We start from the raw sequence: 114,535 nt of genomic DNA, 5'->3' as shown, positions 1-114,535 counted from the left end.
GCCTCGCCGAGGTGGTAGTACGAGTCGGGCTTGGCGTCGAGGACGGCGGTGCGGTAGTGCGAACCGGCCGCGTAGGCGTAATTGGTGCAGGCGGACTCCGGGCCGCAGACCTTGGTCAGCAGGTCACCGTTGTAGGTGTAGTTCCAGGTCAGCTTCGCGCCGTTGACCTGGTCGGTGCTGACCGTGGCGATGCGGTTGCCGTTCCACGTGAAGGTCAGCGAACGGCCGGCCGTGTTGGTCTGGCTGTTGGAGACCTGGGCGCGGGCGAGCTTGCCGGTCATCGGGTCGAGGGTCAGGTTGACCGAGTGCCCGGAGTTGTCGGTGATCTTCTGGAGTTTGTAGAGCAGGGAGAACTGGTAGGTGCTGCCGGTGCGGTCGACAAGTTTCCAACTGCTGCTGTCGACGCTGAGCTTCGCGACCCGGCCCGGCGGTGGTGCGTACGTGCCGTCCGGGTTCTTTCCGAACCGCACCTCCTGACCGTCCGGGTAGCGGACCACCACGTTGCCGGAGCCGTCGTTGTCGGGAACCAGCGTCATGTCGTACCGGCTGGACCAGCCGGCGCCGAAGACGCCGGTCGTGCGGGGGTCGAGGCTGTTGTAGGTGCGGACCAGGTTCAGCTCCGGCCCGACCGTCACCACTGTGGCGTCCACAGCGGAGGTGGCGAAGTTGCCGGTCTGGGCATCGAACTCGCGGCCCTGCTCGGCGTTGGGCGAGGTGGCGATCCGGGACAGCAGGTCCGGTTGTGGCACCGAGCTGAGCATGGTCGAGTACGGCGAGATGACCTCGTTGGCGCTGTCCTTGACGAAGGAGCGCCACAGGTAGCTCTTGCCCCAGACCATCCGGCCGGCGGGCACCACCCAGGACTGCTTGGCCTGGTAGCCGGAGTTGGTGCAGTTGGTCGCCGCACCGGCGTCGGTGCGGTCGCAGATCTCGAACTTGAACGACAAAGTGGCGCCGGGTGCGGCATCGGTGTCCACGGCCCGGGCCCAGAGCAACGGGGTGAGCGTGGGGGCCTGGTAGCCGTTTTCCGGGTAGAGCTCCTGCACCACCGGCGGAACGTCGAACACCTGGAGCACGATCCGACCGGGTGGCACCTGATGGTCGGTGAAGACCGCGCCGCCGGTACGCACCATGGTGAAGTCGAGGAAGTAGGAGCCGGGCTCCAACCGCTTGACTGTCGCGTCGAGGGTCACCTTCGCGCCACGAGCCAGGGTGGTGGGCAGACTGGCCGCCCGCTGCTGGGTCACCGCCGCGCCGGTCTGCGCGTTGTAGACCCGGTAGGCGAGGTAGTAGTTGGCGGGCGTCCACGCCTCGGCGCCGAGGTTGGTGACTGTCACCTTCACCTTGCCGTCCTGGTTACGCAGGACGGCCGGCTCCGGGGTGGGCTTCGGGATCGCGTACCCGGCGTTGTACGGGCTGTGCGTGACGTAGAGCGCCGGCGGGTTGGCCGTGCCGGTGCCGGCGAACTTCTTCCACGCCAAGGTGTCGGTGGTCGACGCGCGCAGCGAGAGACCGTTGTTGGCCTGCTGGCCGTTGACCCAGCGCTGCACCAGGTTACGGCCGCCGACACCGAGGTCGAACATCTCCCCGGCCGCCGGGCACGCGGATTTCGACTGGCCGAGAGCGATGTACCCGTGGGCGAACGAGCGGCTGACCAGCGCCCCACCCACTGACGGCCCCGGGTACGAGTAGCCGGCGCCGGCCGACCACGACCCGGTGACCGGGTGGACGGTGACCGCGCGCGCCTTGCAGGAGCCCGCGTCGAAGTTGACCGCGGAGAGCGCCGCACCGTGGATGGTGTGGTTCTGGAGTCGGCTGACCAGGTTGCCGAACTTGAGGTAGGCCGCCGCGTTGTCATTGGCGGAGTGACCGACGAGCAACTCGTCCTTACCCTCGATGGAGCGATCCCCGTGCACGTACATGCTGCTGTCGGCGTTGATCGCAGCGACCGGCGGGCCGACGGTCGGGTCGACCTCGACCGGGTAGCGCCGGGCGGGATCGGCCAACCACGCCCGGTCGGGAGTGACCTTCAGCGCGGTCTGCCCACCCGTGGTGACCAGCTCGTACGCGACCTTGGTGGAGGTGGCGGGACCGGCCGTGTCGGAGCCTGCGTCCACCATGTAACCCGCCGGGATGACCCCGCGCTGGCGCCCGTCCCGGTCACTGAGGACGACCTGACCGTCGACCAGCTTCGCGGTGAGGTTGCGCAGATTCAGCGGAAACACGTACGACGTGGGCGCCTTGGCCGAGTGCAGGACCAGGGTTTCCTTCACGCCACCGGCCCGGGGCTCCAGGCGCAGGTCGACGTCGGGGCGTACGCCCGGGTAGGTGACGGCGTTGCCGTCCACCCGGCCCGGCGCGTTGGACGCCTCGGCCAGGCCGAACCCGAACTCGGTGTCAGCGTCGAAGCTCAGCCGGGCCAACTGACTCGCTGCGCCGTTGCCCGCGAGGTGCAGACCGACCGAGTCGGCGGCGGTCCCCCACCCGTCGGCGGCCGCCACCAGAGTGTGGTCGATGGGTGCCCAGGTGCCATCCGGCTTGCGGTAGTTGACCGGGGCGGAGGAGAACTCGGTGGTCTGGGTGCCGTCGGCGTTGTCGAACACGCGCTGGTTGACGTCGCGCTCGGCCGGCCGTTCCCGGCTGGTCCGCTTGTCGAAGCCGCGGGTGTCGTCGACGGGTGCGGTCGCGACGGACGCCCTGTTGCGCCCCGGGGCGGGCTTGTCGGCGAGCTTGTGCAGCGGGTACTGCCCGCGCTGCGACTTCGGCAGGTCACGGTTGGGTCGTCCGGGCGTCACGTGTGCCTTGCCCGCCGCCGAGCCCCATGCCTGGTTCGGCTTCGCGCCGCCGCCACCCCGACCGGTGGAGGCGACACCGTCGCGGTCCCGGGCACCGCCCGCCGGCAGCGCGGTCACCCCGCTGCCACCCAGGTTGAGCATCAGCACACCGGCCAGGGCGGCCGCCAGGACCGACCGGGTGGCGCCGGAGCCGAACACCGAGCGTTGCCGGGGTAACCGACCACGCAGATCGGTCAGCCGACCGCGCGGGTCGGGCAGACGCCGAATGCTGAAGGACATGGTCACCCCTGAGGAGAGGACGGGCTGAGAGGCGGAGAGAGGCGAGCGAGGGCCGCGAGACCTGCGAAGGCCCACAAGCCGGGTGTGTGATCGCCGTTACCTCTGCACGGGCACGGCGTTACGGCGTCGACCCATCGGTCGACGGAAATTTCAGGAGATGCGAACAGGCGACTCGGGGGGACGGGATTCACGCCGGAGCGGATCGCCCAACAGAACCAATATTGCCTCGGCACGGCAGAATGCCGCCAAGTCAGCGGTCACAGCTTCACACCCCCGTGTGCTGCTACTCATCGATATGCCGCTGTAGGTTGCAGCACGCTCGATCGGCTGTCAAGCCACAGTGGCGGCGGGCTTCCTCATCTGCGATACGACCTGGGACGATTACTTTCCGTCAAGAGTTCGGGCATTTGAAGGCTTAAGCCCGTTTGCTGCTTGCTCGGAACCGCCCCCGGTCGTCCATCGTGGATGCTCCCGGAGCCCACGATCCGGACCGAGCTTCGGCGCTTGGCAGGCGACCCACTGTCGTGCATGATGGGCGCGACCGTGACGGATGAATCACGCACCGAGCACCGTAAGTTCATCGCGAATTTGCTGAGGGTTGCAGGGCGAATAATTCACTACGGTCGTTTTTATTATTCTCGGGGGAGGATGACACAAACGTGTCCCAGTTGACCAAAGAATCCACACCACGGACGTCTTCTCGGCGTCGATCACTGGCGTTGACCGCCGCAGCGCTCATCGGCGCCGCCGGCCTCGTGGCACCGCTGCCGGCGTCTCCCGCACAGGCGGCGACCGACGCCTTCAGCTGCACCGGAGCGGCCGCGTTCTTCAACTCGACAACGACCGGCACGCTCGTCCGCCGCCAGTACAGCACCCCGGGCCGGGACGGCGGCGTCTTCACCGCCGCCACCACCGTCGGGCCTGCCGGCTGGCAGACGTTCGGCCGCCTGCTGGGTGGGCCGGACGGTCGGGTCTACGGCATCAACTCGACCGGGCTCAACCGCTACCGATGGACGGGCAGCGGCTGGGAGCCCGTCGACGGCAAGCAGAGCTGGATCATCAGTACGAGCTTCACGAACTACGCGACAGCCGCCTACCGCAACAAGATCACTGTGGACCAGATCGGCGACTTCTACGCCGTCGACGCCCAGGGCAAACTGCGCTGGTACCGGTTCGACGAGTCGACGCGGAAATGGACCATCGACGCGCGCGTCATCGACACCGGATGGGACCGGTACAACCTGATCGTGGCCGGGGCCCCCGGCACCCTCTACGGCCGGACGTCCGACGGCAAGCTCTACCGACACCGGTTCGACCCGGCGAGCCAGCGGTGGATTCTCCGTGACAGCCTGGTTGGTCCGAGCGGCTGGCAGACATTCACCAAGGGGATCTTCTCCGCCGGCGGCGACACGCTCTTCGGCATCGACAGCGCCGGCAATCTGTTCCAGTACCGCTTCCGCGAGGACAACGGGTCCTGGTCGCTGGCCGGTGACAAGATCGGCACCGGCTGGGAGGGCTTCCCGAACGTCTTCACCACCACCAACACCTGCCGGCAGGGGGCGATCACCAGCCCCGCGCTGCCCGCCACTCCGGCGCGGCAGAACGCCCCGTTGGCGGTCGTGCAGGCCCCGGCCGCCGGCACCGCGCTCGGCAGTCTGGAGATCGCCTACACCGACACCATCGGTCAACTGCGGCACGGACGCGCGAACCCGGACTCGCTGTTTTCGGTCCAGTGGTCACCGGTGCCCGGCACCGAGGCGTACACCGGCAAGCCGTCGCTGGTCTCGGACGCCCAGAGCCGGGTCACCATCGTTGCCCACGAGACCACCAGCAACGTGGGTTCGTTGACCCAGAAGACACCGGCCATGCCGGACTGGAACCCGTGGCTCGCCCTCGGTGGGGCGATGCGCTCGGAGCCGGCCGCCGTCCGGCTCTCCGACGACACCCGCGCGGTCTTCGCCCTGGACGCCGATGGCGCACTGTGGCACCGCCGGCAGGACGGCACGGCTGGAGATCTGCTTCCGTGGACGCCGCTCGGTGGCACCGGCCTGACCGGTACGCCGGTCGCCGTGCCGGGCGCGGACGGCACGGCCGCACTCCTGGTGGCCAACGCGGCCGGCACCCTGCAGGCGGCCACGTACAAGGGTGGCGCGCTGACCTCCGCCTGGACGGGGCTGGGTGGCGCGGGCTTCGTGGACACGCCGAGCGTGGTGACACTGCCCGGCCGTCGCCTGATGGTGTTCGCCCGACACACCGACGGAGTGGTCAAGAGCCAGTTGCAGAACCTCGACGGCACCTGGCCCGGCACCTGGAACGCGGTGGGAGACAGCGGTATCACGCCGGCCGGCTCCCCTACCGCGGTCCTGAGCCCCAACACCGGCCGCATCTCGGTGTTCACCCGGACGGCCGACGACACCATCCAGCACAGCCGACAGACCGCCGCGGGCTCTACCGCCTGGGGCAACTGGGCGACCGCGACGGTACCGGACGAGACCTATCCAACCGACCCGACGGCATTCGTCTTCCAGAACTCCAGTGGCATCCGACTGGGGTTCGTGAGTCGGACCGCCAACGGTTCGGTTCGGCTCTACGACACGGACGAGTCGGCTGCCTCGCTCGCCACTCGGGCCGCCCCAGCCGAGGGCATTTCGTTCACCAGGCAGGAGATTCAGCAGCCACGCGACAACTGACCAGGATCGGGCCGGCGGCCGTCGGGGCGACACGCCCGGCGGCCGCCTCAGCTTGCCCGCTGTCCCTACTCTGAAGGGGCCGCGACGCCACTTCGGCAAGTCGGGGCCTTAGCGCCCGCACCGCCGGGCGGATAGAAGTAACCGGATGATCTGGACGAAGTTCAGAAGCGACCGCACCCCTCGCCGACTCCGCGCCGTGTCCGACCTGCGGTTTCCTGCCAGCGGACGTCACCATCTACGAAATCGGTATCCCCATCTGAGCGACGACGACATCGTTCTCGTCGAGACCGCGACCCGGCAGTGGTTCCGGATCATCGCCCGCCAGCCCAGCGCGAAGCTGTCCATGCCCTCGGTGGTCGTGGACGACCTGTGGCAGGAGCTGACCCTCCATGCGCGGGACTACGCCACCTTCTGCGACGCCGCGTTCGGACGCTCTACGCACCACCGACCGACGTCGGCGAGCGGCGACACGACCGACGCCAACCGCGGGCCTCTCCTGCTCGCCACGCTGGGCCACGGCCGGCGGGACGAGGGGTGCGGCCCAACCGGGCTTCCCCTGTTGTTCCGGGTGGACCAGGAACTGCACATTCACGATGGCCACCGCTACCTGGCCGACTGCGGAGGCCGTGGTGAATGCTTCCCGGTCTCCGGCCGGGTCTGCCTGCAACACCTCGCCGGGCCGGGCAAGCGGCCCAAACCACCCGGCATTCGAGGCGACCTGCCCTTCCTCGACGGCCGTCACGGCTACGCCGGCGGTGCGGGCGGCGGTGGCGGCGGCGATCTCAGCGGCGGGGTCGATGGCGGAGGCGGCGACGGCGGAGGCGGTGGGGGCAGCAACTGAGGTTGCGGAACACGCGTGACAACCTCAGCTGCGGCCGGTCAGCGGGGTCACCGAGCGGTCCGTGCCGTCGTAGCTGCGGGCGGCGTCGAAGTCGCCCGTCGGACGCTGTCCACCAGCGACGGCACGGGCCAGCCGCAGGTCCGCGTTGCGGAACCGCAGAGCCAGGCTCAGGTGCGGCACCCACGCGTCGGGCGCATGCCACGGGCGGTGTCCGTCTGCCTCGGCGAGAACGTCCCAGACGGCGGCGTGCAGCGCGGTCAGCGCCGGAGTGGGTCGGACAAGCCAGACCAGTGGGGCGCTGCCGTCGAGGACGACGACCCGGTCGAGCGTCACCGGCACCGGGAGCGCGGCGTCGAACAGGTCGGTCAGGCGGTGCTCGACCCCCGGCGGGAACTCGTCGACGGCGGCGAGAGTGAGGTGCGGCCGGTTGGTCGGGTGGATGTTGCGGGCCAGGCTGGGCAACCCGGCGGCGGCCAGCCGGCCCCAGACCGCCCGGACGGCGACCTCCAGGCCGGGCGAGCAGACCAGTTCCACCGTACGCACCCGCCCACGCTAGCCGGGCGGTCCACGCCACCCCCACAGATCGGAACCGAGCCGCACCCTTCAGGCTGGGTGGCGGCGGGGAGCGTCCCCGACGGAGGCCGGGTTGACCTCACCCGCGATCCGGGCGCGGTGGGTCAGGTCGAAGATGGCGACGACGGTGATGGTGGCCGCACCCAGCAGACCCACCGCCAGCGGCGGGAGTCGCGCCGCGACCGGGCTCAGGATCAGGCACGCCACCACGGCCGCGAGGCAGTGCCTCGTCAGGCGGCCGAACACCCAGATCTCGAAGATTATTCGCCCGATGAGAAAGGTCAGTGGCCCGACCAGGATCGCCACCACGTTGCCGGCGGACCGCTGCGCGTCGGGCTCCTTCAGCATCAGCTCGCCTCCGATGCCGGTGAGCAGGATGCCCGCCACCATCACCAGGTGGGTGTAGCTCGCCCGCAGGTTGAGCCGGTACGGGTCCACCGCAGTGTCGATCTTCACGGCGAGGCTGCTGGTGGTGCGATAGAAGTAGGTCCACCAGAGGAAGACCACCGTCCAGAAGGTGAGCAGAAACGCGGTGGTGTCCGCCAGATCCCGCGTTGAAAGCCGGTAGAAGTTGCCGGTGGCCAGGATCGTCTCGCCGAGGGCCAGGATGATGAACTGCCGGTACCGCTCGTTCAGGTGTTCGCCCGAGAGGTGCCACTCGTTGGCCCGCGCCCGGCCGAGCCACGGTACCGGCCACCCCAGGACCGGCCCCGAGTAGTCGATCGCCAGCGCGCATGCCCACAGCAGGACTCGGGCTTCGCCGCCGCTGGCCGCCGCCCCGGCGAACCAGACCGTCGCCGACATCAGATACCAGACGACTCCCCGTACCGGCCGACGCCAGGCCGGGGTGCCGCGCAGGTAGAGGGCCATGACCAGGGTCCGGCCGAGGTGGATCCCAAGGTACGCGCTCACGAAGACAAAGCCCTGGTCACCGAACGCGTCCGGAACGTTGATGGACATCAGCAGACTGCCGAGCATCACGCAGATGATCAGGATCTGCACTGTGGGTCGTTCGCAGTCGAGGCTGTCGGTGGCCAGATTGGTGTTGTACCAAATCCACCAGAAGGCCAGCAGGAAGATCACGGCCTGGGCGTCGGCGAGCAGGCTGGGCTCCTCGACCAGAGTCGCCGACAAGCGACCGAGGGTGAAGATGAAGACGAGGTCGAAGAACAGCTCGACGGCACTGGACCGCACCGGGTCGATCGGACCCGCCGCGACTTTCCTGGGCATTTGTCCATCTTCGCAGCCGGTTGGGAGGCGTGGCCTCGACTGCCCTTCTTGATCAGCGTCCGTCCACTCACGCTTCGGGTCGTCAGCGAGGCGCGCCGACGGTCAGAGCCAGCCGTTGTCCCGGGCGGTGCGCACCGCCTCGGCCCGATCGGCGGCACCGAGCTTCTGCACGGCGGCGGAGAGGTGGTTGCGTACGGTTCCGGTGGACAGGTGTACCCGACGGGCGATCACCGCGACCGGGGCGCCGACCTCCACCAGACGTAGCGTCTCCAGTTCCCGAGGGGTCAGCGGGCACGGGGGCAGGGTCAACGCGTCGGCGGCCAGCGACGGATCGACGTAGCGCCCTCCGGCGTGCACCCGGCGGATCACGTCGGCGAGCGCCCCACCCGGCGAGCCCTTGGGCAGGAACCCCCGGGCGCCGGCGGTCAACGCCTGACGCAGGTGGCCGGGGCGACCGTGCCCGGTCAGCACGACCACCGCGCAGTCGGGTCGGACCCGGGTCAGCTCGGCGGCTACCGCGATGCCGTCCAGGCCGGGCATCTCCAGGTCCACCACGGCCACGTCCGGGCGGTGTGCCAGCGCCGCGGTGACGGCTGCCTTCCCGTCGGCGGCGTGTGCCACCACCTCGATGTCCGGTTCCAGGGCGAGCAGCGCGGCGACGGCTACCCGGATCAGGTCCTCGTCGTCGGCGAGCAGGACGCGGATCACGACGGCGCCGGCACTGTGGCTTCGAGGGTGAAGATCGCGTCCTCCCGGCGTACCCGCAACTCGCCCCCGGCAGCGGCGAGCCGGTCGGCCAGCCCGCGCAGGCCGTGGCTGTGCGCGTCCGGGCCGCGGTCGTCGGCGCCGTCGTTGGCCACCGTCATCCTGGCCACGTCATCCTCCCGATCGATGCGGATCCGGCACCAGTCGGCCCGGCTGTGCCGCAGCACGTTGGTGCTCGCCTCGCGCAGCACCGCCGCCAGCTCGATGGCGGCGGACTGCGGCAGGTCCGCCGGCAGCGGCAGAACCGTGCACCGCACCCCGCAGGAGCGCAGCACCCCCACCACCGCGGTGAGCTGTTCGTCGAGGTCGACGGCCCGATAGCCGTGCACGGTCTCCCGTACCTCGCTCAGCGCGGAGGCGGCCAGGCGTTGCACCTCGGCGGCTTCCCTCCCGGCCCGTTCCGGGTCGACCGGGGCCAGCCGGGCGGCGAGTTCGGCCTTCAACGCGATCACCGTGAGGCGGTGCCCCAGGACATCGTGCACGTCGCGGGCGAAGCGCAGCCGCTCCTCGGCGGCGGCCAGCCGCGCCTGGGCGGCCTGGCCCTGCCGGGCTTCCACGAGCAGGTCCCAGAACCAGACCTGGAACCCGTTGACGGCGGCCACTGCCGCGCCGATCCCACCGGTCACGGCGAGGTGGCGCGGAACGGAACCGCCGGTCCACCAGGCCACCGCGACCGCCACGGCCAGGACGCCGACCGCGACCGCCAGCCCGGCCCGCCACCGCACCAGCAGCGGTGTCATGCCGATCAGCGCCGCACCGAGCCAGGCCCAGGTTGGCCATCTGCCGGCCGCCACCGGACCCACCAGCGGAACGGTCAGCACCGCCACCCCGACCAGACTCAGCTCGGCCCGACGCCGCCAGCGCGGCTCGAGCCACGGCGTCACGGCCGCGTACAGCACGACGGTCTGGGCGATCACGAAGGCGAGGATGCCGACCGCGCCGAGTGTCACCCGGCCCGGGTCGGGCTCGCGGGTCAGGCCGACCGCCGGTAGCAGGACGCTCGCCCAGACGCCGGTGGCCAGCGACACCAGCGTCGCCCGCCGGGCGCCACGCAGCCGGCGGTCCGCCCGGGGAGTCACCGCCTCGCTCGCCACGCACCGATCCTAGGACCGCCCGGCGCACGGTCCACCCATGCGAACTGTCACGGTCGGGCCGTGCGGTGCGCACCGTTTTCCCGTGACGAACGGGTCTGCCGCCCACACCGGGGTCACCGGCAGGGTCGAGGCATGGAAAACACCCGGATGTACGCGGACAGTCTCACCGCCGTACCGTCGCCCGCGCCCCTGCCCACCGACGAGCCGACCCCCTCGGCCCCGACACCGACCAGCGCGGCACCGACCGCTGCGGCACCGGCCAGCAGCAGACGGCGGCTGCTGTGGCATCTCGGCGAGATGGCGGTGGCGATGGTCGCCGGGATGCTGCTGCTCGGGCCGTTGTGGGAGCTGGCCGGCACCGCTCTGGGCGTCGGCGACGCGCTGGCCCGGCCGGAGGTCGCCGCACTGGTGATGGCCACGAACATGACCGTCGGGATGACGGTGGGGATGCGCTACCGGGCGCACCGCTGGCACGCGGTCGGCGAGATGGCCGCCGCGATGTACGTCCCGTTTCTGCTGTTGCTCGTGCCGTTCTGGGCCGGACTGATCGACGCCGACGCGCTGATGCTCGGCGGTCACCTGCTGATGATCCCCGCGATGGTGCTGGTGGCTCTCCGACACCGGCACGAGGCGTCGGCGCCGGTACGCCGAAACCGGGTCGTGGTGGCGCTCGCCCACCGCTGGCCGGCCGGGTTGGCGCTGCTGATGACCGTGGACATGTGGTTCGACCCGAGTGTGCTCAGCCCGTGGACGATGCTGGTGCTGCCCGGCGGCTACCTGGTGATCGGCGTGGCCCGCCGCACGCTGGGCGGGCGGGGCGTGCTCGCCACCCAACTTGCCGGTCTGGCCATCTGGGTCGCCCTGACGCTGGTCGCGGTGCTGGCCGGCGGGCGGACCGCCGCCTGGCTGGTGGCGTTCGGGTGGTTGGCGCACGCCGGCTGGGACCTGGCGCACCGCAACGGCCGGGTGGTGCCGCGCGGCTACGCCCAGTTCTGCGTGGTGCTCGATGTGGCCCTGGCCGCGGTGATGGTGCTGGCCATCCTGACCACCGACGCCTGATCGAGGTCGCCGTCGGGGTCGCGGGACAGCCGCAGCACGGGCCGGGGGACAGCTCTTGTGGCGGTCGGCGCAGCGGCTCGGACGGCGTAATGAAAGGCTTGGCACATGAGTTCCGCACCTGCACAGCACGACGCACCGATTGACGCACCGATTGACGCCACCCCCGACGGCACCGACGAGGTGAGCGCCTTCACCGAGCTCGGGCTCCGCGCCGAGCTGCTGGGCGCGCTCGCCGCCCTCGGGTACGAGGAGCCGACCCCCATCCAGCGCGAGGCTATCCCACCGCTGCTGGAGGGTCGGGACCTGCTGGGTCAGGCGGCCACCGGCACCGGCAAGACGGCTGCGTTCGCGCTGCCGCTGCTGAACCTCATGGCGGCACACCGCCAGGGCGGCGACCCGGTGGCGCTCGTGCTGGTGCCGACCCGGGAGCTGGCGGTACAGGTCTCCGAGGCGTTCCACCGCTACGGCAAGGACCTGGGCGCGCGGGTGCTGCCGATCTACGGTGGGCAGCCGATCGGGCGACAGTTGCGGGCACTGGACAGCGGTGTCGACGTGGTGGTGGCCACCCCGGGCCGGGCCCTCGATCACATCGCCCGGGGCACCCTGCGCCTCGGTGGGTTGGCCACGGTGGTGCTCGACGAGGCCGACGAGATGCTCGACATGGGCTTCGCCGAGGACATCGAGGCGATCCTGGAGCACGCTCCGGCGCAGCGTCAGACGGTGCTCTTCTCGGCCACCATGCCGTCGCGCATCGACGGGATGGCCCGCCAGCACCTGCGCGAACCGGTGCGGATCGAGATCGGCCGGGAGCAGCAGGTCGCGGGTGAGGCGCCCCGGGTGCGGCAGAGCGCGTACATCGTGACCCGGGCGCACAAGCCGGCCGCGCTGGGTCGGGTGTTGGACGTGGAGTCCCCGACCGCGGCGATCGTGTTCTGCCGCAGCCGGGAAGAGGTCGACCGGTTGACCGAGACGATGAACGGTCGGGGCTACCGCTCCGAGGCGCTGCACGGTGGCATGAGCCAGGAGCAGCGCGACCGGGTCATGGGCCGGCTGCGGGCGGGCACCGCCGACCTGCTGGTGGCCACCGACGTGGCGGCCCGTGGGCTGGACGTCGAGCAGCTGACCCACGTGGTCAACTACGATGTGCCGTCCGCCCCCGAGTCGTACGTGCACCGGATCGGTCGGGTGGGTCGGGCTGGCCGCGAGGGCGTGGCGATCACTCTCGCCGAGCCGCGTGAGCACCGGATGCTCAAGACCATCGAGCGGGTGACCGGCCAGCGGATCACCATCGACAAGATCCCCACCGTGGCCGACATGCGCACCCGGCGGCTGGAGCTGACCCAGGCGGCCCTGCGGGAGAGCCTGCTGGAGGACGACCTCGACCCGTTCCGGGTGATCGTGGAGACGCTGACCGACGAGTTCGACCTGATGGAGGTCGCCCTCGCCGCCGTGAAGCTGGCCCACGAGGTGACGTCGCCGGGCTCCGACGACGAGGAGGAGATCCCGCAGGTTCCGGTCCGTGGGCCGCGCGAGGGTCGACCGGAGGCCGGCGGCCGGGGCGGCGACCGGCGGGGCGGGGGCCGGCCACGCTCCGGCGGCGGCAACACCGTCCAGGTCTTCGTCGGCCTGGGCCGACGCGCCGGGGTGCGCCCGCAGGATCTGGTCGGCGCGATCACCGGTGAGACCGGCATCCGCGGCCGGGACATCGGCTCGATCGAGATCGCCGACCGGTTCTCGCTGGTGGAGGTGCCGCAGGGGGTGGCCGACGAGGTCATCTCCGGGTTGCGCTCCAGCACGATCAAGGGCCGCAAGGCCACAGTGCGCCGCGACCGCGGCGGCGACGAGCGCTGAGCACGCCGTCGGCGACCGCCGGAGTACGACGGTCGCCGACGCGCCACTGCCCGGCGAGGCCGCGGGAAACGCGAGCACCCGCCGCCCCGCGGTGCTAGCCGATGTTTCCGTTGACCACGTTGTTGGCCCCGACCAGCGACGCGCCGCCGGACCGGTGGTCGAACGCCCGCATCACGTTGTTGGTGACGATCCAGTTGTTGCTGGTGCCGATGGTCATGATCGGTCGGTCCTGGCGGCGGGGCGTCGCGTCGTCGTAGAACTGGTTGCCGATCACCTGGCACATGTCGGCGTCACGGCCGAGGATCCCGTTCGCGCCGTTGTCGTGGATGTCGAGCCCCATGATCCGGGTACGTCCGGCTGAGGAGACCTCGATGCCGTTGGTGGCGTTGCGCCACAGCCGGCCGCCGATGAACTGGGTCCCCCAGACCTGCCGCAGGTCGGCGCCGCTGCCGGTGCCACTCGTGCCGTTCGACTCCAGGTAGACGTTCTGGAAGATGTTTCGATGGGCGGGTTCGCGCAGCTCCACGCCGTTGCCCCGGCATCCCCAGACATGCAGATTGTCGAAGAAGCAGGCGCTGTCGAGCAGCCGTATCCCGGTCTGGCACTCACCGACCCAGACGTTGAGGAACTCGTTGTCGTACGCGACCTTGTTGACGAGGATGCCGACGCCGAGGCAGTCCTCGATGTTGATATCAGTGATCTTGTTGGCGTGGGCGCTGGTGTCCGCGTCGTTGCCGAGGAACTCGATGGCGTGGCTGCCCGAGTTGCCGAAGTGCAGGTGGTGGAAGGTCGACCGGGGGCCACGGATGGTCAACAGCACGTTGGAGGTCCGCATACCGTAGAAGTGCACGTTGGAGATCTGGTTGTACTTACCGCTCGAGACCAGACGACCGGTGTAGCCCGGGGCCGGCTGGATGATCGCCGCGCCGATGTTCTCGCCGGTCCAGGTCACACTCGTCGGGAAGCGGACCTCCGCTCCGAGACCGAGTGCGCCCACCGGGTGGAAGATCTCGCCGCCACCGGCCGGCAGCAGGTTCAGCGCGGCGGTGACCTTGTCCGACTCGTCACTGCCGTCGAGCCGGCAGCCGACCCGCGGGTCCCGGAGGCTGAGCGGGGCCTCCCGCACGGTCGTGACGGGCGGCGATCCCGCCTGTTCCGCACCGGCAAGGGTGGCCACCGTCGTCGCCACCGCGGCGCCCGCGCCACCGGCGAAGAGCACCCGCCGTCCCAACCGTCGGCCCGTTGGATCTGACCGTTGTGGCACCGCCGGTGGTACCGCACCAGGTGCGCTCACGATCGGTTCCATACCTCTCCCCCGTTGAGTGCCACCTCGAGCGGCGGGCAGACTCTACTGTGCATTGTCGCGTGCTGGCCGACGCGGATCAGAGGGCGTACGGGCCGAAACGGCCCCAGGCCACCACGGCGGCGAGGACGAGCAACACAGCGCAGGCGACAGCACCCTGGATCTCGGTGCGACGCCCGTCCCGGGTGGTCTGCTGCTCGCGGGCACGCAGGTGCACCAGGATGCCGCCGATCATGACGATGACCAGTCCGACGGCGGCGAGCGGGGTGAGCACTGTGGCGATGCCGGTGGCGGCGGGCAGCACGAGCCCGGCGGCGGCCAGCAACTCGACCGCGCCGAGCGACTTGACCTGCGACGGCGGCACCGGGTCCACCCACCGCATCACGTCGCGCAACTTCTCCTTCGGCTGGCTCAGCTTGGCCAGTCCGACGCCGGCGAAGACGGCGGCGAGCAGGATCTGAATGATCCAGAGCACCACGTTCACGGGGGTTCCTCCAGGGGGCCGCCTCGCGGCGGAGAGGTGGTTGACGGTGCAGACGAGACAGTAGACCTCCCCCGCGTACCGAAAGGGCCCCCGCCGTCGGAAGACGGCGGGGGCCCGATGGTCGGAGCGTCAGACCGCGAAGAGCGCCGGACCGTCCAGCGTCTTCACGTCGGCCGGGCGCAGCGCCAGGGCGAGCACGTCGGCCACGTCGGCCAGGGTGTGCACGGTCAGCGCCTCGCGCACCTCGGTCGGCAGGTCGTCCAGGTCGGGCTCGTTGCGCGCCGGGATGATCACCTCGGTGAGGCCGGCCCGGTGCGCGGCGAGCAGCTTCTGCTTCACCCCACCGATCGGCAGCACCCGACCGGAGAGCGTCACCTCACCGGTCATCCCGAACTCGGGGCGGACCGGGCGACCGGTGACCAGCGACGCCAGGGCCGTGACCATGGTGATGCCGGCGCTCGGACCGTCCTTGGGCACCGCGCCCGCCGGGAAGTGGACGTGGATCCGACGTCCGGCGAGAGCGTTCGGGTCGATGCCGAACCGCCGCCCGTTGGATCGCAGGTAGGAGAGCGCGATCTGCGCCGACTCCTTCATCACGTCACCGAGCTGGCCGGTCAGGGTCAGCCCCGGCTCGCCCTCCATGCTGGTCGCCTCGATGAAGAGCACGTCCCCACCGGCGCCCGTCACGGCCAGACCGGTGGCCACGCCCGGCACGGCGGTACGCTCGGCCGATTCCGGGGTGAACTTCGGCCGACCCAGGTAACCGGAGAGGTTGTCGGCGCCCACGCGTGCCGGCGTCGGGTCCGTCGCCAGCGTCACCGCCACCTTGCGCAGGATCTTGGCCAGGGCCCGCTCGAGCTGCCGGACGCCGGCCTCCCGGGTGTACTCCCCCGCGATCAGCGCGAGAGCCTCATCGGCGACGCTGACCTCGTCGACGGTCAGCCCGGCCCGCTCCCGCTGCCGGGGCAGCAGGTGGTCGCGGGCGATGGCGACCTTCTCGTCCTCGGTGTACCCGTCCAGGGTGACCAGCTCCATCCGGTCCAGCAGCGGGCCGGGGATGGACTCCACCACGTTGGCGGTGGCCAGGAAGAGCACGTCGGACAGGTCGAGGTCGACCTCCAGGTAGTGATCCCGGAAGGTGTGGTTCTGGGCCGGGTCGAGCACCTCCAGCAGGGCGGCGGCCGGGTCACCGGCGTAGCCGGCGGCCAGCTTGTCCACCTCGTCGAGGAGCACGACCGGGTTCATCGAACCGGCCTCGCGCAGCGCGCGGACGATCCGACCGGGCAACGCCCCCACGTAGGTGCGTCGGTGCCCGCGGATCTCCGCCTCGTCGCGGACACCGCCGAGCGAGACCCGGACGAAGTTGCGCCCGAGCGCCCGCGCCACGGACTCGCCGAGGCTGGTCTTACCCACCCCGGGAGGACCAGCGAGGGCGAGCACCGCGCCGGAGCCGCGACCGCCGACCACACCGAGGTTGCGCTCGGCACGCCGGTTGCGCACCGCCAGGTACTCCAGGATGCGGTCCTTCACGTCGGACAGGCCGGCGTGGTCGGCGTCGAGCACCGCCCGGGCCGCGGCCAGGTCGGTGTTGTCCTCGGTACGCGTGCCCCACGGCATCTCGAGCACGGTGTCCAGCCAGGTACGGATCCAGCCCGCCTCCGGGGAGGCGTCGCTGGCCCGTTCCAGCTTGCCGACCTCGCGCATGGCCGCCTCGCGTACCTTCTCCGGCAGCTCGGCGGACTCGACGCGGGACCGGTAGTCGGCAGAGCCGTCCGGCTCGTCCTCGCCCAGCTCCTTGCGGATCGCGGCGAGCTGCTGGCGCAGCAGGAACTCGCGCTGGGACTTCTCCAGCCCCTCGCGGACGTCACTGTTGATCTGCTCGGTGACCTCCTGCTCGGCCAGGTAGTCCTTCACCCAGCCGACCAGCAGCTCCAGCCGGGCGGTGACGTCCGGCGCGGCGAGCAGCTCGGTCTTCTGCTCCAGCGTCAGCCAGGGCGCGTAGCCGGCCGAGTCGGCCAGCTCGGAGAGGTCGGTCATCCGCTCCACCGCGTCGATGACCTGCCAGGCGCCCCGCTGCTGGAGCACGGAGGTCACCAGGGCGCGGTACTCGCGGGCGAGTTCCCGGGCCCGACCGGCGTAGGCGGGTTCGTCCAGCTCGGTCGCCTCGACCCAGAGGGCGGCACCGGGGCCGGGCACGCCGGAGCCGATCCGGGCCCGGGACAGGCCACGGATGACGGCGGCGGGCTCACCCTCGGGCAGCCGGCCGACCTTCTCGATGGTGGCGACCACGCCCACCGGGCCGTACTCGCCGTCGATGCGCGGCACGGCCAGCAGCTTGCGGTCGCCGGTCGCACGCGCCGCGTCGATCGCGGCCTGGGTGGTGGGGTCGAGGGTCACCGGGATGACCATGCCGGGCAGCAGCACGGCGTCGGTCAGGGGAAGTACCGGAAGAGTTGCCATCGAACACCTGCTATCGCGTTGAGTTGAGCGTGTCTCACTCAAGTAACAAAGCGTTCCCCTTGTTCCAGCCTGTGACCCAGACCACTCTTCCACCCGGTCCGTCGGGTCGCCCGGGACCGGCGGACGACCCGAAGAGATACCTCAGGTGAGCTTGCTCTTCACCGTGTTCTTCACCGAGCCGGCCACCCCCGGGTTGGTGCCGTAGAGACGGGGGTCACCCGGGGGCAGCACCGGTTCCGGCGCGTTCGCCCTCGGGTTGTCGTCGTACCGGAACTCGCCCTTGCCGTCCGGCGAGGGCCCGGACGCCCAGCGCCCCTGGGCGGCGTCGGTGCCCGAGGAGAAACCCAGGTAGGTGTAGCCGTACTCCGCAGTGAGCTCGCCCGAGTCCGGGAAGGCCTCCGGCACCGGCATCTCCTCCAGCCCGTCCTCCTTGAGCTGCTCGATCGCCGCCAGCCACATGTTCTGGTGCATCGTGTCGCGGGCCAGCAGGAAGCGCAGCATCTGCTTGACGCCCGGGTCGTCGGTCATGTGGAACAACCGGGCGACCTGGAGCCGACCCTGCGCCTCGGCGGTGACGTTGAGCTGGAAATCGGCCAACAGGTTGCCGCTGGCGGTGATGAACGCGCCGTTCCAGGGCACCCCGTTGGAGTCGGCGGGAAGGGCGCCGCCACCGCCGTGAATGAAGTGCGCCGGATTCTCACCGGCGTACGTCGCGGCGCCTCCCGGGTCCTCCGCGATCCCCTCGGTCAGCGACAGCGGCGCGTTGTCCAACAGCCGGGTGATCATCGTGACGATCATCTCGACATGGCCCATCTCCTCCGTGCCGACGTCGAGCAGCAGGTCCTTGTACTTGCCGGGCAGTCGGCAGTTCCAACCCTGGAAGAGATACTGGTTGGCGACCGTCATCTCGCCCCACTTGCCGCCCAACACCTCCTGCAACCGGCGGGCGAACGCCGCATCCGGGCCGTCCGGCTTGGCTTCGAACTGCAGATCCTTGACGTGGCTGAACATCCAACCTCCTCGGTACCGGAAATAGGTAGCGAGGCCGTTCCCGCCGCGCTGACCCGAGCGGGCCAACCGGTGTCCCGCCCGGGTCAGCGCACCGGGCGAACCATCGGCAGCAGCACCTCCAGCGCCACTCCACGGGGCCGTAGCCGGTGCGCCCGCAACGCTCCCCCGTCCGTCGCGACGAGCTGTCGCGCGATCCACAGGCCCAGACCGGACATCCCGACGGCCGGCGCCGGACGCCGCAGCGCGACCAGCAGCGCATCGTCGACCCGGCCCTCGTCGGTGACCAGGATGCTCAGGCTGGAGCCGCGCAGAGTGGCGTAGAGCCCGACCTGGCCGTCCGGCGGCCCGTGAAGCAACGCGTTCTGCACCAGGTTGACCAGTACCTGTCGGGTTCGTCCGGCCGGCACCGGACAGGAGGCCGCCCGCCGGGTGGCCCGCGCCCGCCGACGGCCCACCGGCACCAACGCGGCAGCCTCCCGCAGGATGCCCGCCAGCGCAACGGCCGGCTCCGGCTGCGGAGTCGGCGTCAGCACGCCGGTGCCGGCGGTCGCGTCGCGCAGCAGGCTCTGCAGGTGAGCGGCCTGGTCGCGGGCCAGCTCACTGAGTGCCCGCCGGTCGTCCCCGGTCAGCTCCCGACGCTCATCGGCCAGCGCGCGGGTCAGCGAGGTCAGTGTGCTGATCGGTGTCCGGAACTCGTGGCACAGCACCCGCAGCAGCAACTCCGAATCGGCCGCCGTCGGTCGTCTCTCGCCGGGTGTCGGCTCAATGGGGCGCAACCCTCGCAGCAGGTCCCGCAAACCATGCCGTACGCGCATCCACCCGACTCCTCTCGTTCGGTGCGAACCCGCATGATCGGTACCCGCTGGGGAACGGCGCAGACATGCCGGGAGCCTCCACCTTGCGACTCGTCGTCGTGGACGATCACCCCCTTTTCGTCCGCGGCCTGGAGTTACTGCTCCCGATCACCACCAACGGCCGCGCCGAGGTGGTCGCCTCGACCGGCGACGCCGCCGCGGCGGCGGCCCTGGTCAGCAACTACTGCCCCGACCTGGCCCTGGTCGACCTGCACATGCCGCCGCCCGGCGGCATCCGGGCGGTGGCCGCGATCCGGCGGACCACCCCACGTGTACGGGTGGTCGCGATGTCCGGTTCCGCCGAGCCCGGGCCAGCGGTGGAGGCGCTGCGGGCCGGCGCCGAAGGGTTCCTGCCCAAGACCAGCGAACCGGAGGAGCTGCTGCCCCCGCTGCTGGCCATCCTCGACGGCTGGGCAGTGCTGCCGGCCGAACTGCTGCGCGCCATGCTGCGGCCCACGCGCTCCGCGCCCGTCGACCTGGACGGCGAGGAACGGCGGCTGCTGCGGGCGATCGCCGCCGGCCGCAGCACCGTCGACATCGCCGAAGAACTGCACGTCTCCGAACGGACGGTGAAACGGATGACCGCCGCGTTGCTGCGCAAGTTGCGGGTCTCGAACCGGGCCGAGGCGGCTGCCGTCGCCGGCCACAGCGGCATCCTCGGGGAATGAAGCCTCGGCACCGAACCGATTCACGGTTTTGCTCTGCAACGGAATCGCGACGCGCCGAATGAATGGAAGGCATATTGTTGCGGATTACCGGGGTGATAGGTCAGACTTTGGACACATCCCGCCGCACACAGGGAGTAATCGGCAATGGCGAGAAAAGTAATCACGGTCCTGACCGACGACCTCGACGGTGGGAAGGCCGACCGGACGGTTGAGTTCAGTCTCGACGGCGTGGCCTACACGATCGATGTCTCCGACGAGAATGCCGGCGTCCTGCGCAAGGCGCTCGATCCGTACATCAATGCGGGTCGGCGGATCGGGCGCGGCCCGGTGGAGAGCACCCGTTCAGTCCGGCGACCGGGGCGACCGGCCGGCGCGGGAATGGATCGGGAGCAGAACCGGGCCATCCGGGAATGGGCCGTCAAGAACGGCTACAAGATTTCCGAGCGGGGCCGGATCCCGGTTGAGGTCGTTGAGGCGTACAAGAGCCGCTGACGCGACTCGACGGGGCCCCGCCGGAAACGGCGGGGCCCCGTCGTTTGTCCGGGCACCGGAAACGAAGCGGCGGCCGGCCACCCCGGGTTGTCGCCCCGGGTGGCCGGCCGCCGTTGGTACGTCAGCTCAGTTGACGTCGATGCGCACCGAGTCGAAGGCGGGGGTCTGGTTGGCCCGCTCCATCATCGGCAGGCGGTGCGAGCCGTCACCGGCCCAGACGGAGCACTGGGCGGTACCGGACTCCGGCAGGCCCGGAATCTGGATCGTCACCTCGTCGGGCTGGGCGCCACCGCGGCCGTCCTCGGTCGCGACGAAGAACGCGGGCACCTCCTGCGGCTCCGGCGGAGCGGTCAGGCTGTCCAGCATCCGGCAGGCGGTGTGGAAGTGACCGCGGACCAGGCCCTGGTCGTTGAGGAGCGAGCTCTCCACGTAGTAGCCACCCTGACCGGCGGCCAGGAAGCGGTCCCGCACCAGGTTGCGGGTGCTGACCCGCAGGGTGAAGGGCTGGTTCTGGCCGACCTGCTCGGGGAACTGGGTGATCAGCAGCGACGGGTTGTTGGCCGCCGCGCCGACCTCACCGAACTCGGTGCTCACGCAGCGGTTGCCGTTCTGGAAACCGTCGTGCGGCTGGAGGCGGCTCTCGTCGCAGTCGTTGGCGAGCACGCCGAGCCCGGCGCCGGGCGCGGTGCCACCGCCGTTGTTGCCGCCACCGTTGTTGCCACCGCCGTTGTTGCCGCCACCCGGGGTGGTGGTGGGGGTGGTGCCGCCGCCGTTGTTGCCGCCCGTGCCGCCGGTGGGCTGCACCTGGCACTCGGCGAGCTGCGCGAGGCCCTGCGGCCGGGGACCGACCCGGTCGATGGCGGTCGTGATCCGGTCCAGCACGGCGCGGCGCTTGCCGGCCAACGGCTGGAGGATCGCGCTGCGGATGAACGCCTCACCCTTGTTGCCCTCGGCGGCGAGCCGGCGGTCCGCCTCGGCGATCTGGGTCTGCAACTGGGCGAGGTTGCGGTCCACCTCGGCTCGCGCCCGGTTCGGCACCTGCGGCAGTTTGGCCGTCACATCCGGACAGGCGATGGCCGTACCGGTGCCCACCGTGCCGTCCTTGCCGTCCTCGCACTCGGGGACCGACTGCTGTCCGTCACCCCAGTGATTACGTACCCACCGACCGTTCTGCCAGGTCCGGCTGGTCGAGCCGCCGCCGGTCGGCGCGGTAGCGCCCGGGCTCGGCTCCACGCACTGCCCGGCAGCCGGACGTGGCTTATTTGTCCGCCGGTCCTGGGCCGACGAAATCTGAGTCACGGCGACAACTCCGCCGAAGACCGCGAGCGTGCCGACAACTGCCAGCAGACGCTTGCTCCGCGCGTTGCCGGAAGGCCGGCGCGCCCGAGTGGACCTGCGCATCGAATTGCTCTCCTTCTCGATCCGGTAGTGGATTTCTGCCCTCGGCGGACCGACGGATGTGAGGTGGCACGCCGCGGTGGCGACCCACCGTGACCTACCCGGTAATGCGTCGATGGCCGACGATGCCCTTTCCGCACCGTCTCCCGCGTCCGGTGGACGCGGATGGGGAGATCCTGTTCATTCGCGCAGGAGTACGGGGCGGCGGCCGGGAAGGTTCAACAGACGCACAGGAAATTGCCGCGGCCGGACACGGAGCCGGTGCGGAGCTGGGATCAGCAGGTGAAACGGGCGCTGGTCAGTCTGCGCAGAGGTGGTCGAAGCCGAACCCGCCGACCAGTTCATGGCGGCGCTGGCTCAGTGCGGCGATCTGCGCGGTCCACTCGGCGCGCGGGAGCAGGTCGGCGACGGTGTTCTCCCGCAGTCGTTCCCCCACGGCGACGGCGGCGAGATCCTCGGCCAGCCGGGCCGCGTCGATACCGCAGGAGAAACGGTGTTCGGTCACCGAGACCTGCTCGATGAGGCACGCGTCGGGGCGTACCTGCACCCAGCTCCACCCCTGTGCCGGCCCGTCCACCCAGCGGACGTGCAGCCCTCGCACGATCGGGTCGGCCACCTGCCCGGCCACGTACGCCTCGACCGCCGCAGCGCGGGTCAGCGCGCCGAGGTCGTTGACCGGCCCGGTACGCCCGTCCGGCAGCCGGCCCAGGATGTCCCGGAAGCCAACCGGCGCCGGTTCGGTCCCGGCGGCGGTGGCCCCGCCCGCGGCGTAGGCGCGCGCGTCGATCACGTACTCGACCAGGCGGCGGCCATGCTCGGTGGCGCTCAACGTGGGCGAACCGATCCGCAGAACGGGCAGGCCGGCGGCCGCGCTCACCGCGTCCGTGAGTCGCTCCACGCGTTGCTCCGCAGAGCCGGGAGACGGCACCGGGCCGATCTGCACGGCGACGACCGGACGGCCGGTGTCGGCGGCGTGGACAACGAAGTCGAAGCTGGCCCGGCTCGCCGAGGTCCACTGGCTGCCAGTGACACCGGGTGGGCGGCCCTGGACCAGGTCAGTGAGCCGGCGTGCCGCCAGGACCCGATGGCCGGCGCGGCTGAGCAGCGCGTCACGCCCCGCCTCGGCGGGCATCGCCCGCAGCCACCCGCGGTCGTCGCTCCCGATGCTCGTCATCTGCCTGATCCATCCGCCGGTCGGTCGAGCCGGGCCGAGTCTAGGTGGTCGATCATGGACCACCGACTTCTCATGTGACGCGGATCACAGCAGCGCCGACGTTCCAGGAATGGTCGTCGGGTGTATCCAGCGACCGCCGGTACCGGACCGGCCCGGAGGTGACCATGTCGCGACAGCAGTTCGGCTTCCTCGCCGGGTTCCTCGCCGTGGCGGTCTGGGCGCTCGCCGGCGTCGGCGTGGCCGCCCTCGCCGTGCTCGCCGGTCTGCTCGGCTGGCTGGTCGTCCGGGTGCTCGACGGCGACCTCGCGGTGACCGGTCTCGGCGACCGCCGTGCCGACGCTCGGCGGCGCCGATGACCACCCGCCCGTCCGCGGCGACGAACCCCGGCACCGGACTGGCCGCCGGGACGACCGGTCCGGAGCGCCGCCCGGGCGACACCTCGGACGTCGCGCGGATCGCGGTGCAGGCGGCCAGCCTCGTGCCGGGCGTGTCCGTCGTCCGCCCGGCGGCTGTCCGCCTGGATGACCGGTCCGTCGGACTCGACCTGCACCTGATCACCTGGTACGGGCACAGCGTGCCGACGATCGCCGAGACGGTCCGGGCGGTGGTCACCGACCGGGTGGCCGCCCAGACCGGGCTCAGCGTGGCGGTGGTGACCGTCACCGTCGACGACCTGCTCGTCCCCGGCGTCGACTCCTCCGGCGTCGGCACCGCCACACCGGAGGACGGCTGAGATGCGCACCGCCAACCGGGTCGCCTCGTTGTTGCTGGCCACCGCGCTGCTTCTCGGTGGCGCCGCGGTGGCCGTCCAGGCGTTGCTGCTCACAGTGCACCGACCGACACCGCTCGACACCAGCGGCTGGCTCGACGCGCTGAGCGGCACCCGGTGGCGCGACCCGACCGTCCGGGCCGTGGCCGGCGGGGCTCTCCTGCTGGGCCTGGCCATCCTCGTCGCCCAGCTGAGCCGCTGGACACCGGTCCGCCTGCGCGCCGACGAGGGAGACGGCTGGTACCTGCACCGGCGCTGTGTGGAACGGCGGCTCGCTGACGCCGCCAGCGCGGTGCCGGGCGTCCGCCGCGCCCGGGTCCGGGTCCGACGGCGCGGCGGCCAGTGGCGCCCCCGGGTCCGCGCGACCGGCGACCCGGCGGCGCGGGCGGAGATCGAGCTCGCCGTACACCAGGAGTTGCGCCACCTCGCCGCACCCCGCCCCGCCCGGATCGACGTGCGGCTGCTGCCCCGGCGACGGCCGGCGTGACAAACGCCGGGCACCGACTGCTGTGGACCATCATCGCGCTGCTGCTGGTAGCGGGCGGCGCGGCGGCGCTGACGGCCAGCCTCGGCACGTTGCCCGGCGCCGACCCGGCGGCGGTGCTGCTCAGCGCCGAACTGGTCGACCGCTGGCGGAGGGCCGCGCCGTGGAGCACCCTGGCCGCCGCCGTCGCCGGAGCGCTGTTCGCACTGGCTGGACAACGCCTGCTGACCCGGGAGCTGCGGGGCCCGGACGGCACGCTGCGCGGCACCCTGAGCCACCCCGGACGCCGACCCGGCCGGACCCGGCTGGCCACCGACGTTCTCGCCGACGCGCTGGCCCGCGACCTGACCGGCAACCCCGGGGTACGCCGGGCCCGGGTGGTGCTCACCGGCGCGCCACCGCACCCCGACGTGTGGATCCGGGTGGACCTCACCGCCGACGCGCCGACCGCCGGCGTACGCGAGCACGTTCGCGCCGCGGTCCGCCGATTCGCGGCGACGACCGACTGCCAGCCCGCGCACCTCGACGTGACCGCGCGCATCGAGCCCGGCCGCCCCTGACCCGACGCCGACCCGCAGGGCATGATCGGGGTCGGCGGCGAACGGAGGTACGCGGGTGCGGGTGGTGTCGCTGGTGCCGTCCCTGACCGAGGCGGTGGCGCTGACCCTGCCGGGAGCGCTGGTCGGGGCCACCGACTGGTGCAGCCACCCGGCCGGGCTCGACGTGGCCCGGGTCGGCGGCAGCAAGTACCCCGATCTGGACCGGGTGCGCGCGCTGCGTCCGGACGTGGTGCTGCTGAACGTTGAGGAGAACCGCCGGGCCGACGCGGAGGCGCTACGGGCGGTCGGCGTACCGGTGCGGGTCACCTATCCGCGGACCGTTCCCGGCGCGTTGACCGAGCTGGGCGACCTGCTGACCGAACTGGGCGCGCCGACGGAGCCGGACTGGCTGCGGGCCGCCCGGCGGGCGTGGGCCACACCGCCCCGGCTGACGACGACCCGCCGCGCGGTGGTGCCGGTCTGGCGTCGGCCGTGGGTGGTGCTCGGCGGTGACACGTTCGCCGGTGACGTGCTGCGCCGCCTCGGCGTGGTCAACGCCTACGACGAGCACCCCGAACGCTATCCGCGCCCGACTCTCACCGAACTGCGCGAACGAGAGCCCGACCTGGTGGTGCTGCCCGACGAGCCGTACCGGTTCACCGCCGACGACGGGCCGGAAGCCTTTCCTGGCGTACCGTGCGCCCTGCTCTCCGGGCGGCACCTCACCTGGTACGGCCCGTCCCTGGCCGAGGCGCCCGCGCTGCTCGCCGATCAGCTGTCCCAGCCGGTGCTGGCCGGCTGACCCTGGCCGCCGCCCGACGGTCGGGACGCGGCCCGGCGGCTCAACCGGCGGCCCGGCGGCTCAACCAGCGGCCCGGCGGCTCAACCAGCGGCCCGGCGGGCTCAGCCGTCGGTTCGGCGGCGGGCGGCCAGGGTGCTGGCGCCGATGGAGACGGTCAGGGTCAGCAGCACCACGGCCAGGGTCAACCAGACCGGCAGCTTGCCCACCGGCGTCTCGGCGAGAATCAGCTTCAGCCCGGCGAAGGCCAGTAGCAGCGCCAACCCGTACCGCAGATAGCCGAAGTGGCGCAGCAGGCCGGCGAGGCAGAAGTAGAGGCTGCGCAGCCCCAGGACGGCGAACGCGGTGGCCGTCCAGACCAGGAAGGTGTTGGTGGTGATGGCAAGGATCGCCGCCACCGAGTCGATGGCGAAGACCACATCGGTGGCCTCGATGGCAACGAGCGCGACCAGCAGCAACGTCGCCACCCGCCGGCCGGCCACCCGGGCGGTGAACCGGTCGCCGTGGTAGCGGGCGTCGGTGGGCACCAGCCGCCGGAACAGCCGGACCACGACGTTGCGTTCCGGGTCGACGTCCGGCTTCCCGCGTACGGCCAGCCGCCAGCCGGTCCAGATCAGGAACGCGCCCAGCACGAACCCGGCCCAGGCGAGCCGGTCCAGCAACTCGGCACCGGCGAAGATGAACAGCAGCCGGAAGACGAGTGCCCCCACGACACCCCAGAACAGCACCTTGTGCTGGTAGCCCGGCGGCACCTGGAAGTAGCCGAAGAGCAGCGCGAAGACGAACACGTTGTCCACCGAGAGCGCCTTCTCCAGCAGGTAGCCGGAAAAGTAGGCGATGGCCGGGTCACCGCCGACGCCCCACCAGACGACCAACCCGAACAGCAGACCCGCGCCGATCCAGACGGCGCTCCACAACAGCGCCTCGCGGAGCTCGATGACGTGATTGTCCCGGTGCAGGAGCACATCCACGGCGAGCAGCACCGAGATCACCGCGCCGACCGCCGCCCAGGCCCACAGCGGGACGGCGACCGTCGCCTCAGCCACCGACGCCCTCCGCATCGACCACCGCGCACCGCCCGTCAACCAGGCCGGCCGGCCCCTTTCCGAGCCTAGGTGAACGCCCGACCCGGCATCGGACGGTCCACCGAAGTCGGGTCGGGCAGCACCACGGCGACCTGGCGGTCTCCAGGGGCAACGGCTGAGGCTCTGGGCTGGCGCCGCCCCTGCTCACGCGACCGGCATCACCTGGCGGGGGTCGGAGATCGTGTCGTCGGCGTCGTAGGCGATCGCGTTGGTCACCCGCACGACACCACTGACCTGCCCCGCGAGTCGACCGGCGAGGTCGACGGCGGAGCGGCGGTCCAGCCGACCGGCCAGAGTCACGTCACCGTGGCGGACCTCGACCGTTACCAGTCCATCCCGCACGGCGAGCACCCGGCGAAGCACCTCCTGGACCACGTCCTCCCGAATCTCGGCGTCCGACCGCAGGTGCACCCGCAGCAGGTCGGCACGACTGACGATCCCGACCAGCCGGCCCAGGTCGTCCAGCACGGGCAGCCGTTTGACCTGCTCGCGGTCCATCAGCCGGGCAGCGGCGGACAGCATCGCCTCCGGATCGGTGGTGACCGCCGGCGCGGTCATCAGGTCGCCGGCCAGCAGGGCGGCACTCTTCCCACGGGCACCGCGCCGACGGCGGCTCTCGAAGACCCGTCGCAGCGCCGGATCACCGGCGCGCTCGACCCGGTGCAGCAGATCAGCCTCGGACACCACCCCCAGCACCCGGCGGAAGTCGTCGATCACGGGCACCGCGCTGACACCGCGGCGCAACAGCACATCGACGATCTCCCGGTACGGGGTCTCGGCCACCACGGTCTCGACCTCCCGGGTCATCACGTCACCCACCTGCCAGGTCCTCATCACGGCCTCCCTCTCCTGGTCCATCTCGGACGCTACGACCGAGCGCCGACGGTCGTCAGGGCCGCCGGACCGGACCGGAGGGGGTCGAACGTCCCGAGCAGGTGCGGTCTGTCGGCCCTGCCGTCGAGAACGCCGTGGGCGTCCAATGGAGATGCCACCGGGAAGCGCGGTGCGAAGCTGAGAAGGGACGTGGAGACCATGATCGCGACGATCGAGCGGGTCACCGCCGATAACACCGCTGCGAAGGCCGGCACCGCTCACGAGCGGGCCGTCCGGTACATCCTGGCCGGCACCCGGCTGGCGCTCGGCTGGATCTTCCTCTGGGCCTTCATCGACAAGATGTTCGGCTTCGGGATGGCCACCGAGTCGAAGAACGCCTGGATCAACGGGGGCAGCCCCACCAAGGGATTCCTGACCTTCGGCGTGACCGGCCCGTTCAAGGATCTCTACGCCGGGATCGCCGGTGCCGCCTGGGCGGACTGGCTCTTCATGATCGGCTTGGCCGGGATCGGTGTCGCGCTGCTGCTCGGCATCGGTATGCGGGTCGCCGCCGTGGCCGGTGGGCTGCTGCTGGTCATGATGTGGACCGCCGTCCTGCCTCCGGAGAACAACCCCTTCATGGACGACCACCTGATCTACGCGGCGGTGCTGGCGGTCCTGGCGCTGGTCAACGCCGGCGACACCTGGGGTCTCGGCCGCGTGTGGGCGAGGCTGCCGATCGTCCGGCGGATGCCCTGGCTGCGGTGACACGGCACACCTCCCTCGGCGGGCGTCACCAGCATCGGTGACGCCCGCCGCGTCGTCGTCCCACCGTCCGGGCCCGCAGCGCCACCGGGACAGTCTGTGCACGACCGGCGGACGGGCCGCGGAGCAGGTTGCGGGTCCGCCGCACATCGGTGAGGGGTGATCCGGCAGGATCGACGGTGACCGGACACATCACCCAACACGGCAGGAGATCCCCGTATGACCCAGGCAGCAGGCGCCCAGTCGGGCAAGCCCGAGGTTGGTCCGATCGAGGGTGCACCGCCGGCCGACCTCGTGATCGAGGACATCACCGTGGGCGACGGCCCGCAGGCCGAGCCGGGCCAGTTGGTCAGCGTGCACTACGTCGGCGTGTCGCACTCCACGGGCGGCGAGTTCGACTCGTCGTGGAACCGGGGCGAGGCGTTCGACTTTCCGCTCGGCGGCGGCCAGGTCATCGCGGGCTGGGACCAGGGCGTCGTCGGCATGCGCGTCGGCGGTCGCCGTCGCCTGATCATCCCGCCGCACCTGGGGTACGGCGACCGGGGCGCCGGCGGCGTCATCAAGCCGGGCGAGACGCTGGTCTTCGTCGTCGACCTGCTCGGCGTGAGCTGACCGATTGTGGGGGTCGCCGGCCCACGCCGGCGGCCCCGCGTCCGGGTGTGAGCGTGGGAGTCCGCCTCGTCGACGGGGGTCAGGCGGCCAGTTGCAGGTCGGTGGTCGCGACCACCGGGCGACGCGCGGCCTCGATCGGCGAGGTCAGCTCCAGAATCGGCATCACGCGATGCAGCCCGCTGACGCGCAGCACCCGCGCCACCACCGGGCTCGGGTCGACCAGGACCAACTCTCCACCGCAGGCCCGCACGCGCAGATGCGCCGCGAGCAGCGTGCGAACGCCAGCGGCGGAGAGCAGCCGCAGCCCGGACATCTCGAGTTGAAGCACCGGGCGGGCCGGCGCGGACCACAGCGCGGACCGGAACGCGGCCACCGTGGCGATGTCGACCTCGCCGGCCACCCGCACGAGGACCATCTGGTCACCCACGCTGACCTGCACGTCCAGCCGGTCGCTGTGCTCTTCCATGCCCAGAAATCTAGCCGCCACCACCGACACTTTCGCCCCTCCGCGGAGTGATTCCGGGTACGCCCAGGGGCATACCCCGAGGCGCTCCACCTCCCTCTCGGGGTGGAGTCAGGGGCCCGCGCGGCGCGCCGCGCGGCCTCGGAACCCGGGGGTCGGCCGGCATTCGGGTGGAGAATAGGTCGATGCTGATCCCCCGGCCCCGGCCGCCCCGGCTGATCCGCCCCGTCCGCGAGCCGGCGACAAGCCCTCCGGCGCTGGCCGGGGCATGGGCCCCCACCGACCGCCGGCTCGACGAGGCCGAGTTGCTACCCCTCCCCGCGGGCGCCGTCGGCCCCGAGGACGTGCTGGTCGACCGCTCCGGACGGGTGATCAGTGGCGACGAGGACGGTCGGCTCTGGTGGTGGCCGGTCGACGCGCTGGCCGGCACCCCACCCCGACTGCTGGCCGAGACGGGGGGCCGTCCGCTCGGCATCGAGCTGGACCCGTCCGGCGAGGCCCTGGTGGTCTGCGACGCGTACCGCGGGTTGCTGCGGGTCACCCCGGACGGCGCGGTACGCGAACTGACCGGAACGGCACCCCCGGTGCACCTGGCCAACAACGCGACGGTGGGCCGGGACGGCACCATCTACTTCACCGACAGCTCCGACCGGTTTCCGGTCTCGCACTGGAAGCGGGACCTGCTGGAGCACCGTCCCAACGGTCGGGTGCTGGCCCACCATCCGGGCAGCGGCCGCACCGAGGTGGTGACCGACGGGCTGTACTTCCCCAACGGGATCGCGCTGACCCCGGACGAGTCGGCGCTGATGCTGGTGGAGACCAGCACCCACCGGCTGCTGCGGGTCGAGCTCAGCGGCGGTGTGCGGGTCCTCGCCGACCTGCCCGCGTACCCGGACAATCTCGCCTCGGTGGGCGACGGGACGTACTGGATCGCGCTGCCCAGCCCTCGGGTGCCGATCGCCGAACGGCTGCTGCCCCATCCGCGGCTGCGCCAGATCGCCGCCCTGCTGCCCGACGCGATGCAGCCGCAGCCACGCCGCTACGGGCTGGTCGCGCTGGTCGACGAGGCGGGAACGGTCCGCCGGACGCTGCACGGTCCGAACGGGCACTACTCGATGATCACCGGGGTACGCCAGCACGGCGACCACCTCTGGCTGGGCAGCCTGACCGGATCCGGGGTGGCCCGCGTACCCCTGGGGTGATGGCCACGGGCGGTGACAGGGCCGGTCCCGCCCGCGTACCCCTGGGGTGACGGGCGGGGGCTGCGGACGGCGACAGGGCCGGTCCGCCGTGGTGGCGGGCCGACCCTGTCCTGCCGTCAGCGGTGTCTCAGCGGCCGCTGACCGACGGCGCCGGTGCGGGCGATCCGCCGGCCACCGCGCCCGGGTGCGCCGGGGCGACCGGCACGGGCTTGAGCCCGGGCGGCACCGGCAGCGCGCTGCCCCGGGCGAACTCGTCCCAGCTCACGTTCCACGCGGTCCAGCCGTTGCCCGGCTGTAGCTCCACCTCGGTGCCCTTGACGGTGACCAGGTCACCAACCTGCGTCACCCCCATCAACCAGTCGGCCGCGGTGGCGGAGACGTTCGCGCAACCGTGCGAGACGTTGGTGTTGCCCTGGTCCCCCTCCGACCAGGGGGCGGAGTGGATGAACTCGCCGCCCCAGGTGTAGCGCTGGGCGTCGTCGACATCGACCACGTAGCCGCCGTCCGGCTCACCCCGGGTGTCGAAGGTGACCCGCTCGTGCTTCTCCATGATCACCATCTTGCCGCTGGAACTCGGCGTGCTCGGCTTGCCCAGGCTGACCGGGATCCGGCGGACCTGCTTGCCGTCGCGCAACACGGTCATCTGCTTGGTGGCGTTGTCGATCTCCAGCGAGACCTGCCGCCCGATCTTGGAGGTCGCGGTCCGCTCGGCGTCGCCGACCAGTTTCTTTCCGATCGGCAGACCCTCCAGACCAGCCCGGACACTGATGGTGGTCCCCGGCTTCCAGAAATCGGGAGCCCGGTAATAGACCTGACTTCCATCCTCAAGCCACGACCAGGTGCCTGGTTGCGGCGGATTCGTCTTTACGAACAACCGCCGCTGGACATCCGCCCTGGCCTCTTTTGGAATTCCTGGGTCGAACGCCACCGTTACCGGCATCGCCGTGCCGTACGTCCGATTGCCGTTGAAATAGAGCGTGCTGGTGATCTGCGGCTTGGTCGATTTGGCCATCGTCGTGAACGTGGTGGTGCGGGTGGTGGTGGCACCGGAGTCACCGGTCGCGGTCACCTCGGCGGTGTAGGTCCGTCGTGGTTGCAGCGGGGCGCTCGGCACCCAGCCGGAGCCGTCCTCGCGCGGCTCGGCGTTGACCTGCTTGCCCTTGTCGTCGGTGAGGCGTACGCCGGTGACCCGCCCACCCTTGACCACGGTGCCCACCTCGGCGCTCACCGGGACGTCCCGGGCCTTGTCCCCCGGCGTCACAGCGAGTTCCGGTGGGGCGGCGTGCTTCTTGGCCGAGCCGGTCGCCGAACCCCGGTCGGCGGTGCACGCACCCAGGACGAGTGGTGCGGCTGCGATGGTTACCGCCAACAGCGTCAATCGCCGCCTAGACGTCATGTTCAGTCCCCCCGTTTTCGACTTCCCTCCGCCACATTCTTGCCCGATTGAGGGGACCATTCGCGGCATTCGGAAATAATCGGCAGCGCATTTACCGGAGCATTTTCCGACAATGTTACAATTGGCGGATCAGGGGTTGAACTGGCCTGTGTCATGCGCTTTGCTCCGCTTGAGCGACGCAACGTCGACTGTCCGGATGGTGGGGGTGGTGGCACCTGGGGGTGACCTCCGGCGCGCACCCGGCACAGGGCATCGGTTGCGTGGGGAGTTGGCGCCACGAGGCGCGACCGGCCCCCCGTTCGCCTGGATCGCCCGGCCTGTCACCACCTACCCGAATCAGGCCTGAGCCCGCGAACCTTTTGTCCGCTTCCTGATCGCTGCGCGGTCGATCCGCTTCATGATCGACTCGACTTCAAGGAAGTCGCGGTATCCCGGTCGTCCTGACACCGCGACTTTCATGAACCCGAGTGGATCACGCGCTGGGGCGGGGCGGGGCGGGCCGGGCGGGGCGGCGCGGGCGGGCCGGGCGGGCCGGGCGGGGCGGGCGGGCCGCGCGGCGTGGCGGCACGGGAAGTAGAAGGTCAGGCCGGGTGGCGCACCTCGTGGGCGGACTTTTGTCAGTTGAAGCGAAACTTCCGGCGAACGCGACAAAGCTTTGCCTTCGTCCGGGGGCAAGGGTAAGGTCTCGATCTAGATAGAGGGTTGCCCATTCGTCGATCAACTTGCCGCCACCTCTGCCGGGTCGCCGCGTTCCGCTCCCGATGGGTCCGGGCCGCACCCGCGCCGTCCCTCACCGTCCAGCCGGAGCCCGCCTCCGGCCGGTTCGGCGCGCCCGGCGGACGGCAGTCAGGTCGACCGCCGCCGACGGCGTACCAGCCGTCAGGAAGGGACCACCACCATGGATCAACAACTCAACCGACCGGAGCCGACGCCGGCGTCCGAGCCGGTCAGCCGGCGTGGAGTGCTGCGCGCCGCGACCGTCTCCGCGGCCGCTGTCGGCGCCGCCGGTCTGCTCGGCGGCACCGCCGTCGCCGCGCCCGCCGCATCCACCGGGCAGGCCCAGGGCCGCCGCCGGGTGCCGGTGGACCGGATCAGCATTCAGCTCTACACGCTGCGCGATCAGCTCGCCGCCGACCTGCCCGGCACCTTGGACGCGCTGCGTCGGATCGGCTACCGGCGAGTGGAGCACGCCGGTTTCGTCGGACGCACCGCCGCGCAGTTCCGGGCCGCGCTCGACGAGGCCGGGCTGCGTTCCACCTCCGGGCACGTCGGCATCCCGCAGCCGTTCGACGCCGCCACCTGGGAGCAGGCTCTCGCCGACGCCAACGTGGTGGGCTGCAAGAAGATCGTCCACCCGTACTTCGGTCGGGACGCGAGCGGCCAGCCGATCCGGGACCCCGCCGTCTACCGGGCCCTGGCTCGGGACCTGAACCGCGCCGGCAGGCTCGCCGAACGCGCGGGGCTCGACTTCGGCTACCACAACCACCAGCTCGAGTTCGTTCCGCTGACCGGCGGCTCGACCGGGTTCGACATCCTCAGCTCGCAGACCGATTCCCGGCTGGTCCACTTTGAGCTCGACCTCTACTGGACCTGGCGGGGCGCCCACGACCCGGTCGACGTGATCCGGGCCAACCGCGGTCGGATTCGCCAGGTGCACGTCAAGGACCTCGACGTCGAGGGTGGTTTCGCCGACCTCGGCGACGGCGTCATCGACTTCGGCCGCATCTTCGCCCACGAGCGGGAGGCCGGCATCGAGGAGTACATCGTGGAGCGTGACGACGCGGGCACCGCGCCGCGCTCCCCCGCCGACGCCCTGGACACCGCTCGCGTCGGCTTCGACTATCTCGCTTCACTTCGGTACTGAAACCACCCCGGGGGACTCACCTGATGAACAGGACCGCATTCGCCTCCGCCCTGCTGCTGGTGACGGCCGGTCTGGCCGTACCACCGTCGGCAGTGTCCGCAGCGCCGGCCGCGCCGCCGGACAGCAGCTTCCAGAAAGTGACACTGAACGACTTCCCGGGCGAGCCGATGAGCCTCGCCGTCCTGCCCGACCTGCGGGTGCTGCACACCTCCCGCACCGGTGAGGTCCGCATCCACGACCCGCGCACCGGGCTGAACACCCTCGCCGCCGACATCCCGGTGTACGAGCACGACGAGGAGGGGTTGCAGGGGGTCGCCATCGACCCGAACTTCGCCCAGAACAAGTGGGTGTACCTCTACTACTCGCCGCCGATGGACACTCCGGTGGACGACCCGGCGACCCCCGGTGTCAACGAGGGGGACGCGCCGGAGACCGGCACCGAGGCGGACTGGCAGCGATTCAAGGGCGCGCTGCGGCTGTCCCGGTTCAAGCTGGACGGGATGAAGCTCAACCTCGCCAGCGAGCAGCAGATCATCGACGTGCCCACCGACCGGGGCATCTGCTGCCACGTCGGCGGCCAGATCGACTTCGACAGCAAGGGCAACCTGTACCTGTCGACCGGTGACGACACCAACCCGTTCGCCTCCGACGGCTACATCCCGATCGACGAGCGGGCCGACCGCCACCCGGCGTACGACGCCCAGCGCACCTCGGCCAACACCAACGACCTGCGCGGCAAGCTGCTGCGCATCAAGGTGAAGGCCGGTGGTGGTTACACGGTGCCGGCCGGCAACCTGTTCAAGCAGGGCACGGCGCAGACCCGCCCGGAGATCTACGCGATGGGGCTGCGCAACGCGTTCCGGTTCGCCGTCGACAGGCGTACCGACAACGTGTACGTCGGCGACTACTCGCCGGACGCCTCCAGCCCGGACCCGGAGCGCGGCCCGGCCGGTCACGGCCGGTGGATGCTCGTCGACAAGCCGGCGAACTACGGCTGGCCGTACTGCGTGACGCCGACGATCGCCTACCGCGACTACGACTTCGCCACCGGCGAGTCCGGCGCCAAGTTCAACTGCAAGCGCCCGGTCAACGACTCACCGCACAACACCGGCAAGCGCGTGCTGCCGCCGGTCGAGCAGCCGGAGGTCTGGTACGCGGCCGCCCCCTCGGCCGAGTTCCCGCAGCTGGGCACCGGCGGCATCTCTCCGATGGGTGGCCCGGCGTACGACTACGACGGAACCAGCACGTCGCGCACCCGCTGGCCGGCCTACTACGACGGGGTGCCGCTGTTCTACGAGTGGTCCCGCGACTACATCAAGGAGTTCCGCCTCGACGAGGACGGCGACGTGACGGACATCCGTCCGGTGGCGCCGTCGCTGGTGGTGGACAACCCGATGGACATGGAGTTCGGCCCGGACGGCGCGCTCTACGTGCTGGAGTACGGCGACGGTTACTTCGCCGAGAACCCGGACGCGCAGCTGTCCCGGATCGACTTCGTCCGGGGCAACCGGACGCCGATTCCGAAGATCAGTGGCACCCCGACCGTCGGGCAGGCCCCGCTGACCGTCGCGTTCTCCAGCGCCGGCACGACCGACCCGGACGGTGACAAGCTCAGCTACGCGTGGGACTTCAACGCGGACGGCTCGGTGGACAGCACCGCTCCGAACGCGAGCTGGACGTTCCCGGAGAACGGCTCGTACACGCCGACGCTGAAGGTCACCGACCGCACCGGACGGTCCGCCTCGGCGTCCCTGCCGCTGGTGGTCGGGCCGACCGCGCCGGTCGTCGAGTTCGTCGCCCCGGAAGCCGGGCAGCCGTTCCAGTTCGGGCAGACGGTCGCGTACGAGGTGAAGGTCACCGACGATCTGCCGGTGGACTGCTCCCGGGTGAAGGTCACCTACGTGCTCGGGCACGATGAGCACGGGCACCCGCTCTCCACCTCGACGGGTTGCTCCGGGACCATTCCCACCTTCCTGGACGGTGGGCACAGCGGCGCGGACAACCTGACCGCGGTGTTCGTCGCGGAGTACACCGACGCCCCGACGGACCCGGGCGTACCCCCGCAGTCCGCTTCGGCGACGGTGGTGCTGGACCCGACCCCGGTGGCCGGTCTGGCCGGCTGATCAGTTCAACCACGACAGTGGCGGCGGCCGGATCACTCCGGCCGCCGCCACACGTCGTTGAGCTCCGAGATCTCGCCGGCACCATCGCCCGTCCAGACGGCGGCCGGCGGCGGGTCAGCTCCAGTCGCTGTCCACGTGATTGTCCCGCCATCGTCCGCCCACCGGCGGGGTGTCCAGTCGCATCCCCTCGTCGGCGTTGCCGGCCATGTCGTTGTCCTCGACCCGGCAGTCCACGCAACTGCCCCGCTCGGTGATCCACAGCCCGTGCGTCTGGGTCGGGTTGTCGTGGTTGTCCCAGACCCGATTTCCCCGGATGGTGGCCGAGTCGAACGGCGCGTCGATGGTGATGCCGGCCCGCAGCTTCGGCGCGGCGGCCAGTTCGTACCCGCATCCCGGCGGTGGCACGTCCCCGCTCCACGCGCTGAACGCGTCCGGGCGGACCGGGGCGAGGGTGAGTTCGTCGCCGGTGTTGGAGGCCACCGTGGCCACGGCCTTCCCGACCCGCAGGACCTTTCCCCGGTGCCCGTCGTGCGGCCAGTTGGCCGACCGGTCCACCAGGCACCGCTCGCTGTAGTGGACGGCGTCGCCGGTACCGCCGGTGCCCTCGCCGTACTGTCGTCCGTTGTTGCGGATCCGGTTGTTGAGCAGCACCGCGTCGGTCATCTGGTGGTCGACGCGGATCGCGTCGAGGCCGTTGCCCCAGAACTCGTTGCTCTCGATCACCACGTCCCGGATCGAGCCCCGGTAGCCGCGCCCGAGGTCGTGCGAGTGGTAGCCGTGCCGGCCGTTGCCGCTGATCCGGTTGCCCCGGACGGTGTACGGGCCGGGGCTGTTGCCGATGCTGACCCCGTCGCGCAGGTTGCCGTCGATGACGCAGTCGGTGAGCAGCCCACCCCGGCCGGCCACTGACGAGGTGCCCTGCGACGACACGTCGAAGCCGGCCTCCAGGTTGCCGGTCATCGTGCAGGCCGAGACGATCAGACCGTCGGCGCCCCAGTCGGAGATGCCGAACCGGTTGCCCTGACTGTGGCAGCCGACGATGCGGTAACCACGGGGCGGTTCCCAGTAGTCCTTCTGCAGCTCCAGGAAGATCCCGTTGGTGCCGTTGGCCAGGGCGGTGCAGTTGGCGATGGTCAGCCGCTCCACCGCTCCCCAGCCACCGATGCCGATCCCGATGCCGGCGCCGCCCATCTGCTCACCGTTGTCCAGTCGGCCACAGCCGACCACCACCACGCCGTCGATCAGGGAGTCCTGGAGGAAGTCGCAGCCCAGCCCGGTGGCGGCGGTGTGGTGGATGTAGAGGTTGCGGAAGACTCCCCGCACCACGTACTGGAGGCCGAGGCCCTTGGCCAGGTAGTTGTACTCGGCCATGGCGACGCCGGAGCCGTCGATCTGGAAGTCGGAGAAGGTGCAGTCGGCGATGTGCCGGTCCCGGTCGGCACCGTGCTGCACTGTGGTCCAGAACGCCAACGGGGTGGGGTCGGCCCGGTTGCCCTCGTTGCTGAGCATGAACCGGGTCGCCGCCGGGCCGGCCCCGATCAGCGAGACGCCGCTGCGCCACACCGTGCCCGCGTCCCGGATCGAGTAGATGCCCGGCGGGCAGTAGATGACCCGGGCCCGTCCGTCCGAGGCGTACCCGGCGCCGAGGCGGTCCACCAGGGCGGCCAGCGCCGGCTGGTCGTTGGTCGCGCCGTCACCGGTCAGCCCGTACTCCAGCGCGTCGCAGTACAGCGGCGCGCCGGCCGAGGCGGGCCGTCGTACCCGGACCGAGTTCAGTAGCAGCTCGTTCGCCACGGCCACGGGCGGGCTCCCTTCGACGCGTTCGGTGCGCTCCGGCGGGGCCGACTTCCCGGTGAGGCCGCCGGGAAACCCCGGCCCGATGACGCCGCGGGGAGCTCTGGACGTGCGCCGGCCCCGGCGCCGCACGGGCGGCGCCGGGGCCGAGGGGGTACGCGTCAGACGGCGGCGATCAGCAGCGCCGGTCGCTCCACGCAGTCGGCGACGTGCCGCAGGAAGCCGCCGGCCACCCCGCCGTCGCAGACCCGGTGGTCGAAGGTGAGGCTGAGCTGGGTCACCTTGCGGACGGCGAGCTGCCCGTCGACCACCCACGGCTTGTCCACGATCCGCCCGACCCCGAGCAGGGCCGCCTCGGGGTGGTTGATGATCGGCGTGGAGCCGTCGACGCCGAACACCCCGTAGTTGTTCAGCGTGAAGGTGCCGCCGGTCAGCCGGGCCGGGGGCAGGCTGCCGGCCCGCGCGGCGGCGGTGGTCGCCGCCAGTTCGGCCGCCAGCTCGGCGGTGGTGAGCCGCTGGGCGTCGCGCAGCACCGGCACCAGGAGCCCCCGGTCGGTCTGCGCGGCGATGCCGAGGTGCACCCCGGCCGACTGGACGATGCGCTGCGCCTCGGTGTCGACCCGGGCGTTGAGCTGCGGGAACCGGCGCAGCCCGCTGAGGCAGATCCGGGCCAGCAGGGCCAGGATGCTCACCGGCGCGTCGGGCGTCGCGGCGTTGATCGCGGCGCGGGTCTCCAGCAGCCCGGTGGCGTCCACGTCGACCCAGATGGTCACCTCCGGGATCTCCCGCCGGCTACGGGAGAGCTTGTCGGCGATCACCTTGCGGACGCCGGTCAGCGGGACGATGACGTCACCGTCACCGTCACCGTCCGGGGACGACCCGACCTGCGGGTCCGGCACGGCGGCGAGCCGGGCGGCGGGCGCGGTCAGCGCTGCCTCCACGTCGGCACGTCGGATCACACCCCCGGGCCCGGTGCCCCGCACCGTGTCGAGGTTGACGCCGTGCTCGCGGGCCAGCCGCCGCACGATCGGCGAGATGACCAGGGCGGCGGTAGGCGGTGCCGGGTCGCCGGAAGCGACACCGGCAGCCGCGCCGGTCGGGCCGTTCGGGCCGGTGTCGGCCGGTTCGGGGGCCACCGCCAGGCGGGGCCGACGCCGACGGCGGGTGGCGGTGCCGTGACCGGTGCCGTACCCGATCAGCACGTTGCCGGAGCCGGCGCGCTCCTCCTCGCGGTAGGTGGCGTGCCCGGCGGGCTCGTCGCCCCCGTCCAGCGGCGCGATGGTGATCAAAGGCTGGCCGACCGGGCGTACCTCACCGGCCGCGCCGTGCAGGGTGACCACCCGCCCGGCGTACGGGCAGGGCACGTCGACGACGGCCTTGGCGGTCTCCACCTCGACCACGCTCTGGTCGACGGTGACCACGTCACCCACGGCGACCCGCCACTCGACGATCTCGGCCTCGCTCAGCCCCTCGCCCAGGTCGGGAAGGAGGAAGACCTGCGTCCGTTCGACGGTGGTCATGCCGCCGCCCAACGCGCGTCCGGCTGGTCGTTCCACTGGAGGCGGGCCACCGCGTCGAGCACCCGGTCCACGCCGGGCAGGTGGGTGTGCTCCAGCATCGGCGCCGGGTACGGGATGTCCAGTCCGGCGACCCGCAGCACCGGGGCGTGCAGCGCGTGGAAGCAGCGCTCCTGCACCCGGGCGGCGATCTCCGCGCCGACGCCCGCGAAGCCGGGCGCCTCCTGGATCACCACGCACCGGCCGGTACGCCGGACCGAGGCGGTGATGGTCTCGTCGTCGAACGGCACGATGGTGCGCACGTCGACGACCTCGAGGTCCCACCCCTCCTCCCGGGCTGCCTCGGCGGCCTCCAACGCGACCGGCACCGCCGGCCCGTACGCCACAAGGGTGGCGTCGCGTCCGGGCCGGCGCACGACGGCCCGGCCGAACGGCTCGTTGCGGGTCGGCAGAGACGCCTCGGCGCTGGCGAAGTAGAGCTTCTTGGGCTCCATGAAGACCACCGGGTCGGGGTCCTCGATGGCCTCGCGCAGCAGCGAGTACGCGTCGTCGACGGTCGCCGGGGTGACCACCTTCAGCCCGGGGGTGTGCGCGTAGTACGCCTCGGACGAGTCGCAGTGGTGCTCGACCCCGCCGATCCCGCCCGCGTACGGCACGCGGATGACGATCGGCACGCTCAGCGCGCCCCGGGTGCGGTTGCGCAGCTTCGCCACGTGCGAGGCGATCTGCTCGAACGCCGGGTACGCGAACGCGTCGAACTGCATCTCGACCACCGGGCGCAGGCCGGACATGGCCATGCCGACGGCGAAGCCGACGATGCCGGCCTCGGCGAGGGGGGTGTCGAAGCAGCGGTTCTCGCCGAAGCGGGCCTGGAGGCCGTCGGTGATCCGGAAGACGCCGCCGAGCGCGCCGACGTCCTCACCGAAGACGATGACCCGGTCGTCGGCGGCGAGCGCGTCGGCGAGCGCGGTGTTGAGCGCCTTCGCCATGGTGGTGGCCATCAGGCGTCACCCTCCTCGGCGTGGGCGGCGGCCAGCTCGGCGCGGACCTGCTCACGCTGTTCGATCAGTTGCGGGGTGGGTTCGGCGTAGACGTGGTCGAAGAGGCTCAGCGGGTCGACAGTGGGCTGCTCGTTCATCCGGGTCCGCAGCTCCGCCGCGTACGCCTCGGCCTGCTCGGCGATCTCGGCGACCGCCGCGTCGTCGAGCACGCCGCGGGCGCGCAGGTAGGTCTCCAGCCGGGCGACCGGGTCCCGGTCGCGCCAGGCGTCGACCTCGGCGCCGTCGCGGTAGCGAGTGGCGTCGTCGGCGTTGGTGTGCGGCTCCATCCGGTAGGTGTGCGCCTCGACCAGGAACGGTCCCTTGCCGGCCCGGGCGTGGGCGACCGCGCGGGTGAGCACGGCGAGCACCGCGACCGGGTCGTTGCCGTCGACCTGCTCGCTGGGTACGCCGTAGCCGACGCCCTTGTATGCCAGCGACGGCGCGGCGGTCTGCCGCGACAGCGGGACGCTGATGGCGTACTTGTTGTTCTGCACGAAGTAGACCACCGGCGCCTTGAACACGGCGGCGAAGTTGATCCCCTCGTGGAAGTCGCCCTCGCTGGTGGCGCCGTCGCCGATGAAGGCCAGCGCCACGGTGTCGCGACCCTGGTACGCCTCGCCGTGCGCCAGCCCGGCGGCGTGCACGCACTGGGTGGCGAGGGGCGTGCACTGCGGGGCGGTGTGTACCTCGGTCGGGTCGTAGCCGCAGTGCCAGTCGCCGCGCAGCAGGGTGAGCACCTCGACCGGGTCGATGCCTCGGGCAACCAGCGCCATCGATTCGCGGTACGTGGGGAAGACCCAGTCGGTGTCGCGGACCGCGAGGACCGCGCCGACCTGGCACGCCTCCTGGCCCCGCGAGGACGGGTAGACGGCGAGCCGGCCCTGCTTGGTGAGGGCGGTCGCCTGGGTGTCGAAGCGGCGGCCGAGCACCATCCGGCGGTACAGCTCGCGCAGCACCTCGGCAGGTGGTTCGGGGTAGTCGGAGCGGGCGGGCAGCGGCGTGCCGTTCTCGGCGAGCAGGCGGACCGGCTCGGCGTCTGGCAGCAACGAGCGCGCCGGGTCGGGCGGGGTGACCGTTCGACGGGTGCGCGGGGATGCCCTGCGGACCGCCTGGGGAGTGGTCGTCACGGCGGAACCTCCTGGGACGTGTGGTGAGCCTATGCTTCCGCTTGTGGATGATTGACTCAAGATCGACACAGAAGGCGGGACGGTTGGCATGCGGAGGACCCATCAGTGAGCCAGGAGACCGCCGACGAAGCGAGCCGGGGCGCGGGAACGGGACGATCGGCCCGAGCCCTGGACGAGGTCGACCGGCGGATCCTCGACGAGCTGGTCCGCGACGGTCGGACGTCGGTGCGCACCCTCGCCGAACGGATCCACATCTCCCGCACCAACGCGTACGCGCGGGTGGAGCGGCTGCTGCGCGACGGGGTCATCACCGGGTTCCGGGCCCAGGTGGCGCCCGAGGCGGCCGGGCTGGGCACGTCGGCGTACATCGCCCTGACCATCGAGCAGAACACCTGGCGGGAGGTGTCGGCCGAGCTGGCCCGGGTGCGCTACATCGAGCACGCCGCGCTGCTCGGCGGTGACCACGACGTGCTCGCGCTGGTGCGCGCCCCGGACAACGCCGCGCTGCGCGACGTGGTGCTGGGCCGGGTGCAGAGCATTCCCGGGGTGCTGTCCACCCGCACCTGGCTGGTCTTCGAGGAGTTCGACGGGCTTGGCAGCCCCTGGGCGTGACCGCCGGGCTCAGCGCTCCGGCGGGGCCTCCAGCCCGTCGCGGTCGGCCAGCTCCAGCAGCGGCTCCAGCGAGTGCCGGTCACCGTCCAGGCCGGCGTGCGGGTCGCCGCGCTCGGCGAACCGGGCCGGCATGCTGAGCACGTCGAAGTCCTCCGGACGGACCTGGTCCAGCTCCGACCAGTCCAGCGGCGCGGAGACCAGCGCGGCCGGCGTCGGCCGGATCGAGTACGCCGAGGTCACCGTGTGGTCGCGGGCCATCTGGTTGTAGTCGACGAAGACCGGCCGGTCCCGTTGCTCGCGCCACCAGGTGGTGGTGACCAGGTCCGGCAGCCGGCGCTGCATCTCCCGACCCAGCGCGAGCACCGCCCGACGGCATTCACCGAAGCTCCACCGCGGCTCGATCGACAGGTAGACGTGCAGCCCTCGACCGCCGGTGGTCTTCGGATAGCCGGTCATGCCCAGCTCGGCGAGGAACGCCCGCACCTCGTGCGCCACCGGCACCACCTGCTCGAAGCCGACGCCGGGCATCGGGTCCAGGTCGATGCGCAGCTGGTCGGGGCGTTCCACGTCGGCGGCGGTGACCGGCCACGGGTGGAACCGCAGGGTGCCCAGGTTGGCCGCCCAGATGACCACGGCCAACTCACTGGGCGCGACCTCGTCGGCGGTACGGCCACTGGGGAAGGTGATGTGCGCGGTCCGCACCCACTCGGGCGCGCCGGCCGGCAACCGCTTCTGGTAGAACGCGTCGCCCCGGTTGGTCTGCCGGGTGGCGATCGTCGCGCCCTCGAAGACACCGCGCGGCCAGCGTTCCAGCATGGTCGGCCGATCCCGCAGCGCCCGCAGGATGCCGTCGCCCACCGCCAGGAAGTAGCGGACCACGTCCAGCTTGGTCAGCCCACGCTCGGGAAAGTACGGCTTGTCGGGGCTGGAGACGCGGACCAGCCGCTCCCCCACCTGGATCTCCTCCGCCGCCGTGGCCACGCCACCGAGGGTACGACGCGCAGGCGCGCCGCACTGCCACCGAGCGGACACAGGTGCGGCGCGGCGCCGGTGGAGCTGCCCGTCGACGGCGAGACTGCCGCGCTCGATCAGTCGATCAGCAGCACGCCGACCACGATCAGTGGCAGCCCGACGAAGAGGAAGATGCCGACCCCGGTTAGCACCCGCCCGCCGCCGGCAGTCTCGCGCTCCCCTGCGGCGCCGAAGATGGCGCGCGGGCCCAGCATGCCGATCCGACTCATCGTCAGGTCACCCGTCACACCGAGGAGCCCGCCTACCACTATCAACGCGATGCCCAGCCGGGTGGTGTACTCGCCGCCGGCGACCGCCACCCAGATCCCTGCCGCGACCGCGACCAGCACCCCGGCGATCACGAACAATAGAAGCGCTTCCCGCAGACCTCGCACGATAGTCATCGTCGACACATCCCCACCAGTCGCCCCGCCCACATTGTTCCGCATCAAACTGTCGTGGCGCTGCCCCGAAGCCGACAACTGTGGTTGGCGATTAGTTGTGTCAATCCCTTCTACGGTGGGGGCGGCGCGACGCCGACCGGACACGGTTACCGTCGGCGGTGCCCGGGTAGGGGGGCCGCATGGCGGAACTGGCAACCCTCTGGATCGTCCGGCACGGCGAGAGCACCGCGAACGTCGCGGCGACGCACGCCGAGGCGTCGGGCGCGGAGCTGATCGACCTCACCCACCGCGACGCCGACGTGCCGCTCTCCGCGACGGGCGAGGAGCAGGCTCGGGCGACCGGCCGTTGGCTGGCCGAGCTGCCGGACGCGAAGCGCCCGGACGTGGCGGTGGTCTCGCCGTACCTGCGCGCGGTGCAGACCTCGCGGCTTGCGCTGGCCGGCACCGACATTCCCGTCCACCGCGACGAGCGGCTACGCGACCGGGAGCTGGGCATCCTCGACGGGCTGACCGGGCACGGGGTGCGCCGGCGGTACCCGGACGAGGCCGACCGCCGGGAGCGGTTGGGCAAGTTCTACTACCGGCCGCCGGGCGGGGAGTCCTGGACCGACGTGGCGTTGCGGCTGCGGACCCTGCTGGGCGACCTGCGCCGCGACCACGAGGGGTGCCGGGTGCTGCTCTTCGGCCACGACGCGCTGGTCTTCCTGCTTCGCTATCTGGTGGAGGGATTGACCGAGGACGAGCTGATGGCGCTCACCCGGCAGGACGTGATCGCCAACTGTTCGATCACCGAGTGGTCGGCCGACGACGAGGGCCGCCTGGCCCTCACCGCCTTCAACGATGTCGCGCACCTGCGTCAGCAGGGCGCCCAGCCGACCAGGGAGGACGAGATCCATGCCGAGCCGGTCTGAGGTGAGGGTGATCACCCCGGCGTTGCTGCGGGACTGGGCGCTGCCGGTGCCGGTCGGTGGAAAGGAGAGCCGGGGCACCGTGCTGGTGGTCGGCGGTTCCCGCTTCACGCCGGGCGCGGTGCTGCTCGCCGGGGTGGCCGCGTTGCGCGCCGGCGCCGGGGTGCTCCAACTGGCCGCCGCCGAGTCCACCGCCGCCGCGCTGAGCATCCAGGTGCCCGAGGCGCTGGTGGTCGGGTTGCCGGAGACCCCCGACGGCGCAGTGGCCGCCGACCGGGACGGCCAGCTCGGCGACCTGGTCACGCAGGCCGACGTGGTGGCGGTCGGCCCCGGCCTGAAGGCGATCGACGAGACCAACCGCCTGCTGAGCCTGGTCCTGGAGGCGGCCCGTCCGGACACGTCACTGGTGCTCGACGCGTACGCCCTCGGTGCGCTCAGCCACGCACCGGACCTGCTGGTCGGCTCGGGTCGGCCCGTGGTGCTCACCCCCAACGTCACCGAGGCCGGGCACCTGCTCGGACGGGAGCCGGGCGACGACCTGGACGCCGAGGCGGCCGAGTTGGCCGCGCGGTACGAGGCGGTCGTGTCGCTGTACGGGCACGTGGCCGCCCCGGACGGTCGGGGTTGGCGGGAGGAGAGCGGCGACGCCGGGCTGGGCACCTCCGGCAGCGGGGACGTGCTCGCCGGGTTGCTGGCGGGCCTGCTGTCCCGGGGTGCCGACCCTGCGCAGGCGGCCTGCTGGGGCTCGTTCGCGCACTCGGTGAGCGGCCAGCGGCTGATCCCCCGCTACGGCCGGATCGGCTTTCTGGCTCGGGAGTTGCTCGACGAGATCCCCCGCACCCTGGCGATGGTCTGAGGCGGTTTCACCTGTTTCCGCATTCGGCGTTGGGGTACCGGAACCCCACCAGCCGAGACTTTTCAGGGAGGTCATAGCGGTGTCGACCGATGCCATCGTCCTGCTCAAAGAGGACCACAAGGAAATGCGTCGCCTGTTCAAGGCCTTCCAGGACGCCGAGGAGGGGCCGGCGAGCCAGCGGCAGAAGCTGGTGGACCAGATCCTGGAGGCACTGACCGTGCACACCTACCTGGAGAACGAGGTGATGTATCCGGAGGTCCGCCGGCTGCTGCCCGACCTGGAGGACGACATCCTCGAGTCGTACGAGGAACACCACGTCGCCGATGTGCTCTGCGCCGAGCTGGCCAGCATGAACGCCGACGACGAGCGGTTCAACGCCAAGACGACGGTGCTGATCGAGAACGTCACCCACCACGTCGAGGAGGAAGAGCAGGAGTGGTTCCCCAAGGTCCGCGACGCGCTGGGCCGCAAGCAGCTCCAGGAGATCGGCGAGAAGATGATCGCGCTGCGCGCGGACGCGCCGCGTACCCCCACCGCGCCGAAGGCGATCAAGAAAGCGCTCGATGCGGTGACGGCCTGAGGCACCCGCTCACACCGAAGGGCCCGGCATCACGCCGGGCCCTTCGTCGTGCACCGCGGGTCAGCTGCCCGATCCCGGCTCGGCCATCCGGCGGTGCTGCTCGGACTTGAGCTTGTCCGGAATGATCTTGCCGGCGGCGGTCTGCACCTTGTTCATCAGCGAGCCGGCGGTGATCGTCTGATCACCCCTCATCATCGCCTCGAAGCCCTGCTCGGCGACCTTCGCCGGGTCGTCCTTCCTGCCCGAGCCCACCCGGGTGTCCTCCATGTCGGCCCGGTCGAAGAACTCCGTGTCGGTCGGCCCGGGCATCAGCGAGGTCACAGTGACGCCGGTGTCCTTCAGCTCGTTGCGCAGCGCCTCGGCGAAGGACTGCACGAACGACTTCGACGCGTTGTAGACCGCCTGGAACGGCCCTGGCATGGTGGAGGCGATCGACGAGGTGAAGAGGACCCGGCCCGCGCCCCGCTCGACCATCCCGGGCAGCAGCCGCTTCGCCAGGTGCACCGTCGAGCGCACGTTGAGGTCGACGATCTCCAACTCGTCAGCGAGGTCGGTGCCGCCGACGAAGGCGCCACCGGCGCCCCGACCGGCGTTGAGCGCCAGCGCGTCCAGCGGCCGTCCGGTCGCGGTGACGGCGGCCACCAGTTCCGTCACGCCCTGCTCGCGGGCCAGGTCGACGCGGACCGACCAGATCTGCGGGCCGCCGTCGCGGCGCAGCTTCTGCGCGGCCGCCTCGATGCCGTCGTCCTCGGCCGCGATGACCAGGTCGAAGCCGTGCTCGACGAACTGCGCCGCCAGCTCGTACCCGATCCCGCTGGAGGCTCCGGTCACCAGGGCGAGCGGCCGGTCGGAGGTGGGTGTGGTCATGTTCTCGACTCCTTCTGTGCGAACCCTGGCCGCACCCGTGACGGTGCGGTGGTCCCCTACCGTGTGCCCCGCGACGCATCGCCCAATCACGTCGGCGGGGTCGCCTCCCGGAGGGCGGCCCGAACGGCCGGTTCCGGCCCGGTAGGATCCTCCCGGGCCGTTACTGGCGCGTGGGGATGGAGAACCATCGGGGAGCGGCCTCGTCACGTGGACGTTTGCCGAGCGCCTGGGCCTTCCCGCACGTCTGTTGGAGGTCGCATGTCTCGCAACGCCGAATCCACCGCATTCCGGAGTGCCCTTGAGGTGATCCGGGCTGTCGAGCCGCGGGTCGCCGACGCCATCGGCGCCGAACTGACCGACCAGCGGGAGTCGCTCAAGCTGATCGCCAGCGAGAACTACGCCTCCCCGGCGACCCTGCTGGCCATGGGCAACTGGTTCAGCGACAAGTACGCCGAGGGCACCGTCGGGCGCCGCTTCTACGCCGGCTGCCAGAACGTCGACACCGTCGAGGCGCTCGCCGCCGAGCACGCCCGGGAGCTGTTCGGCGCCGCGCACGCGTACGTGCAGCCGCACTCGGGCATCGACGCCAACCTGGTCGCCTTCTGGGCGGTGCTGGCCGACCGGGTGGAGTCCCCCGCCCTGAAGAAGGCCCAGGTCCGCCAGGTCAACGACCTCACCGAGGCCGACTGGTTCGCGCTGCGCCGCGAGCTGGGCAACCAGCGGATGCTCGGCATGTCGCTGGACGCCGGCGGCCACCTCACCCACGGTTTCCGGCCGAACATCTCCGGCAAGATGTTCGACCAGCGCAGCTACGGCACCGACCCGGCGACCGGCCTGATCGACTACGACCGGGTGGCCGAGGCCGCCCGCGAGTTCAAGCCGCTGATCCTGGTGGGCGGCTACTCGGCGTACCCCCGGAAGGTGAACTTCCGGATCCTGCGCGAGATCGCCGACTCGGTCGGCGCCACCTTCATGGTCGACATGGCGCACTTCGCGGGCCTGGTGGCCGGCAAGGTGTTCACCGGCGACTTCGACCCGGTACCGCACGCGCACATCGTCACGACCACCACGCACAAGTCGTTGCGCGGCCCGCGCGGCGGCATGGTGCTCTGCCAGCCGGAGTTGGCCGACCAGGTGGACCGGGGCTGCCCGATGGTGCTCGGCGGTCCGCTGCCGCACGTGATGGCAGCCAAGGCGGTCGCGCTCGCCGAGGCCCGCCGGCCCGACTTCGCCGACTACGCCCAGCGGATCGTCGACAACGCGCAGGCGCTCGCCGAGGGGCTGCTGAGCCGGGGCGCGACGCTGGTCACCGGCGGCACCGACAACCACCTGGTGCTGATCGACGTGTCCGGCTACGGGCTCACCGGCCGGCAGGCCGAGCAGGCCCTCCTCGACTCGGGCATCGTCACCAACCGCAACTCGGTCCCGCAGGACCCGAACGGCGCCTGGTACACGTCCGGCATCCGGATCGGCACCCCGGCTCTGACCACCCGGGGCCTGGGCACCGCCGAGATGGACCAGACCGCCGAGCTGATCCACACCGTGCTGACCCAGACCACCGCTGGCGCCAACGCCGACGGCACCCCGTCGAAGGCGAAGTACAACCTGGACGCCGGCCTGGCCGACAAGATCGCCCGCCAGGCCACCGATCTGCTGGCCACGTACCCCCTCTACCCCGGCATCGACCTGAGCTGAGCGGCGGCGCCACCGACGGCAACGTCGCCCGTGGCACTTGCTCCAACCAGCGATATACCTCTGAGTCATGGTTATGACCCAGAGGTATATCGCTCACTGAGGTGAGTGCCACCGGCGGCGGGACCGTCGCAGGCAGGTGGCCCTCAGGCCATCGGGCGTTTCAGGTGGTAGCGGTGGACCTCGGTGCTGCCCTGGACGTTGTTGACGTCCTCGGCGGCGGAGACCAACTCCCACCCCTCCCGGCCGGCGCGGTTGAGGTGCGCGATGGCGGTGTCGCCGTAGGCGGTGATGTCCTTGCGTGACCCGTCCGGCGCGTACCAGACGAACGAGACGTGAAAATTGCGGCCCTGTCCCTGATAGCGACGGACGAGCAGGGCGTACTCCCAGGCAACCATGCGGCTTATTATGACCGTCCAACCAGGACGGCGGTATGCGGGTCGTCGCGCATTGCCATCCCATGAACGCGGTGTGTCAACCCGCCCGGCGCGTCACCTCGTCGGTGATCAGCGCCGCGAGGCGATCCAGCCCGACGTCGATCTGCTCCGGTGTGACAGCGCTGACCGACAACCGCAACGCGTGGACCGGCGCGGTGTCGTCGTAGAAGTGCGCCATCGGCGTCCACAGCACCCCGTAGTCGCGCCCCGAGCGGTCCAGCAACGCGTCGTCGACCGGGAACGGCACTGTCACCACCACGAAGAACCCACCGGCCGGCACTGTCCAACGCACCGCGGGCCGGTCCGGCTGATCGGCCTGGTCCAGCTGGTCCGGCAGAGCCGGGAAGCGCCGGGCGAGGCCCGCCACCAGGTGGCGCAGATTCCGGGTGTACGCGGACCGCTCCCGGGTGTTCGCGGCCACCAGGCTGCATCCGTGCTCCAGCAGCCGGCCGCCGATCACCGCCTGCGCGATGGGCGACGTGTTCACAGTGACCATGCTCTTGATCATGGCGAGTTGGTCGGCGAGCGGGCCGACCCGGCCGCCGGGGCCGGCCACCCGCTGGTCGGCGACGACGTACCCGACCCGTGCGCCGGGGAGCACGGTCTTGGCGAACGAGCCGAGGTAGACGACCCGCCGGCCGGTGTCCAACGCCTTCAGGGTGGGCGGGCGGGGCCCGTCGTCGCTGTGGAACAGACCGTACGGGTTGTCCTCCAGCAGCAGCAGATCCTCCCGCGCCGCCAGGTCCAGCAACCGTTGCCGGTGGGCGGTGTCGATGCTGACCCCGGAGGGGTTGGCGAAGTCCGGCATCAGGTAGCAGGCGCGTGGCCGCAGCCCCGCAGCCCGGGCCCGGTGCACCTGGGCGGCCAGGTCGGCCAGGTCGACCCCGGTCGACCCACCGGCGACCGGCCACACCGGCAGGTCCACCAGCCGGGCCGCCCCGGTCAGCCCGACGTAGGTCGGGGCGACCGCGAGCAGCACATCCGCCGGCCCGGCCCGCAACGCCCGCAGCACCAGGAACATGGCCTCCTGGCAGCCGACGGTCACCACCACGTCCTCCGGGTCGACGGTGATCCCCTCGTCGACCCGGAGGTTGCGGGCGATCAGGTGGTGCACGATGCCCTTGGTCCGGCCGTACTGGAGCAGCAGCCGCCGGGCCTGCTCGGGTCGGTGCCCCAGGTCGTCGACGAGGTGCCGGTGGAAGGTGTCCAGGTGCCGGTGCACCGCCGCGAGGTCGAAGAACTCCTCGTACGGCCGGCCGGCCGCGAGGGACACCGCCGCCGGGTGACGCTCGGACACCTCGTTGAGAAAGTTCATCGAGGTCAGCGCCGGATCGCCCAGCGCGGGGTGCAGGTCGGCGACGAGCAGGTCGACCGGTTCGGCGGCGCTCACCCCTCAGCCCACCCCGAGGGTGCGCAGCTCGCCGGCCGCCAGCACGTCGGCGCAGCCGGCCAGGGTGAGCGCGTCGGTCAGCTCGGCGACGAGCAGCCCCAACGCGTCCCGGGCGGCCGGTTCGCCACCGGCTGCGAGGGCCCAGAGAAGCGGCCGGCCGACCAGCACCCCGGCCGCACCCAACGCCAGCGCCCGCAGCACGTCGGTGCCGCACCGGATGCCGCTGTCCAGCAGCACCTGGCAGTCGCCCCCGACCGCGTCGACGACCTCCGGCAGCATGGTGACGCTCGCCGGTGAGCCGTCCAGTTGCCGCCCGCCGTGGTTGGAGACGACCACCGCGTCCGCGCCGACCCGTACCGCCTCGGTCGCGTCGCGCGGATCCAGTAGCCCCTTGACCACCAGCGGCAGGTCGACCTGCTCGCGCAGCCACGCCAGGTCCGCCCAGCGCAGCGCCGGCGCGAACGACGCGGCGGTGTGCGCGGCGATCGCGGACACCCCGGGGGCACCGGAGTGCGCCAACGCGTCGCGACCGTGGGGGAGGTTCGCGGCGACCACCTCGGCCGGCAGCCGGAACGCGTTGCGCAGGTCCCGGGGACGTCGGCCGAGCACCGGGACGTCCACGGTGACCACCAGCGCCCGGCACCCGGCCGCGACGACCCGGTCCAGCAGGTCGCGGACGAGCGCCCGGTCGCGCAGCCAGTAGAGCTGGAACCAGACGTCCGCACCCGCCCCGGTGACCTGTTCGATGGGGGTGCTGCCCAGCGTGCTGGCCAGGTACGGGATTCCGGCCGCGCCGGCTGCCGCCGCCAGACCCAGCTCTCCGTCCGGGTGCACCAGCCGCTGGTACGCCATCGGCGCCACCCCGACCGGCATGGCGTACCGACGGCCGAGCAGGTGGGTGCCGAGATCGACGGTGTCCACCCCGCGCAGCACCCGGGGCAGCACCGCGACCCGGTCCAGCGCGCGGCGGTTCGCGGCGAGGGTCACCTCCGACGCGCTGCCGCCGGCCAGGTAGTCCCACACGTCCGGCGGCAGCACGGCCCGGGCCCGCTCGGCGTAGTCGGCGAGCGACACGGCCGGCCGGTCGGCCAACACCCGCTCACCCATCGCCCGACCCCGGGCCCGTCGCGGCATCCGGCTCGGCCGGCTCGTCCGCTCCGCCCGGCCCGGCCGGCAGCCCGAAGCGCTCGCGGAGGAAGGCCGCCGCGCTCTCCTGCGCACGCCGACCGTCGGTGAAGGTGCCGGGCATGGCGAAGAACCCATGGATCATGCCCGGGTAGTGCTCCAGCCGGGTGGACACACCAGCGTCGCGCAGCCGCTCGGCGTACCGCTGCCCCTCGGCGCACAGGGGATCCAGTTCGGCGGTGATCACCAACGCCGGCGGCAACCCGGACAGGTCGTCGGCGAGCAGCGGCGAGGCCAGCGGATCCTTCGCCTGCGCCGGGTCGGCCAGGTAGTGCGTCCGGTACCAGGCGACCGAACGGCGGTTGAACAGCGCCGGGTCGTCGTCCCCGGCCGGTTCGCCGCTCTGGTCGGTGTTCGGGTAGACCAGCAGCTGCGCGGCGAGCGGCGGACCGTCCGTACGGCTGAGCACTGTGACCGCGGCGGCCAGGTTCCCGCCGGCGCTGTCCCCACCCACCGCCAGCCGGGTCGGGTCGACACCCAGCTCGTCGGCGTGCCGCGCGATCCACGAGGTGGCGGCGTGGCAGTCGTGCACCGCCGCCGGGAAGGGGTGCTCCGGGGCGAGGCGGTAGCCGACGGTGATCACCTGACAGGGCACGGCGTTGGCCAGGCGCCGGCAGATGCCGTCGGCGGTGTCGATGCTGCCGAGCGTCCAGCCGCCGCCGAAGAAGTACAGCAGTGTGGGCAGCGGACCCGACCCGGTCGGCCGGTACACCCGCAGCGGCAGCTCCCCGGCGGGACCGGGGATCCGCTCGTCGCGTACCTCGGTCACCGGCTCGACCGCACCGCTGCCGGCACGGATCGCGGCCAGGTCCGCGGCGCGCGCCTCGGACAGGGTCTGTGCGTACAGCGGCGGGGTGCCGGCCGCGGCACGGGCCGCCCGGTAGGCCGCCACCTCCGGGTGCACTGCCATGTCGCTCCTATCCACCGGTGCTGACCAGCAACGTGTCGATGCCGCGCAGGAACAGGCTGCCGCTGTACGTCGGCGTCTCGGTGACCGTCAGCGCAGGGAACCGGGCGAACAGCCGGGGCAGTGCGAGGCGACCCTCCAACCGCGACACCGCCGCGCCGAGGCAGAAGTGCGGGCCCACCCCGAAAGCCAGCGACGGGGGGCCGGAACGGGTCGGGTCGAAGGTGTCCGGGGCCGGGAAGCGGGCCGCGTCCCGGTTGGCCGCCCCGATCATGATCAGTACGTTGTCGTCGGTGGCGACCGGCACGCCGTGCAGCACGGTGTCGGCCGGCGCGGCGCGGGCCAGGAAGTGCACGGGGCTCGCCAACCGCAGCACCTCGTCGACGCAGCCCTGCGCCAGCGTGGCGTCGGTGGGCAGCGCCGCGACGGTCTGCGGGTGGGCCAGCAGCAACGGCAGCCCGTTGCTGAACATGTAGACCGTGGTGACGAAGCTGGCGTTGAACAGCACGATCAGGTTGCTGACCAACTCCTCCTCGGTCAGCTCCACCTCCCCGGAGTCGAGCGCCTCGACCAGCCCGCTGAGCAGGTCGTCCCCGGGCACCCGGCGGCGGTGCCCGAGCAGCTCCCGGTAGAAGGCCCGCAACTCCAGCGCCGCGGTGTTGGCCGCCGCCAACCGTTGCGGGGTCTTCCCCGCCACGTCCAGGAATTCGTCGATCCACTCCACCCGCTCGCGGTACCACGGCAACTCGGCGGCCGGGATGCCGATGAACTCGGCCATCACCAGGGCCGGGATCGGGTACGCGAAGTCGGCCACGAAGTCGACAATGCCCTCCCCGGCGTCCGCCATCCGGTCCAGCAGCTCGTCGACCACCCGCAGGATCACCGGTTCCAGCGCGCCGAGCCGGCGCGGTGTGAAGGTACGGGAGAAGACGTGCCGCATCCGGGTGTGATCGGGCGGGTTCACGAACATCATCGAGGTCTGGAAGGTCCGCAGGATCTCCTGCTCCTCCCAGCCCGGCGGCGGCTGTTTCGTCCACTCCGGATCGCGCAGCAACCCGTCGACGAGGTCGTAGCCGACCGCGACGGCGGCCACCGTCCGGTGCTCGGCGCGCGCCGGCACCGCGCTGATCGGGCCGAGCCGGTGCAGGTCCGCGTACCACGGGTACGGGTCCTGTCTGCCCTCCTCGCTGTACAGGCCGGTGAGTATCTCGTCCACGTCCACGGCCAACTCCTCCCCAGGATGGCGGTGACCGGGGGCAGCGGGGATCACCCGCCGCCCCCGGCCCATGTCACAGGTCGAGCAGCCGCAGCGGCACGGCGTTTGCCAGTGCCTGGTTGCCGGCGTCGTTCGGGTGGATGTGGTCCCCCGAGTCGTACGCGGGCAGCAGCTGGCTGGGCCGTGCCGGGTCGCGCAGCACCCGGTCGAAGTCGAGCAGCCCGTCGAACTCCCGACTGCCGCGCAGGTACGCGTTGACCGCCTGGCGGGTGGCCTCCTTCTGCGGCGTCCACACGCCCGGCGCGCCGTGCCCCTCGTACGGCGTCAGCGTGGCCACCAGGCTGGTCAGCCCGCGCTGCTGGAGCTGCTGGTTGATCTGCCGCAGTGTGCCGATGATCGCCTCGGGTGTGTCGTTCGACATCCAGATGTCGTTGATGCCCAGGTGGGTGACGACGGTACGCACCCCGGTCTGGCCGAACACGTCCTCGTTGAGCCGGGCCGCCGCGTTCGGGCCGAGCTGGTGGTAGCCCGGGTAGTTGCCGTCGCCCGGCTCGGTGCCCTCGTGGTTGAGCCGGTTGCCGGCCAGGCTCAGGTTGAGCACGCCCGGGGTGCGCTTGTCCGGCCGGTCGGCGAGCAGCCGGTCGGAGAGCAGGTCGGGCCAGCGCCGGTTGGCGTTGACGGTGCTGCCGTTGCCGTCACCGATGGAGTCGCTGAGCACGACCAGCGCGCCGGGGCTGCCCTTGCGCTGCACGTCGACTCCGGAGAGGAAGAACCAGCAGCAGGTCGGACGGATGGTGAACCCGGTGCCCTCGGCCGTCCCGGTCAGATCCCCGGCGCCGATGAAGTTGGCCTGCTGGGACTGCCCGTGGAACGTGGTCGGGCCGGTGGGCGTCGGGAAGTGCACTGTGACCACCAGGTCGCTGTCGTCCGCGACCGGGAAGGCCAACGGGTCGCTGAGCAGTTCGGCGCCCCGGTTCATGGTCACCGTGGTGGCACCGGTGAAGGTCAGCGGGCGTACCGACGCGGCGTCGATGTCGGAGAGGTCGTCGGGGGTCGCGGTGTTCGGCCGGGCGACGGTGGCGCGGCCGACACTGACCGCCTGCTCGCCGTAGAGGTTGCTCAGGCGGACCCGCAGCGCCGGGCCACCCACGGACACGTGCACGATCATCCGGACGCTCTGGTCGTTGAGGCCGGTGTTGGTCAACCCGACCGAGTTGCCCCGGGTGACAGCGGCGGCCCAACTGCCCGCCCACTCGGCGCGGTCGGGTCGGCTGGCGGCGGTGCCGGACGGACCGGCGCTGGCGACGACGGCGGGTGCGCCGGCGATCAACAGCGCGGCCGCAGCGGCGATGACAGGCCATCTCTTCGGGGTTGCCGTTGCCATGGAACCTCCATCGTGTGGCAGCCCAGGGCCGTCCGCTGACGGCGCCCGCCTGGACGATGGTCCAGAAACCTAGCCGCCGCCGCTGACGGGCGTCAATCAACCTGATCGACGCGATCAAATGTCCGGCGGGCCGCTCGGACCGCCCGTCGGCACGGTTCCGACCAGCCGTTTCCCGCCTAGGCTTCCAGGCGGCGGCGGTGCGGTCGCCCAAGCGCGCCACCGTCGCGTCGTCACCGGGAGCTGCCCGGGGACCGCCGCTTTCTCGGATGGGGGCTGCCGGATGACTGACGGACCCGGGCACACCACTACCTACGTGCACAGGGTGTTGGACCTGTTCGCCGAATTCGGCGACCGGGAGGCGTTGGTCGGCGCCGATCGGCGACTCACCTACACCGAGGCCGCCACGCGGGTCCGGGCGATGGCCGCGACGTTGACCCGGCACGGCGTACGGCCCGGGTCGGCGGTGCTGGTGACCGTCGCGAACGCGGTGGAGGGTCCACTGCTGCAACTCGCCCTGCATCTGCTCGGCTGCCGGACGATGTGGGTCGCCCCGGTGACCGCACGCCGGGAGGTCGACGAGTTCATCCGGTTGGCCCGTCCGGATGCCCTGGTCTACGACGCCCGGGACCGGGCCAGTCTGGGCCCGGAGCTGGTCGCCTCGCTGCCCGGCACACCGGTCTGCTGTCTGGGCGCGGGTGGCGCCGGCCCCGACCTCACCGCCGACACCGACGTGGCGGAGCTGCCGGCGTCCGTGCCGGCGCCCGAGTCGTTCCTGCAGACCAGCGGCACCACCGGCAGCCCGAAGCTGGTGCACCACCCGGAGAGTTTCTACGCCCAGATCCTCGCCCTGGCCGCCGACTTCCGCGCCGCCGGGTTCCCGTTGCTGCGGCACCTGTCGCACTCTCCGATGTGGCTGGCCAGCGGGCAGATCACCACACTGTTCAACCTGTTCACCGGCGGGGTGCTGTTCCTGCGCGACGACTGGGACCCGGTGGCCTTCGTGGACACCGTGCAACGGGAGCGGATCAACTCGACCTTCGTCACCCCGCCGATGCTCTACGAGGTGTTGGACCACCCGGCGCTGGTCGGCGCGGACTTCTCCGCCATGTTCATGTTCAACGTGGGCGCCGGGCCCGCCGCGCCCGCCCGGCTGCGCCAGGCCATCGCGCGGTTCGGTCCGGTGCTGCGCATCGTGTACGGCCTCAGCGAGGCGGTCGTGATCACCGCGCTGCCCGGGCTGACCGATGATCCGGAGCACCCGGAGCGGTTGCGCTCCTGCGGGCGGCCCTACGGCGACGTCCGCGTCGAGATCCGCGACGACGACGGCGCGGTCCTGCCGACCGGCCGCGACGGCGAGGTGTGGGTGCGGACCAGGCTGAGCTTCGCCGGCTACCACGGTCAGCCCGAGCTGACCGCGCAGACGCTCGTCGACGGGTGGGTGCGGACCCGCGACATCGGCCACCTCGACGACGACGGCTACCTCTACCTCGTCGACCGGGCACACGACATGATCGTCACGCATCGCCGGAACTGGGCGATCTTCTGCCGTCCCATCGAGGACGTGCTGGTCGGGCACCCCCAGGTACGGGCCGCCGCCGTGATCGGCGTGCCCGACGAGACGGTCGGCGAGGTGCCGTACGCGTACGTGGTGCTCGGACCGGGCGCGACGGTCACCGGGGCGGAACTGATCGACCTGGTGACCGCCGAACTCAACGAGATGTGGGCACCGGCCGCCGTGGAGTTCCTCGACCGGCTGCCGGTGAACCGGTCGATGAAGGTGGACAAGCGGGCGCTGCGGGCACGGCACGCGGCCTGTCGGGCGGCGGCGGTCGGGGCGTGACCCCCCGCCGGCAACTGGTCGTCCTGGTCAGCGCGGACCTGGTCTCCAACCTCGGCACCCGCATCTCGGTGGTGACCATTCCGTGGCTGGTGCTGGTCACCACCGGCAGCCCCACCAAGATGGGCCTGGTCGCGTTCGCCGAGACCCTGCCGTACCTGCTGTCCAGCGCGTTGGGCACGCCCTGGGCGGACCGGATCGGCCTGCGTCGTACCTCGATCCTCTGCGACGCGGGCAGCGCGGTGGTGATGGTCGTCGTGGCGCTGACCCCGTGGCTGGGCTTCGTCCCGCTGGTGGCGCTCGTCGCCGTGGCCGGCGCGCTGCGGGGCATCGGGGACCGGGTGAAGCACGTGATGTTCCGGCCGGCCGCGGAGGCCGCCGGAGTGCCGCTGATCCGGCTGACCTCCGCGTACGACGGGCTCAGCCGGGTGGTGACCTTGTTCGGCGCCGCAGTGGGCGGCCTGCTGATCGCCGTCTTCGGGGTGACCGAGGCGATCCTCATCGACGCGGCCAGCTTCGGGGTCTGCGCGCTGCTCATCGGCGTCCTGGTCCGTCCGCCGGCCGTCCCGACGCAACCCACCCAGCCGGAAAGTTACCTGCGCGCCCTGCGGGGTGGCTTCAGTTACCTGGGCCGGGACCGTCCGCTGCTCGGCATGCTCGCCGTCATCTCGGCGCTGAACATGGTGGCCAACGCCAGCGTGGCCGTCTACATCCCGGTCTGGGTCGCCCGGGAGCTGCCCGGCCCGAGCGGTCTCGGCCTGGTGCTGGCGGCGTTCTCGGCGGGCGCGCTGCTGGGCAACCTGGTGTTCACCGCGCTCGGGCCCCGGCTGCCCCGGGGGCTGACGTTCCTGGTCGGCGCGCTGGTCGCCGGCACGCCCCGGCTGGTGGCGCTGGCGATCAGTGACGAGCTGCCGGTGGTGCTCGTGGTGACGTTCCTGTCCGGAATCGGCATCGCGGCGGTCAACCCGCTGCTCGGGGTGGCTCTCTACGAGCGGGTGCCGCCGGAGTTGCAGACCCGGGTGATCGGCATCGCCGGTTCGTTGGCGTTCGTCGGGTTGCCGGTCGGCGCGCTGCTCGGCGGCTGGTCGGTGGACGCGCTGGGATTCACCCCGGCCCTGCTGACCATGGCCGCGGCGTGCCTGATGATCACCGCGTACCCGCTGCTGAACCGGATGTCCGGCCCGGAGACACCGGTGCGGTCCACCCCCGTCGCCACCCGGTAAACCCGTTGCAGGCCGTACGCGGCTGCCGCAGGCTCGCACGGATGAGCGCGCAACCGCCACCAGGCGTCCCAGCGGCAGACGATGCCGTGGCCGACCGGATCGATGTGGCAGTGGTCCGCCGACTGGTGGCCGAGCAGTTCCCCCGTTGGGCGGATCTGCCGGTCCGCCCCGTCGAGGTCGACGGCTGGGACAACCGCACGTTCCACCTGGGCGAGGAGATGAGCGTGCGGCTGCCCAGCGGTGCCGGCTACGCCCTCCAGGTCGCCAAGGAGCAGCGCTGGCTGCCGGTGCTCGGGCCACAGTTGCCGGTCGAGGTGCCGACCCCACTCGGCCACGGCCGGCCCGGGGCGGGATACCCGTACCCGTGGTCGGTCTACCGGTGGATCGACGGGCGGACCGCCCACGCTGAGCGAATCGACGACCTGACCCGGTTCGCCACCGACCTCGCCGCCTTCCTGCGCGCCCTACGCGGCGTGGACGCCACCGACGGCCCGGCAGCCGGCCCGCACAGCGCCTGGCGGGGCGGTCCACTGTCCATCTACGACGCGGAGACCCGGGCGGCGATCGGGACGCATCGTGACCGGGTACCCGTCGACGTCGTCACCGGCATCTGGCAGGCCGCCCTCGACGCCACCTGGACCGGGCCGGCGGTCTGGTTCCACGGCGACGTCGCGGACGGCAACCTGCTGGTCCGCGACGGCCGACTCGCTGCCGTCATCGACTTTGGCTGCTCCGGCGTGGGCGACCCCGCCTGCGACACCGTGATCGCCTGGACCCTGCTGCACGGCCCCAGCCGGGCCGCCTTCCGCACCGCGCTCGGTCTCGACGACGCCGCCTGGGCCCGAGGACGAGGCTGGGTCCTGTGGAAGGCGCTGATCATCCTGGACAATGGGGACCCGGCCAAGGCCGAGTGGGCCGGGCGCGTGCTCGGCGAACTTCTCGCCGAGCACAGCGTGGCCCGCTGAACCCGTACCGGTTGAGGCCCGTCAGCGCCCGGCGGCAGCCGGGGTGGCGTGTTCGGTACGGCAGCGTGGGCAGCGCAGTCGCGCCCCTGCGGCCGTCCGGGGCACCCGGAGCCGCTGACCGCAACCGCAGGTCACCACCGGGGCCGACGCCCGTAGGTATTCGTCCCGCTCCCGGCGTGGCCACCGGCCGTGGCAGCGGGCGCACCACTTCGGCGGGTAGCTGTGGTAGTGCGCCAGGCCGAACGCGCCCGCGACCATCAGCGCAGCGGGGACCAACAGGCCGAGCGGCGCGAGCAGCGCGGCCGGCACTCCGCCGACGCCGTCGGAGACCAACACGGCGACCACAGTGAGCACGACCACCGGCACACCGAGCACTGTGAACCCGAAACCCCAGGCGAAGGCCAGCAGGGACGGCAGGAACATCCACATGCCGCCCGGCGCCCAGCGGCGGACCCCGTACCCGCCGCAGCGCGGGCAGTTCGGCGAGGCGCGGTGTGGCACCGACCGCAGCGCCTTCGGCGCCAGCCACTGAACAAGAAGCTTGAGGATCTCCTCGACCAGTTTCGTCGCGAGGGCCTGAAGGAACGAACCGAGCATGCAGTCACTCCCCTCGCCGACGGATTCTGCCGTCGGCCCACCACCCATCGTGGGCGCTGGGTGCCAACAGCCCATCCCAGCGCGCCGACGCCGCGTCGTCCACGACGCCAATCCGACAGCGCCTGTGCGTTGTTCGTCGGACGTTCGGTTGATGGTCGCCCGGGCGTCGGCAAGGGCTGGCTAGCGTCGACCGTCGTCAGCACACCTGGAGGCCGCCGCGTATGACGTCGTCACCCACCCGCCGCCGCACCGCCGAGGTCACCGCCGTGCGCCGGATCGGCGACAGCGCGCCGCACAGCGCGTTCACCGACCTCATCCGGTACGCCGGAAGCTGGTTCTGCGCCTTCCGGGAGGCCCGCACCCACCTCAGCGACGACGGCGTGCTCCGGGTGCTGACCTCGACCGACGGTCGGTCCTGGACCTCCGCGACCGTCATTGCCCAGGCCGGCACCGACCTGCGCGACCCGCGCTTCGTGGCGCGCCCCGACGGGCGGCTGCAACTGCTGGCGGCAGCCGCCACCGGCGCGGCCACCAAGACGTTCCAGACGGTGACCTGGCTCTCCACCGACGGGCACGCCTGGGGCGATCCGACCCCGGTGGGCGAGCCGGGCGTCTGGGTGTGGCGGGCGGCCTGGCACGACGACGCGATGTACGGCGTCGGCTACGCCACCCGGGAGCCGAGGTTCGCCCGGCTCTACCGCAGCACTGACGGTGTGGACCTGCGGCAGTGGGTGCCGACGCTGTTCGAGGACGGGTACCCCAACGAGTCCGGTCTGGTCTTCGCCCCGGACGGTACCGCCCTCTGCCTGCTGCGGCGGGACGCGGCCACCGCGAGCGCCCAGCTCGGCACTGCCGTGCCGCCGTACCGGGACTGGACCTGGACGGATCTGGGTGTCCAGGTGGGCGGGCCGACGCTGCTCCGACTGCCGGACGGGCTGCTGCTGGCCGGGGTGCGGCTGCACGAGGGCGAGGTGCGCACCGCGATCTGCGTCGTCGACCCGGACCGGGGCGAGCTGACCGAGCTGGTCGCGCTGCCGTCCGGCGGCGACACCAGCTACCCCGGCCTGGTCTGGCACGACGACCTGCTGCGGGTGAGCTACTACTCGTCGCACGAGGGGCGGACCTGTGTCTACCTGGCCGAGGTCAGCCTGACCGGCTGAGTCTGGCCCGGCAGCCCGACGGTCGGCTAGCGTGCCGGCATGCCATCGACGCTCACCGAATCGACGGACCCGTACTGTCTGCGCCCTGGAGAGGCCACCGAACTGCTGCACGGGCACCAGTGGCGGCGGTTCGTGGCGCTCGGCGACAGCGTCGTGGAGGGCATGTGTGAACCGACACCGGGCTACCCGGACGTGCAGTGGGTCGACCGGGTCGCCGCCGAGCTGACCGCCGCGCGCCCCGAGCTGGCGTACCGGAATCTGGGTCGACGCGGGCTGCGCGCGCACCAGGTGCGGGCCACCCAGCTCGCCCCGGCGCTGGCCTTCGCACCGGACCTGGCGCTGGTCGTCTGCGGCGGCAACGACGCCTTCCACCCGGGGTACGACGCGGAGGCGGTGGACGCCGAGCTGACCGCGATGATCACCGCGCTGCGCGACGTGGACGCCGACGTGATCACAGTCGGCATGTTCGACGTCTCGCACAGCCCGGCGGTGCCCGAGCACCTCCGGCCCGGCCTGGGCGAACGAATGCGCCGCCTGTCGGCACACACCGCAAGCCTGGCCGAGCGCCTGGACACGATCCACGTGCACCTGACCGACCATCCCCTGACGGCCGACCCCACCCTCTACAGCACCGACGGACGCCACGGCAGCGCCCGCAGCGACGCCATAGCAACGGCCCAAACCCTCCGCACCCTCTCCCGCCGACTCCCCCCACCCCGGTGATCAAGAGGTTTGCGTCAGGAAGCTGGCGTGTCCTGACCGAAACCTCTTGATCACCGCGCAGGGGGCGGTCAGTCGGTCAGGAGGATTCCGGTTAGGAGGACACCGTGGGCCAGGTTGAGGACTCCGTCGCAGCCGGGGTAGCCGACCCTCGCCAGGCCGCCGGAGGCGTGCCGGCCGAACAGGTACGGGGCCAGGGAGTACGGGACGTCGGCGGTGACCGTCTCACCCGTCTCGATCTGGACGAAGTCCATCGACACCCGGTCGGTCGGCAGGTACTCCTGGAGGATGGCGCCGCCCTGGTCGACTGCGGCCCGCACACCGTCGGCCCAGTCCGCCGCGCTCAGCTCCGGGCCGAGCAGCACACCGTGCCCGGCCGAACCGTCGGCCGGCTTCGCCACCAGCGTGGCCTGCTCGGCGATGGCCCGGTCGAGCACCGCGGCGGTCAACGGCACCGTGTACGGCACGTGCCGGCGGATCAGTGCCTGGTCGTCGGCGGGTAGCCCGTCCACGTCCTCCCACAGCCAGCCGAACGTGGTCTTGTTGCCGAGCAGCCAGGCCGCCGCCGACACGAACATCGGTAGGGTGCCGGCGGCGAGGGCCACGGCCACCGCGTCCAGACCGGCGGTCGGGGTGACCCGGTTGGGCACGAACAACCGGAACAGCGCGTCGACCGGGGCGCCGTCGACGACCAGGCGGTTGTCGGCGTCCAGAGTGGCGGTGGCGACCGGGGCGACGACCAGGTCGATGCCGAAGTCCCGGGCCCGTACGGCGAGGGGGTCGAGGATCCGAATGAACGTCTGCGGGTCGTCGAGGCCCGGGTAGTCGCCGTCGAAGTCCATCAGCAGCGCCACCCGGGCGCCCTCGGGCAGCCGCAGTTCCTCGCGGATCGCCACGAACCGCTGGTCCAGCAGCGACGGCGCGGCCCGCACCGGCAGGTCGTCGAGGATGCCGTGCTCCCGGTAGAGGCCCGCGTACCGCTGGATGACGGTGTCGGCGTCAAACCCGCCGCCGAGGCTGCTGTCGATGTTGTACTCGACGAACTTCGGCACCCCGGCGGAGAAGATCACGTCCGGGCGGTACGCGGCCAGCAGCGCCTCGGTCAGCGGCTCGGCCTCGTCCAGCAGCCGGGTCTCCCCCGCCGGTACGCCGAGCAGCCGACGCAGCTCACCGGCGGTGCCGGCCCGCCGACGGCAGGCGTCGAGGATGAGCTGGGCGAGCCGGTCGCAGACCTCGTTGAGTTCGCGCCAGGCGTCGGCGGTGAGCACCGGGGGGCGGGCCAACCGCCACTGCTTGTTGTAGGTGGCCCGGCCGTGGAACACCTGCTCCCAGGCAGCCGCCCCACTGGCCACCATGGCCCGTCGGCCAGACTCCGGCAGGTCGGTCCAGGCCCGGTCGGCCGCCGGCCACGGATAGTTCGGGTCGATCATGGTCCGTCCTTCACTGTCAGGTGGATGGCGGTGGCGAGCTGGTCCCGGCCGGGCTGGACGGCCCGGTCCAGTGCGGGGGCGAACGGCAGCACCGCCCCGTCCGGGCGGGTGACCCTGCGCGGCGGGGCGAGCAGCCGGACCCGCTCCACCACGCTCGCGATGATCTCGGCGGCCATCCCGCAGGAACGGTTGCCGTCGTCGAACACCACGAGGCGTCCGGTGCGGGCCACCGACTCGGTGAGACCGTCGATGTCGAACGGATACAGGGTGCGCGGGTCGAACACCTCCACCGAGACCTGGTCGGCCAACTCCTCGGCGACGGCGAGCGCGTCGTGCACCAGGTGCCCGATCGCGACCACTGTCACGTCGTCGCCGAAGCGGTGGATCCGGCCCCGGCCCAGCGGCACCGGCGCCAGGTCGTCGACGTCGTCCCGTACGTCCATCGCGCCGGCCGGCGCGAACACCACCACCGGGTCGTCGTGGCGGATCGCGGTGACCAGCAGCCCGTACGCGTCGGCCGGGGTGGCCGGCACGACGGTGACCACGCCGACGTGGGCGAAGAGGCTGTACGGGTGGTCGGAGTGCTGCCCGGCCCACCCGGTACGCGAGCCGGACCCGGGGACCAGGTAGGTGACGGGAACGCGGCACTGCCCGCCGGTCATCAGCGGGAACTTGTGCGCGTGGTTGACGATCTGCTCGAAGACCAGGAACAGCAGCGACGGGATCTGGAACTCGATCACCGGCCGCAGCCCGGCCAGCGCCGCGCCGGTGGCGAAACTGGTGAACGCCTGCTCGGACAGGGGGGTGTCGCGGACCCGTTCGGTGCCGAACCGCTTGGCCAGGCCGGTGGTCACCAGCGACGCCCCGACCTGGACGTCCTCCCCGAGCAGGAACACCGCATCGTCGCGAGCCAACTCGTCGCCGAGGGCCCGGGTCAGTGCGCGGCGGTACGACAGTCGGGGCACCTCAGCCACCTCCGGTGCGGGCGGCCAGGCCGCTGGCGTACAGGTAGGTCAACGCGTCGGCCGGGTCGGGTTCCGGGCTGTTCAGGGCGAACCGCACCGCCTCGTCGAGGGTCGCCTCGACCTCGGCGTCCACGGCGGCGCGGTCGGTGTCGGTGAGGCGTTCGCCCTGGATGCGCACCGGATCTCGGGCCCGACCACGGCTCACCTCGTCGGGTGGGCGGTAGTCGTCGAGGCGTACCGCGTGTTCGAAGGTGTGGTGGACGTCGAAGCGGTAGGTCCGGGCCTCGATCAGCTCGGGGCCGCCGCCGGCGCGCATCCGGTCGACGGCGGCGCACGCGGCGACGCGTACCGTCTCGGGGTCCTGGCCGTCGACCTGGACGGCCGGGATGTCGAACGCGGCGGCCCGGCCGGCGATGCTGCCGGCCACCGCGCCGGCGACCGGCATGGTGGTGGCGTAACCGTTGTTCTCGCAGACGAACAGCACCGGCACCCGCCACAGGGCGGCCAGGTTGAACGCCTCCAGCAGCATCCCCTCGTTGACCGCGCCGTCGCCGAAGAAGCTCACCCCGACGGTGTCGCGGCCCCGGCGGCGGTGGGCCCAGACCGCGCCCGTGATGATCGCCCCGGAGGCGCCGACGATGGCGTTGGCGCCGAGCACACCGATGCTCAGGTCGGCGGCGTGCATCGAACCGCCCCGGCCGGCGTTGAGGCCGGTGACCCGGCCGCACAGCTCGGCGAGCATCCGGGCCGGGTCGGCCCCGCGGGCCAGGACGTGCCCGTGCCCGCGGTGGGTGCCGGCGAGCACGTCGTCGGCGTCCAGCGCGGCGCAGACGCCGGCGGCGATCCCCTCCTGACCGAGGTACGGGTGGATGCCGCCGACGATCTGCCCGCCGTGGACCAGCTCCACCGCCCGTTCCTCGAACCGGCGGATCAGCCGGACCGTGCGGTAGAGCCGGACCGGGTCGGCGTCGGTCACGCGGGCCCCTTGATGGCGGCCAGGATGTCGTCCCAGAGCCGGGCCCGGGCGGCGAGGGCGGTGTTGACCGTGTCGGCGCACTCCTGCCACTTGCTGTCGTCGTCGCCGCACAGGTCGGCGAGCATCTGCATGGCCATCGGGGTGTGCTGTTCGCCGTCGACCTCGATGTGCCGGTGCAGGTAGTCGACGAAGGTGTGCAGCCGGTTGCTGTGCTCGTTGACCGTGACGACCTGGGTGAACATGTCCGGGATCAGGTCCTCCCGGCCGAAGGCGAAGGCCGCCGCCTGGCAGTGCACCGGGGTGGACTCGATGATGTGCCAGGTGGTCGCGGCGAACCTCGCCGACGCGGCCGGCACCCCGGCCTCGGCGAGCGCCTCGGTGACCGGTCGGCCGGCGCGCAGCAGGTCGACCAGCGCGTTCACCGCCGTGGTGTCCGCGCCGGCCTCGGCCATGCCCTGCACGTACAGCTCGAAGTGGCTGATGTAGCCGCCGCCCAGCTCGTCGCTCTCCTCGACCATGACGATGTCGTTGATGAGGCGGCGGCTGCCGGTCGGGCCGGTCGGGATCCACGGCACTGTGACGCAGGTCAGTTGCCGTTGCAGCGACTTCAGCAGGGACATGAAGTCCCAGACCGCGAAGACGTGGTGCTGCATGAAGGTGACCAGCGCATCGTGGGTGTCGAGGTTGGCGTAGAGCGGGTGCTTGACCACGGCGTCGCGCCGGTCGGTCACCGCCTGCTCCAACCGTTCGATGCCCGGGTGCGTCCTACCCCAGTCGTACCGTGACATGTCAGCCTCCCTGCTGGGCGCGGTGGCGCCAGATGACCGGGCAGTACTCGGGGTCCGCGTAGTCCGGCCGCCCGTCGTGGGTGCGGCGGACCAGCACGTCGTGGTTGTACGCGGCGAGCGTGCCGTCGGAGAGCGGATACTCCCGCCAGGCGTTGTCGCCGTCCTGCAGGTGCAGTGAGATCGCCTGTCGGGGGCGACCGCTGACGTTGGGGCCGCTGCCGTGGTAGGTGCGGCAGTGGTGGAAGCTCACGTGTCCCTTGGGGATCACCATCGGGATCTTGCGGATCTCCGCGCCGTTGTACGCGGCGTTCTCGGCCAGCATCTCCTCCAGCTGGCTGCGGTCCCGGTCGGCGAAGTGCCGCACCACTGTGTCGTCCGCGCCGATCTCCTTCCACCGGTGCGAACCGTCGACCATCGTGATGGTGCCCATCTCCTCCCCGCAGTCGTGGAAGGGGATGAACGCGGTGAGCATCTTCTCCGACGACGAGGACGCCCAGTAGTGCTTGTCGAAGTGCCAGGGCACGATGTTGCTGGGCTCGCCGGAGATCGGCGGCTTGTAGATCAGCGTGGACTGGAAGACCCGGATCTCGTCGGCCTGGGCGAGCCGGGCGGCGACCGCGCCGAGCAGCGGCTTGCGCAGGATCGCGCCGAGCCCGTCGTGCTCGTGGTGGACGTAGTCGTTGTGGCGCTGCACCGGGCCCAAGGACTGCTCCCAGTAGGCCAGCTTCGGTGGGCGTACCGGCAGCCGCCGATCCCGCTCCCCGTCGTAGTAGCGCTGCGTGGCGGCGGCGAGGGCGTCCACCTCGTCGTCGGTGAACACCTTTCCCGACAGGTACCAGCCGTGCTCGGCGTAGTGCCGCACGTCGTCGTCGGACGGCAGCAGCGCCTGCTCCTCGGCGGTCAACGTCGACTCGTAGTCGGTCGCGGTCACTGTGCCTCCTTTGTTCGCGACTGCGGGGCTCGCAAACCCGGCTCACTCCTCGCGGTCACGCCCCCACCCCCTGTGGTGTGGCCGCCACGGCGGCCAGTTCCCGTTCCTTGGCCTCGTAGAGCGCCTTGATGTTGCCGCTGCCGAAGCCCCGCGCGCCGCGTCGCTCGATCAGCTCCAGGAAGAGCGTGCGACGCACGTGCATCGACTCGGCGAAGATCTGCAAGAGCTGGCCGTCGTGGTCGGAGTCGACGAGCACACCCAGCTCGCGCAGCCGGTGCAGCGGGGCGTCGATCCGACCGACCCGCGCCTCCAGGGCGTCGTAGTAGCTGGCGGGGGTGCCGGCGAAACGCACGCCGCGCCGGCCCAGGGCCTCGACCGCGCCGACGATGTCGTCGGTGCGCAGCCCCAGGTGCTGCACTCCCCCGCCGGCGTGCTGGTCGAGGAACGCGTCGATCTGCCCGGGCCGCCGGGTGCGGTCCGGTTCGAGCAGCACCACTGTGACCCGCCCGGAGGGACTCTGCACCACCTTGGAGTTCATTCCCTGCCCGTCGACCTCGATGTACTCCTCGAAGATCTGCGCGAAGTCGAACAGCGCCTCAAAGTGCCGGACCGTCTCGTCGAGCTGGCCGGGCGGCACGCAGACCGCCAGGTGGTCGATCTCGGCGAGCACCGGCGGGTGGTCGTCCGTCGTGGACACCGCAGCGGTGATGGCGCCGGGCAGAAACGCGCCCCCCTCGCCGCGGCGCTGCACCAGCCGGTGCCGCACGTCGGCGAAGCCGTCCACCTCGGCGATCACCACCTCGGCGTCCGCGCCGGTGCGGGTGGTCGGCGGCGTCACCCCGGTCGCGCCCCGACCCAGCAACTCGGCGTACGCGGCCGACACGTCGTCGACCTCGACAGCGACGACAGCGATGCCGTCACCGTGGCGTTGCACGTACCGCGACGCCGGATGCTCGGCGCTCAGCCCGGAGGTGAGCAGCAACCGGATGTCGCCGTGGCAGAGCAGCAGCGAGCGCTGCCCCGCCAGGCCGGTCTCCGGACCACCCTGGCCACAGATCTCGAAGCCGACGGCGGTGCTGAAGTAGAAGGCCGCCTGTCGGGCGTCCCCCACGTAGAGTTCGATGTGGTCGATACCACGGATGTCCATGTCCCCTGAAACCCTTCCCACCCGATTCCCCCTGTGTTGCCGTCCGGGCACACCCCGCCCGGGATGCCGCCTCGATCACCCCCTCGGCTCGGCGACGCGGGCCAGCAGCAGGCTCACGTTCTGGCCGCCGAACCCGAACGAGTTGGTGACCGCGTACTCCAGGTCGGCCTTGCGGGGCGTGCCACGGATGTGGTCCGCCGGGCAGGCCGGATCCGGATCGTCGAGGTGGTACGTGGGCGGCAGCAGCCCCCGACCGAGCGCCAACGCGGTGGCCGCCGCCTCCAGCACCCCGGAGGCACCGAGCAGGTGACCGGTGAGCGCCTTGGTGGAGCTGACCGGCACACCGCCGACTCCGAAGACGTCGGCCAGGGCGGTGGTCTCCGCGATGTCACCGAGCTTCGTGCCGGTGCCGTGCGCGTTGACGTAACCGACCGCCGCCGCCGGCACACCGGCACTGCGCAGCGCCCGGCGGATGCACGCCGCCGCGCCGGCGCCGTCCGGGCGGGGGGCGGTCGGGTGGTACGCGTCCGTCGTCGCGCCGTGGCCGGCCACCTCGGCGTACCCGGCGACGCCGCGCGCCGCCGCGTGCTCGGCGCGTTCGAGCACCAGCAGCGCGGCACCCTCGGACAGGACGAACCCGCTGCGCGAGGTGTCGAACGGGCGACTCGCCCGGCCCGGGTCGGTGCCGGCGCGCGCCAACGCCCGCGCGTTGCCGAACGTGTCGGCGAAGGTCGGGAAGAGCGGTGCCTCGCTGGCCCCGCAGAGCACCACGTCGACCTCTCCGGTCGCGATGAGCCGCACCCCGTCGGCGACCGCCTGGGCGCCGGAGGCGCAGGCGGTGCCGACCGACGAGCTGTAGCCGCGGATTCCGTGCGCAATGGCGATCCGCGCCGCCGGCATGTTCGGCAGGATCCCGGTGAGCAGGTACGGGCTGACCGCCGCCCGACCCCGGGCCGCCCGGGCCAGCACCTGCGACTCGAGGGTGGCCATCCCCCCGACCCCACCGACGATCACACCGATCCGATCCGGGTCGATGTCGCGGCCCACCTCGATGCCAGCGTCGGCGAGAGCGTCGGCGGCGGCGAGCAGGGCGAGGACGACGATCCGGTCCAGCACCCGGGTCTCCGGCCCGGACGCGACCGTCCGCGGGTCGATGTCGGGCAGCAGGCCGGCAACGTCCAGCGACTCCCTGACCGGGTGGCCCTCGGGCGGGCGGGTCAGCCCGGACCGGCCGGTGGTCAGCGCGTCGAAGGTCTCCTCGACGCCCCGCCCGACCGGGGTGAACAGACCCATCCCCGTGATCAACGCGGTCACGAGCTGGCCTCGGTGAGGTAGCGCTCGCGCAGGACCACCTTGCGGACCTTGCCGGTCACGGTGACCGGGATGTCGGCGGAGCGCACCGGCACGACCCGGCGCAGCGTGGCGCCGACGTCCGGGCCGAGGGCGGCGCGGACCCGCTCGGTGCGGTCCTCGGCCTCGTCGGCGCCGGCGGCCAACTCCAGCAGCACGTCGGTGACGACCGCGCCGGCCTCGGCGACGATCACCACAGTGCAGTCGGTGACGTCCGGGCAGGCGGCGAGGATGCGCTCCTCGGACAGCGCTGTGTAGAAGCGCCGCCCGTCACCGGCGTCGACCGAGTCCACCGCCCGGTCGAGGTGGTAGTAGCGGCCGTCGGTGTCGGCCCGGACCAGGTCACCGGTGAGGTACCAGCCGCGCTGGCGGAAGCGGTAGGTGGTGACCGAGTCGTTCCAGTAACCCCGGAACAGCGACGGCGAGTCGATGCCCAGGAAACCCACCTCGCCGACCGGCACCGGCTCGCCGTCGGCGTCGAGCACCGCGACAGTGGCGAACTGGTACGGGCGGCCGATGCAGCGGCCGTACCGGTCGGTGTCGGCGCGGTGGGTGATGTGGAACATCGAGTGCCCCATCTCGCTGGAGCCCAGCCCGTCGATGAAGACCGAGCCGGGCACCTTTGCCACCCCGTCGCGGGTGATGGTGTCGCGCCAACCGACCGCGACGAGGCGACGGATGTGCGGCTCGTGCGAGGCGTCGCCGGTGTTGAACCACAGCCGCACCGAGTCCAGGTCGTACCCGGACAGGTCGAAGCGGGCCAACTCCGCCCAGGTGACCGAGAAACCGAACACCCCGTCGGGGCGCCAGCGTTGGATGGCGTCGAGCACCCGCTCGCCGCCCTGCTCGGAGAGCAGGAACATCTGCGCGCGGTTGCCCAGCGCCTGGTTGACCATCAGCACCGTGGCGGTGTGCGGTGCGGGCAGCGCGTTGAGGATCCGGGTGGTGCCCTGCGCCTGCGGCATGGTGAGCAGGTGCCGGGTGGCCGCGAAGAGGCTGGCGTGCGAGTGGAGCACCGCCTTGGGCACCCCTGTCGTCCCGGAGGTGTGGGTGATCACGATCGGGTCGTCCGGGTGGTGCCGGTAGTGCGCCGGGGCCGTGGCTGGGTCACCCGTGCCGGCCTGCGCAGGGGTACCGAGCACTGGTACGCCCAGGTCGTGCCCGGCCAGCGACGCGGTGTGCGCGTCGTCGGCCAGCACACCGACACTCCGTAGGCGACGGATGTACTCGGCGGCGATCTCCGGGCGGAGTTTGCCGTTCATCAGCGCCGGGATCGCCCCGAGCCGGGCCAGCGCCAGGAAGCTGAGCACCATGTCGGCGGCGGTGGAGGCCCAGACGGCGACCGGGTCGCGGGGGCGTACCCCCTGCTCGTGCAGCCAGGCGGCGCGGGCAGCGACCCGCTCGTCGAGCCGCCCCAGCGTCAGCGGCGTTTCGGCCGGGTGCCCGTCGACGGCGGTGTCGAAGGTCAGGCCAGGCCCGTCCGGGTCGGCGCCGTGCGCCAGCACCCGGGCCAGGACGTTGCCCGCACCCAGCTCGGTGTCGGCGGCCAGTGCGCCGCGCAGTCCCCGTGTCCTCATGGTCGTGCTCCTCCCCCCAGCAGCACCGCGACCGCCTCGGTCGGCTTCTCGGGTGCCTGTTCGATCAGGATCAGCAACACCTCGTCGGCGTCGCCGTCGTCGCGCAGCAGGTCGGCCTCGGCGACACCGTCGGTGTACGGGTCGCCGGTCGGGCTGAGGCAGACCACCGGGCCACGCAGGCCCCAGCGGGCCGCGAGGTGCCCGGCGACGCTGTTGGGCACGGACTGGAAAAAGAACAGTGGGCCGATCCGCCCGCCGGCCTCGACGGTGGCCCGTACGTGCTGGGCGCTGGCGAGATCACCGCTGGCGCTGACCAGCACGATCCCCGTCCGCACCCCGGCGGGCACTCCCGCCGATCCGTACCCCCGTCGCAGACACCGTTCCGCGACGGCCACCACCACCGGCGCGAAGTCCGAGTGCACGAACCCCGGCACCCCCGCCGCGCCGCCGCCGTCCCCACCCTCAGGCCACCAGGCCCGAGCCCTCTCCCCCGGCGATCTTGCGGTTTCGGTCGTCGTTTCGCGTGGTTGGTCGGATTCGTCGGGACAGGAGGTGCAAGATCGCGGGGAGTTGGGGGCGGTCATCCGACGCCGACCAGGAGAGCGGTGTTGGCGCCGCCGAAGGCGGCGTTGAGGGTCAGGGCGTGGGTTGCCGTCGTCCTTCGCGGGCCATCCTTGACGACGTTCAGAGGGCAGGACTCGTCCTGGGCCAGCCAGCCGGCGTTGACCGGCAGTTCGCCGTGGCGCAGCGCGAGCGCGGTGACCACCAGTTCGAGCAACCCGGACGCCTCCAGCGCGTGCCCGTGCACCGACTTCGTGGAGCTGACCGGGACCCGGTCGGCATGCCCGCCGAGGGCCCGGCGCAGGGCTGCCGCCTCGGCGGTGTCGCTCTGCGCGGTACCGGTGGCGTTGGCGTTGACGTAGCCGACGGACTGCGGTGGCAGCCCGGCCCGGCGCAGCGCGCCGCCGACCGCGCGGGCCAACCCGGTGCCGCCGGGCTCCGGCTGGCAGGGATGGAACGCGTCACCGGCCCGCCCCCAACCGACCACTGTGGCCACCGGGTCGACGCCGCGTCGCCGGCCGGTGCTCGATTCCAGCACCACCGCGGCCACGCCGTCGCCCAGCAGCAACCCCCGGCGGCCGGCGCTGAACGGGCGGACCGCCCCGTCGACCGCGAGGGCGCGACCGGCGTCGAAGAGCGCGAACTGGTCCGGCTCCACCAGGTAGCCGGCCGCGACCACCACACGCTCGACATCACCCCGGGTGATCCGGGCGGCGGCGTCGGCCACCGCCGTGCTCGCGGACACGCAGGCGCTGGTGTAGACCCGGGTGTGACCCGAGAGTCCACAACGGGCGGCGAGCTGGCCGGCGAGCACGGCTGGCGCCGGACCGAGGGCCGGGCCTGCACCGGCGACCGGGCCCGCACCGAGGGTCGGGCCGCCGTGCACGGCGAGCAGCAGCGCGCAGCCGGCGCGCTGCGCGCGGTCCAGGCCGGCCGCCCGGCAGGCCCCGTCGATCGCGGCGGCCAACTCGTCGGGGAGGGTGGCGACCTCGGGCACTGTGGCCGCCACTGTGACCCGGCGGGCGGCGGTGTCGAATCGGTCCACCGGGCCGAACGCCGGCACCCCGGCCAGCGCACCGGCGAGCTGCGCGTCGGCGCCCCGTCCCAGGGCGCTGACCGCGTACACGCCGGTGAGCTGGGCGACGCGCGCCTCAACCATCTGCGGAGGCGGTCAGCGACGCCCGGAACACCACCAGGGCGTCGTCGACGGTGCGGATGCCGGCCAGTTCGTCGTCGGTGAGGTCCAGCCGGCGTTCGTAGCGCTGCTCGACGAGGTGCACCAGCCAGGCAAGCTCCATCGAGCCGATCCGGTCGGACACCTCGGCAGCCGGTTTCGCGGTGAGTTCGGCGAGCATGGTCATCAGGTCAGCTCGCCCCAGATCGGGCTGACCGCTCATCAGCCTTTGTCGCTCGTCGCCTCGGTGACGCGATTGGCGACCATGGTGGTGAACTCGCCGACCGTCATGAGGGCCAGTTGCTCCGACTCGTCGTCGGCGAACGTCACGCCGTACCGGTCCTCGACCCGCACGGACAGGTCGGCCAGAGCGAGCGATTCCAGGTCGACGCCGGAGGGGCCGAGCGTGGTGTCGTCGTCGAGCCCCTCGACGTCGTAGTTCATGTCGGCGAGCTGCTCGACGACGAAGGCGCGGACCTCGGCTCTCATGGATACCCTCTCTGCGTGGCTCAGCTGACGGTGTCCGGTCGGGACACCGCCTACGTGTGGGTCGGCCGCGACACCGGCGGTCAGCCGGATCCGGCCGCTGTGCTGGTGCGGCGGGCGGGTGCTCTGCTGCTCGGCCGCCCGGAGACCGAGTTGGTGCTGACGCACGACCGCGAGGGACGGCCGGTCGTCCGGGTCGACGAGGTGACCGGGTCGGTCGAGGTGGCGGTCAGCGTCAGCCGCACCGCCGGGCTGGTGGCGGTCGCCGCCCGTCGGGCCGGCGCGGTCGGGGTGGACGTGGAGCGCATCCGCCCGCTGCCGGCGCTCGCGCTGGCCCACCGCTGGTTCCCGCCCGCCGAGCTGGCCTGGTTGGGCGATCGGCCCGAGGCCGGCCGGACGGTGGACTTCCTGCGGCTGTGGACCGCCAAGGAGGCGGTCGGCAAGGCGCTCGGGCGGGGGTTGCGCGACGGCGGGCTGCACCGGTTGATGCCGCCGCCGGGGCTGCCGTTGCGGCCGGTGCCCGGCGACGAACTCCTGCGGGTCGGTCACCCACGGCTGGGCGGGGACCTCGTCCTGGCGGTCGCAGTGCGGGCGAGCGCGCAGGTCGACGTCGAGGTGGTGCAGCGGCCCGGTCACGGGGTGACCGCCGAGCGCAGCGCGTCGGTCGAGCGGACCAGCTTGCCGGTGGTGGTACGGGGCAACTGATCGAGCAGGTGCAGCGCCCGGGGCCGTTTGTAGCCGGCCAACCGCTCGGCGAGGAGCTTGTCCAGCGTCTCCTCCGACAGCGGCCCGTCGGGTTGGACGTACGCGGTGATGCCGTCGTCCCAGACCACCACCGCGGCGGCAACCCCGGTCAGCTCGGCGACGGTGGCCTCCACCTCGGTCAGGTCGACCTTCATCCCGCCGACGGAGACCTGCGAGTCGAGTCGACCGCGCACCGTGACCAGGCCGGTGTCCTCATCGACGGTGCCGGCGTCGCGGGTGTGCAGCCAGCCGTCGGACCAGCGGGTCGGGTCACTCAGGCCGACGTACGGCGACGCCGGGCAGGACACCCACAGCTCACCGCCGGACTCGCGGACCTGGATCCCGGGCGCGGGGGCGATCGACGGTCGGTGCGACCCGTACAGGTCGGTGCCGATCACCCCGACCTCGGTCATCCCGTACATGTTGCCCAGCGGCACCCCGTACCGGTCGGTGAACGCCCGGGCGACGGCGGCCGGCACCAGCTCGCCGCCGGTGGTCATCCGCCGCAGCTGCGGCAGTGGCCCGGCCGGGCGGGTGGAGGCGAGCAGTCCGATGTGGAACGGGACACCGAGCACGGTGGCCGGTGTGGTGCCGGCGCTGATCGCGGCCAGCACGGCGTCGCCGCTGAGCCGTTCCGGCGGCACCAGCTCGACCCCGGCGTGCAGCCCGTAGAGCAGGCCGCCGACCAGGCCGAGCACGTGCACCATCGAGGGCAGCAGGATGATCCGCTCGCCGGGCAGCGCCACCCCGTCGATCCGGGTGTAGCGGTGCACCTCGGCGACCAGGTCGGCGGCGGTGCGGCCGATCACCTTGGACGGGCCGGTGGAGCCGGAGCTGAGCTGGATCACGGCATGGCCGCTGACCGCCGGGCGGTCGGCGTACCGGGTGACGCCCTCGGTGACGTCGACGAAGATCTTCAGCGCGCCGCCACCGGTCCGCACCGGAGCGACCACCACCTGCGGGGTCAACCGGGCCAGCGCCCGGTCCACCTCGTGGTCGGTGAGCCGGTGGTCGAGCAGGATCGCCTGCCCCCCGGCGCGCCAGGTGGCGAGCAGGTTCACCACGTACGCCAGCGACGGTGGCAACCGCAGCGCCGCGGCGCCACCGGGGCGCAGTCCGGCGGTGGTCAACCGGTCCTGCGCGTCGGTCACCAGCCGGTGCAGTGTGGCCCGGTCGACGGGCTCGGGCAAACGGAGACAAACGTCGGTCGGGTGGCCGGCGAAAAGGACTTCGTCCACCCAGCCGGGGTCGGTCGCCGTAGGATCTTCTGCCGTCACTGCCGTTCACCGCCCAGCATGAAAGAGGGCGAATCCGCCCATCACGTACGCTTGTCGGGGTGCTGCGGGGAACCATACGACGCCCACAAGGCCATTGCTAGATGCGAATGGATGGATCAAAAGCAGCGGCCAGCCGGATTGCCGACAGCCCGTTCGGCGGACAGAATCAGGCGGGCGACTTGGCGGAGCGTCACCGAGGTATGACCCCTCGTACCACCGTCGCGCGGTGCCAGCCGGACGGCCGATGGCGTCGCGCTCACCGGGTGAGCCAGACGATGCGCGCGCGCTAGCTCGGTTTGATGCTGGCGAGTTGCACCAGCAGCTGAACCAGCCGGTACGCCTCGGCGACGTCGGCGGCGTGGAAGGCGACCGTCCGGCCGCCGCCGACGCGGGTCACACCCGGCACCAGAGTTGCGAGGTCGACCATGTACGGGCCGTACAGGTCGACCTCGACGTCCAACGGCCCGGCCATCTTCGGCGGCGGAATCGAGGCGCGCCGGGCGATCGCGTCGGCGGCGGCGCGGCGCAGCCGCTCCCGTGCCTCCTGCGGATGCAGGGCCACCGCGGCGGCCTGCCCCAGGGTCTGCTTGACGGCGACGGTGACTGCCGAGGGCACCAGCTCGCTGAATTCCGTGCAGGCCGTGTCGTCTCCGCTGAGCAGGACGACGGGCGCGTCCAGGTGCCCCGCCATGGCGACGTTGAGGCCGATCTCGCCCAGCGATCGTCCGGCCACCCGCACGTCGAGGATGGCGTCACTTATCGTGTGGGCCAGCACGGCTGGCCCGGCACCGGCCCGGGCGTGATAGCCGACGAGCAGAACGGCATCCGTCTGCTCGTCCAGCCCCGCGAGCATGCCCAGCGCGCGGGGTTTGCCCCGCACGAGGTGAGCACGCCGGTCGAGGTCCTCCGGCAGGATGTTCCGAAACGTCCCGTGCGCGTCGGCGACCCACACCACGGCGTCGGGTTCGGCATCGAGGACCCCGGCAATCACCGCGTTCGCCTCGGCCGTCATCAACGCCCGACCGCGCTCGTAGTCGTACCGATCCGGATTCGTCTCGGTGGGATGCACGATCCCCGAGATGCCTTCCAGGTCCACCGAGATCAGTGCCTTCATGGCTCCAGGACCCTACGCCCTCTGACCACAATGTCGACCCCGCCCTCGGAGCGGCGACTGGCGCGCTCCAGGCAACGCCGCGCGCGAGGAGACGTGCTCGTACAAGGAAATAGTGGCCTCCGCCCGAGGGCGAGGCCACTACATCCTGGATCGAGCGCGATCATCCAGGCCGGCGCGGAGCGTCAGGTCAGCGCCGGCGTCTGGGCGTGGATGTGGAAGCGCAGCGAACGGGCGTCGGTGAAGCACTCCCGCATCGGGCGTACGAGGTCCCGGTGCTCCGGGCTGCGTTCCCACTCTTCGAAGTCGGCCAGGCTCGCCCACTCGCTGGTGATCAACCACTGCTCCGGGTCGGTCGACGACCGGCACACCTGGTCGACCAGGTGCCCCGGCACACCGCTGGCGACGAGGTGCCGCACCTCCTCGTACGCGGCGAGGAACTGCTCGGTGCGCGGCACCGGCACCCGTACCAGAAAGACCACCCGGGCCCGTTTGTCGCTCATGACGCCTCTCCCCTCATCGGCGCGGCCCCGCGCAGGACCAGCGCGCTGTTGAACCCGTCGAAGCCCCGCGCGCAGATCAGGGCGAGTCGGCTTCGCGGGCGGCGGTGCTCGCGTAGGAAGTCCAGGTCGCAGCCCTCGGCCACCTCGTCCGGTCCCGCCGACGCGGGCAACGTGTCGTGGGCGAAGGCGAGCAGCGCGGTGGCCACGTCCAACGCCGAGCCGCCCTGGTACGCCCGACCGGTCAGCGGCTTCTGCGTGGTCACCGGGGGCGGCCGGTCGGCGAACACGGCCCGCAGCGCCTCGGCCTCGCTGCGGTCGTAGCGGTGCACGCCGAGCGCGTCGGGCAGCACCACGTCGATTCCAGCGGCGGCGACGCCCGCCCGGTCCAGGGCCAGCCGCATCGCCCGTGCGTACTGGGCTGGGTCGCCGCTGCTCTCCGCCGTGGTGTGCGCGGCGTCGTGGGTGGAGCCCCACCCGCTCACCTCGCCGTAGACACGGGCGCCCCGGGCCAGGGCGTGCCCCAACTCCTCCACCACGAACACGGCTCCGCCCTCGGCCGGCAGGTAACCGCTGGCCGTGGCGTCGAACGGCCGGTACGCCCGCTCCGGGTCGGCGACGTCACTGAGCAGCCCCGAGCGCAGCTGGCAGGCGAGCGCGTACGGACTCAACGGGCACTCGGTGGCCCCGGCGATCACGACCGGGGTGCCGCGGCGCACCGCGCGGGCGGCGTGCGCCAGGCTGTCCAGCCCGCCGGCCGACTCCGCGACCAGCACCCCGCTCGGGCCCTTGAACTGGTGGTGGATGGAGAGCTGCCCGACGCTGGCCGCGTAGAACCAGGCGATCGACTGGTACGCGCCGACCGTCCGCGACGTGCCGCCCCACAGCCGTTGCAGTTCCCGCTGACCGAACAGGTTGCCCCCGGACGAACTGGCCAGGGTCACCGCGTAGCCGTACGGGTCGGGGGCCCGGTCGGGCAGGCCGGCGTCGGCCAGCGCCAGCCGGGTGGCGGCGAAGCCGAGGTGCGTCCACCTGTCGGTCTGCACCAACTGTCGGCTATCGGCGTAGGAGTCGGCGGTGAAGCCGGGCACCTCCCCGCCGAAGCGGGTCGGATAGCCGGCCGGGTCGAACAACGTGATCGGCCCGGTCCGGCGGGTGCCGGCGAGGACCGTGCGCCAGTGCGCGTCCGCGCCGATGCCGCTCGGTGCGACCACCCCGATGCCGGTCACCACGGCGCGAGCCACCTCCGCGCTCACACCAGCACTCCGCTTCGCTCCGCGCCGGCGCGAGACGCCGCGCTGCTGTGCCTGATGGTTCGCTCGCTACGCTCGCTCACGCCGCCACCGCGCCGAGCATCCGACGGAAAACCATCGCCGACTGGAAACCGCCGAACCCGCTGCCCACCGAGAGGGCCACGTCCACCGGAACCTCCCGTGCCTCATTGGGTACGTAGTCCAGGTCGCACTCCGGGTCCCGGGTGCTCCAGTTCGCCGTCGGTGGCACCACACCGAACTCGATGGCGAGGGCGCACGCGGCCATCTCGATCGACCCGATCGCGCCGAGCGAGTGCCCGACCATCGACTTGATCGAGCTGATCGGTATCCGGTACGCGGCCTGGCCCAGCGCCCGCTTGAACGCGGCCGTCTCGTGTCGGTCGTTCTGCCGGGTGCCCGAGCCGTGCGCGCTGATGTAGGAGACCTGCTCGGGCAGGATCCGGCCCTGCCGGAGCGCGTCGGTGACGGCGAGGCCCATCTCCAGCCCGTCCGGCCGCAGCCCGGTCATGTGGAAGCCGTTGCTGCGGCTGGCGTAGCCGGCCACCTCGCAGTAGATGTGCGCTCCCCGCCGCCGGGCGTGCCCGGCCTCCTCCAGCACCAGCACCGCCCCGCCCTCGGCCAGCACGAACCCGTGCCGGTCGGCGTCGAACGGGCGGGAGGCGTGTGCCGGGTCGTCGTTGTCCGGGCTGGTCGCCTTGATCGCGTCGAACGAGGCGACGGTGACCGGGGAGATCGGCGAGTCGGACGCACCGGCCAGCATCACGTCCGCCTCACCGTCCACGATCATCTGGTGGGCGTACCCGATGGCGTCGATGCCGGAGGTGCACCCGGTGGAGACCACCTGCGCCGGGCCGTGCAGCCCGTGCCGGCAGGCCACGTCCGCCGCGAGGCTGCTGGGCACCAACGCCTGATAGAGGTACGGGCCACCGCGCGCCCCGTCCACCAGCCAGCGTCGGCCGTGCTCGCTCACTGTGACGTACTCCTGCTCCAACGCCATCGTGCCGCCCACCGCCGTGCCCAGCACCACCCCGGCCCGGTCCCGTTCCGCGTCGGTGAGCACCAACTGGGCATCGGCCACCGCCTCGACGGAGCAGGCCAGCGCGAACTGCACGTACCGGTCGGCCCGCCGCAGTTCGGCCTCGCTGAGCCCCGCCGCGACCGGGTCGAAGTCGCACTCCGCCGCGATCTGCGACCGGAACGCCGACGGGTCGAAGAAACTGATCCGCCGGGTGGCGGTCCGCCCCTCGGTGATGGTCTTCCAGAAGCGGTCCCGGCTGGCGCCGCCCGGGGCGACCACCCCAATGCCGGTCACCACCGTGCGGCGCCCGGTCATGACCCGCCCCGCTGTTCGACCAGTTCGGTGTCGACGTGGCCCAGTTCGGGCCGGGGGGCGAGCGGGCCCAGGTGGAAGACCACCTCGGCCGGTTCGACGCCGGTGTTGCGCAGCCGGTGCCGCACGTTCACCGGTACGAACAGCCCCTCACCGGCGGCCAGCAGCGTCGGCTGGTCGTCCAGGTCGACGGTGATCGCGCCCCGCACCAGGTACAGGAACTCCTCGCTGTACGGGTGGTAGTGCTCGGCGATCCGCTCCCCTGGTTCGAGGGTCGCCACCCCGAGAAAACCGGAGGTGCTGCCGACGGTGCGGGGGCCGAGCAGCACCCGAAGCTCACCGCCGCGACGGCGGTCGGCGGGTACGTCCCGGGCGGCGATCGGGCGGGTGCTCAGGTCACTCATCGTCGGCCTCCGTCGGTGTGTCGCTGGCGGTCTGGCTGCCCTGGTCGGCACGCTGCCAGGCGATCCGCTCCACCCGGTCCTTGATCACCGCGAGTTGGATCACGCTGTTGGTGTTGATCCGCTCGGTCATCGCGGCGTTGTCGACCGGCGCGGTCGGTTTCATCGCGAAGTCCTGCGTCCAGGTCATCCGGGTGCCACCGGCCTCCTCGGTGTAGCGCCAGTGGATGCGCATGTACTCGAACGGTCCGGTCTCGACCCGGTGCGCCCGGACCTGCCTGCTCACCGGGTCGGCGGTGCGCTCGCTGACCCAACTCCAGGACACCCCGTTCTCGTCGGGGTACATGGTGAGGCGGAACCGCACCGTGTGCCCCTCGCGGTGCAGGATCTCCACCACTGCGTACTCGGTGAACAGCTCGGTCCAGTTCGCCACGTCGTTGGTGACCTCCCAGACCAGCCCCAGCGGCGCGTCGATGACCATGCTGTTCTCGGTGTGTCCGGGCGGGTCGGTGCGGCGGGCGACCAGGTCGGCCACCGCCGGGATGCTCAACTGTCCGGCCTGCTCGGGGATGGCCACCTGCCAGCGGTCGGCGACGACGGCCGACAGTTCCAGCAGGGCGAGCGAGTCCATGCCCAGCTCCTCCAGCGACGCGGCGGGCGCCCGGGCCGCGGCGTCGGCGTCCAGCCCGCAGTGCGCCACCAGGATGTCGGTGATCTCGGCGGTCATCGGGCGACCATGGGTGACGGTCATCGGGTCCTCCTGTGGGTTGCGTCGGGATCTGCGGCGGGCGCGGTGCGCGGTGCGGGAGTGACCGTCGGCCCCGGCGCGGGCGCGGCGAGCAGACGGTCGACCAGGCCGGTGGTGTAGCGGCCCTTGCGGAATGCGGCGTCGTCGAGCACCCGCCGGACGAACGGGATGGTGGTGTGTACGCCCGGACCGGCGATGTCGAACTCGTCCAGGGCGCGTTCCAGCCGGTTGAGGGCCAACTCCCGGTCGGGCGCCCAGACGATCACCTTGGCGAGCAGTGAGTCGTACCAGGGGCCGACCAGGTAACCGGCGCTGGCGTGGGTGTCCACCCGGGTGAACGGGCCGCCGGGTGGCGTGAACCGCTCCAACCGGCCGGGGGCGGGGGCGAAGCCGCGCGCGGGGTCCTCGGTGTTGACCCGACACTCCACAGCGACGCCGTGCAGGCGGATCTCCTCCTGCCGCCACCGCAGCGGCACGCCGGCGGCGATGTGCAGTTGCTCGTGCACCAGGTCGATCCCGGTGACCATCTCGGTGACCGGATGCTCCACCTGGATCCGGCAGTTGATCTCCAGGAAGTGGAACTTCTCCTCGGCGTCGACCAGGAACTCCAGCGTGCCGGCACCGACGAAGCCGACCTGGAGCGCACCCCGCAGGGCGGTCTCGGCGATGGTGTCGAGAACGGCGGCGGGCAGTGCCGGGGCGGGCGCCTCCTCGACCAGCTTCTGGTGCCGGCGCTGCACGGAGCAGTCCCGGGTGCCCAGGTGCACCCCGTTGCCGTGGGCGTCGCAGAGCACCTGCACCTCGACGTGCCGTGCCTCGGTGAGGTAGCGCTCGACGTACACCCGGTCGTCGCCGAAGGCGGCCTGCGCGGCGGCCCGGGTCCGGGTGTACGCCCGGCGCAGCTCGCGCGGGCTGTGCACCACTGTCATCCCCCGGCCCCCGCCCCCGGCGGCGGCCTTCACGATCACCGGGTAGCCGACGGCGTCGGCCACCTCGGCCGCCGCGGCGGCGGTCGGCACCGGCGCGACACTGCCCGGCGACAGCGGCAGGCCGGCGCGGCTCATCAGTGCGCGGGCCGAGGACTTGTCGGCCAGCGCGGCCATCACCGCCGGTGGCGGGCCGATGAACGTCAGCCCGTTGTCGGCGCAGATCTCGGCGAAGTCGGCGTCCTCGGAGAGGAAGCCGTAGCCGGGGTGCACGGCCTGCGCCCCCACCTGCCGGGCCGCCTCCACGATCGCGGCGGCGTTGAGGTAGCTGCGCCGACTCGACGCCGGTCCGATCCGGACGGCCTGGTCGGCGAGGCGGACCGCCGCCGAGTCGGCGTCGGCGGCGGAGTAGACCACCGCCGTTCGCACGCCGAGCTCCTTGCAGGCACGCAGCACCCGCAGCGCGATCTCGCCCCGGTTGGCGATCAGCACGGTCTCGAACATGGTCAACCACCCCGCGCCGTCATGCCGGGTCCAGTTCGACGAGCGGCTGGTCGTACTCGACCGGCTGGCCGTCCTCGACGAGAATCGCGGCCACCCGGCCGGCCCGGTCGGCGATCACCTCGTTCATCAGCTTCATCGCCTCGACGATGGCCACCGGCTGGCCGGGGCGGACCAGGTCGCCCACCGCGACGAACGGCCGCGCGCCGGGTTCCGGCGCCCGGTAGAAGGTGCCGACGATCGGTGCCCGCACCGCGGCGCGCCCAGGCACCGGCGGCCGGAGCACCGCGGGTGCGGCGCCGGACGCCGGCACGACCGCCGGTGCCGCCTCGGCCCGGGGCAGGGGTACGTCCGGTCGGGTCGCGTCCTCGGGGTGCCACTCGACCTCCAGCACCGCCGGTCCGCTGCGCAGCCGGATCCGGCGCACCGGCCCGGCCAGCTCGGCGATCAGGTGCTGCGCCTGCCGGCGCAGCCCGGCCAGCGCCTCCTCGCCGTTCATCCCGACGTCGTCGGACGCGTCGACTGTCGACAGCGCCCGGTCGGCGGCGGTCATCGCAGGCCCGCCCGGGCGCCGACGCGGTTCGCGCCGAACCGTCGGAAGCGTTGCCGGCGCAGGCGGACCAGCATGGCCGGCGGCACGTCCAGCAGCGGCAGGAGGTTGGCCAGCAGGGCGGCGCGCAACCGTTGGGCGGTCTCTGCGGGGTCGTCGTGCGCGGCAGTCGACGGCTCCGACACGACCTCGTCGACCACTCCGAGCCGGCGCAGGTCGGGCGCGGTCAGTCGCAACGCGCGGGCGGCCTGCGGTGCCGCGGAGCGGTCCGGCCAGAGGATCGCCGCGCACCCCTCGGGGCTGATCACCGAGTAGACGGCGTTTTCGAGCATCAGCACCCGGTCGGCCACCGCCAGTGCCAGCGCGCCGCCGCTGCCGCCCTCACCGGTGATCACCGCGAGCACCGGGGTGGGCAGCACGGTGAGGGTGAGGATGTTCTCGGCGATGGCCGCCGCCTGGCCCTGCTCCTCGGCGCTCACCCCGGGGTCGGCTCCGGGGGTGTCCACCAGGGTGACCACGGGCAGGCCGAGGCGGGCCGCGAGGCGCATGAGCCGCAGTGCCTTGCGGTGCCCGGACGGGCTGGCCATGCCGAAGTTACGGGCGACCAACTCGGCGGTGGTGTGCCCCTTCTGGTGGCCGATGACCATCACGTGCCGGCCGGCCAACCGCGCCACCCCACCTACGATGGCCGGGCAGTCCGCGCCGAGCCGATCGCCGTGCAGCTCCACGAACCCGTCGAAGACGGAGTCCAGGTAGTCCAGTGTGGTGGGCCGCCCGGGGTGCCGCGCCATCCGGACGGTGTCCCACGCGTCGCGTACCGCCGGGGTGCCGGCGTCTCCCTCGGCCGCCGGGTCCGTCGGCCGCGCCAGGACAGTGCCGTCGTCGGCGAGGCGCTCGCGGTGCGACGCAGGCTCCTGCCGGGGTACGGGCGAACGCGCCGGACGGCCGGCGCGGGTCGCGGCGAGCAGCGCCATCAGCCGTCCGCGCAGCGACCGGCGCTGCACCACCATGTCGACCTGCCCGTGTCGGAGCAGGAAGTCGGCGGTCTGGAAGCCCTCCGGCAGGGCCCGCCCGGTGATCTGGCGGATCACCCGGGGGCCGGCGAAGCCCATCCGCGCGCCACTCTCGGCGAGCACCAGATCGGTGTTGGTGGCGAACGAGGCGGCCACCCCGCCGTAGGTCGGGTCGGTGAGGACGCTCACGGTGAGCAGCCCCGCCTCGCGCAACGCGGCGATGGCCTGACTGACGGTCGCCATCTGCATCAACGACAGCGCGCCCTCCTGCATCCGCGCCCCGCCGGAGGCGGTGATCAGGACGAGCGGGGTGCGGTCGTCCAGCGCCCGTTCGGCCGCCCGGGTGATCAGCTCGCCCACCGCGCAGCCCAGGCTGCCACCGAGGAAGCGGAAGTCCATCACCGCCAGGGCCACCGGGTGCCCACCGATGGTGGCCGTGGCGCAGACGACCCCCTCGGCAAGACCTGTGCTGGCCCGCGCGCCGGTGAGGCGGTGCGGGTACGGCAGCACGTCGACGAAGTCGAGCGGGTCCGCCTCCGGCAGCCGGTCGGGCAGCAGGCGCAGCGAACCCGGGTCGACCAGTTGGCGCAGGCGTTCCGGCGCGCCGAGTCGCGCATGCTCCCCGCACTCCGGGCAGACGTCGAGGTTGCGGCGCAGCCGTTTGCGATAGAGCAGGCTGGCGCAGCCGGCGCAGCGGGACCAGAGCTGCTCTTCGCGCGGCGCGGTGGCCGTCACGACCGCCGTCCGGTGTCCGAGGCGTCGAACCGGTAGAAGCACCGCGCCATCGCGTCGCGCGGTGAGCGCCAGGTCGACAGGTACGGCGACACGTACGGGCGCAGGCGGTCACTGACCCGGATGAACTCGGGATGGTCACGAGCGGCCTCCACCGCGCCCTCTGCCGGCTGCGCGGTCTCGAGCAGATGCACATAAAGGTCGTGCAGTCGGTACAGCGAGCGGTGCCGGACACCGACCAGGCGCGGCAGCTCCGTCGCGTCCGACTCAGCGAAGATCTCGGCGATCCGCTCCTCGGCGGTCGGATCCACCTTCGCGACGATCAGCGATCGGTCCATACTGGGCCTCCCCCCACAGCGTCCGGCCGGCGACGGGTGGCCCCCGGACGCGCTGGACGACTGCCGACACGATGCGCCGATCCTCGTCACGGCGGCGTCACCGCGGCGGGTCGGTCAGCGGCGGATGGTGGTGACGCTGCGTTGACGCAACCTGTGTATCAGCTATGTGCCGAGCGTGCTGCACGCGCTAATGTTTGTGCAGTTCAGAACCGATCTCGGGTTGGCTGTCGCTAATAGAACGTCCACGCTGGCGTTGACGCAACGTGACCGTTATTGATAATCTTCAGCGTGGTCAGTCCGGCGGCCTCGGCGGGTGGGGCCGCGCCCGACCACGCCGCGATCGGTGGGGTCGACAGTGGCGTCGAGGGCAACCGATCCGGGACACAGCAGACAGTCGGGACGAGCGTTCCGCAGGGGGTGCCGCCGTGGCCGCTGATCCGTCCGTGCCGACCGCCGGAGACCCGCCCGAGGAGGGCGTCTCACTGCATCTGCTCGGAGGCTTCCGACTCCTCCGCGAGGCGGTGCCGGTGGTGGTGCCGCGCGGGCTGCAACGGGTGATCGCGCTGATCGGGCTCCGCCCCGGCGCCACCCGCAGCCAGCTCGCCGGGCTGCTCTGGCCCGACGCGTCGGAGGAACGGGCGCTGTCCTCCCTGCGTACCGCCCTGTGGCGGCTGCGACAGGACCCGTGCTGCCCGATGACAGTGGCCAGCGACACCGTACGCCTCGGCCCGGCGGTCCGGCTCGACGTGGACGACCTGGTCGGCACAGCGGCCCGGGTCCGGGACGGCGACGACCCGCGCACCGCGGCCGGGGCGCTCGCCGCCGGGCGGCACGACCTCCTCCCCGGCTGGTACGACGACTGGGTGCTGCTGGACCGGGAACGCCTGCGCCAACTCCGCCTGCACATGCTGGAACAGGTGGCCGGGCACCACCTGGCCGCGGGGCGGCACGGCGAGGCCCTCGAAGCCGCGTTGGAGGCGATGGCCGCCGAGCCGTTACGGGAGACACCACACCGACTGGTGGTTCGCATCCACCTGGCCGAGGGCAACGCCTTCGAAGCCGTGCACGCCTTCTACGTCTATCGGGACCTGTTGCGCCGGGAGCTGCGGCTGGAGCCGAGCCCCGCCATGAGCGCCCTGCTCGACGACACCCTCGCCCCGATCCGCCAGGCCAGCCGCGAGGCCATCACCGACCGCCCGTCACCCGCCGTTCGGCGTACGTGACGGCGGTGCCCGTCACCGCCCGGTCGGCGTACGTGACGGTGATGTGACAGGCGCTGCGGCACGGTGGGCGCACAGAGCACGTGGCACCGATCCCGAGGGGTCGGGCAGGCCACCGGCGGAAGGGGTCCCATGAGTCGTCTACTGATCGTCAGCCGGATCATCCCGGGAGCGGAGGGTCGGGTCGCGCAGATCTTCGCCGAGTCCGACGCCACCGAACTGCCCAGCCTGACCGGGGTCACGCACCGATCCCTGTACTGCCTGCACGACCTGTGCGTACACCTGCTGGAGACCTCGGACGACGTCGACCCGGACGCGCTCGCGGCGGCCCGCAACCACCCACTCTTCCGACAGGTCAACGAGCGACTCTCCGCGCACACGTCGCCGTACCTGCCGACCTGGCGTTCCCCCCGGGACGCGATCGCCGGCTGCTTCTACCGGTGGGACGCGGCCGAGGCGCCAGCAGGAGCCCCGGCCAGCACCGAAGCACCCGCTCCGCGCCCGGCCGTTACCGAGGCGCCCGCCGCGCACCCGGCCGGCTGACATGTCCGCCGCGCCGCCGCACGTCCTGATCATCGGCGCGGGCACGGGCGGGCTGTGCCTGGCGCACGGCCTGCGCCGCGCCGGGATCAGCGTCGCCGTCTACGAACGGCACCGCGACCGTGCCGAAGGGCTGCTCGGCTACCGGGTCGGCATCGGCCCGACCGGTAGCCGGGCGCTGCGGGAGTGTCTGCCCCCGGAGCTGTTCGCCACCTTCCTGGCCACCTGCGCCCGGCCGCCGCACTACTTCAACGTCGTCACCCAGGGGCTCCGCCAGACCGCGTCGTTCCCGCTGCGGCCGAGCGCCGACCCGGTACGCACCGAACACTCGGTGGCCCGGATGGTGCTGCGCCAGGTGCTGCTGACCGGCCTGGAGGACGTGGTGCAGTTCGACAAGACCTTCACCCGGTACGAGCAGCGCGACGACGGCACGGTCACCGCGCACTTCGCCGACGGCACCAGCGCCACCGGCGACCTGCTGGTGGCGGCCGACGGCACCCATTCCGCCGTACGCCGCCAGTACCTGCCGCACGCCGTCACCCGCGACGCCGGGACGATCAACATCGCCACCCGGATCCCGCTGACACCGCACACCCGCGGTCTCATTCCGGAGCGGGTCCAGCAGGGCATCTCGCTGATCTTCGGCGTCGGCGGGATGATGGGCGTGCTGCACGTCATGGAGTTCAAGTGGGACGCCGAACGCGCGATCAAGCCCGGCGTCAGCGAGCCCGACGCCGCCCTTCTCCGGGACTGGCCCGGCCTGGCCCACGACACCACCACCGACAACATCAATCTGATCATCTGGAGTGCGGCCAACCGGTTCCCGGCCGACATCATGGAACGCCGCGGCGAGGACCTGGTGCAGGTCGCCCTGGATCTCACCTCGAACTGGCACCCTCACCTACGGGAACTGCTCGCCCACGCGGACCCGGCCAGCGCCCTACCGATCAAGGTGTCCACGTCCGAACCGGTGCCGCCCTGGAAGAGCAGCACCGTCACCATGCTCGGCGACGCCATCCACACCATGACCCCGGGTCGGGGCGTGGGCGCGAACACCGCGCTGCGCGACGCCCGCCTGCTCTGCGCACAGCTCAGCCGCGCCACCGCCGGCGACAAGACGCTGCTCCAGGCGGTCGCCGACTACGAGGCCGTGATGGCGCCGTACGGCTTCGCCCGGGTCGCCGAATCGCTGAACCGCAGCGGCACCAGCGGCGACGACCGGATGTACCGACCGGTGGTGGGTCGGCTCGCGCTGCTCGGCGCGCGCGGCTACTTCGGAGTGACCAGCCGGGTACCACGGCTCCGTCGCCGGTTCGTTGACGACTTCCACACCTACGAGGGCGACCGGGACTGACCCCGGCATCGCCCGACCCGGGCTCGGCGTCCCACGCCGGGCCCGGGTCTCATCGTGTCCGGAGTGCTCGACCCGACCGATCCATGCCCGGCCCGGTCTCGTCTCGTCGGATTTGGCCTGATCGGACGACGCAGTGTTACGCGGCAGGCACCGGCTGAGGTGGCTGGCCCACCGGCAACGCTGACGGCCGATCCTGCCTGTCGTCGGCAATACGCGTGTGCGAAGCTGCGGCGAGTTTTTCTCGTGACTTTTCCAACGAGCTGAGAGGGAGGTTCGCCGTGGCGTGGTCTTTCGGACACTCGCTGATAGTGGTACTGGCACTGTTGCTGGGCCTGGCCGCCGGGTGGCTGCTGCGCGGCCGACGGGGCGTACAGGGCAATTCGATTGTGGATGGTGACCCCGTCGCCGGTCTGGCCGTGATCACCACGCCCACGCCGGCTGCCACCACCGACGAGGTCCAGCCTGCGGCCGCCGTCGACCCGGCACCCACCGCGGTCGCCGACGAGCCGGTACCGGTCGACACGGTCAGCGCGCCAGCCGCGCTGACCGAACCGGACGGTCCCGCCCCGGTGCCCGTGCCGGCGGAGGCTCCGAGCACCGTCGACCCGGCGGACATGGCGCTGACCGAGAACCCGCCGCCCGTACCGGCCAACGAGCAGCCCGACGCGGCTGAGCTGCGGCAGGAGCCGGCGGTTGAATCGGCCCCCGAGCCGGTCACTGTCGACGACCAGCCCGCCCCGGCGGCCGTGGTCGCTCCCCGCCAGCCCGCGGACGACCTCCCGCCGGCCGACGCGGCGCCGCTCGACACGACGCCGGCCGACGACGCGGCGATCGACGATGCGCCGGTCGCGGCCACCCCCGCCGACAGCGCGCCCGCCGACACGACGCCGGCCGACGACGCGGTGGCCTCCGTCGGCGCGTCCGACGATGCGGAGACCAAGGCCACGGCGATCGACCCGGCAGAGGAACAGACGACCGCCGAGCCGATGCACTCCGAGCCGATGCACTCCGACCCGGTGAACGCCGACCCGGTGAACGCCGACCCGGTGAACGCCGAGCCGGCGCAGGCCGAGTCCGCGGTCGACGCCGCGGAGGCCGAGCGGTCGGCGGTGGCCGTACCTCCGGTCCGCCCGACCGCCGCCGCGACCCCTCCGGTCCGTTCAGCCGCCGACACGACGATCAGCAGCATCGATGCCGACCCGACGGGCCCGGCCGACGACTTCCGCCGGATCCAGGGGATCGGGCCGAAGATGGCGGCCGCGTTGCAGGACGCCGGCGTGCGCACGTACGGCCAGCTCGGCGAGTTGGACGAGCCGGCACTGCGCGACCTGATCCGGGCCGCCGGCCTGCGCGCCGCACCTGGGCTGGCCAGTTGGCCGCAGCAGGCACGCGTGCTCGCCGGCGCCGGCCACGAGATGGCAGCGGTGCTGCCGAGCGGCAACCAGGCCTGACCGCCTGCATCCGAGCCCCCGGCAGCCGTCCACCGCGACGGCACGCCGGGGGCTCGGGCGTTAGCTGCCGTAACTCCTTCGACGCCCACCGCGCTGGACGATCGACTCGGCATTCAGGAAACCGCGCGATCCACCCGACCGGGACACCCCGACTTCCAGAAACCCGAGTCGATCACACAGCCAGCGGCCGCCCACCCGCGCCCACGCGCCCGGTCACCGGCGCCGGGGGGTGACGTCCAGGGTCAGGCGCGCAGCTCGGCCGCGAGGTCGCCGATCGACGCCATCGCGTACCGCTGCATTCCTGGACCGAAGGTGATGCGTGTGGCGCCCTGCCGTCCCAGCTCGGCCACGGACTCCCGGTCCGGTCCGGCGGCCATGTTGATCGGCCCGGAGATGCCGTCCCGCAGCTGCGGGAGCACCTGCAGTGGCGCCAGGATCGGGTAGACGCAGTCGGCGCCGGCAGCCACGTACAGGTGGGCGCGTTCCACCGCGTCGGCCGGGTCACCCGTTCCGACCAGGAAGGTGTCGACGCGGGCGTTGATGAAGAGAGCGTCGCCCGCCTCCGCGCGCACCTCGGCCAACCAGTCGGCGTGCCGCCGGGGGTCCTTGAGGGTGGCGTCCCCCTCCGAGTCCTCCAGGTTGCAGCCGACAACGCCGGCCTCCAACAGCCGTCCGACCAGCTCGCTGGGGGCGAGGCCGTAACCGCCCTCGACGTCGGCGGACACCGGAACGGACACGGCGCGGACGATGCGCGCGACCGCCGCGAACATCTCGTCCGGTGGGGTCGCGCCGTCCTCGTAGCCGAGCGATGCGGCGACGCCCGCGCTCGGGGTCGCGAGCGCCGGGTAACCGGCGTCGGCCAGCACCCGGGCGCTGGCCGCGTCCCAGGGGCCCGGCAGAACGAGCGGATCGCCGGCGGCCCGGTCGTGGTGCAGGGCACGGAAGGTGGAGGCTGTCATCGTTGTCGTCTCCCGACGGGCTGCGGAGGGCGGGGCTCAGGCGGTGTGTCCGCCGTTGGAGTCAAGCACGGCGCCGGTGACCTGATCGGTCCACCCTACGTTTGGTGGACCGACCGGTCAACAATTGCTACGCTGGTCAGATGGCCAGGCCACGGCAGTTCGACGAGGAGCAGGTGATCCGCGCCGTCCGGGACCAGTTCTGGGACGCCGGCTACGCGGCGACCTCACTGGAAGACCTGGTGCGCGTCAGCGGGCTGGGCAAGGGCAGCCTCTACGGCGCCTTCGGCGACAAACACCGGCTGTTCCTGAAGGCGCTGCGGGAATACACCGACACCAGCGGCGGCTACCTGCGCGAGATGCTCACCTCCGCTCCCCGCGCCCTGGACGCGCTACGCGCGTTCGTCATGGCACCGGCAAACGACCCGGGTGGTGCTGCCGCCCGGCGCGGCTGTCTCATGGCCAACAGCACGTACGAACTCGCCACCAGCGACCCGGACGTCCTCGCCGAGGCGCGGCGCACCTACGAGGCGACGACCGCCCTGGTCGCCGAGAGCGTCGGGCGGGCCCAGGACGAGGGCGACCTGCCGCGCGACGTCGACCCGGTCGAGACCGCGCGTGCGCTGCTCGCCGCACAGCAGGGCCTGGTGTTCATGGGGCGGACGGGGCTGGACATCGACACCCTGACCGCCACGGCCCGCACCCTCGCCGCCAAGCTCCTACCGGACGGCTGACACCACCCGACCGGAAGCGCGGTTATTTGATCTTGCGGGTGGACCGGACCACGATGCTCTCGTACTCCGGGTGCTTGACCACCCAGTCGGCGATGAACGGGCAGATCGGCACGACGGTCCGGCCCTTGCTCCGCGCATCGTCCAGCACGGCCCGCGCCAGCGTCGACCCGACGCCCTTGCCCTCGTACGCCGGATCGACCTCGGTGTGGGTGTAGGCGATGATCGAGCCGGTCAGCTGATAGGTGACGAACCCGACGACCGCGCCCGCCTCGTCGCGCGCCTCGAAACGCTCCCGCGCCGGCGCGTCTGTCACGGTGAACTGCACCCGACCATCCAACCACCCGGCCCGGCGGCGCTCGCTGCGAGGCCGGCAGGGGACGCGACCCCACGCGCATTGTCCCGGCCGAAACGGGAACGCAACGCCTCCGGGCACATCGTGGGAGGAGACACGTCACCATGGCGAATCCATCGACGGACGGCGGCTTCGCCGTCGTCGAGATGTTCACGTCCCAGGGCTGCAACAGTTGCCCTCCCGCGGAGGAGTTGCTGAGCGAGATCGAGCGCGACGCACGGGACCGGGGCCAGAACGTCTTCACCCTCGGGTTCCACGTCGACTACTGGGACGACCTGGGTTGGCCCGACCAGTTCGCGGACGCGGCGTACACCGCGCGCCAGGAGGCGTACGCCCGCGCGTTCGGCACCCGAGGCCTGTACACCCCGCAGATGGTCGTCAACGGCACCGTCGAGTTCGTCGGTTCCGACCGCCGCCGGACGGCCGCCGCGATCATGTCCGCCATGGCCTCGACCGCCACCACACCACTGGCGCTCTCCATTGCCAACCTGGGCAATGACCGGGTGATGGTGGACTACCGGACCGAACAGCCACCGGAGCGCGCGGTGTTGCAGGTGGCGGTCGTGGAACGGGACCTGACCAGTGAGATCGCCCGGGGGGAGAACGCCGGGCGGACGCTGCGGCAGGACAACGTCGTACGCGCCTTCAGGTCGGTGGGCCTGGACGCCGAGCGGGGGCAGGTGGAGCTGGCGACACCACCTGGTCTCGATCCGGGAAGCGCCAGCGTGGTCGGCTATGTCCAGGAGAACGGCGAACGGGCGATCGTCGGCGCCACGGCCATCGACCTGTCCACCGCGTAATCTCGGCCCATGCGGATGGTGCGGGGTGCGAGGGTTTTCGGTGGCTGACGCGGACGACGTACGTCGGGTGGCGCTGGCCCTGCCGCACACGGTGGAGAACCCCAGTGACGGCTTCGACTTCCGGGTGGCCGACAAGGGCTTCGTCTGGTCCTATCCGGAACGGACACCGGGAAAGCCTCGGGTGATCCGGCTGGACATCGCTGTGCTGTTCGTCGGCGACGAGGCCGAGAAGCAGGCTCTCCTGCTCGGGGAGCCCGAGGTCTTCTTCACCGCGCCCGGTTACGACGGGCTGCCCCTGGTGTTGCTGCGTCTGGCGGCGGTCGACCTGGACCGGTTGACCGAGCTGGTGACTGACGCGTGGCGGATGCGCGTGCCGGACGCGCTGGTGAACGACCGAGAGGGCGAACCGCTGGGCGACCGTGCGGGCGCCGGCAAATAACGACATCAGCACGCAACGCGTTTGACACATTGACGGGGATCTCGGTACTCCATTACCGTGGCCGAGAGAGCGCTCTCTCACCTGACCTTCCCCCCAATTCAGACGCAAAGCGCTGGACCCGGCAAGGGCCGCACCCGGCGCGCGCGATGGAGGCACGATGAAACCTCCCGTCCCCCACCGCCGATGGGCCCTGGCCGCCGCCACCGCGCTGGCCCTGGTCGTCGGCGGCCTCGCCGTCCCCGTCACCCGCGCGGCCGAGGCCGCACCCGTCGGCGCCGGCAGCTACACCACCACCCCGGTCGGCCCGCTCCCCAGCGGCTGCGGCGCGATGTCCAGCAACCCCCGACAGTTCGCCACCGCCAACGCGCCCGCCGGGCCGATCCCCACCAACGACTGGTGGTCCTCGCTGCTGTGGAAGCGCACCGACTGCTCGTTCAGTGAGCCGCTGCACGCTCACCCGATCTCGTACGACACCTTCGGCGACGGGCTCGGCTTCTCCGCCAACTCCACGCCCGCCATCAGCGGCACCGCCACCGGTGTCGGTGAGTTCCACTACCCGTACGTGCAGGACATCCGGGTCGGTGTGGCCGGGCTCGCCGCACCCCTGGTGAAGGTCGACGGCTGGACGGACTGGACGGTCAGCCCGCACTGGAGCGACGGCACGCGCACCATGCGCGCGACCATCGGCCATGGTCTGCCCTTCGCGTACTTCCAGACCACCGGGGGGAACGCGCAGATCAGCACCGCCGGCACCCCGGACGTCTGGTCCAACAGCGGTGCCACCATCGGCTTCCGGGTCAACGGCCACGACTACGTCGGGTTCGCGCCCAGCGGCGCCAGCTGGACCGTGGCGTCCGGCCGGATCTCGTCCACCCTGGCCGGCCGCGGCTACTTCTCCGTGGCCCTGCTGCCGCCGACGTCCAGCGCGACCGAGCGCGCCGCGCTGGCCGCGACCTACGGTCAGTACGCGCACGCCCACGTGACCGGCACCCAGGTCTCGTACGCCTACAACCCCGCGACCAGCGGCCTGACCACCACGTACGCGTTCACCACGACCGCCCGGGAGGGCACCGCCACGCAGACGGTGGTCAGCCTCTACCCGCACCAGTGGAAGTCGCTGAGCGGTTCCACAGCGATCACGCCGACCTACCCGTCGGCGCGTGGTCGGATGAAGGTGCTCACCGGCGTCAACCAGTTCCGCACCGCCATGAAGTTCCAGGGCATCCTGCCGGAGCTGCCGGCCGTCGGCGACGGCAGCGGTGGTGATTTGTCGACGCTCACCGGGCACCTGGCCGCCACCCGCGCCAACCCGATGGACCAACGCGGCAACGACACCTACTGGACCGGCAAGGGGCTCGGCCGGGCCGCGCGGATCGCCGAGATCGCCGATCAGGTCAACGACACCACGACGCGCGACAGCGCGCTGAACGCGATCCGCAGCACGCTCACCGACTGGTTCACCGCGTCCAGCGGCAAGACCAGCCGGGTCTTCTACTACGACAACAACTGGGGCACCCTGATCGGCTACCCGGCGTCGTACGGGTCCGACCAGGAGCTCAACGACCACCACTTCCACTACGGCTACTACATCGCCGCTGCCGCGACCCTGGCGAAGTTCGACCCGGCCTGGGCGGCCACCAGCCGTTACGGCGGCATGGTCGACCTGCTGATCCGCGACGCCAACAACTACCGCCGCAGCGACACCCAGTTCCCGTACCTGCGCGACTTCGACATCTACGCCGGGCACGACTGGGCGTCCGGGCACGGCTCCTTCGGTTCCGGCAACAACCAGGAGTCCTCGTCGGAGGGGATGAACTTCGCGAGCGCCCTCATCCAGTGGGGGCAGACGACGGGTAACACCGCCATCCGCGACGCCGGCGTCTTCCTCTACACCACCCAGGCCGCCGCCATCCAGGAGTACTGGTTCGACGTCGGCGACCAGAACTTCCCCGCCGCGTTCGGGCACTCGACGGTCGGCATGGTCTGGGGTGACGGCGGGGCGTACGCCACCTGGTTCAGCGGCGAGCCGGAGATGATCCAGGGCATCAACCTGCTGCCGGTCACCGGCGGTCACCTCTACCTGGGCAACAACCCGGCGTACGTGCGGACCAACTATGCCGAGCTCGTCCGCAACAACGGCGGACAACCGACGGTGTGGCAGGACATCCTCTGGCAGTTCCAGGCCCTCGGCGATCCCGACGCGGCGCTGGCGAACCTCCGCGCGAACCCGGGCTACACCCCGGAGGAGGGGGAGAGCCGGGCGCACACGTTCCACTGGATCCGTAACCTCGCCGCCCTCGGCAACGTCGACACGACGGTGACCGGCAACCATCCGCTGTCGGCGGTCTTCTCCCGCAACGGGGCCCGCACCTACGTGGCGTCGAACCCGACGGCGACGCCGATCACTGTGACGTTCTCCAACGGCACCACGCTCGCCGTGGGAGCCGGCAAGACGGCCACCACCGGGGCGTACACCTGGAGTGGCGGCAACGCGGCCGGCGGTGTCCCCCCGACGACGCCGACGGACCCCCCGCCGACGACCGACCCGCCGACGACCCCTGGCAATCCGACGCGGTACCTGCTGCCCGGGGGCGGGTTGGGCGCCGCCGGCAGCGCGGCCACGACGACGGTCGCGGCGGCAAACGGAAACCACGACGGTACGCCCACCAACGCCCAGGTCTTCACGGCGACCGGCCTCAACCTCGCCTACGCCGGCGGGCAGACGGCATTCGACCTGTTCGTGGACGCCGGGACGGCGGTCGGCAACGGCGTGCAGGTGCGGATCTCCTACGACCTCACCGGCAACGGCAGTTGGGAACGGGTGGAGACGCTGCGCTACTTCGCCACCGACCCGGTCACCGGCTACGAGCACTACACGCAGAACGCCGGCCTGTCCTCGGCCACCGGCACCTTGGGCGCGCTGAGCAACGGCACGATCCGGGTGGAGGTCTGGTCGGCGATCGGCAACAACCCGACCACGCTGGGCATCGGCAACCAATCGGTGTTGCGGCTTCCGTACTCCTGATCGACAGGTTCGAACGCGACACGACGTCGGCCGGTGTGGAGGACCAGGATCGGTCCCCCACACCGGCCGACGCTGTGCGGTCAGTCAGTCGTTCTCAGGAGGCGGTGCAGGTGGGCGTGATGCCGGCCCCACTGCCAGTGCCCTGGAAACCGAACTCGGTGACCTGGCCCGCGCCGAGGCGGCCGTTGTAGTCCACATTGGTGAACCGCACCGTGCCGGTCGAGCCACTGGCCGTCGCGCTCCAGGTGTTGGTGACACTCGCACCACTGGCAAGGGTGACGCCGACGTTCCACCCGTTGGTTCCGGCGGAGCCGGCGGTCACCTTCACTGTGGCCACGAAGCCACCGGTCCACGAGTTCAGTGACACCGACGCCGAGCAACCACCCGTCCCCGGCGGCGGGGTGGTGGGCGGGTCCGTCGGCGGGTCGGTCGGCGGGTCGGTCGGCGGGTCCGTGGGGATGGCGGGGCCGGCGTTGAGGGCGTTCAGAACGTTGGTGTACGCGGCCTTCTTGTTGCCGTTGCAGTCGAACAGCAGGGCGTTGTCCGAGCCACGCCACGAGTCGCAGTCCCGTACACCCCACACCGTGATGCCGGTGCAGCGCGAGACGTTCATGCAGGCACGGGTGACGGCGCCGAAGATGTTGGCCTGGTTGCCGCCGGTCATCACGTCCAGCTCGGTGATCTGCACATCCACACCGAGATCGGCGAACCGCTGCAGGTTGGCCTGGTAGTCACCGGCCAGCGAGGTGCCCAGGTGCGACTGGAAGCCCACGCAGTCGATCGGCACGCCACGGGACTTGAAGTCCCGCACCATGTTGTAGATGCCCGTCGACTTCGCGTTGATCCCGTCGGTGTTGTAGTCGTTGTAACACAACTTCGCACCCGGATCCGCGGCCCGCGCCGCCCGGAACGCCGCCTCGATCCAGTCGTTACCGGTGCGCTGGAGGTTCGAGTCACGACGCCCACCGCTACCACCGTCAGCGAACGCCTCGTTCACCACATCCCACGAGTGGATCTTCCCGCGGAAATGCGTCGCGACCTGGGTGACGTGGTTGATCGCCGCGTTGCGCAACGCGCTGCCGGACATGCCCTGCGCCCAGCCCGGCTGCTGCTGATGCCACAGCAGCGCGTGGCCGCGCACGCTCATACCGTTGGCCTGCGCGTGACTGACCAGACGATCGCCGCCGGTGTAGCTGAACCGACCCTGCTGCGGCTCGGTCGCGTCCCACTTCATCTCGTTCTCGGCCACGACACTGTTGAACTCACGGTTCAGGATGGTCGCGTACACGCTGGTGGAGAGCTTGCCCGTCGCGACGGCCGCGCCGAAGTAACGACCCTTCTCAGCCGCCGAGGCCCGCAGGGTCGTGCCGGCGCTGGCCGTGGAGGTCAGCGTCATCGTCATACCGGCGGCGAGGGCGCCGGTAACGGCGATGGTCACCGCCGCTCGCAGGGCTCTTCTGTGATTCATGCGGATTCCTTCTCTGGGGTGGTGCAGCGATGGAGACGCACGCCCGAATCCGCTCCTGCGACATGGGAGACGTCAGCAACGGTCGCCGTCGCGGCAGCGGTGCGGGGAGTCCTGACCCGACGTCCGGCATGCCCTGGGCGGACGTCGCGGGTCGAGGTGCCACAGCAGGTTCGCCCGGTGAACCACAGGTGCGGCTGCCCTCAACCATCGACTGTGAGCGATAACATGCCGTTCGTCAAGTCGTAACCAACCGCGCTGGGAAACCTGTCGCTCCGTCGCAGTGGTGGGGCACGTCGCCGTGCTGCCGGAGCCGCGCCGAGCACGGCTCCGGCAGCACCCGTCACTGGAACGTAGCGTCGTCGACGAGGAGGCTGTCGGTGCCCTCGGCCGTCTCGACGTAGAAGGCGGCGCTGGTCAGGGTGCCGCTCCACGACACTGTCGTGGTGCCGGTGAGCAGTGTCCAGCCGTTGACGTTCACCCCCACCGCCGGGGTCAGCTGGAGGTAGTTCGTCGTGCCGCTCGCGGTCAGCGACAACGTCGCCTTCGCCGACGGGGTGCCGCTCTGTGCTCGTACCCAGACGTTGGTGGTGTAGCTCTTGCCGTTGGTGAGCTTGGCGGTCACGTCCTGACTGGGGCCGTTCCAGGCGCCGGTCCGGCCGGTGATCGACAGTGATCCGCCGCCGCCGTGCGCGACTGTGGTGTTCCTGGCGAGCGTCCCGCTGCCGTGCACACCCCAGCCCGTCGTGCCGTTCTCCACGTCGCCGTTGGTGATCAGGTTGGTGGCGCTGCCGCCACCGGTGCCGCCGAACTGCCACCAGTTGATGTTGAACAGGTTGCCGCTGCCGCCGGCGAAGCGCAGGTAGAGATCATGGGTGCCGGTCGCTCCGCTGACCGAACAGGTGCTGGTGGTCCAGGTCTGCCAGCCGCCGGTGCCGCCCACGGTGCAGGTGCCCACTGTCGGGCCGTTGGCGCTGTCGAGGCGTACCTCGATCCGGCCGCCGCTCGTGGCCGACGCGACCCGGGCGCTGAACGCTGTCGCACCCGCGCCGAACGCGACGCCCTTGACCTTGATGTAGTCGCCGTTCTCGATCCAACCGACGTTCATCCCGCCCTCGCTGGACGCCTCGGTCTCGATCCCCGAGCCCCAGGCGATCGTCTCCGCCTCCTGTCGCACGTACGGGTTCAGCGTGCCCACCTGCGGGGCACCGGTGTTCGTCATCGTGATGGTCGGGAACAGGCCATTGCTGGTGTAACTGAACTTCTCCACCGCGACCGAACGGGTGTAACCACCGCCACCGGGCAACGCCCCGTTGTGATAGAAGAAATACGAACCACCCTGGAAATCGATCACACCCGCGTGATTGGTGAAGCTAGCGCCCTGCCGCGGCATGATCGTTCCCCGATATGTCCACGGCCCCGTCGGCCCGGTCGCCGTGGAGTACGCGATGAACTCGGAGCAGCACTCAGCCGCGAACACGTTGTAGTACAACCCGTTGCGCTTGAACACCCACGGCCCCTCCTCATACAGCGTCGGCCGACTCGCATTACCGCTACGGGTACCGAACCCCGCCGTCGTGAGGGGAATGCGTGTCGCACTGCCGGAGAACGAAATCATGTCCGGGTTCAACTTCACGTACCACAGACCCGGGTTACCCCAGTACAGATACGCCTGCCCGTCATCGTCGATGAACGCGTGCGGGTCGATTTCGTTGTTGCCGACCAGTGGTCGACCGAGCGCGTCGCGGAACGGCCCGGTCGGGCTGTCGGCCACCCCGACGCCGATGACCATCTGCCCGTTGGAGCGCTGGCGCACCGGCACGTACCAGTAGAACTTTCCGTTACGCGGAACGACCTGCCCGGCCCACGCGTTGGCGTCCGCCCACGCGAACGTCGCCAGATTCATCGGCGAGCCGTGATCGGTCCAGTTCACCATGTCGGCGGACGAGTACACCCGCCACTCACGCATTGTGAAATAGGTGGAACCGTCCTCGTCATGTCCGGTGTAGAGGTAGACCCGGCCGTTGTGCACCATCGGCGCCGGGTCGGCGGTGTAGATGTTCTGGACGATGGGGTTGTCGGCCTTGGCCGTCCCCGGGATCAGTGCGAGGACACAGGCCATGCTTGCCAGCCAGGCGATGGCGCGCCTGGCCCGGCGGGTGGCCCGAGTTGTGGTTCGATCCTTCACTTTCACGATTACTCCCACAGAGAGTGCGCGTGCGGATGTCTGACTGGGCGAGCCGCCGCCGTCCCGGCGGCCGCCCGAACGGGCTTTGCCGTTCGCGCGCCGGGCAGCACGACCGGCGGGCGTGTTAGCGCTAACAGGCTTAAGTGATTACCCCCTCCCCCATCTGAACTGGACTTTTGTGAGGCGCGGGATGACCGTCGTAACCACATCGCAGCATTGAGGTATCGACGTTGACATCGAAGATTTACGATGCACGGTACTGAGCGACCGGACGGGCGTCAACGGAGGGAAGGCCGTCGCCAACCGTCACGCACGGTAACGCTCCGATGATCGCGAGCCAGCCGGATGTCCGTTTCGGACCACAGCCGCCACCGGATGCGGTGACCCGGGCCAGGTCCTCGCGGGAATGGGTCACCGAGGTGCCCCGGGGGTTGCGGGCGTGTTAACGACGAACTATGTTAGCGATCACATCGATGTGCCGCGATAAGCGCAGGGGTGGGCACCCGGCGTCCACGGCGACCCACGTCCCACCCACCCCACCGCACCCGGCGTCGGCCCCCTTTGCCGCCGACGACCCACCGCCATCGATGGCGGGCCCGACGTACCCGGCCACCTGGAGGTTCCCCCATGCCACCCCTGCCCCTCAGCCGCCGCCACCTGCTTCAGGCCGCCGGAGCCACCGTGGTGGTCTCCGCGAGCGGCGTCGCCGTCTCCCCCGGGAGCGCGTCCGCAGCCGTCGTCCCCCCGGCCCGGCCCGACATCGGCGTCTCGGCGTACGCCTTCGATCCGGGTCAGGTACGACTCACCTCCGGCCGTTGGATGGACAACCAGACCCGGACGCTCAACTACCTGCGGTTCGTCGACGTCGACCGGATGCTCTACAACTTCCGCGCCAACCACCGGCTGTCCACAAACGGCGCCGCCACCAACGGGGGCTGGGACGCACCGAACTTCCCGTTCCGGACCCACATGCAGGGCCACTTCCTGAGCGCGTGGGCGTACGCGTACGCGGTGCTGGGCGACACGACCTGCCGGGACAAGGCCAACTACATGGTGGCCGAGTTGGCCAAGTGCCAGGCCAACAACTCCGCCGCCGGGTTCGGCGCGGGCTACCTCTCCGGCTTCCCGGAGTCCGACTTCACCGCGCTCGAGGCACGGACGCTTTCCAACGGCAACGTGCCCTATTACTGCATCCACAAGACCCTCGCCGGTCTGCTCGACGTCTGGCGCTACATCGGCAACACCCAGGCCCGTACGGTGCTGCTGGCCCTCGCCGGCTGGGTCGACACCCGGACCAGCCGGCTGAGCTCCAGCCAGATGCAGTCGATGCTGGGCACCGAGTTCGGGGGCATGAACGACGTGCTCGCCGACATCTACCAGCAGACCGGCGACAGCCGATGGCTCACCACCGCGCAGCGGTTCGACCACAACTCCGTGTTCAACCCCCTGGCCTCCGGCCAGGACCAGCTCAACGGGCTGCACGCCAACACGCAGGTGCCCAAGTGGATCGGCGCCGCCCGGGAGTTCAAGGCCACCGGGACCACCCGTTACCGGGACATCGCCAGCAACGCGTGGCGAATCACCGTCGGCGCGCACACCTACGTCATCGGCGGCAACAGCCAGGCGGAGCACTTCCGGCCGCCGAACGCCATCGCCGGCTACCTCAGCAACGACACCTGCGAGCAGTGCAACACGTTCAACATGCTCAAGCTGACCCGGGAGCTGTGGCTGCTCGACCCGAACCGGGCGGACTACTTCGACTTCTACGAGCGCGCGCTGATCAACCACCTGATCGGCGGGCAGAACCCGGCCGACAGCCACGGCCACATCACCTACTTCACCCCGCTGCGGCCGGGCGGACGTCGCGGTGTGGGCCCGGCGTGGGGTGGCGGCACCTGGAGCACCGACTACAACTCATTCTGGTGCTGCCAGGGCACCGGCCTGGAGATCAACACGAGGTTGATGGACTCCATCTACTTCTACAACGGCACCACACTGAGCGTGAACCTGTTCACGCCGTCGGTGCTGAACTGGACGCAGCGCGGCATCACGGTCACCCAGACCACCAGCTTCCCGGTCAGTGACACCACCACGCTGACCCTGTCCGGCTCGATGAGCGGGTCGTGGAGCATCCGGGTGCGGATCCCGTCCTGGACCAGCGGCGCGACGATCGCCGTCAACGGCACGGTGGAGAACGTCACCACCACGCCGGGCAGCTACGCCACTGTCACGCGCACCTGGGCCGCGGGCGACACCATCACCGTGCGGCTGCCGATGCAGGTCGCCGTCAAGGCCGCCAACGACAACGCCAACGTCGGCGCGATCACGTACGGCCCCTCGGTGCTGGCCGGCAACTACGGCAACACGGCCCTGAGCACCCTGCCCACCCTCACCGTCTCCTCGATCACCCGGACCAGCACCAGCTCGCTCGCGTTCACCGCCAGCGCCAACGGGTCCACTGTGAACCTCGCCCCCTTCTACGACGCCCACGGCTACAACTACACGGTCTACTGGAACACCAGCGGCAGCGGCGGCCCCACCAGCAGCTATCGCCTGGTCAACGTCGGCACCGGGCTGGTCCTCGGTGTCCAGAACATGTCCACCGCCGACGGTGGTCTGGCCGTGCAGTGGGCCGACAGCGGCACCGCGGACCACAACTGGGTGGTCATCACCGACGGCAACGCGGTCCGGTTCCGCAACGTCAACAGCGGCAAGGTCCTGGGCGTGGAGAACATGTCCACCGCCGACAACGCCCGGGTCCTGCAATGGGCCGACAACGGCACCGCCGATCACCGGTGGATCCTCGTGGACAACGGCGACGGCACCTACAAGATCCGCAACGTCAACAGCAACAAGCTGCTCGGGATCCTGAACGGGTCGACCGCCTGGGGAGCGCAGGCCGTGCAGGATCCGGACAACGGCAGCGCTGACAACCGGTGGAGGCTGGTCCGTAACGCCTGACCTCCGCCCCGCTCGACGGGCTCACCGGCGCGGTCACCCGAAGGCCGCGCCGGTGACGCCGAGCGAGCGCCCGCCAGCGGTCGTACAGTGGGGAGGGTCCTGGCCCCAGTGAACGTGGCGGACGTGTCGGCTCGTGCCGCTTCCGCCCGGAAGGAGCACAGTGAACCGCCCCCTCCGCACCACGCTCGGCGGCGCGTTGACCGCCGCCATGCTGGCCACCGTCGCCGTCGCGCCGGCGCAGGCGCACCCCGCCGGGCGGCCGCCGGCCGTCCTCGCCCTCCCCGACGGGTTCCAGCCCGAGGGCATCGCCACCGCCGGCCGGTACGCCTACTTCGGCTCCCGCGCTACCGGTGCCATCCAGCGCGTCGACCTGGTCACCGGCCGGGGCACGACGATCGGCGCGGCCACCGGCACGCCGTCGCTCGGCCTCAAGGTCGACCCGCGTGGCCGGCTCTTCGTCTCCGGTGGCACGGCTGGCGACGCCCGCGTGCTCGACACCCGCACCGGCGAGGTGCTGGCCCGCTACCAGTTCGCCACCGCCCCGACGTTCGTCAACGACGTCGTGCTGACCCGCGACGCGGCATACTTCACCGACTCGAACCGGCCGGTGCTCTACCGGCTGCCGCTCGGTCGCCGTGGGGCGCTGCCGCCGGCCGACGCCTTCACCACGATCACGCTGACCGGCGCCTACGAGCAGGTGGGCACGGGGGTCAACCTCAACGGCATCGCCACCACACCGGACGGCCGGGCGCTGATCGTCGTCCAGTCCACCACCGGCACCCTGTACCGGGTCGACCCGGCGACCGGGGCGAGCACCGTCGTGGACGTGCCAGGCCACACCTTCACCAACGGCGATGGGCTGTTACTGCTCGGCCGCACCCTCTACGTCGTGCAGAACCGCCTCAACCAGATCGCGGTGGTCCGGCTGAACCACGCCGGCACCGCCGGAGCGCTCACCGGCACCATCACCGATCCGAACTTCGACGTACCCACCACCGTGGCCAAGGCGCTGGGCCGGCTCTACCTGCCCAACGCCCGGTTCACCACGCCACCGACCCCCACCACGCCCTACACGGCCGTCGCGGTCCGCGCACACTGAGCGACCCGAGGGGGTACGCGCCGCGCGGGTGCCCCCTCGGCCCACCGCTCTGGATCTCGATCGCCGATCGGCCGCCAGTAGGATCACTGGCACCCGGCGACGACTGTCGCCTCGTGCCCCCGGAGTTCGTGTGGCTGCCCGTCCGTACCGGTTCCTGCGCCGAACCCTGGCCGTGGGCTGCCTTCTCGCCGCCGCCGCACTGCCGGCCGCGCGGCCGGCCACACCGTCGGCCACACCGCCGACCACGCCCACCAACGTCATCCCGGAACCCACGGTCCTGCGGATGCTCCAGATGAACCTCTGCAACAGTGGCCTCGCCGGCTGCTACACCGGCCACGCGATGGCCAGGGCCGCCGAGGTGATTACCGCCGAGGCGCCCGACCTGGTCACCCTCAACGAGATCTGCGCGGGCGACCTGTCGACCCTGCGCGGGGTGTTCCAAACCGTCCACGCTGGCCAGACCATCGTGGCCGCGTTTCAGGCCGCCGGCGACCGCCCGAGCGGAGACGACACCCGCTGTCGCAACGGCCAACGGTTCGGCATCGGGCTGCTGGCCCACGTGCGGACGCCGGCCGCCCCGAGCAACGTGTACGCCGGAACCCACCCGACGCAGGACCTCGCGGACCCCGAGGAACGAGCCTGGCTCTGCGTCGACGTCGACGGCGCCCTGCTCGCCTGCACCACGCACCTGTCGGCCACCGGCTACCGTGTGGCGCTCACCCAGTGCGACCACCTGCTCGACACCATCCTGCCGACGATCGCCCGCGACGCCGGGTACGAGCCCACCGTGCTGGGCGGCGACCTCAACCTGCGCGCCGGGCACGACCCCGACGTGCGGTCCTGCACCCCGCGGGGCCATCAGCGGGTCGACGACGGCCGACTGCAACACATCACGGCGACCACCGACATCACGCTCTGCTGTCGCGCCCTGGTGCCCATGCGCGGCGCCACCGACCACCCCGGGCTGTTGGCCACCCTCACCATCGGCCCCAGCCGCCGGCCGGCCTGATCCGCCTCCTCAGCGGGCGCGGACGGCGCGGGCCGGCCGTACGGCGTCAGCGCGGCGGCGTGTCCCGGCGGGACGGGAACGGAGTACCGGGCTGGCCGAGGGTGGAGCGGGCGCGCAACCCGACCGGGTCGGGAGCAGCGGTGGGCACCGGAGCCGCCGGCTCCGAGAGCCGCCGCCCGTCCAGGTACGCGGTGGCGGCCCGGTCGTCGTCGGTCGGAGCGGCGAGCAGCGCGTAGAGCAGACCGACGACCCCGAAGACCACCGCCAGCACGATCGGCACCAGCAACGTACTCACCCCGGCGCCGGTCACCTCGCCGGTCCGTTCGTGGCGGTGCACCGACAGGGCGCTCATGCCGGTGAAGTGCATCCCGTTGACGGCGATCCCCATGACCAGCGCGGAGGCGAAGATCGCCAACCCCCGCCGGACGGTCATCGCGAGCCACAGCGCGACGGTGGACGCCACCACGGCGATGACCACCGAGAGCACGACCCGGACCGTGTCGTAGCCGAGGCTGCCGTTGAGGCGCATGGCGGCCATGCCGGTGTAGTGCATGGAGGCCACGCCGGCGCCGGTGAAGATACCGCCGGCGATCAGGCGTGCCGGATTCAGCCGGCCGGTGCCCACGATGGCCAGGCCGATACCGACCGCCACCACGGCGATGGCCGTGCTGGCCGCGGTCAGCGGCACGTCGTAGCGGATCCGGGTGTTCTCGACAGCGAAGCCGAGCATGGCCATGAAGTGCATCGCCCAGATGGCGGTGCCACCCAGCGCCCAGGCCGACAGCAGACCCCACCACGCCCGCTGGCCGCTCGTCCGGGCCGTGCGGATGCGCCCGGCGCAGACCAGACCGAGGATCGAACCGAGCACGGACAACGCGTAGCTCAGCCCGGGCGTGATCCACCCGTACTCAAAGTGATTGATCTCCGCCACGGCGGCTTTCTCCCCATTCGTTACCGACGCGTCAACAAGACGCCTCGGCAATGATCGGGGGTGCCGTGATCAGGCGCAACAGTACCCCCCGGGCGATCCGAGGGGTGCCGTTGCGGTGACCGTCCGCTGCGTCGATTCACCGACGATAATGACTGAGCGTGATTGTCAGGCTGACGTGTGGTACGCGAGAACGCCTCGATTGACGGCCGCTATAGCCTGTCGGGCCGTCGACCGCAGCTCCGTTGTGGCACCGCCGGAGTCGGCAATCTGACCAAGCAGGTCGACGACCTGTCGGGCCCACCGGACGAAGTCACCGGCGGGCATCTCACCATCGATCTCGTGACCGCTGCCGAGCACCTTGGCCAGCGCCTCACCCCGGGCCCACCGGTAGACGGGCCAGGCGAAACCGAGATCCGGCTCCCGGGTCGCCGTCAGCCCCCGCGCCGCCTCGTCGGCCTCGATCTCCCCCCACAGCTTCAGCGTCTCGTCCACCGCGTCGGCCACCGGCCCGCGCGGCAGCGACGCCCGCTCGTCGACATCGCGGCGCGCCTCGAACACCACCACAGACACCGCGGCGGCCAGCTCGGCCGGGGACAACCCGTTCCACACCCCCCGGCGCAGGCACTCGGCGACCAGCAGGTCCGCCTCGGTCCAGATCCGGCCCAGCATCCGACCGGCGTCGGTGACCGCGCCGTCGCGGGCGAGGTAGCCACGCTCGGTCAGCAGCGCCACGATCCGGTCGAACGTTCGAGCGAGGGACCCCGTACGACCACTGACGCGCTCACGCAGCTCCTCGGTGTCGCGCTCCAGCCGCCGACGCCGCTCCGCCCAACGGGCGTGCTCCTCACGCTCGGGGCACGCGTGGCACGGGTGGTGACGCAGTTCGGTGCGAAGCTGGGTGATCTGGTGGTCCTCGCCGGTCACCTGCCGGGAACGGCCCCCGCGTCGGCCACCGTGCCGATCCAGGCCGGTGCCGCTGACCTCGGCGGCGAGATCGCGCCGGGCGCCCGGCGACCGGTGGTTGAAGTGCTTGGGCACCCGGATCCGGGCCAACACCTCGGCCGGAGTGGTGAAGTCGCCGGGGCTGACCCGCCCGGCCCAACGGTCCTGGGTGAGCACCAGCGGCCGGGGCTCACCGAACCCACCGGTCGCCGGGTCCAGCACCACGGCCAGCCCGGCCCGCCGCCCCGACGGCACCCGGATCACGTCGCCGACCCGCAGCCGCTCCAGCGAGGCCACCGCGGCAGCCTTGCGCTGGGTCTGCCCCTGCCGGGCGATCGCCTTCTCCCGGTCGGCGATCGCCACCCGCAGCGCGAAGTACTCGTCGAAGTCGCCGTGGTGGCAGGCGGCCTCCGCGCCGTACGCCTCAATGGTCTCGGTGTTGCGCTGCACCTGCCGGGCCAGGCCGACCACCGACCGGTCCGCCTGGAACTGGGCGAACGAGGACTCCAGCAGGGCCCGAGCCGGCTCCGCGCCGACAGTGCCGACCAGGTTCACCGCCATGTTGTACGACGGCCGGAAGCTGGAACGCAGCGGGTAGGTGCGGGTGGACGCAAGCCCGGCCACCTGCCGTGGGTCGGTCTCCGGGGACCACACCACGACGGCGTGCCCCTCCACGTCGATGCCCCGACGGCCGGCGCGCCCGGTGAGCTGGGTGTACTCCCCCGGGGTCAGGTCGACGTGCGCCTCGCCGTTGTACTTGACCAGCCGTTCCAGCACCACGCAGCGGGCCGGCATGTTGATGCCCAGCGCGAGGGTCTCGGTGGCGAAGACCGCCTTGACCAGGCCGCGGACGAACAACTCCTCGACGATCTCCTTGAACACCGGCAGCATGCCGGCGTGGTGGGCGGCCAGGCCGCGTTCCAGGCCGTCCAGCCACTCCCAGTAGCCCAGCACCGTCAGGTCCTCGCCGGGAATGGCGGTGACCCGCGACTCGACGACACGGCGGATCTCGGCCCGCTCCTCCGCCGAGGTGAGCCGCAGCCCGGCGGCGAGACACTGCTGCACTGCTGCGGCGCAACCGGCCCGGCTGAAGATGAACAGGATTGCCGGTAGCAGACCCTCCCGGTCCAGTCGGTCGACGATGTCCGGGCGCGACGGGCCACGCCAGCGCGGGCCACGCCGGCCGGCACCGGGCCCGGCGCTGCGCCCCTCACCCAACTCCAGCCGCCGCGCGGTCTCCCGGGTATAGCGCAGCAGCTCCGGGTGCACGTCGTGCTTGCGGGCGGCGTCGGCGTCGTGGAACAGGTCGAACATCCGCTTGCCGACCAGCATGTGCTGCCACAACGGCACCGGCCGGTGCTCGCTGACCACCACGGCGGTCTCACCGCGCACGGTGACCAGCCAGTCGGCGAACTCCTCGGCGTTGGAGACGGTCGCCGACAACGAGACCAGGGTGACGGAGGCGGGCAGGTGAATGATCACCTCTTCCCAGACCCCACCGCGGAACCGGTCGGCCAGGTAGTGCACCTCGTCCATCACCACGTACGCGAGGCCCTGGAGAGTGCTGGAGCCCGCGTAGAGCATGTTGCGCAGCACCTCGGTGGTCATCACCACCACCGGCGCGTCGCCGTTGATCGCGTTGTCGCCGGTCAGCAGGCCGACCTGCTCGGCGCCGTACCGGGCGACCAGGTCGTGGTACTTCTGGTTGGACAACGCCTTGATCGGCGTGGTGTAGAAGCACTTGCGCCGGGCCGGTGGGGTCGTCGCGTCGGCGGCGGGCACCGGGTCGTCGGGGCGCCCACGCAACGCCAGGTGGACGGCGAACTCCCCGACCACCGTCTTACCGGCGCCGGTGGGAGCGCAGACCAGCACACCGCTGCCCCGCTCCAGCGACTGGCACGCCTCCCGCTGGAAGTCGTCGAGATCGAACCCCAACTCGAGGGCGAACTCGTCCAGCGCCGGAAACTGTGCGGCTTGTGCGGCCTTGCGGCGCGCCGCTGCGTACCGCTCGGCGGGGCTCGACATGGCACCAAGATTAGTGCGTGCCGAGCCATGTCACCCCACAAGGCCGTCCCGAGGCACGGTCGGGGGCGGTCGGTAGGGTGCACGGCGTGCCGGACCATGCCGAACCGCCCCAGACCAGTCCGCCGGGCACCGCCGAGGCGCCCGCCGCCCGCCGGGCGTCCCGACGCCCTGTCAAGGCGGTGCTCTTCGACTTCCACGGCACCCTGGCCCAGGTGGAGGACCCCCAGCGGTGGGTGCTGGAGGCCGCGGCGGCCTGCGGCGTCACCCTGGACCGGGTCCGCGCCACCTCGCTGGCCGACCGACTGCTGACCGCCGGCCGCGCCGGCGGGCCACTGCCGGCACGGGTGCCGCCCCGACTCGCCGAACTGTGGGCCGACCGGGACCTCTACCAACACGCCCACCGGGGCGCGTACACCGGGTTGGCCGAGACCGTCGACGCCGGCATCGACGGCTTCGCCGACGCGCTCTACGAGCGGCTGCTGACCACCGAGGGCTGGCTGCCGTACGCCGACACCGCCCCCACGCTGACCGCGCTGCGCGACGCCGGGGTGCCGGTGGCCGTGGTCAGCAACATCGGCTTCGACCTGCGGCCACACTTCGACTCCTGGGGGCTGACCGACCTGGTCGGCGCGTTCGTGCTCTCCTACGAGGTGGGGCGCTGCAAACCCGACCCGGCGATCTTCTGGCGTGCCTGCGGCATGCTGGGCGTCGACCCGGAGCAGACCCTGATGGTCGGTGACACCCCGGCGGACGCGGGCGCGGTGGCCGCCGGCTGCTCGGTGCTGGTGCTCCCGGCAGCCGAGCCGGGCCGGGAGAACGGGCTGGGCGCGGTGCTCGACCTCGCCCTACCCGGCTGACCGGCGCTGGCCCGACCCGCGCGCACCGTTGGTCACGCCGGTGGACACCGCCGCAGGTTGGCCAGGGCGGACGGCCTACCGTCGTGCCCGTGACCGAGATCCTGCTGCCCACGACGGCGCCGGCCGACACGCCACCAGCCCGGCGCGGTGGCGTCGCCGCCGTGGGGCTGGTGCTCGGCGGGGCCCTGTCGGTGCAGTTCGGCTCCGCCGTGGCCGCGTTGCTCTTCCCGCGTACCGGGGTGGCCGGCGCGGTGACCCTGCGGCTGACCATCTCGGCGGTGCTGCTGCTCGTCGTGTGCCGACCCCGACTGCGCGGACACGACCGGTCGGCCTGGCTCGCGGCCGGCGCGTTCGGGCTGGCGCTGGCCGGCATGAACTCGCTGTTCTACCAGGCCATCGAACGCATCCCGCTGGGCCCGGCGGTGACCCTGGAGGTGCTCGGCCCGTTGGCGCTGTCGGTGTTCTCCGCACGCCGACTGGCCAGCTGGGGCTGGGCGGGTCTCGCGCTGGCCGGGGTGGCGCTGCTCGGGCAGGGCGGCTTCGACCGGCTGGACCCGGTCGGGGTGGCCTTCGCGTTCGGCGCGGGCGCCATGTGGGCCGCGTACATCGTGCTGAGCGCCCGGGTCGGCGGCCGCTTTCCCGGCGCGGACGGGCTGGCCCTGGCGCTGACCCTCGCCGCGCTGGTCACCCTGCCGCTGGGCATCATCGACGGCGGCGCGGTCCTGCTCGACCCGCCGGTGCTGGCGCTCGGCGCCGCCCTCGCGGTGCTCGCCTCCGGGCTGCCCTACACCCTGGAGCTGCTGGCGCTACGGCGGATGCCCACCGCCACCTTCGCGGTGCTGATGAGCCTCGGCCCGGCCGTCGCCACACTCGCCGGGTGGCTGGTGCTGCGGCAGGCGCTGACAGTGCTGGAGTGCGCCGCCATCGTGCTGGTCATCACCGCCAGCATCGGCGCGGTACGGGTCAACGCAGCAGCCGCAGGGCGCCCGGAACCGCGCTGATCGTCACCGGCAGCCGCAGGGAGCGTTCCCCGTCGGCGTACGAGGTGATGCCCTCGGCGGCCAACTCCACGGTGCGAGCCCGGAAACTGCGCACCAGCGGGTGGCTGACGTGGGTGCCCTGGTAGATGCGCGGCTTCACCCGGATCAGGGTCCGCCGGTTGACCCGACCCGCCACCACCACGTCGAGCAGTCCGTCGGTCGGGTCCGCGTCGGGGCAGATCCGCATCCCACCGCCGTACGTGGGGCAGTTGCCCACCGCCACGAGCACCGCGTCCAGGTCGTGCGGCACACCGTCGAGGCGCAGCGTGTAGCGGCGTGGGCGCAGCCGGGCCAACTCGACAAGGATCGCCAGGTCGTACCGGCGCGGGCCGCGGGGCCAGCGCATCCGGTTGGCCCGCTCGTTGACGATCGCGTCGAACCCGGCCGCGAGGACAGCCCCGTACCAGCGCTCGACGCCGTCGGCCCCGACCATCCGGGCCAGGTCGACCGGTTGACTGCGGCCGTCACGCACCGCCTCGGCGATCACCGCCGCCGCAGCGAGGGGGTCGGCCGGGAAGCCGGTGTCCAGGGCGAAGTCGTTGCCGGTGCCGGCCGGGATCGGGCCGAACGGCACGGCGGTGCCGGCGACCGCCTGCAACGCCCGGTGCACCGTGCCGTCCCCACCGACCGCCACCAAAGCGCCAGCGCCGTCGGCGACGGCGGTACGGCACGCCGCCTCCGCCTCTGCGGGGCTGGACGCCGGCAGCAACCGGATCGGCCGTCCGGCGGCGGCCAAGCCGTCCAGCAGCCGGGGCAGCAGCGCGCGGTGCCGTCCACGACCGGCGGTCGGGTTGGCGAGCACGGCGACCGGGCCGGGCAGGTGATCGTCTGCGGTCACGGGCAGCACCGTACCGGTCGGACACCCGCCGTTCACCAGGGGCAGGCGCCGTCACCATCAGTTCCGCCGCCGACGCGGGAGGTGACGCGACGACGCCGCCCCCGGTGAACGGGGACGGCGTCGGTGGACCGGTCGGCGCGGGGCCGTCAGGTCATGTCGTCGTAGCGGCGTTCGATCGGCGCCGGTGGGGCGACCGGTTCGGGTACGCCGATCGGCGCTGTCGAGTCGACCCGCTGCCCGGCCACGACCGGGTCCGCGTCGAACTCCAGCGGCGACACCTCGTCGTCGTCGATGCCGGCGTAGATCTCCTTGCCCCGCCCACGCCGCTTGTCGTTGAGGAAGGCGATGCCCACCGCACCGAAGTAGAGCGCGGAGAGGCAGATCGCCAGGGCCGTCATCCCGAACGGGTCCGGGGTCGGGGTGACCACTGCGGAGAACGCGAAGAACACGAAGATCGCCACGCGCCACCAGCTGAGCAACCGCTTCGCGCTGGCGATGCCCACGAAGTTGAGCATCAGCACGACGAGCGGGAACTCGAAGGCCACACCGAACAACAGGATCAGGTTGGTGACGAAGGAGATGTACTTGGTGATCTCCAGAGTCGTGCTGATCTCGCTGTCCGAGATGCTGAGCAGGAACTCGAGGCCCTTGGCCGTGACGAAGTACGCCAGCACCGCGCCGGCCGCGAACAGCGGCGCGGCGAGGGCGGTGAAGAAGTACGCGTAGCGCCGCTCGTGCCGGTGCAGGCCGGGCGCGATGAACGCCCAGAGCTGGTACAGCCAGATCGGCGCGGCCACGATCAACCCGACCCAGAGCGCGACCTTCAGGTTGAGCAGGAACAGGTCGGCCGGGCCGAGCTGCACGAACTCACACTTGCCGTCGACATATCTGGCCTGCGGCAGGTCACAGTAGGGCTGCTGGAGCAGGTGCAGCACCGGCTTGGCCAACCAGAAACCGAAGCCGAAGCCGATCAGGATCGCCACGGACGCACGGAACAGACGGTTGCGCAGCTCACGGACGTGCTCGATGAGCGTCATCGAGCCGTCGGCGGCCCGCTCGAACGCCTTTGGGCCACGTTTACGCAGTGCGAAGGCCACGGGAGTGGGGCCCTTCGGTCAGTTGTCGCGGACGCGGTGCACCGGGTCGACGACCGGCTGCTGCGGCGGCGCCTGCTGGTACGGGGCCTGCTGCGGCTGACCAGCGAACGGCGCCTGCTGCCCGGCGTGCGGCGGCAGCGGCTGGTAGCCGGCCTGCGCGTCGGCCTTCTCGGCGAGGTCGCGGTCGTCGTCCTGCAGGCTCTTGGTCTCGGCCTTGATGATCCGCAGCGACCGACCCAGCGAGCGGGCCGCGTCGGGGAGCCGCTTCGCACCGAAGAGCAGGATCAGCACAACCACGAGAACAGCGATGTGCCACGGCTTGAGGGCACCCATGAGAAGCTCCAGTCGCTCTGTGTCCGGGAGGTGGTACGCAGCCCATCGTACGTGCGGATCGGCTGCCCGCCACCCGCTGGGTGGTGGTGGTCTGGGCGGGAGGGTGAAGTCTTGACCAACCCGCGATGATCCGTCAACCACCGCCGGGTGCGTACCCGATCAGCCGCGCTTGGCCTTGATCACCGCGAGTCGCCGGGAGGTGGTGTCGAGCCGACGTTGGACTTCCTCGGCACGCTGTTGCAGCGCCTCGGCGGTATCCCGCAGCGCCTCGGCCTCGGCGGCCCGCCGCTGCAACGCCACGGCGGCGCGGCGCAGTCGGGGCAGCCGGGCCAGCACCGGGCGCACGGCCAACGCGAGCGCCACGAGGGGTAGCAGCACCACCGCGAGCACGATCCAGATCAGCACGGCGGTCAGCCTACTGGGTGCGGCCGGCCACCGCCGGGTCACCCGACGGCGCGCGCTGTGGGTCGACCTCGGGCGGCCGGGGCACGGCCGTGGGCGTGGGCACCGCGTACGCGTCCAGCGCTGCGGCCGCCGTCGCCCGCACCTGCTCAGCCAACTCGACCGGGGCGACCACCGTCACCTCCGGGCCGAGGCCCAGCACGAACCGGCGGGCCCACCCCAGGTCGGTGACCCGCAGGGAGACGAGCCACTGGTCGCCGTCGCCGGCCTCCACCCGCTCGCACGGGTAGTACTCGGTGATCCACCGCTCGCCCCGGCCGATGCGCAGGGTGATCAACGGAAGGTCGGCCGAAGGGCGGAACACGCCCTCGGTGAGGTCGTGCGGAACGGCCTGCGGCGGCACCGTGGCCGGCTCGTCCAACTCGGTGACCGCGTCGATCCGGTCGGCACGGAACAGCCGGACGGCCTCCGCGCGCCGACACCACGCCTCCACGTACGCCCGGCCACCGACCATCAGCATCCGCAGCGGGTCGATGACGCGCTCGGTGGTCTCGTCGCGGGCGGCCGTGTAGTAGGTGATCCGCAGGGCCTTGCCGCCCTCCACGGCGGCGCGCAGCGCCTCGACCCGCGGGGTGTCCCCGGGCAACCGGACCGCCACCGGCGCGCCCACCAGGTCGCCCGCGGCCTCGATCTTGGCGAGGGCCCGTTCGACGGCCTCCCGGTTGGCCACCCCGGGCGTCTCGGCCAACATCCGCAGCGCCACCACGAGGGCCAGGGCCTCATCGGGGGTCAGTCGCAACGGCCGGTCGATGCCGGCGTCGTAGGTGATGGTCACCCGGTCACCGTCGAACGCCATGTCGATCAGATCACCGGGGCCGTACCCGGGGAGCCCGCACACCCAGAGCAGCTCCAGGTCCTCCCGGAGCTGGCGCTCGGTGACACCCAGGTCACCGGCCGCCTCGGCGATCTCGATGCCGGGCCGGGCCAGCAGGTAGGGCACCAGGTTGAGCAGTCGGGCCAGCCGGTCGGCGGACGCGCGGGAACCGTTGCGGGCGGCCGGACGGGTCACCGGGCACCCCCGCTGACGGCCAGCTCGTCGTGGCGCACGGCGATCTCCTTGAGTCGTTGGATGACCGCCTCGCGGACCTCCGGTGGGTCGAGGACCCGCACGTCCGGGCCGTAGCCGACGAGATGACCGGCCAGCCCGTCCGGGTCGGCGTACGGCAGGACCAGCCGGTCGCCGTCCGGCCCGGCGGTCACCTCCACCGCCCAACGGCGCAGCCCGGCGGCCCGCCCCGGCGCGGCCAGCACGGTGGCCCGACCGGTGCGCTCCACCGGACCCGACCAGCGGGCCACGTGGCTGATCAGGTCGACGTTGGCCGGCGGCTCGTACGCGCCGGGGGCGCCGGTCACCCGGACCGCGCCGACGACCCGGGACAGCCGGAAGCAGCGGGTCGCCTCCCGGTCCTGGTCGTGGCCGACCACATACCACCGGCCGCGCCAGCAGACCACGCCCCACGGTTGCAGCCGTCGCCGGCTGGGCGCGTCGCGGTCGGGCACCCGGTAGTCGAACCCCACCTCGCGGCGGTCCCGGGCAGCGGCGGTCAGCGGCGCGAACGCCGGGTCGACAGTGACCATCGGCTCCAGGCCGAGGGTCGCCTGCGGGTCCACGTCCACCCCGGCGGCACGCAGCTTGGCCAGCCCCGACGACGCGGCGGCGGCCAACCCGGCGTGCTGCCACAGCCGGGCGGCGATGCCGACCGCTGCGGCCTCGTCCGGTTCGAGGAGGATGTCGGGCAGCGCGTATTCGCGGTGGGCGATCCGGTAGCCGGGCTCGGCGTCGAAGGCGCTCGCCGTGCCGGTCTCCAGTGGCACACCCAGCTCACGCAGCTCGGCCTTGTCCCGTTCGAACTTGCGCTGGAACGCCTCGTGGTCGCGCGCGTCGTCCGGATCGTGCTCGTAACCGGGCACGGTCGCGGCGATCTGCGCGGCGGTCAGGAACCGTCGCGTGGACAGCAGGCAGATCACCAGGTTGACCAGGCGTTCGGTGCGGGTCCGCGACACGCGGTAGACGCTAGCAGCCGACCCGCCCACACCGTGCACCCACGGCGGGCGTGCCGCACACTTGTTCGGATCGGGCCTCCCCCGGCGCGTCGCCGTCCGCGGTCATAGGGTGATCCTCATGTCGCAAGCGGACGCCAGGCCCGAGAGCGAGAGCGTCGGCACCGTCGTCGTCGCCGGCGCCGCCAACCTCGCCATCGCGGTCGCCAAGCTGATCGCCGG

At 71.8% G+C, this 114,535-nt stretch carries 106 protein-coding genes and 1 riboswitch (2 of these 107 cut by a window edge); of the genes, 41 read left to right on the top strand and 65 right to left on the bottom strand.

The window, feature by feature from the left end; all coding sequences use genetic code 11:
* Positions 1–3,074, bottom strand: the start of a protein-coding gene (locus MED15_RS28315; protein ID WP_112737463.1) for a LamG-like jellyroll fold domain-containing protein. The gene continues 6,871 nt to the left of window position 1, outside the view; 3,074 of the gene's 9,945 nt are visible here — the first part of the coding sequence; its start codon is at positions 3,072–3,074; its stop codon lies beyond the left edge, outside the window.
* Positions 3,075–3,793: 719 nt separating this feature from the next.
* On the opposite strand from MED15_RS28315, the gene MED15_RS28310 reads away from it, so the two are divergent.
* On the top strand, positions 3,794–5,764 hold the full coding sequence (locus tag MED15_RS28310) for a tachylectin-related carbohydrate-binding protein (RefSeq protein ID WP_167457753.1): 1,971 nt from the start codon (positions 3,794–3,796) through the stop codon (positions 5,762–5,764).
* A 145-nt stretch (positions 5,765–5,909) separates the two neighbouring features.
* Positions 5,910–6,605 carry a glycine-rich domain-containing protein gene (locus MED15_RS33660; RefSeq protein WP_167457752.1) on the top strand — a complete coding sequence of 232 codons (696 nt, stop codon included), beginning with the start codon at positions 5,910–5,912 and terminating at the stop codon, positions 6,603–6,605.
* A 24-nt stretch (positions 6,606–6,629) separates the two neighbouring features.
* On the opposite strand, the gene MED15_RS28300 is transcribed toward MED15_RS33660, so the two are convergent.
* From MED15_RS28300 to MED15_RS28285, 4 genes are all read right to left on the bottom strand, one after another.
* Positions 6,630–7,148 carry a 2'-5' RNA ligase family protein gene (locus MED15_RS28300; protein WP_112737387.1) on the bottom strand — a complete coding sequence of 173 codons (519 nt, stop codon included), beginning with the start codon at positions 7,146–7,148 and terminating at the stop codon, positions 6,630–6,632.
* A gap of 60 nt (positions 7,149–7,208) precedes the next feature.
* Positions 7,209–8,408, bottom strand: coding sequence for a low temperature requirement protein A (locus MED15_RS28295; protein WP_112731364.1), 1,200 nt, complete (start codon positions 8,406–8,408; stop codon positions 7,209–7,211).
* A 102-nt stretch (positions 8,409–8,510) separates the two neighbouring features.
* Positions 8,511–9,116, bottom strand: a complete 606-nt coding sequence (locus tag MED15_RS28290) for a response regulator transcription factor (protein WP_112724805.1) — start codon at positions 9,114–9,116, stop codon at positions 8,511–8,513.
* Entirely contained in the window at positions 9,113–10,267 is a 1,155-nt protein-coding gene (locus MED15_RS28285) for a sensor histidine kinase (RefSeq protein WP_112587155.1), read from the bottom strand. Before MED15_RS28285 ends, MED15_RS28290 begins: the two co-directional genes overlap by 4 nt.
* Before the next feature lie 132 nt (positions 10,268–10,399).
* Between MED15_RS28285 and MED15_RS28280 the strand changes: the two genes are divergently transcribed.
* Positions 10,400–11,326 carry a hypothetical protein gene (locus MED15_RS28280; RefSeq protein WP_181541596.1) on the top strand — a complete coding sequence of 309 codons (927 nt, stop codon included), beginning with the start codon at positions 10,400–10,402 and terminating at the stop codon, positions 11,324–11,326.
* 105 nt (positions 11,327–11,431) lie between these two features.
* Complete coding sequence (locus MED15_RS28275) at positions 11,432–13,177, top strand: DEAD/DEAH box helicase (RefSeq protein ID WP_225855296.1); 1,746 nt, start codon at positions 11,432–11,434, stop codon at positions 13,175–13,177.
* A gap of 94 nt (positions 13,178–13,271) precedes the next feature.
* Here MED15_RS28275 and MED15_RS28270 read toward each other — a convergent pair whose 3' ends face one another.
* From MED15_RS28270 to MED15_RS28250, 5 genes are all read right to left on the bottom strand, one after another.
* On the bottom strand, positions 13,272–14,408 hold the full coding sequence (locus MED15_RS28270) for a right-handed parallel beta-helix repeat-containing protein (protein WP_208646738.1): 1,137 nt from the start codon (positions 14,406–14,408) through the stop codon (positions 13,272–13,274).
* Positions 14,409–14,559: 151 nt separating this feature from the next.
* A complete protein-coding gene (locus MED15_RS28265; protein WP_112587159.1) occupies positions 14,560–14,964 on the bottom strand; it encodes a DoxX family protein in 405 nt (134 codons plus the stop codon).
* 129 nt (positions 14,965–15,093) lie between these two features.
* Entirely contained in the window at positions 15,094–17,424 is a 2,331-nt protein-coding gene (gene lon, locus MED15_RS28260) for an endopeptidase La (protein ID WP_112737383.1), read from the bottom strand.
* A gap of 141 nt (positions 17,425–17,565) precedes the next feature.
* On the bottom strand, positions 17,566–18,435 hold the full coding sequence (locus MED15_RS28255) for a manganese catalase (RefSeq protein ID WP_112724803.1): 870 nt from the start codon (positions 18,433–18,435) through the stop codon (positions 17,566–17,568).
* Positions 18,436–18,518: 83 nt separating this feature from the next.
* Positions 18,519–19,250: a sensor histidine kinase gene (locus tag MED15_RS28250; RefSeq protein ID WP_146754563.1), complete on the bottom strand. Its 732-nt coding sequence runs from the start codon at positions 19,248–19,250 to the stop codon at positions 18,519–18,521.
* 98 nt (positions 19,251–19,348) lie between these two features.
* Between MED15_RS28250 and MED15_RS28245 the strand changes: the two genes are divergently transcribed.
* A complete protein-coding gene (locus MED15_RS28245; protein ID WP_244220622.1) occupies positions 19,349–19,957 on the top strand; it encodes a response regulator in 609 nt (202 codons plus the stop codon).
* A 144-nt stretch (positions 19,958–20,101) separates the two neighbouring features.
* Positions 20,102–20,449: a histone-like nucleoid-structuring protein Lsr2 gene (locus tag MED15_RS28240; protein ID WP_091397759.1), complete on the top strand. Its 348-nt coding sequence runs from the start codon at positions 20,102–20,104 to the stop codon at positions 20,447–20,449.
* 126 nt (positions 20,450–20,575) lie between these two features.
* Here MED15_RS28240 and MED15_RS28235 read toward each other — a convergent pair whose 3' ends face one another.
* The gene (locus MED15_RS28235) at positions 20,576–21,850 is read right to left on the bottom strand and encodes a hypothetical protein (RefSeq protein ID WP_112737381.1); all 1,275 of its coding nucleotides are present in this window, start codon (positions 21,848–21,850) and stop codon (positions 20,576–20,578) included.
* Positions 21,851–22,145: 295 nt separating this feature from the next.
* On the bottom strand, positions 22,146–23,021 hold the full coding sequence (locus tag MED15_RS28230; RefSeq protein WP_112724802.1) for a PDDEXK family nuclease: 876 nt from the start codon (positions 23,019–23,021) through the stop codon (positions 22,146–22,148).
* A gap of 164 nt (positions 23,022–23,185) precedes the next feature.
* Between MED15_RS28230 and MED15_RS28225 the strand changes: the two genes are divergently transcribed.
* Genes MED15_RS28225 through MED15_RS28205 form a run of 5 tightly spaced genes read left to right on the top strand, consistent with a single transcriptional unit; the run spans position 23,186 to position 25,615 of the window.
* The gene (locus tag MED15_RS28225; protein WP_146754562.1) at positions 23,186–23,377 is read left to right on the top strand and encodes a hypothetical protein; all 192 of its coding nucleotides are present in this window, start codon (positions 23,186–23,188) and stop codon (positions 23,375–23,377) included.
* The gene (locus MED15_RS28220) at positions 23,374–23,754 is read left to right on the top strand and encodes an Asp23/Gls24 family envelope stress response protein (RefSeq protein ID WP_112737379.1); all 381 of its coding nucleotides are present in this window, start codon (positions 23,374–23,376) and stop codon (positions 23,752–23,754) included. The genes MED15_RS28225 and MED15_RS28220 overlap by 4 nt, the downstream gene beginning before the upstream one ends.
* Before the next feature lies 1 nt (position 23,755).
* Positions 23,756–24,277: a DUF6286 domain-containing protein gene (locus MED15_RS28215; RefSeq protein WP_112587173.1), complete on the top strand. Its 522-nt coding sequence runs from the start codon at positions 23,756–23,758 to the stop codon at positions 24,275–24,277.
* The gene (locus tag MED15_RS28210; protein WP_112602063.1) at positions 24,274–24,834 is read left to right on the top strand and encodes a hypothetical protein; all 561 of its coding nucleotides are present in this window, start codon (positions 24,274–24,276) and stop codon (positions 24,832–24,834) included. Before MED15_RS28215 ends, MED15_RS28210 begins: the two co-directional genes overlap by 4 nt.
* Positions 24,835–24,889: 55 nt before the next feature.
* Positions 24,890–25,615, top strand: coding sequence for a helical backbone metal receptor (locus MED15_RS28205; RefSeq protein ID WP_112602064.1), 726 nt, complete (start codon positions 24,890–24,892; stop codon positions 25,613–25,615).
* A 101-nt stretch (positions 25,616–25,716) separates the two neighbouring features.
* Here the strand turns inward: MED15_RS28205 and MED15_RS28200 are convergent, their stop codons facing one another.
* Positions 25,717–26,673 (bottom strand): TerC/Alx family metal homeostasis membrane protein, encoded by a 957-nt coding sequence (locus MED15_RS28200; protein WP_112737377.1) that lies wholly within the window; start codon positions 26,671–26,673, stop codon positions 25,717–25,719.
* A 168-nt stretch (positions 26,674–26,841) separates the two neighbouring features.
* Complete coding sequence (locus MED15_RS28195) at positions 26,842–27,531, bottom strand: CBS domain-containing protein (RefSeq protein ID WP_112587878.1); 690 nt, start codon at positions 27,529–27,531, stop codon at positions 26,842–26,844.
* A gap of 189 nt (positions 27,532–27,720) precedes the next feature.
* On the opposite strand from MED15_RS28195, the gene MED15_RS28190 reads away from it, so the two are divergent.
* Both MED15_RS28190 and MED15_RS28185 read left to right on the top strand, forming a co-directional pair.
* Positions 27,721–28,278 carry a DoxX family membrane protein gene (locus tag MED15_RS28190; protein ID WP_112587181.1) on the top strand — a complete coding sequence of 186 codons (558 nt, stop codon included), beginning with the start codon at positions 27,721–27,723 and terminating at the stop codon, positions 28,276–28,278.
* A 216-nt stretch (positions 28,279–28,494) separates the two neighbouring features.
* On the top strand, positions 28,495–28,887 hold the full coding sequence (locus tag MED15_RS28185) for an FKBP-type peptidyl-prolyl cis-trans isomerase (RefSeq protein WP_091397734.1): 393 nt from the start codon (positions 28,495–28,497) through the stop codon (positions 28,885–28,887).
* Positions 28,888–28,966: 79 nt separating this feature from the next.
* Here the strand turns inward: MED15_RS28185 and MED15_RS28180 are convergent, their stop codons facing one another.
* A complete protein-coding gene (locus MED15_RS28180; RefSeq protein ID WP_112602065.1) occupies positions 28,967–29,353 on the bottom strand; it encodes an STAS domain-containing protein in 387 nt (128 codons plus the stop codon).
* A 182-nt stretch (positions 29,354–29,535) separates the two neighbouring features.
* Between MED15_RS28180 and MED15_RS28175 the strand changes: the two genes are divergently transcribed.
* Positions 29,536–30,552 (top strand): SMP-30/gluconolactonase/LRE family protein, encoded by a 1,017-nt coding sequence (locus MED15_RS28175; RefSeq protein ID WP_112724799.1) that lies wholly within the window; start codon positions 29,536–29,538, stop codon positions 30,550–30,552.
* A 127-nt stretch (positions 30,553–30,679) separates the two neighbouring features.
* Here the strand turns inward: MED15_RS28175 and MED15_RS28170 are convergent, their stop codons facing one another.
* Positions 30,680–31,948 (bottom strand): L,D-transpeptidase, encoded by a 1,269-nt coding sequence (locus MED15_RS28170; RefSeq protein WP_112587187.1) that lies wholly within the window; start codon positions 31,946–31,948, stop codon positions 30,680–30,682.
* Between the two features lie 898 nt (positions 31,949–32,846).
* On the opposite strand from MED15_RS28170, the gene MED15_RS28160 reads away from it, so the two are divergent.
* Both MED15_RS28160 and MED15_RS28155 read left to right on the top strand, forming a co-directional pair.
* Positions 32,847–33,812: a sugar phosphate isomerase/epimerase family protein gene (locus MED15_RS28160; protein ID WP_112587189.1), complete on the top strand. Its 966-nt coding sequence runs from the start codon at positions 32,847–32,849 to the stop codon at positions 33,810–33,812.
* A 23-nt stretch (positions 33,813–33,835) separates the two neighbouring features.
* Positions 33,836–35,935, top strand: coding sequence for a PQQ-dependent sugar dehydrogenase (locus tag MED15_RS28155; RefSeq protein ID WP_112587191.1), 2,100 nt, complete (start codon positions 33,836–33,838; stop codon positions 35,933–35,935).
* A gap of 114 nt (positions 35,936–36,049) precedes the next feature.
* On the opposite strand, the gene MED15_RS28150 is transcribed toward MED15_RS28155, so the two are convergent.
* The 4 genes from MED15_RS28150 to pdhA all read right to left on the bottom strand — a co-directional run bounded on the left by MED15_RS28150 (position 36,050) and on the right by pdhA (position 41,413).
* Complete coding sequence (locus tag MED15_RS28150; RefSeq protein WP_112587880.1) at positions 36,050–37,729, bottom strand: right-handed parallel beta-helix repeat-containing protein; 1,680 nt, start codon at positions 37,727–37,729, stop codon at positions 36,050–36,052.
* A gap of 161 nt (positions 37,730–37,890) precedes the next feature.
* Positions 37,891–39,261, bottom strand: a complete 1,371-nt coding sequence (locus tag MED15_RS28145; protein ID WP_112587193.1) for a dihydrolipoamide acetyltransferase family protein — start codon at positions 39,259–39,261, stop codon at positions 37,891–37,893.
* The gene (locus MED15_RS28140; RefSeq protein WP_181518385.1) at positions 39,246–40,250 is read right to left on the bottom strand and encodes an alpha-ketoacid dehydrogenase subunit beta; all 1,005 of its coding nucleotides are present in this window, start codon (positions 40,248–40,250) and stop codon (positions 39,246–39,248) included. The genes MED15_RS28145 and MED15_RS28140 overlap by 16 nt, the downstream gene beginning before the upstream one ends.
* Positions 40,247–41,413, bottom strand: a complete 1,167-nt coding sequence (pdhA, locus tag MED15_RS28135) for a pyruvate dehydrogenase (acetyl-transferring) E1 component subunit alpha (RefSeq protein WP_373861094.1) — start codon at positions 41,411–41,413, stop codon at positions 40,247–40,249. Before pdhA ends, MED15_RS28140 begins: the two co-directional genes overlap by 4 nt.
* Positions 41,414–41,518: 105 nt before the next feature.
* Here pdhA and MED15_RS28130 point away from each other — a divergent pair, with 105 nt between their 5' ends.
* Entirely contained in the window at positions 41,519–42,025 is a 507-nt protein-coding gene (locus MED15_RS28130; RefSeq protein ID WP_091397703.1) for an Lrp/AsnC family transcriptional regulator, read from the top strand.
* A gap of 9 nt (positions 42,026–42,034) precedes the next feature.
* Here MED15_RS28130 and MED15_RS28125 read toward each other — a convergent pair whose 3' ends face one another.
* Both MED15_RS28125 and MED15_RS28120 read right to left on the bottom strand, forming a co-directional pair.
* Positions 42,035–43,006: a DNA polymerase domain-containing protein gene (locus tag MED15_RS28125; RefSeq protein ID WP_112587884.1), complete on the bottom strand. Its 972-nt coding sequence runs from the start codon at positions 43,004–43,006 to the stop codon at positions 42,035–42,037.
* Between the two features lie 107 nt (positions 43,007–43,113).
* Positions 43,114–43,440: a hypothetical protein gene (locus MED15_RS28120; protein ID WP_091397696.1), complete on the bottom strand. Its 327-nt coding sequence runs from the start codon at positions 43,438–43,440 to the stop codon at positions 43,114–43,116.
* A gap of 179 nt (positions 43,441–43,619) precedes the next feature.
* On the opposite strand from MED15_RS28120, the gene MED15_RS28115 reads away from it, so the two are divergent.
* From MED15_RS28115 to MED15_RS28105, 3 genes are all read left to right on the top strand, one after another.
* Positions 43,620–44,351 carry a histidine phosphatase family protein gene (locus MED15_RS28115; RefSeq protein WP_112737373.1) on the top strand — a complete coding sequence of 244 codons (732 nt, stop codon included), beginning with the start codon at positions 43,620–43,622 and terminating at the stop codon, positions 44,349–44,351.
* Positions 44,335–45,204: an NAD(P)H-hydrate dehydratase gene (locus tag MED15_RS28110; RefSeq protein WP_112730161.1), complete on the top strand. Its 870-nt coding sequence runs from the start codon at positions 44,335–44,337 to the stop codon at positions 45,202–45,204. Before MED15_RS28115 ends, MED15_RS28110 begins: the two co-directional genes overlap by 17 nt.
* 79 nt (positions 45,205–45,283) lie before the next feature.
* A complete protein-coding gene (locus tag MED15_RS28105; RefSeq protein ID WP_091397687.1) occupies positions 45,284–45,784 on the top strand; it encodes a hemerythrin domain-containing protein in 501 nt (166 codons plus the stop codon).
* Between the two features lie 60 nt (positions 45,785–45,844).
* Here the strand turns inward: MED15_RS28105 and MED15_RS28100 are convergent, their stop codons facing one another.
* On the bottom strand, positions 45,845–46,651 hold the full coding sequence (locus tag MED15_RS28100; RefSeq protein WP_112724794.1) for an SDR family NAD(P)-dependent oxidoreductase: 807 nt from the start codon (positions 46,649–46,651) through the stop codon (positions 45,845–45,847).
* Between the two features lie 149 nt (positions 46,652–46,800).
* Positions 46,801–46,890, top strand: a riboswitch (ZMP/ZTP riboswitch).
* Positions 46,891–46,909: 19 nt separating this feature from the next.
* Here MED15_RS28100 and MED15_RS28095 point away from each other — a divergent pair.
* Complete coding sequence (locus MED15_RS28095) at positions 46,910–48,346, top strand: glycine hydroxymethyltransferase (RefSeq protein ID WP_112587203.1); 1,437 nt, start codon at positions 46,910–46,912, stop codon at positions 48,344–48,346.
* Positions 48,347–48,489: 143 nt separating this feature from the next.
* On the opposite strand, the gene MED15_RS28090 is transcribed toward MED15_RS28095, so the two are convergent.
* From MED15_RS28090 to MED15_RS28065, 6 genes are all read right to left on the bottom strand, one after another.
* Entirely contained in the window at positions 48,490–48,750 is a 261-nt protein-coding gene (locus tag MED15_RS28090) for a hypothetical protein (protein ID WP_091397680.1), read from the bottom strand.
* A 67-nt stretch (positions 48,751–48,817) separates the two neighbouring features.
* Positions 48,818–50,170, bottom strand: a complete 1,353-nt coding sequence (locus tag MED15_RS28085) for an aminotransferase-like domain-containing protein (protein WP_112730159.1) — start codon at positions 50,168–50,170, stop codon at positions 48,818–48,820.
* A gap of 3 nt (positions 50,171–50,173) precedes the next feature.
* Entirely contained in the window at positions 50,174–51,277 is a 1,104-nt protein-coding gene (locus MED15_RS28080; protein ID WP_112730167.1) for an alpha-hydroxy acid oxidase, read from the bottom strand.
* Positions 51,270–52,265 (bottom strand): alpha/beta hydrolase, encoded by a 996-nt coding sequence (locus MED15_RS28075; RefSeq protein ID WP_112730157.1) that lies wholly within the window; start codon positions 52,263–52,265, stop codon positions 51,270–51,272. Before MED15_RS28075 ends, MED15_RS28080 begins: the two co-directional genes overlap by 8 nt.
* Before the next feature lie 7 nt (positions 52,266–52,272).
* Entirely contained in the window at positions 52,273–53,484 is a 1,212-nt protein-coding gene (locus MED15_RS28070) for a cytochrome P450 (RefSeq protein ID WP_112587209.1), read from the bottom strand.
* 67 nt (positions 53,485–53,551) lie between these two features.
* Positions 53,552–54,829 (bottom strand): SGNH/GDSL hydrolase family protein, encoded by a 1,278-nt coding sequence (locus MED15_RS28065; protein WP_112699269.1) that lies wholly within the window; start codon positions 54,827–54,829, stop codon positions 53,552–53,554.
* A gap of 313 nt (positions 54,830–55,142) precedes the next feature.
* On the opposite strand from MED15_RS28065, the gene MED15_RS28060 reads away from it, so the two are divergent.
* Genes MED15_RS28060 through MED15_RS28050 form a run of 3 tightly spaced genes read left to right on the top strand, consistent with a single transcriptional unit; the run spans position 55,143 to position 58,887 of the window.
* The gene (locus MED15_RS28060) at positions 55,143–56,702 is read left to right on the top strand and encodes an AMP-binding protein (protein ID WP_112587211.1); all 1,560 of its coding nucleotides are present in this window, start codon (positions 55,143–55,145) and stop codon (positions 56,700–56,702) included.
* Complete coding sequence (locus MED15_RS28055) at positions 56,699–57,922, top strand: MFS transporter (RefSeq protein ID WP_112587213.1); 1,224 nt, start codon at positions 56,699–56,701, stop codon at positions 57,920–57,922. Before MED15_RS28060 ends, MED15_RS28055 begins: the two co-directional genes overlap by 4 nt.
* A gap of 41 nt (positions 57,923–57,963) precedes the next feature.
* Entirely contained in the window at positions 57,964–58,887 is a 924-nt protein-coding gene (locus MED15_RS28050; protein WP_112587215.1) for an aminoglycoside phosphotransferase family protein, read from the top strand.
* Between the two features lie 21 nt (positions 58,888–58,908).
* Here MED15_RS28050 and MED15_RS28045 read toward each other — a convergent pair whose 3' ends face one another.
* Positions 58,909–59,484: a hypothetical protein gene (locus tag MED15_RS28045; protein ID WP_112587217.1), complete on the bottom strand. Its 576-nt coding sequence runs from the start codon at positions 59,482–59,484 to the stop codon at positions 58,909–58,911.
* Between the two features lie 221 nt (positions 59,485–59,705).
* Between MED15_RS28045 and MED15_RS28040 the strand changes: the two genes are divergently transcribed.
* Complete coding sequence (locus MED15_RS28040; protein WP_112737371.1) at positions 59,706–60,644, top strand: sialidase family protein; 939 nt, start codon at positions 59,706–59,708, stop codon at positions 60,642–60,644.
* Between the two features lie 39 nt (positions 60,645–60,683).
* On the top strand, positions 60,684–61,367 hold the full coding sequence (locus MED15_RS28035; protein ID WP_112737369.1) for an SGNH/GDSL hydrolase family protein: 684 nt from the start codon (positions 60,684–60,686) through the stop codon (positions 61,365–61,367).
* A gap of 68 nt (positions 61,368–61,435) precedes the next feature.
* Here MED15_RS28035 and MED15_RS28030 read toward each other — a convergent pair whose 3' ends face one another.
* The 12 genes from MED15_RS28030 to MED15_RS27975 all read right to left on the bottom strand — a co-directional run bounded on the left by MED15_RS28030 (position 61,436) and on the right by MED15_RS27975 (position 72,752).
* A complete protein-coding gene (locus MED15_RS28030; RefSeq protein ID WP_167457749.1) occupies positions 61,436–62,794 on the bottom strand; it encodes a hypothetical protein in 1,359 nt (452 codons plus the stop codon).
* A complete protein-coding gene (locus MED15_RS28025) occupies positions 62,791–63,759 on the bottom strand; it encodes an alpha-ketoacid dehydrogenase subunit beta (protein WP_112737367.1) in 969 nt (322 codons plus the stop codon). Before MED15_RS28025 ends, MED15_RS28030 begins: the two co-directional genes overlap by 4 nt.
* Position 63,760: 1 nt before the next feature.
* Positions 63,761–64,735 (bottom strand): thiamine pyrophosphate-dependent dehydrogenase E1 component subunit alpha, encoded by a 975-nt coding sequence (locus tag MED15_RS28020; RefSeq protein WP_112737365.1) that lies wholly within the window; start codon positions 64,733–64,735, stop codon positions 63,761–63,763.
* Positions 64,732–65,523, bottom strand: a complete 792-nt coding sequence (locus MED15_RS28015) for a DUF3050 domain-containing protein (protein WP_112587227.1) — start codon at positions 65,521–65,523, stop codon at positions 64,732–64,734. Before MED15_RS28015 ends, MED15_RS28020 begins: the two co-directional genes overlap by 4 nt.
* 1 nt (position 65,524) lies before the next feature.
* Positions 65,525–66,454, bottom strand: a complete 930-nt coding sequence (locus tag MED15_RS28010) for a phytanoyl-CoA dioxygenase family protein (protein ID WP_112587229.1) — start codon at positions 66,452–66,454, stop codon at positions 65,525–65,527.
* Positions 66,455–66,509: 55 nt separating this feature from the next.
* Complete coding sequence (gene hppD / locus MED15_RS28005) at positions 66,510–67,601, bottom strand: 4-hydroxyphenylpyruvate dioxygenase (protein WP_112724784.1); 1,092 nt, start codon at positions 67,599–67,601, stop codon at positions 66,510–66,512.
* A 75-nt stretch (positions 67,602–67,676) separates the two neighbouring features.
* Positions 67,677–68,915: a beta-ketoacyl-[acyl-carrier-protein] synthase family protein gene (locus MED15_RS28000; RefSeq protein WP_112587232.1), complete on the bottom strand. Its 1,239-nt coding sequence runs from the start codon at positions 68,913–68,915 to the stop codon at positions 67,677–67,679.
* Positions 68,912–70,528 carry a class I adenylate-forming enzyme family protein gene (locus MED15_RS27995; protein ID WP_112737363.1) on the bottom strand — a complete coding sequence of 539 codons (1,617 nt, stop codon included), beginning with the start codon at positions 70,526–70,528 and terminating at the stop codon, positions 68,912–68,914. Before MED15_RS27995 ends, MED15_RS28000 begins: the two co-directional genes overlap by 4 nt.
* Entirely contained in the window at positions 70,525–70,962 is a 438-nt protein-coding gene (locus MED15_RS27990; RefSeq protein ID WP_244220620.1) for a beta-ketoacyl synthase chain length factor, read from the bottom strand. The genes MED15_RS27995 and MED15_RS27990 overlap by 4 nt, the downstream gene beginning before the upstream one ends.
* A gap of 146 nt (positions 70,963–71,108) precedes the next feature.
* Positions 71,109–72,248: a beta-ketoacyl-[acyl-carrier-protein] synthase family protein gene (locus tag MED15_RS27985; protein ID WP_112699244.1), complete on the bottom strand. Its 1,140-nt coding sequence runs from the start codon at positions 72,246–72,248 to the stop codon at positions 71,109–71,111.
* Positions 72,241–72,486, bottom strand: a complete 246-nt coding sequence (locus tag MED15_RS27980; RefSeq protein ID WP_112587240.1) for an acyl carrier protein — start codon at positions 72,484–72,486, stop codon at positions 72,241–72,243. The genes MED15_RS27985 and MED15_RS27980 overlap by 8 nt, the downstream gene beginning before the upstream one ends.
* A complete protein-coding gene (locus MED15_RS27975; RefSeq protein WP_091397621.1) occupies positions 72,486–72,752 on the bottom strand; it encodes an acyl carrier protein in 267 nt (88 codons plus the stop codon). The genes MED15_RS27980 and MED15_RS27975 overlap by 1 nt, the downstream gene beginning before the upstream one ends.
* A gap of 15 nt (positions 72,753–72,767) precedes the next feature.
* On the opposite strand from MED15_RS27975, the gene MED15_RS27970 reads away from it, so the two are divergent.
* A complete protein-coding gene (locus MED15_RS27970; protein ID WP_244220619.1) occupies positions 72,768–73,454 on the top strand; it encodes a 4'-phosphopantetheinyl transferase family protein in 687 nt (228 codons plus the stop codon).
* On the opposite strand, the gene MED15_RS27965 is transcribed toward MED15_RS27970, so the two are convergent.
* The 11 genes from MED15_RS27965 to MED15_RS27915 all read right to left on the bottom strand — a co-directional run bounded on the left by MED15_RS27965 (position 73,382) and on the right by MED15_RS27915 (position 84,194).
* Positions 73,382–74,731 (bottom strand): class I adenylate-forming enzyme family protein, encoded by a 1,350-nt coding sequence (locus tag MED15_RS27965; RefSeq protein WP_112699245.1) that lies wholly within the window; start codon positions 74,729–74,731, stop codon positions 73,382–73,384. The two genes, MED15_RS27970 and MED15_RS27965, sit on opposite strands and share 73 nt — an antisense overlap.
* Positions 74,732–75,056: 325 nt before the next feature.
* The gene (locus MED15_RS27960; RefSeq protein WP_112587244.1) at positions 75,057–75,884 is read right to left on the bottom strand and encodes a M55 family metallopeptidase; all 828 of its coding nucleotides are present in this window, start codon (positions 75,882–75,884) and stop codon (positions 75,057–75,059) included.
* A 182-nt stretch (positions 75,885–76,066) separates the two neighbouring features.
* A complete protein-coding gene (locus MED15_RS27955; RefSeq protein WP_112587246.1) occupies positions 76,067–76,384 on the bottom strand; it encodes an antibiotic biosynthesis monooxygenase family protein in 318 nt (105 codons plus the stop codon).
* Positions 76,381–77,637, bottom strand: coding sequence for a beta-ketoacyl synthase N-terminal-like domain-containing protein (locus MED15_RS27950; protein WP_244220618.1), 1,257 nt, complete (start codon positions 77,635–77,637; stop codon positions 76,381–76,383). Before MED15_RS27950 ends, MED15_RS27955 begins: the two co-directional genes overlap by 4 nt.
* Before the next feature lie 76 nt (positions 77,638–77,713).
* Complete coding sequence (locus MED15_RS27945) at positions 77,714–78,988, bottom strand: beta-ketoacyl-[acyl-carrier-protein] synthase family protein (RefSeq protein ID WP_112587248.1); 1,275 nt, start codon at positions 78,986–78,988, stop codon at positions 77,714–77,716.
* Positions 78,985–79,389: a cupin domain-containing protein gene (locus MED15_RS27940; RefSeq protein WP_112587250.1), complete on the bottom strand. Its 405-nt coding sequence runs from the start codon at positions 79,387–79,389 to the stop codon at positions 78,985–78,987. The genes MED15_RS27945 and MED15_RS27940 overlap by 4 nt, the downstream gene beginning before the upstream one ends.
* Entirely contained in the window at positions 79,382–80,137 is a 756-nt protein-coding gene (locus MED15_RS27935; protein ID WP_112699247.1) for an SRPBCC family protein, read from the bottom strand. Before MED15_RS27935 ends, MED15_RS27940 begins: the two co-directional genes overlap by 8 nt.
* Positions 80,134–81,564 (bottom strand): acetyl-CoA carboxylase biotin carboxylase subunit, encoded by a 1,431-nt coding sequence (locus MED15_RS27930; RefSeq protein ID WP_112587254.1) that lies wholly within the window; start codon positions 81,562–81,564, stop codon positions 80,134–80,136. Before MED15_RS27930 ends, MED15_RS27935 begins: the two co-directional genes overlap by 4 nt.
* Before the next feature lie 19 nt (positions 81,565–81,583).
* A complete protein-coding gene (locus MED15_RS27925) occupies positions 81,584–82,114 on the bottom strand; it encodes an acetyl-CoA carboxylase biotin carboxyl carrier protein (RefSeq protein WP_112587256.1) in 531 nt (176 codons plus the stop codon).
* The gene (locus tag MED15_RS27920) at positions 82,111–83,859 is read right to left on the bottom strand and encodes an acetyl-CoA carboxylase carboxyltransferase subunit alpha (protein ID WP_112732727.1); all 1,749 of its coding nucleotides are present in this window, start codon (positions 83,857–83,859) and stop codon (positions 82,111–82,113) included. The genes MED15_RS27925 and MED15_RS27920 overlap by 4 nt, the downstream gene beginning before the upstream one ends.
* Entirely contained in the window at positions 83,856–84,194 is a 339-nt protein-coding gene (locus MED15_RS27915) for a TcmI family type II polyketide cyclase (RefSeq protein WP_112737361.1), read from the bottom strand. The genes MED15_RS27920 and MED15_RS27915 overlap by 4 nt, the downstream gene beginning before the upstream one ends.
* 425 nt (positions 84,195–84,619) lie before the next feature.
* On the opposite strand from MED15_RS27915, the gene MED15_RS27910 reads away from it, so the two are divergent.
* The 4 genes from MED15_RS27910 to MED15_RS34830 all read left to right on the top strand — a co-directional run bounded on the left by MED15_RS27910 (position 84,620) and on the right by MED15_RS34830 (position 88,759).
* Complete coding sequence (locus tag MED15_RS27910; RefSeq protein WP_112587260.1) at positions 84,620–85,417, top strand: AfsR/SARP family transcriptional regulator; 798 nt, start codon at positions 84,620–84,622, stop codon at positions 85,415–85,417.
* A 129-nt stretch (positions 85,418–85,546) separates the two neighbouring features.
* Positions 85,547–85,957, top strand: coding sequence for a TcmI family type II polyketide cyclase (locus tag MED15_RS27905; protein ID WP_244220617.1), 411 nt, complete (start codon positions 85,547–85,549; stop codon positions 85,955–85,957).
* A 1-nt stretch (position 85,958) separates the two neighbouring features.
* Positions 85,959–87,308 (top strand): FAD-dependent oxidoreductase, encoded by a 1,350-nt coding sequence (locus MED15_RS27900; protein ID WP_112587262.1) that lies wholly within the window; start codon positions 85,959–85,961, stop codon positions 87,306–87,308.
* A gap of 278 nt (positions 87,309–87,586) precedes the next feature.
* Positions 87,587–88,759 (top strand): hypothetical protein, encoded by a 1,173-nt coding sequence (locus tag MED15_RS34830; RefSeq protein ID WP_244220631.1) that lies wholly within the window; start codon positions 87,587–87,589, stop codon positions 88,757–88,759.
* Between the two features lie 242 nt (positions 88,760–89,001).
* Here MED15_RS34830 and MED15_RS27890 read toward each other — a convergent pair whose 3' ends face one another.
* Positions 89,002–89,718, bottom strand: a complete 717-nt coding sequence (locus MED15_RS27890; RefSeq protein WP_112737359.1) for an isocitrate lyase/PEP mutase family protein — start codon at positions 89,716–89,718, stop codon at positions 89,002–89,004.
* Between the two features lie 140 nt (positions 89,719–89,858).
* Here MED15_RS27890 and MED15_RS27885 point away from each other — a divergent pair, with 140 nt between their 5' ends.
* Positions 89,859–90,449, top strand: coding sequence for a TetR/AcrR family transcriptional regulator (locus MED15_RS27885; protein ID WP_112699251.1), 591 nt, complete (start codon positions 89,859–89,861; stop codon positions 90,447–90,449).
* A gap of 22 nt (positions 90,450–90,471) precedes the next feature.
* On the opposite strand, the gene MED15_RS27880 is transcribed toward MED15_RS27885, so the two are convergent.
* Entirely contained in the window at positions 90,472–90,774 is a 303-nt protein-coding gene (locus tag MED15_RS27880) for a GNAT family N-acetyltransferase (protein ID WP_091408758.1), read from the bottom strand.
* A gap of 131 nt (positions 90,775–90,905) precedes the next feature.
* Here MED15_RS27880 and MED15_RS27875 point away from each other — a divergent pair, with 131 nt between their 5' ends.
* From MED15_RS27875 to MED15_RS34580, 3 genes are all read left to right on the top strand, one after another.
* Entirely contained in the window at positions 90,906–91,601 is a 696-nt protein-coding gene (locus tag MED15_RS27875) for a DUF1223 domain-containing protein (protein ID WP_112699252.1), read from the top strand.
* 40 nt (positions 91,602–91,641) lie between these two features.
* On the top strand, positions 91,642–92,040 hold the full coding sequence (locus MED15_RS27870; protein WP_181518380.1) for an MmcQ/YjbR family DNA-binding protein: 399 nt from the start codon (positions 91,642–91,644) through the stop codon (positions 92,038–92,040).
* A gap of 157 nt (positions 92,041–92,197) precedes the next feature.
* On the top strand, positions 92,198–95,065 hold the full coding sequence (locus tag MED15_RS34580; protein ID WP_112737357.1) for a glycosyl hydrolase: 2,868 nt from the start codon (positions 92,198–92,200) through the stop codon (positions 95,063–95,065).
* Positions 95,066–95,159: 94 nt separating this feature from the next.
* Here the strand turns inward: MED15_RS34580 and MED15_RS27860 are convergent, their stop codons facing one another.
* Both MED15_RS27860 and MED15_RS27855 read right to left on the bottom strand, forming a co-directional pair.
* Positions 95,160–96,533: a glycoside hydrolase family 10 protein gene (locus MED15_RS27860; protein WP_112699254.1), complete on the bottom strand. Its 1,374-nt coding sequence runs from the start codon at positions 96,531–96,533 to the stop codon at positions 95,160–95,162.
* 340 nt (positions 96,534–96,873) lie between these two features.
* Entirely contained in the window at positions 96,874–98,652 is a 1,779-nt protein-coding gene (locus tag MED15_RS27855; protein ID WP_112737458.1) for a family 43 glycosylhydrolase, read from the bottom strand.
* Positions 98,653–99,345: 693 nt separating this feature from the next.
* Here MED15_RS27855 and MED15_RS27850 point away from each other — a divergent pair.
* From MED15_RS27850 to MED15_RS27840, 3 genes are all read left to right on the top strand, one after another.
* Positions 99,346–101,679 carry a beta-L-arabinofuranosidase domain-containing protein gene (locus MED15_RS27850; protein WP_112737355.1) on the top strand — a complete coding sequence of 778 codons (2,334 nt, stop codon included), beginning with the start codon at positions 99,346–99,348 and terminating at the stop codon, positions 101,677–101,679.
* 160 nt (positions 101,680–101,839) lie between these two features.
* A complete protein-coding gene (locus MED15_RS27845; protein WP_112601112.1) occupies positions 101,840–102,778 on the top strand; it encodes an SMP-30/gluconolactonase/LRE family protein in 939 nt (312 codons plus the stop codon).
* A gap of 130 nt (positions 102,779–102,908) precedes the next feature.
* Positions 102,909–103,787, top strand: coding sequence for an endonuclease/exonuclease/phosphatase family protein (locus MED15_RS27840; protein ID WP_112737353.1), 879 nt, complete (start codon positions 102,909–102,911; stop codon positions 103,785–103,787).
* Between the two features lie 46 nt (positions 103,788–103,833).
* On the opposite strand, the gene MED15_RS27835 is transcribed toward MED15_RS27840, so the two are convergent.
* On the bottom strand, positions 103,834–104,718 hold the full coding sequence (locus MED15_RS27835; protein WP_112726391.1) for an MHYT domain-containing protein: 885 nt from the start codon (positions 104,716–104,718) through the stop codon (positions 103,834–103,836).
* A gap of 165 nt (positions 104,719–104,883) precedes the next feature.
* Positions 104,884–107,685: a DEAD/DEAH box helicase gene (locus tag MED15_RS27830; protein WP_112601110.1), complete on the bottom strand. Its 2,802-nt coding sequence runs from the start codon at positions 107,683–107,685 to the stop codon at positions 104,884–104,886.
* A gap of 86 nt (positions 107,686–107,771) precedes the next feature.
* On the opposite strand from MED15_RS27830, the gene MED15_RS27825 reads away from it, so the two are divergent.
* Together MED15_RS27825 and MED15_RS27820 are read left to right on the top strand one after the other, a co-directional pair.
* The gene (locus MED15_RS27825) at positions 107,772–108,542 is read left to right on the top strand and encodes an HAD family hydrolase (protein ID WP_112587894.1); all 771 of its coding nucleotides are present in this window, start codon (positions 107,772–107,774) and stop codon (positions 108,540–108,542) included.
* 83 nt (positions 108,543–108,625) lie between these two features.
* The gene (locus tag MED15_RS27820) at positions 108,626–109,543 is read left to right on the top strand and encodes an EamA family transporter (RefSeq protein WP_112699258.1); all 918 of its coding nucleotides are present in this window, start codon (positions 108,626–108,628) and stop codon (positions 109,541–109,543) included.
* On the opposite strand, the gene MED15_RS27815 is transcribed toward MED15_RS27820, so the two are convergent.
* The 6 genes from MED15_RS27815 to MED15_RS27790 form a co-directional block, all read right to left on the bottom strand.
* Positions 109,506–110,429, bottom strand: a complete 924-nt coding sequence (locus MED15_RS27815) for a diacylglycerol kinase (protein WP_112726422.1) — start codon at positions 110,427–110,429, stop codon at positions 109,506–109,508. The two genes, MED15_RS27820 and MED15_RS27815, sit on opposite strands and share 38 nt — an antisense overlap.
* Before the next feature lie 137 nt (positions 110,430–110,566).
* Positions 110,567–111,517 (bottom strand): twin-arginine translocase subunit TatC, encoded by a 951-nt coding sequence (tatC, locus tag MED15_RS27810; protein ID WP_112638572.1) that lies wholly within the window; start codon positions 111,515–111,517, stop codon positions 110,567–110,569.
* Between the two features lie 18 nt (positions 111,518–111,535).
* Entirely contained in the window at positions 111,536–111,850 is a 315-nt protein-coding gene (gene tatA / locus MED15_RS27805) for a Sec-independent protein translocase subunit TatA (RefSeq protein WP_112587298.1), read from the bottom strand.
* A 159-nt stretch (positions 111,851–112,009) separates the two neighbouring features.
* Entirely contained in the window at positions 112,010–112,255 is a 246-nt protein-coding gene (locus MED15_RS27800) for a hypothetical protein (protein WP_112726421.1), read from the bottom strand.
* Between the two features lie 10 nt (positions 112,256–112,265).
* Positions 112,266–113,321 (bottom strand): helix-turn-helix transcriptional regulator, encoded by a 1,056-nt coding sequence (locus tag MED15_RS27795; RefSeq protein WP_244220616.1) that lies wholly within the window; start codon positions 113,319–113,321, stop codon positions 112,266–112,268.
* Positions 113,318–114,316, bottom strand: coding sequence for a helix-turn-helix transcriptional regulator (locus MED15_RS27790; protein ID WP_091408906.1), 999 nt, complete (start codon positions 114,314–114,316; stop codon positions 113,318–113,320). The genes MED15_RS27795 and MED15_RS27790 overlap by 4 nt, the downstream gene beginning before the upstream one ends.
* Positions 114,317–114,434: 118 nt before the next feature.
* Between MED15_RS27790 and MED15_RS27785 the strand changes: the two genes are divergently transcribed.
* Positions 114,435–114,535: the 5' end (the start) of a cation diffusion facilitator family transporter gene (locus MED15_RS27785; protein ID WP_112587300.1), read on the top strand. Its footprint extends 904 nt past the window's final position; the window shows 101 of its 1,005 coding nt (coding positions 1–101); it begins with the start codon at positions 114,435–114,437; its stop codon lies beyond the right edge, outside the window.

Source organism: Micromonospora noduli, assembly GCF_003264475.1.
GTDB classification, from domain to species: domain Bacteria; phylum Actinomycetota; class Actinomycetes; order Mycobacteriales; family Micromonosporaceae; genus Micromonospora; species Micromonospora noduli.
Note: the sequence above shows the minus strand (reverse complement) of the source record. Positions and strands in the feature narration are given on the sequence as shown.

What these genes read in the sequence shown, in the direction of transcription:
- MED15_RS33660 (WP_167457752.1), top strand. Translation starts at nt 5,910, where the DNA reads ATGATCTGGACGAAGTTCAGAAGCGACCGCACCCCTCGCCGACTCCGC.
- MED15_RS28295 (WP_112731364.1), bottom strand. Translation starts at nt 8,408, where the DNA reads ATGCCCAGGAAAGTCGCGGCGGGTCCGATCGACCCGGTGCGGTCCAGT.
- MED15_RS28280 (WP_181541596.1), top strand. Translation starts at nt 10,400, where the DNA reads ATGGAAAACACCCGGATGTACGCGGACAGTCTCACCGCCGTACCGTCG.
- MED15_RS28275 (WP_225855296.1), top strand. Translation starts at nt 11,432, where the DNA reads ATGAGTTCCGCACCTGCACAGCACGACGCACCGATTGACGCACCGATT.
- lon (WP_112737383.1), bottom strand. Translation starts at nt 17,424, where the DNA reads ATGGCAACTCTTCCGGTACTTCCCCTGACCGACGCCGTGCTGCTGCCC.
- MED15_RS28255 (WP_112724803.1), bottom strand. Translation starts at nt 18,435, where the DNA reads ATGTTCAGCCACGTCAAGGATCTGCAGTTCGAAGCCAAGCCGGACGGC.
- MED15_RS28250 (WP_146754563.1), bottom strand. Translation starts at nt 19,250, where the DNA reads ATGCGCGTACGGCATGGTTTGCGGGACCTGCTGCGAGGGTTGCGCCCC.
- MED15_RS28240 (WP_091397759.1), top strand. Translation starts at nt 20,102, where the DNA reads ATGGCGAGAAAAGTAATCACGGTCCTGACCGACGACCTCGACGGTGGG.
- MED15_RS28235 (WP_112737381.1), bottom strand. Translation starts at nt 21,850, where the DNA reads ATGCGCAGGTCCACTCGGGCGCGCCGGCCTTCCGGCAACGCGCGGAGC.
- MED15_RS28230 (WP_112724802.1), bottom strand. Translation starts at nt 23,021, where the DNA reads ATGACGAGCATCGGGAGCGACGACCGCGGGTGGCTGCGGGCGATGCCC.
- MED15_RS28225 (WP_146754562.1), top strand. Translation starts at nt 23,186, where the DNA reads ATGTCGCGACAGCAGTTCGGCTTCCTCGCCGGGTTCCTCGCCGTGGCG.
- MED15_RS28220 (WP_112737379.1), top strand. Translation starts at nt 23,374, where the DNA reads ATGACCACCCGCCCGTCCGCGGCGACGAACCCCGGCACCGGACTGGCC.
- MED15_RS28215 (WP_112587173.1), top strand. Translation starts at nt 23,756, where the DNA reads ATGCGCACCGCCAACCGGGTCGCCTCGTTGTTGCTGGCCACCGCGCTG.
- MED15_RS28200 (WP_112737377.1), bottom strand. Translation starts at nt 26,673, where the DNA reads ATGCGGAGGGCGTCGGTGGCTGAGGCGACGGTCGCCGTCCCGCTGTGG.
- MED15_RS28195 (WP_112587878.1), bottom strand. Translation starts at nt 27,531, where the DNA reads ATGAGGACCTGGCAGGTGGGTGACGTGATGACCCGGGAGGTCGAGACC.
- MED15_RS28185 (WP_091397734.1), top strand. Translation starts at nt 28,495, where the DNA reads ATGACCCAGGCAGCAGGCGCCCAGTCGGGCAAGCCCGAGGTTGGTCCG.
- MED15_RS28180 (WP_112602065.1), bottom strand. Translation starts at nt 29,353, where the DNA reads ATGGAAGAGCACAGCGACCGGCTGGACGTGCAGGTCAGCGTGGGTGAC.
- MED15_RS28175 (WP_112724799.1), top strand. Translation starts at nt 29,536, where the DNA reads ATGCTGATCCCCCGGCCCCGGCCGCCCCGGCTGATCCGCCCCGTCCGC.
- MED15_RS28170 (WP_112587187.1), bottom strand. Translation starts at nt 31,948, where the DNA reads ATGACGTCTAGGCGGCGATTGACGCTGTTGGCGGTAACCATCGCAGCC.
- MED15_RS28160 (WP_112587189.1), top strand. Translation starts at nt 32,847, where the DNA reads ATGGATCAACAACTCAACCGACCGGAGCCGACGCCGGCGTCCGAGCCG.
- MED15_RS28155 (WP_112587191.1), top strand. Translation starts at nt 33,836, where the DNA reads ATGAACAGGACCGCATTCGCCTCCGCCCTGCTGCTGGTGACGGCCGGT.
- MED15_RS28120 (WP_091397696.1), bottom strand. Translation starts at nt 43,440, where the DNA reads ATGACTATCGTGCGAGGTCTGCGGGAAGCGCTTCTATTGTTCGTGATC.
- MED15_RS28115 (WP_112737373.1), top strand. Translation starts at nt 43,620, where the DNA reads ATGGCGGAACTGGCAACCCTCTGGATCGTCCGGCACGGCGAGAGCACC.
- MED15_RS28110 (WP_112730161.1), top strand. Translation starts at nt 44,335, where the DNA reads ATGCCGAGCCGGTCTGAGGTGAGGGTGATCACCCCGGCGTTGCTGCGG.
- MED15_RS28100 (WP_112724794.1), bottom strand. Translation starts at nt 46,651, where the DNA reads ATGACCACACCCACCTCCGACCGGCCGCTCGCCCTGGTGACCGGAGCC.
- MED15_RS28095 (WP_112587203.1), top strand. Translation starts at nt 46,910, where the DNA reads ATGTCTCGCAACGCCGAATCCACCGCATTCCGGAGTGCCCTTGAGGTG.
- MED15_RS28080 (WP_112730167.1), bottom strand. Translation starts at nt 51,277, where the DNA reads ATGGGTGAGCGGGTGTTGGCCGACCGGCCGGCCGTGTCGCTCGCCGAC.
- MED15_RS28075 (WP_112730157.1), bottom strand. Translation starts at nt 52,265, where the DNA reads ATGGCAGTGCACCCGGAGGTGGCGGCCTACCGGGCGGCCCGTGCCGCG.
- MED15_RS28060 (WP_112587211.1), top strand. Translation starts at nt 55,143, where the DNA reads ATGACTGACGGACCCGGGCACACCACTACCTACGTGCACAGGGTGTTG.
- MED15_RS28050 (WP_112587215.1), top strand. Translation starts at nt 57,964, where the DNA reads ATGAGCGCGCAACCGCCACCAGGCGTCCCAGCGGCAGACGATGCCGTG.
- MED15_RS28045 (WP_112587217.1), bottom strand. Translation starts at nt 59,484, where the DNA reads ATGCTCGGTTCGTTCCTTCAGGCCCTCGCGACGAAACTGGTCGAGGAG.
- MED15_RS28040 (WP_112737371.1), top strand. Translation starts at nt 59,706, where the DNA reads ATGACGTCGTCACCCACCCGCCGCCGCACCGCCGAGGTCACCGCCGTG.
- MED15_RS28035 (WP_112737369.1), top strand. Translation starts at nt 60,684, where the DNA reads ATGCCATCGACGCTCACCGAATCGACGGACCCGTACTGTCTGCGCCCT.
- MED15_RS28030 (WP_167457749.1), bottom strand. Translation starts at nt 62,794, where the DNA reads ATGATCGACCCGAACTATCCGTGGCCGGCGGCCGACCGGGCCTGGACC.
- MED15_RS28015 (WP_112587227.1), bottom strand. Translation starts at nt 65,523, where the DNA reads ATGTCACGGTACGACTGGGGTAGGACGCACCCGGGCATCGAACGGTTG.
- hppD (WP_112724784.1), bottom strand. Translation starts at nt 67,601, where the DNA reads ATGGACATCCGTGGTATCGACCACATCGAACTCTACGTGGGGGACGCC.
- MED15_RS27995 (WP_112737363.1), bottom strand. Translation starts at nt 70,528, where the DNA reads ATGAGGACACGGGGACTGCGCGGCGCACTGGCCGCCGACACCGAGCTG.
- MED15_RS27985 (WP_112699244.1), bottom strand. Translation starts at nt 72,248, where the DNA reads ATGGTTGAGGCGCGCGTCGCCCAGCTCACCGGCGTGTACGCGGTCAGC.
- MED15_RS27980 (WP_112587240.1), bottom strand. Translation starts at nt 72,486, where the DNA reads ATGAGCGGTCAGCCCGATCTGGGGCGAGCTGACCTGATGACCATGCTC.
- MED15_RS27975 (WP_091397621.1), bottom strand. Translation starts at nt 72,752, where the DNA reads ATGAGAGCCGAGGTCCGCGCCTTCGTCGTCGAGCAGCTCGCCGACATG.
- MED15_RS27960 (WP_112587244.1), bottom strand. Translation starts at nt 75,884, where the DNA reads ATGAAGGCACTGATCTCGGTGGACCTGGAAGGCATCTCGGGGATCGTG.
- MED15_RS27955 (WP_112587246.1), bottom strand. Translation starts at nt 76,384, where the DNA reads ATGAGCGACAAACGGGCCCGGGTGGTCTTTCTGGTACGGGTGCCGGTG.
- MED15_RS27945 (WP_112587248.1), bottom strand. Translation starts at nt 78,988, where the DNA reads ATGACCGGGCGCCGCACGGTGGTGACCGGCATTGGGGTGGTCGCCCCG.
- MED15_RS27940 (WP_112587250.1), bottom strand. Translation starts at nt 79,389, where the DNA reads ATGAGTGACCTGAGCACCCGCCCGATCGCCGCCCGGGACGTACCCGCC.
- MED15_RS27935 (WP_112699247.1), bottom strand. Translation starts at nt 80,137, where the DNA reads ATGACCGTCACCCATGGTCGCCCGATGACCGCCGAGATCACCGACATC.
- MED15_RS27930 (WP_112587254.1), bottom strand. Translation starts at nt 81,564, where the DNA reads ATGTTCGAGACCGTGCTGATCGCCAACCGGGGCGAGATCGCGCTGCGG.
- MED15_RS27925 (WP_112587256.1), bottom strand. Translation starts at nt 82,114, where the DNA reads ATGACCGCCGCCGACCGGGCGCTGTCGACAGTCGACGCGTCCGACGAC.
- MED15_RS27915 (WP_112737361.1), bottom strand. Translation starts at nt 84,194, where the DNA reads ATGGACCGATCGCTGATCGTCGCGAAGGTGGATCCGACCGCCGAGGAG.
- MED15_RS27905 (WP_244220617.1), top strand. Translation starts at nt 85,547, where the DNA reads ATGAGTCGTCTACTGATCGTCAGCCGGATCATCCCGGGAGCGGAGGGT.
- MED15_RS27900 (WP_112587262.1), top strand. Translation starts at nt 85,959, where the DNA reads ATGTCCGCCGCGCCGCCGCACGTCCTGATCATCGGCGCGGGCACGGGC.
- MED15_RS27890 (WP_112737359.1), bottom strand. Translation starts at nt 89,718, where the DNA reads ATGACAGCCTCCACCTTCCGTGCCCTGCACCACGACCGGGCCGCCGGC.
- MED15_RS27885 (WP_112699251.1), top strand. Translation starts at nt 89,859, where the DNA reads ATGGCCAGGCCACGGCAGTTCGACGAGGAGCAGGTGATCCGCGCCGTC.
- MED15_RS27875 (WP_112699252.1), top strand. Translation starts at nt 90,906, where the DNA reads ATGGCGAATCCATCGACGGACGGCGGCTTCGCCGTCGTCGAGATGTTC.
- MED15_RS34580 (WP_112737357.1), top strand. Translation starts at nt 92,198, where the DNA reads ATGAAACCTCCCGTCCCCCACCGCCGATGGGCCCTGGCCGCCGCCACC.
- MED15_RS27860 (WP_112699254.1), bottom strand. Translation starts at nt 96,533, where the DNA reads ATGAATCACAGAAGAGCCCTGCGAGCGGCGGTGACCATCGCCGTTACC.
- MED15_RS27855 (WP_112737458.1), bottom strand. Translation starts at nt 98,652, where the DNA reads ATGGCCTGTGTCCTCGCACTGATCCCGGGGACGGCCAAGGCCGACAAC.
- MED15_RS27850 (WP_112737355.1), top strand. Translation starts at nt 99,346, where the DNA reads ATGCCACCCCTGCCCCTCAGCCGCCGCCACCTGCTTCAGGCCGCCGGA.
- MED15_RS27830 (WP_112601110.1), bottom strand. Translation starts at nt 107,685, where the DNA reads ATGTCGAGCCCCGCCGAGCGGTACGCAGCGGCGCGCCGCAAGGCCGCA.
- tatA (WP_112587298.1), bottom strand. Translation starts at nt 111,850, where the DNA reads ATGGGTGCCCTCAAGCCGTGGCACATCGCTGTTCTCGTGGTTGTGCTG.